The organism is Ramlibacter humi (assembly GCF_004681975.1).
GTDB lineage: Bacteria > Pseudomonadota > Gammaproteobacteria > Burkholderiales > Burkholderiaceae_C > Ramlibacter > Ramlibacter humi.
Map to the genome: position 1 here is coordinate 1 of NZ_SMLK01000005.1, position 112787 is coordinate 112787.

General features: G+C 68.3%; 106 protein-coding genes and 1 other RNA gene (1 of these 107 running past the window's edge). 36 read left to right on the forward strand and 71 right to left on the reverse strand.

The window, feature by feature from the left end; translation table 11 throughout:
• Positions 1-174 precede the first annotated feature (174 nt).
• The 5 genes from EZ216_RS14790 (at position 175) to EZ216_RS14810 (ending at position 3239) form a co-directional block, all read left to right on the forward strand.
• Positions 175-498 (forward strand): DUF7677 family protein, encoded by a 324-nt coding sequence (locus EZ216_RS14790; protein ID WP_135250558.1) that lies wholly within the window; start codon positions 175-177, stop codon positions 496-498.
• A gap of 136 nt (positions 499-634) precedes the next feature.
• A complete protein-coding gene (locus tag EZ216_RS14795) occupies positions 635-1321 on the forward strand; it encodes a hypothetical protein (RefSeq protein ID WP_135250559.1) in 687 nt (228 codons plus the stop codon).
• Positions 1322-1441: 120 nt separating this feature from the next.
• A complete protein-coding gene (locus EZ216_RS22070) occupies positions 1442-1816 on the forward strand; it encodes a lysozyme inhibitor LprI family protein (protein ID WP_135250560.1) in 375 nt (124 codons plus the stop codon).
• Positions 1817-1947: 131 nt separating this feature from the next.
• Positions 1948-2697, forward strand: a complete 750-nt coding sequence (locus EZ216_RS14805) for a hypothetical protein (protein WP_135250561.1) — start codon at positions 1948-1950, stop codon at positions 2695-2697.
• 74 nt (positions 2698-2771) lie between these two features.
• Positions 2772-3239, forward strand: coding sequence for a hypothetical protein (locus EZ216_RS14810; RefSeq protein WP_135250562.1), 468 nt, complete (start codon positions 2772-2774; stop codon positions 3237-3239).
• A gap of 198 nt (positions 3240-3437) precedes the next feature.
• On the opposite strand, the gene lpxC is transcribed toward EZ216_RS14810, so the two are convergent.
• The 23 genes from lpxC to EZ216_RS14930 all read right to left on the reverse strand — a co-directional run bounded on the left by lpxC (position 3438) and on the right by EZ216_RS14930 (position 30427).
• Positions 3438-4361, reverse strand: coding sequence for a UDP-3-O-acyl-N-acetylglucosamine deacetylase (gene lpxC, locus EZ216_RS14815; protein ID WP_135250563.1), 924 nt, complete (start codon positions 4359-4361; stop codon positions 3438-3440).
• A gap of 68 nt (positions 4362-4429) precedes the next feature.
• On the reverse strand, positions 4430-5050 hold the full coding sequence (locus EZ216_RS14820) for an FHA domain-containing protein (protein ID WP_135250564.1): 621 nt from the start codon (positions 5048-5050) through the stop codon (positions 4430-4432).
• A gap of 131 nt (positions 5051-5181) precedes the next feature.
• Positions 5182-6432 (reverse strand): cell division protein FtsZ, encoded by a 1251-nt coding sequence (gene ftsZ / locus EZ216_RS14825; protein WP_135250565.1) that lies wholly within the window; start codon positions 6430-6432, stop codon positions 5182-5184.
• 161 nt (positions 6433-6593) lie between these two features.
• The gene (gene ftsA / locus EZ216_RS14830) at positions 6594-7823 is read right to left on the reverse strand and encodes a cell division protein FtsA (RefSeq protein ID WP_135250566.1); all 1230 of its coding nucleotides are present in this window, start codon (positions 7821-7823) and stop codon (positions 6594-6596) included.
• A gap of 19 nt (positions 7824-7842) precedes the next feature.
• Positions 7843-8634 carry a cell division protein FtsQ/DivIB gene (locus EZ216_RS14835; protein WP_135250567.1) on the reverse strand — a complete coding sequence of 264 codons (792 nt, stop codon included), beginning with the start codon at positions 8632-8634 and terminating at the stop codon, positions 7843-7845.
• Positions 8631-9647, reverse strand: coding sequence for a D-alanine--D-alanine ligase (locus tag EZ216_RS14840; protein WP_135250568.1), 1017 nt, complete (start codon positions 9645-9647; stop codon positions 8631-8633). The genes EZ216_RS14835 and EZ216_RS14840 overlap by 4 nt, the downstream gene beginning before the upstream one ends.
• A 148-nt stretch (positions 9648-9795) precedes the next feature.
• Positions 9796-11208: a UDP-N-acetylmuramate--L-alanine ligase gene (gene murC, locus EZ216_RS14845; RefSeq protein ID WP_135250569.1), complete on the reverse strand. Its 1413-nt coding sequence runs from the start codon at positions 11206-11208 to the stop codon at positions 9796-9798.
• Positions 11205-12290, reverse strand: a complete 1086-nt coding sequence (gene murG / locus EZ216_RS14850; RefSeq protein WP_439126739.1) for an undecaprenyldiphospho-muramoylpentapeptide beta-N-acetylglucosaminyltransferase — start codon at positions 12288-12290, stop codon at positions 11205-11207. Before murG ends, murC begins: the two co-directional genes overlap by 4 nt.
• A gap of 59 nt (positions 12291-12349) precedes the next feature.
• A complete protein-coding gene (gene ftsW, locus EZ216_RS14855) occupies positions 12350-13573 on the reverse strand; it encodes a putative lipid II flippase FtsW (protein ID WP_135250570.1) in 1224 nt (407 codons plus the stop codon).
• Positions 13570-15351 carry a UDP-N-acetylmuramoyl-L-alanine--D-glutamate ligase gene (murD, locus tag EZ216_RS14860; protein ID WP_135250571.1) on the reverse strand — a complete coding sequence of 594 codons (1782 nt, stop codon included), beginning with the start codon at positions 15349-15351 and terminating at the stop codon, positions 13570-13572. The genes ftsW and murD overlap by 4 nt, the downstream gene beginning before the upstream one ends.
• A 2-nt stretch (positions 15352-15353) precedes the next feature.
• Positions 15354-16532: a phospho-N-acetylmuramoyl-pentapeptide-transferase gene (gene mraY, locus EZ216_RS14865; protein ID WP_135250572.1), complete on the reverse strand. Its 1179-nt coding sequence runs from the start codon at positions 16530-16532 to the stop codon at positions 15354-15356.
• Positions 16522-17895 carry a UDP-N-acetylmuramoyl-tripeptide--D-alanyl-D-alanine ligase gene (locus tag EZ216_RS14870; protein ID WP_135250837.1) on the reverse strand — a complete coding sequence of 458 codons (1374 nt, stop codon included), beginning with the start codon at positions 17893-17895 and terminating at the stop codon, positions 16522-16524. Before EZ216_RS14870 ends, mraY begins: the two co-directional genes overlap by 11 nt.
• 2 nt (positions 17896-17897) lie before the next feature.
• Positions 17898-19373, reverse strand: a complete 1476-nt coding sequence (locus EZ216_RS14875; RefSeq protein WP_135250573.1) for a UDP-N-acetylmuramoyl-L-alanyl-D-glutamate--2,6-diaminopimelate ligase — start codon at positions 19371-19373, stop codon at positions 17898-17900.
• The gene (locus EZ216_RS14880) at positions 19373-21106 is read right to left on the reverse strand and encodes a peptidoglycan D,D-transpeptidase FtsI family protein (protein ID WP_135250574.1); all 1734 of its coding nucleotides are present in this window, start codon (positions 21104-21106) and stop codon (positions 19373-19375) included. The genes EZ216_RS14875 and EZ216_RS14880 overlap by 1 nt, the downstream gene beginning before the upstream one ends.
• Positions 21103-21390, reverse strand: a complete 288-nt coding sequence (gene ftsL, locus EZ216_RS14885) for a cell division protein FtsL (protein WP_135250575.1) — start codon at positions 21388-21390, stop codon at positions 21103-21105. Before ftsL ends, EZ216_RS14880 begins: the two co-directional genes overlap by 4 nt.
• 58 nt (positions 21391-21448) lie before the next feature.
• On the reverse strand, positions 21449-22360 hold the full coding sequence (gene rsmH, locus EZ216_RS14890) for a 16S rRNA (cytosine(1402)-N(4))-methyltransferase RsmH (protein WP_135250576.1): 912 nt from the start codon (positions 22358-22360) through the stop codon (positions 21449-21451).
• A 9-nt stretch (positions 22361-22369) separates the two neighbouring features.
• The gene (gene mraZ / locus EZ216_RS14895) at positions 22370-22798 is read right to left on the reverse strand and encodes a division/cell wall cluster transcriptional repressor MraZ (protein WP_135250577.1); all 429 of its coding nucleotides are present in this window, start codon (positions 22796-22798) and stop codon (positions 22370-22372) included.
• A 249-nt stretch (positions 22799-23047) separates the two neighbouring features.
• Positions 23048-24349, reverse strand: coding sequence for an ATP-dependent protease ATPase subunit HslU (gene hslU / locus EZ216_RS14900; RefSeq protein ID WP_135250578.1), 1302 nt, complete (start codon positions 24347-24349; stop codon positions 23048-23050).
• The gene (hslV, locus tag EZ216_RS14905) at positions 24346-24897 is read right to left on the reverse strand and encodes an ATP-dependent protease subunit HslV (RefSeq protein ID WP_135250579.1); all 552 of its coding nucleotides are present in this window, start codon (positions 24895-24897) and stop codon (positions 24346-24348) included. The genes hslU and hslV overlap by 4 nt, the downstream gene beginning before the upstream one ends.
• A 50-nt stretch (positions 24898-24947) precedes the next feature.
• Positions 24948-26843: an STAS domain-containing protein gene (locus EZ216_RS14910; protein WP_135250580.1), complete on the reverse strand. Its 1896-nt coding sequence runs from the start codon at positions 26841-26843 to the stop codon at positions 24948-24950.
• Between the two features lie 31 nt (positions 26844-26874).
• On the reverse strand, positions 26875-27900 hold the full coding sequence (gene dksA / locus EZ216_RS14915; protein WP_239024401.1) for an RNA polymerase-binding protein DksA: 1026 nt from the start codon (positions 27898-27900) through the stop codon (positions 26875-26877).
• 225 nt (positions 27901-28125) lie between these two features.
• Entirely contained in the window at positions 28126-29178 is a 1053-nt protein-coding gene (locus EZ216_RS14925) for a CobW family GTP-binding protein (protein ID WP_135250582.1), read from the reverse strand.
• A gap of 67 nt (positions 29179-29245) precedes the next feature.
• On the reverse strand, positions 29246-30427 hold the full coding sequence (locus EZ216_RS14930) for a class I SAM-dependent rRNA methyltransferase (RefSeq protein WP_135250583.1): 1182 nt from the start codon (positions 30425-30427) through the stop codon (positions 29246-29248).
• Positions 30428-30462: 35 nt separating this feature from the next.
• On the opposite strand from EZ216_RS14930, the gene EZ216_RS14935 reads away from it, so the two are divergent.
• A complete protein-coding gene (locus EZ216_RS14935; RefSeq protein ID WP_135250584.1) occupies positions 30463-32193 on the forward strand; it encodes a sensor domain-containing diguanylate cyclase in 1731 nt (576 codons plus the stop codon).
• A 7-nt stretch (positions 32194-32200) separates the two neighbouring features.
• Here EZ216_RS14935 and EZ216_RS14940 read toward each other — a convergent pair whose 3' ends face one another.
• From EZ216_RS14940 to dapF, 3 genes are read right to left on the reverse strand one after another with little or no spacing between them, the layout of a single operon-like run.
• Entirely contained in the window at positions 32201-33130 is a 930-nt protein-coding gene (locus tag EZ216_RS14940; RefSeq protein ID WP_135250585.1) for a tyrosine recombinase XerC, read from the reverse strand.
• 4 nt (positions 33131-33134) lie between these two features.
• Positions 33135-33824, reverse strand: a complete 690-nt coding sequence (locus tag EZ216_RS14945; RefSeq protein WP_135250586.1) for a DUF484 family protein — start codon at positions 33822-33824, stop codon at positions 33135-33137.
• On the reverse strand, positions 33821-34696 hold the full coding sequence (gene dapF / locus EZ216_RS14950; RefSeq protein ID WP_135250587.1) for a diaminopimelate epimerase: 876 nt from the start codon (positions 34694-34696) through the stop codon (positions 33821-33823). The genes EZ216_RS14945 and dapF overlap by 4 nt, the downstream gene beginning before the upstream one ends.
• Before the next feature lie 81 nt (positions 34697-34777).
• Here dapF and EZ216_RS14955 point away from each other — a divergent pair, with 81 nt between their 5' ends.
• Positions 34778-35323: a carboxymuconolactone decarboxylase family protein gene (locus EZ216_RS14955; RefSeq protein ID WP_135250588.1), complete on the forward strand. Its 546-nt coding sequence runs from the start codon at positions 34778-34780 to the stop codon at positions 35321-35323.
• A 7-nt stretch (positions 35324-35330) separates the two neighbouring features.
• Positions 35331-36962, forward strand: a complete 1632-nt coding sequence (locus EZ216_RS14960) for an MBL fold metallo-hydrolase (protein ID WP_135250589.1) — start codon at positions 35331-35333, stop codon at positions 36960-36962.
• 38 nt (positions 36963-37000) lie between these two features.
• On the opposite strand, the gene rnpB is transcribed toward EZ216_RS14960, so the two are convergent.
• Positions 37001-37326: RNase P RNA component class A (rnpB, locus tag EZ216_RS14965), an RNA gene on the reverse strand.
• 44 nt (positions 37327-37370) lie between these two features.
• Here rnpB and EZ216_RS14970 point away from each other — a divergent pair.
• Together EZ216_RS14970 and EZ216_RS14975 are read left to right on the forward strand one after the other, a co-directional pair.
• Complete coding sequence (locus EZ216_RS14970; protein ID WP_135250590.1) at positions 37371-39014, forward strand: NAD(P)/FAD-dependent oxidoreductase; 1644 nt, start codon at positions 37371-37373, stop codon at positions 39012-39014.
• A gap of 9 nt (positions 39015-39023) precedes the next feature.
• On the forward strand, positions 39024-39671 hold the full coding sequence (locus EZ216_RS14975; RefSeq protein ID WP_135250591.1) for a ProQ/FinO family protein: 648 nt from the start codon (positions 39024-39026) through the stop codon (positions 39669-39671).
• A gap of 109 nt (positions 39672-39780) precedes the next feature.
• Here EZ216_RS14975 and htpX read toward each other — a convergent pair whose 3' ends face one another.
• The 20 genes from htpX to EZ216_RS15075 form a co-directional block, all read right to left on the reverse strand.
• On the reverse strand, positions 39781-40644 hold the full coding sequence (htpX, locus tag EZ216_RS14980; RefSeq protein ID WP_135250592.1) for a protease HtpX: 864 nt from the start codon (positions 40642-40644) through the stop codon (positions 39781-39783).
• Between the two features lie 61 nt (positions 40645-40705).
• Positions 40706-41470, reverse strand: coding sequence for a DUF3025 domain-containing protein (locus EZ216_RS14985; RefSeq protein ID WP_239024402.1), 765 nt, complete (start codon positions 41468-41470; stop codon positions 40706-40708).
• The gene (gene pyrC / locus EZ216_RS14990) at positions 41455-42486 is read right to left on the reverse strand and encodes a dihydroorotase (RefSeq protein ID WP_135250593.1); all 1032 of its coding nucleotides are present in this window, start codon (positions 42484-42486) and stop codon (positions 41455-41457) included. Before pyrC ends, EZ216_RS14985 begins: the two co-directional genes overlap by 16 nt.
• Before the next feature lie 78 nt (positions 42487-42564).
• Complete coding sequence (locus tag EZ216_RS14995; RefSeq protein WP_135250839.1) at positions 42565-43302, reverse strand: amino acid ABC transporter ATP-binding protein; 738 nt, start codon at positions 43300-43302, stop codon at positions 42565-42567.
• Positions 43303-43328: 26 nt separating this feature from the next.
• Positions 43329-44000, reverse strand: a complete 672-nt coding sequence (locus tag EZ216_RS15000) for an amino acid ABC transporter permease (protein WP_135250594.1) — start codon at positions 43998-44000, stop codon at positions 43329-43331.
• 1 nt (position 44001) lies between these two features.
• Entirely contained in the window at positions 44002-44760 is a 759-nt protein-coding gene (locus EZ216_RS15005; protein WP_135250595.1) for an amino acid ABC transporter permease, read from the reverse strand.
• A 116-nt stretch (positions 44761-44876) separates the two neighbouring features.
• The gene (locus EZ216_RS15010; RefSeq protein ID WP_135250596.1) at positions 44877-45773 is read right to left on the reverse strand and encodes an amino acid ABC transporter substrate-binding protein; all 897 of its coding nucleotides are present in this window, start codon (positions 45771-45773) and stop codon (positions 44877-44879) included.
• Positions 45774-45888: 115 nt separating this feature from the next.
• A complete protein-coding gene (locus EZ216_RS15015) occupies positions 45889-47316 on the reverse strand; it encodes an aspartate ammonia-lyase (RefSeq protein ID WP_135250597.1) in 1428 nt (475 codons plus the stop codon).
• Positions 47317-47430: 114 nt separating this feature from the next.
• A complete protein-coding gene (locus tag EZ216_RS15020) occupies positions 47431-48366 on the reverse strand; it encodes a LysR substrate-binding domain-containing protein (protein ID WP_135250598.1) in 936 nt (311 codons plus the stop codon).
• An 84-nt stretch (positions 48367-48450) separates the two neighbouring features.
• Positions 48451-48750, reverse strand: a complete 300-nt coding sequence (locus EZ216_RS15025; RefSeq protein ID WP_135250599.1) for an antibiotic biosynthesis monooxygenase family protein — start codon at positions 48748-48750, stop codon at positions 48451-48453.
• Positions 48747-49097 (reverse strand): hypothetical protein, encoded by a 351-nt coding sequence (locus EZ216_RS15030; RefSeq protein WP_135250600.1) that lies wholly within the window; start codon positions 49095-49097, stop codon positions 48747-48749. The genes EZ216_RS15025 and EZ216_RS15030 overlap by 4 nt, the downstream gene beginning before the upstream one ends.
• 76 nt (positions 49098-49173) lie before the next feature.
• On the reverse strand, positions 49174-49635 hold the full coding sequence (locus EZ216_RS15035) for a metallophosphoesterase family protein (RefSeq protein WP_135250601.1): 462 nt from the start codon (positions 49633-49635) through the stop codon (positions 49174-49176).
• A gap of 24 nt (positions 49636-49659) precedes the next feature.
• The gene (locus EZ216_RS15040; protein WP_135250602.1) at positions 49660-50376 is read right to left on the reverse strand and encodes an ABC transporter ATP-binding protein; all 717 of its coding nucleotides are present in this window, start codon (positions 50374-50376) and stop codon (positions 49660-49662) included.
• Position 50377: 1 nt separating this feature from the next.
• Positions 50378-51148, reverse strand: a complete 771-nt coding sequence (locus EZ216_RS15045; RefSeq protein WP_135250603.1) for an ABC transporter ATP-binding protein — start codon at positions 51146-51148, stop codon at positions 50378-50380.
• A complete protein-coding gene (locus EZ216_RS15050) occupies positions 51145-52275 on the reverse strand; it encodes an ABC transporter permease subunit (protein ID WP_135250604.1) in 1131 nt (376 codons plus the stop codon). The genes EZ216_RS15045 and EZ216_RS15050 overlap by 4 nt, the downstream gene beginning before the upstream one ends.
• Positions 52276-52285: 10 nt before the next feature.
• On the reverse strand, positions 52286-53215 hold the full coding sequence (locus EZ216_RS15055) for a branched-chain amino acid ABC transporter permease (RefSeq protein ID WP_135250605.1): 930 nt from the start codon (positions 53213-53215) through the stop codon (positions 52286-52288).
• Positions 53216-53456: 241 nt separating this feature from the next.
• Positions 53457-54755, reverse strand: a complete 1299-nt coding sequence (locus EZ216_RS15060) for a replication-associated recombination protein A (RefSeq protein ID WP_135250606.1) — start codon at positions 54753-54755, stop codon at positions 53457-53459.
• Positions 54756-54801: 46 nt separating this feature from the next.
• Positions 54802-55434, reverse strand: a complete 633-nt coding sequence (lolA, locus tag EZ216_RS15065; RefSeq protein ID WP_135250607.1) for an outer membrane lipoprotein periplasmic chaperone LolA — start codon at positions 55432-55434, stop codon at positions 54802-54804.
• Between the two features lie 69 nt (positions 55435-55503).
• Positions 55504-57834, reverse strand: a complete 2331-nt coding sequence (locus tag EZ216_RS15070) for a DNA translocase FtsK (protein ID WP_135250608.1) — start codon at positions 57832-57834, stop codon at positions 55504-55506.
• Positions 57835-57933: 99 nt separating this feature from the next.
• A complete protein-coding gene (locus EZ216_RS15075; RefSeq protein ID WP_135250609.1) occupies positions 57934-58608 on the reverse strand; it encodes a Crp/Fnr family transcriptional regulator in 675 nt (224 codons plus the stop codon).
• A gap of 168 nt (positions 58609-58776) precedes the next feature.
• Here EZ216_RS15075 and trxB point away from each other — a divergent pair, with 168 nt between their 5' ends.
• The 3 genes from trxB (at position 58777) to rpmG (ending at position 60319) form a co-directional block, all read left to right on the forward strand.
• Entirely contained in the window at positions 58777-59727 is a 951-nt protein-coding gene (trxB, locus tag EZ216_RS15080; protein ID WP_135250610.1) for a thioredoxin-disulfide reductase, read from the forward strand.
• Positions 59728-59896: 169 nt separating this feature from the next.
• A complete protein-coding gene (rpmB, locus tag EZ216_RS15085; RefSeq protein WP_135250611.1) occupies positions 59897-60130 on the forward strand; it encodes a 50S ribosomal protein L28 in 234 nt (77 codons plus the stop codon).
• Between the two features lie 18 nt (positions 60131-60148).
• Positions 60149-60319, forward strand: coding sequence for a 50S ribosomal protein L33 (gene rpmG / locus EZ216_RS15090; RefSeq protein WP_135250612.1), 171 nt, complete (start codon positions 60149-60151; stop codon positions 60317-60319).
• Between the two features lie 88 nt (positions 60320-60407).
• Here the strand turns inward: rpmG and EZ216_RS15095 are convergent, their stop codons facing one another.
• Positions 60408-61871 carry an aminotransferase-like domain-containing protein gene (locus EZ216_RS15095; RefSeq protein WP_135250613.1) on the reverse strand — a complete coding sequence of 488 codons (1464 nt, stop codon included), beginning with the start codon at positions 61869-61871 and terminating at the stop codon, positions 60408-60410.
• A 194-nt stretch (positions 61872-62065) separates the two neighbouring features.
• Between EZ216_RS15095 and EZ216_RS15100 the strand changes: the two genes are divergently transcribed.
• Positions 62066-62566 carry a RidA family protein gene (locus tag EZ216_RS15100; RefSeq protein WP_135250614.1) on the forward strand — a complete coding sequence of 167 codons (501 nt, stop codon included), beginning with the start codon at positions 62066-62068 and terminating at the stop codon, positions 62564-62566.
• The gene (locus tag EZ216_RS15105) at positions 62556-62858 is read left to right on the forward strand and encodes a ParB N-terminal domain-containing protein (RefSeq protein ID WP_135250615.1); all 303 of its coding nucleotides are present in this window, start codon (positions 62556-62558) and stop codon (positions 62856-62858) included. Before EZ216_RS15100 ends, EZ216_RS15105 begins: the two co-directional genes overlap by 11 nt.
• Before the next feature lie 12 nt (positions 62859-62870).
• Here EZ216_RS15105 and EZ216_RS15110 read toward each other — a convergent pair whose 3' ends face one another.
• From EZ216_RS15110 to purN, 3 genes are all read right to left on the reverse strand, one after another.
• Positions 62871-64085 carry a DesA family fatty acid desaturase gene (locus EZ216_RS15110; RefSeq protein ID WP_135250616.1) on the reverse strand — a complete coding sequence of 405 codons (1215 nt, stop codon included), beginning with the start codon at positions 64083-64085 and terminating at the stop codon, positions 62871-62873.
• A gap of 130 nt (positions 64086-64215) precedes the next feature.
• A complete protein-coding gene (locus tag EZ216_RS15115) occupies positions 64216-65484 on the reverse strand; it encodes an RsmB/NOP family class I SAM-dependent RNA methyltransferase (RefSeq protein WP_135250617.1) in 1269 nt (422 codons plus the stop codon).
• A 3-nt stretch (positions 65485-65487) separates the two neighbouring features.
• A complete protein-coding gene (purN, locus tag EZ216_RS15120) occupies positions 65488-66072 on the reverse strand; it encodes a phosphoribosylglycinamide formyltransferase (protein WP_135250618.1) in 585 nt (194 codons plus the stop codon).
• 101 nt (positions 66073-66173) lie between these two features.
• Between purN and EZ216_RS15125 the strand changes: the two genes are divergently transcribed.
• The 3 genes from EZ216_RS15125 (at position 66174) to EZ216_RS15135 (ending at position 69950) form a co-directional block, all read left to right on the forward strand.
• Positions 66174-67355 carry an acyl-CoA dehydrogenase family protein gene (locus EZ216_RS15125; protein WP_135250619.1) on the forward strand — a complete coding sequence of 394 codons (1182 nt, stop codon included), beginning with the start codon at positions 66174-66176 and terminating at the stop codon, positions 67353-67355.
• A 15-nt stretch (positions 67356-67370) separates the two neighbouring features.
• Positions 67371-68483: an acyl-CoA dehydrogenase family protein gene (locus tag EZ216_RS15130; protein ID WP_135250620.1), complete on the forward strand. Its 1113-nt coding sequence runs from the start codon at positions 67371-67373 to the stop codon at positions 68481-68483.
• 84 nt (positions 68484-68567) lie between these two features.
• Positions 68568-69950 (forward strand): alpha/beta fold hydrolase, encoded by a 1383-nt coding sequence (locus EZ216_RS15135; RefSeq protein ID WP_135250621.1) that lies wholly within the window; start codon positions 68568-68570, stop codon positions 69948-69950.
• A gap of 131 nt (positions 69951-70081) precedes the next feature.
• Here the strand turns inward: EZ216_RS15135 and EZ216_RS15140 are convergent, their stop codons facing one another.
• Positions 70082-70639, reverse strand: a complete 558-nt coding sequence (locus tag EZ216_RS15140) for an HNH endonuclease (RefSeq protein ID WP_135250622.1) — start codon at positions 70637-70639, stop codon at positions 70082-70084.
• A 134-nt stretch (positions 70640-70773) separates the two neighbouring features.
• Here EZ216_RS15140 and EZ216_RS15145 point away from each other — a divergent pair, with 134 nt between their 5' ends.
• The 4 genes from EZ216_RS15145 to EZ216_RS15160 all read left to right on the forward strand — a co-directional run bounded on the left by EZ216_RS15145 (position 70774) and on the right by EZ216_RS15160 (position 76962).
• Positions 70774-71772, forward strand: a complete 999-nt coding sequence (locus tag EZ216_RS15145) for a bifunctional riboflavin kinase/FAD synthetase (protein ID WP_135250623.1) — start codon at positions 70774-70776, stop codon at positions 71770-71772.
• Positions 71773-71894: 122 nt separating this feature from the next.
• Positions 71895-74753: an isoleucine--tRNA ligase gene (gene ileS, locus EZ216_RS15150; protein WP_135250624.1), complete on the forward strand. Its 2859-nt coding sequence runs from the start codon at positions 71895-71897 to the stop codon at positions 74751-74753.
• Positions 74753-75250: a signal peptidase II gene (lspA, locus tag EZ216_RS15155; RefSeq protein ID WP_135250625.1), complete on the forward strand. Its 498-nt coding sequence runs from the start codon at positions 74753-74755 to the stop codon at positions 75248-75250. Before ileS ends, lspA begins: the two co-directional genes overlap by 1 nt.
• A gap of 47 nt (positions 75251-75297) precedes the next feature.
• The gene (locus EZ216_RS15160) at positions 75298-76962 is read left to right on the forward strand and encodes a Na/Pi cotransporter family protein (protein WP_135250626.1); all 1665 of its coding nucleotides are present in this window, start codon (positions 75298-75300) and stop codon (positions 76960-76962) included.
• Between the two features lie 7 nt (positions 76963-76969).
• On the opposite strand, the gene EZ216_RS15165 is transcribed toward EZ216_RS15160, so the two are convergent.
• Genes EZ216_RS15165 through EZ216_RS15190 form a run of 6 tightly spaced genes read right to left on the reverse strand, consistent with a single transcriptional unit; the run spans position 76970 to position 84213 of the window.
• Positions 76970-79378, reverse strand: a complete 2409-nt coding sequence (locus tag EZ216_RS15165; protein ID WP_135250627.1) for a GcvT family protein — start codon at positions 79376-79378, stop codon at positions 76970-76972.
• Between the two features lie 4 nt (positions 79379-79382).
• Positions 79383-80240, reverse strand: coding sequence for an EamA family transporter (locus tag EZ216_RS15170; RefSeq protein WP_135250628.1), 858 nt, complete (start codon positions 80238-80240; stop codon positions 79383-79385).
• Positions 80237-80791, reverse strand: a complete 555-nt coding sequence (locus EZ216_RS15175; RefSeq protein WP_135250629.1) for a phosphonate degradation HD-domain oxygenase — start codon at positions 80789-80791, stop codon at positions 80237-80239. Before EZ216_RS15175 ends, EZ216_RS15170 begins: the two co-directional genes overlap by 4 nt.
• A gap of 2 nt (positions 80792-80793) precedes the next feature.
• Positions 80794-82257, reverse strand: coding sequence for a phosphonoacetaldehyde dehydrogenase (gene phnY / locus EZ216_RS15180; protein ID WP_239024404.1), 1464 nt, complete (start codon positions 82255-82257; stop codon positions 80794-80796).
• A gap of 15 nt (positions 82258-82272) precedes the next feature.
• The gene (phnA, locus tag EZ216_RS15185) at positions 82273-83487 is read right to left on the reverse strand and encodes a phosphonoacetate hydrolase (protein ID WP_135250630.1); all 1215 of its coding nucleotides are present in this window, start codon (positions 83485-83487) and stop codon (positions 82273-82275) included.
• 18 nt (positions 83488-83505) lie between these two features.
• Positions 83506-84213: a phosphonate utilization associated transcriptional regulator gene (locus EZ216_RS15190; RefSeq protein ID WP_135250631.1), complete on the reverse strand. Its 708-nt coding sequence runs from the start codon at positions 84211-84213 to the stop codon at positions 83506-83508.
• A 175-nt stretch (positions 84214-84388) separates the two neighbouring features.
• Between EZ216_RS15190 and EZ216_RS15195 the strand changes: the two genes are divergently transcribed.
• The 9 genes from EZ216_RS15195 to EZ216_RS15235 are packed head-to-tail and all read left to right on the forward strand — an operon-like array spanning position 84389 to position 94761.
• A complete protein-coding gene (locus EZ216_RS15195; protein ID WP_135250632.1) occupies positions 84389-85426 on the forward strand; it encodes a putative 2-aminoethylphosphonate ABC transporter substrate-binding protein in 1038 nt (345 codons plus the stop codon).
• 24 nt (positions 85427-85450) lie between these two features.
• Positions 85451-86500, forward strand: a complete 1050-nt coding sequence (locus EZ216_RS15200) for a putative 2-aminoethylphosphonate ABC transporter ATP-binding protein (RefSeq protein WP_135250633.1) — start codon at positions 85451-85453, stop codon at positions 86498-86500.
• Entirely contained in the window at positions 86501-88246 is a 1746-nt protein-coding gene (locus EZ216_RS15205; protein ID WP_135250634.1) for a putative 2-aminoethylphosphonate ABC transporter permease subunit, read from the forward strand.
• 14 nt (positions 88247-88260) lie between these two features.
• Positions 88261-89379 carry a 2-aminoethylphosphonate--pyruvate transaminase gene (locus EZ216_RS15210; protein ID WP_135250635.1) on the forward strand — a complete coding sequence of 373 codons (1119 nt, stop codon included), beginning with the start codon at positions 88261-88263 and terminating at the stop codon, positions 89377-89379.
• 23 nt (positions 89380-89402) lie between these two features.
• Positions 89403-90761, forward strand: coding sequence for a glutamine synthetase family protein (locus EZ216_RS15215; RefSeq protein ID WP_135250636.1), 1359 nt, complete (start codon positions 89403-89405; stop codon positions 90759-90761).
• Positions 90761-91894 carry an iron-containing alcohol dehydrogenase gene (locus EZ216_RS15220; protein WP_135250637.1) on the forward strand — a complete coding sequence of 378 codons (1134 nt, stop codon included), beginning with the start codon at positions 90761-90763 and terminating at the stop codon, positions 91892-91894. The genes EZ216_RS15215 and EZ216_RS15220 overlap by 1 nt, the downstream gene beginning before the upstream one ends.
• Before the next feature lies 1 nt (position 91895).
• Complete coding sequence (locus tag EZ216_RS15225) at positions 91896-92732, forward strand: gamma-glutamyl-gamma-aminobutyrate hydrolase family protein (RefSeq protein ID WP_135250638.1); 837 nt, start codon at positions 91896-91898, stop codon at positions 92730-92732.
• The gene (locus EZ216_RS15230) at positions 92729-94102 is read left to right on the forward strand and encodes an aldehyde dehydrogenase family protein (RefSeq protein WP_135250639.1); all 1374 of its coding nucleotides are present in this window, start codon (positions 92729-92731) and stop codon (positions 94100-94102) included. The genes EZ216_RS15225 and EZ216_RS15230 overlap by 4 nt, the downstream gene beginning before the upstream one ends.
• Entirely contained in the window at positions 94099-94761 is a 663-nt protein-coding gene (locus tag EZ216_RS15235; RefSeq protein ID WP_135250640.1) for an HAD family hydrolase, read from the forward strand. The genes EZ216_RS15230 and EZ216_RS15235 overlap by 4 nt, the downstream gene beginning before the upstream one ends.
• Position 94762: 1 nt before the next feature.
• On the opposite strand, the gene EZ216_RS15240 is transcribed toward EZ216_RS15235, so the two are convergent.
• From EZ216_RS15240 to EZ216_RS15250, 3 genes are all read right to left on the reverse strand, one after another.
• Positions 94763-95149: a response regulator gene (locus EZ216_RS15240; RefSeq protein ID WP_135250641.1), complete on the reverse strand. Its 387-nt coding sequence runs from the start codon at positions 95147-95149 to the stop codon at positions 94763-94765.
• 143 nt (positions 95150-95292) lie between these two features.
• Entirely contained in the window at positions 95293-96090 is a 798-nt protein-coding gene (locus EZ216_RS15245) for an NUDIX hydrolase (RefSeq protein ID WP_135250642.1), read from the reverse strand.
• Complete coding sequence (locus EZ216_RS15250) at positions 96087-97070, reverse strand: quinone oxidoreductase family protein (protein ID WP_135250643.1); 984 nt, start codon at positions 97068-97070, stop codon at positions 96087-96089. The genes EZ216_RS15245 and EZ216_RS15250 overlap by 4 nt, the downstream gene beginning before the upstream one ends.
• Before the next feature lie 102 nt (positions 97071-97172).
• Between EZ216_RS15250 and EZ216_RS15255 the strand changes: the two genes are divergently transcribed.
• On the forward strand, positions 97173-98075 hold the full coding sequence (locus EZ216_RS15255) for a DMT family transporter (protein WP_135250644.1): 903 nt from the start codon (positions 97173-97175) through the stop codon (positions 98073-98075).
• Positions 98076-98126: 51 nt separating this feature from the next.
• Here the strand turns inward: EZ216_RS15255 and EZ216_RS15260 are convergent, their stop codons facing one another.
• The 8 genes from EZ216_RS15260 to EZ216_RS15295 all read right to left on the reverse strand — a co-directional run bounded on the left by EZ216_RS15260 (position 98127) and on the right by EZ216_RS15295 (position 106494).
• Positions 98127-99059, reverse strand: coding sequence for a sugar kinase (locus tag EZ216_RS15260; protein ID WP_135250645.1), 933 nt, complete (start codon positions 99057-99059; stop codon positions 98127-98129).
• Between the two features lie 7 nt (positions 99060-99066).
• Positions 99067-99864, reverse strand: a complete 798-nt coding sequence (locus tag EZ216_RS15265) for an SDR family oxidoreductase (RefSeq protein ID WP_135250646.1) — start codon at positions 99862-99864, stop codon at positions 99067-99069.
• 50 nt (positions 99865-99914) lie between these two features.
• The gene (locus tag EZ216_RS15270; RefSeq protein ID WP_135250647.1) at positions 99915-100817 is read right to left on the reverse strand and encodes a DMT family transporter; all 903 of its coding nucleotides are present in this window, start codon (positions 100815-100817) and stop codon (positions 99915-99917) included.
• Between the two features lie 149 nt (positions 100818-100966).
• Positions 100967-102481, reverse strand: coding sequence for a tripartite tricarboxylate transporter permease (locus EZ216_RS15275; protein WP_135250648.1), 1515 nt, complete (start codon positions 102479-102481; stop codon positions 100967-100969).
• A gap of 13 nt (positions 102482-102494) precedes the next feature.
• Positions 102495-102980 (reverse strand): tripartite tricarboxylate transporter TctB family protein, encoded by a 486-nt coding sequence (locus EZ216_RS15280; RefSeq protein ID WP_135250649.1) that lies wholly within the window; start codon positions 102978-102980, stop codon positions 102495-102497.
• A gap of 129 nt (positions 102981-103109) precedes the next feature.
• Positions 103110-104900, reverse strand: coding sequence for a type IV pilus assembly ATPase TfpB (tfpB, locus tag EZ216_RS15285; RefSeq protein WP_135250650.1), 1791 nt, complete (start codon positions 104898-104900; stop codon positions 103110-103112).
• Between the two features lie 7 nt (positions 104901-104907).
• A complete protein-coding gene (locus EZ216_RS15290) occupies positions 104908-105654 on the reverse strand; it encodes a class I SAM-dependent methyltransferase (RefSeq protein WP_135250651.1) in 747 nt (248 codons plus the stop codon).
• Between the two features lie 9 nt (positions 105655-105663).
• Positions 105664-106494, reverse strand: a complete 831-nt coding sequence (locus EZ216_RS15295; protein ID WP_205959684.1) for a TatD family hydrolase — start codon at positions 106492-106494, stop codon at positions 105664-105666.
• A gap of 129 nt (positions 106495-106623) precedes the next feature.
• On the opposite strand from EZ216_RS15295, the gene EZ216_RS15300 reads away from it, so the two are divergent.
• The 4 genes from EZ216_RS15300 to EZ216_RS15315 all read left to right on the forward strand — a co-directional run bounded on the left by EZ216_RS15300 (position 106624) and on the right by EZ216_RS15315 (position 110832).
• The gene (locus EZ216_RS15300; protein ID WP_135250652.1) at positions 106624-107634 is read left to right on the forward strand and encodes a S1C family serine protease; all 1011 of its coding nucleotides are present in this window, start codon (positions 106624-106626) and stop codon (positions 107632-107634) included.
• Positions 107635-107745: 111 nt separating this feature from the next.
• Positions 107746-108753 carry an AAA family ATPase gene (locus EZ216_RS15305; RefSeq protein ID WP_135250653.1) on the forward strand — a complete coding sequence of 336 codons (1008 nt, stop codon included), beginning with the start codon at positions 107746-107748 and terminating at the stop codon, positions 108751-108753.
• Entirely contained in the window at positions 108734-109768 is a 1035-nt protein-coding gene (locus EZ216_RS15310) for a DUF58 domain-containing protein (RefSeq protein ID WP_205959685.1), read from the forward strand. The genes EZ216_RS15305 and EZ216_RS15310 overlap by 20 nt, the downstream gene beginning before the upstream one ends.
• 14 nt (positions 109769-109782) lie before the next feature.
• On the forward strand, positions 109783-110832 hold the full coding sequence (locus EZ216_RS15315; protein WP_135250654.1) for a VWA domain-containing protein: 1050 nt from the start codon (positions 109783-109785) through the stop codon (positions 110830-110832).
• A gap of 48 nt (positions 110833-110880) precedes the next feature.
• Here the strand turns inward: EZ216_RS15315 and lolD are convergent, their stop codons facing one another.
• Together lolD and EZ216_RS15325 are read right to left on the reverse strand one after the other, a co-directional pair.
• The gene (gene lolD, locus EZ216_RS15320) at positions 110881-111555 is read right to left on the reverse strand and encodes a lipoprotein-releasing ABC transporter ATP-binding protein LolD (RefSeq protein WP_135250655.1); all 675 of its coding nucleotides are present in this window, start codon (positions 111553-111555) and stop codon (positions 110881-110883) included.
• Positions 111548-112787 carry the 3' portion of a lipoprotein-releasing ABC transporter permease subunit gene (locus EZ216_RS15325; RefSeq protein ID WP_135250656.1) on the reverse strand. Its footprint extends 17 nt past the window's final position, so only the last 1240 of its 1257 coding nucleotides appear in the window; its start codon lies off the right edge, out of view; its stop codon occupies positions 111548-111550. Before EZ216_RS15325 ends, lolD begins: the two co-directional genes overlap by 8 nt.

Consider the following 112787-nt stretch of genomic DNA (forward strand, 5'->3'; position numbering starts at 1 on the left):
TACTTGCCCCCAACGGCCTATGAGAGCCGCACGCAGGGAGCGTCCAGTGTCAACTAAACCGAAGCAAGTTCCCACGCTGCGGCAGGTGCCGCGAGACGTGCAGGTGAGCATGCGTTTCGCGGCGCCTGCCGCAGCGTGCCGGTTACCTCCAACGTTAGACCGCATGGAAACGCTATGCCACACCTGAGCTCGTCATTCAGTGGTGCACTTAGGACGTTTGCCTACTTCATGGCCAGCGGTACGCAATACACGCTTGAAGGTGTCGACTACCTCGACCTGTACGGCAGTGAACCAAGCGCCATTGAGCAGGTGTATGCGATCTTCGCGAATGTCATTGAACTCGACGAGGAAGGTCGCGTGCTGAATGCGCACTACGCGCAGAAGCGAGCGACAGACTATCTGCGTGCCTACTGCGATCCGACGTTCAAGGTTGACCCACCGTACGAGGAATGGGAAGTGGCGTTGCACGGGCCACCCCCGAGGCAGGATCTGAAATGAGTGCTATGCGGCCTAACAGGTCGTTTGACGCGGACGCACAGGTGCTCGGCTGCTTCGCACTTCGCCTCCTGCGCGCCGGTCAACTCCAGCGTTAGATCTTATGAAAAGCGCGATGTGCCTGGCGAAGGGGCCTGTCGTGAACTCCCATATCGTTCCGGAGTTCCTCTACGAGGCACTCTACGACGAGAAGCATCGCTTCCATGAGATATCTGCAGCCCCTGAAAAGAAGAACCGTTACAGGCAGAAGGGACTGCGCGAGCCTTTGCTGTGCGAAGGTTGCGAGCAGCGGCTCTCAGTGCATGAAGGCTACATGCGGGGCCTTCTGAGAGGTGGCGTACAGCTAACGGTGCGGGACGAGCCGGGCCTTCTTCGACTGTCAGATCTCAATTACAACCATTTGAAGCTCTTCCAGCTTTCGGTTCTCTGGCGAGCGGGCGTGTCAGCATTGCCAGAGTTCGAGCAAGTTCAGCTCGGGGGTCACGAGGATCGCATCCGCAATATGCTGCTTGCCGACGATCCAGGCGGCGCTGACGCATACGGGTGCATCATGTGTGCACTCATGCATGGAGCGACTCAAGTTCAGGACCTGTTTGTCCCACCAACCTGGGCGAGATTGGCGGGCCAAAAGGCATACAGATTTGTGTTCGGAGGGTTCGTGTTCGTTTACGTTGTCGCGAGTCACCCTCCTCCTAGAGCGGTGTCTGACTGCTTTGCGAAGCCCGATGGGACCGCCGTTTTGAAGCTCCAGCAAATGGGTGAGGTCGGCTACCTGGTGGATACGGTGGCAAAGCTTCATGATTTGGGTAAGCTCGTGCCCACATGAGATCTAACTGGTCGGTCAACTCGGACACTTTGCGGCAAGGTGCCACACGGCGCCGTTAGAAATCGTGCACCGTGCGGCACCTTAGCGCAGCGTGCCGGTCACCTTTACGTTAGGCAGCAGATGAGACATCTCTTCGGTTTCTGCGCAGCCATTGCGATCCTTGCCGTGTCAAGGCCGGCCCATGCCCTTGATTGCGGAGCTCTGACAAAGGACGACGAAATCTTGGCGTGCGTTGGCGATCAGCTGGCCGACGCGGATCGGGAATTGAACGCGACCTATGTCAAGCTACGCGCAAACACTTCCAAAGAGTCGCTCGAACTCCTCACGAAAGCACAGCGGCTTTGGATGTCACTACGCGATGCAGACTGCGAAGTGGAAGCGGGGAATTATCGGGGCGGTTCCGCATACAACTCCATTTACGTGGCGTGCCAACGCGACAAAACACGTCAACGCACGCTCGAACTGAAGCACTTCAGTCAATGGCCACGCCGATAAGACATCACCGATCGCGAGGTGAGCTGCTGCCTTTCAGGCTGTTCGACACGGACGCCGAAGGGCCTCCGCGCCGCAAGTGCTCTGGTTCCTTGGGCGCTGGTCAATTCCGACGTTAGACGCCACAACAGGCCATGGCTACACAGAAGAAGGAACTTGAGCGGCACTTCCTGAACCGGTTCCTTTCGCACCTCGTTCCTCCACTTGACGGAGAGGTCGAACCAGGCGAGGAGCCTGATTTCGTCATCGCATCCGGCGGGCGAAGGATCGGCATCGAAATGACGGAACTGCACCGCAAGCATGCGGGATCAGGTAGGCCCATGCAGGCGGATCAAGCAATGCGAAAGCGAGTGATCGATCGCGCGAAGGAGTTGTACGACGCAGAAGGTCACCCTCCAGTTCATGTCTCCGTCTTCTTCAACGAGCATCACCCGATTCAGAAGGAGGCTGTGGAACCTTTAGCGAAGGCTATCGTTGGCACCATTCAACGAAACATGCCAGCGTCGGGAGAGGCCTCCCGTGAAACCTACGACTGGGTGAACCGCGCGTACTTTCCAGAGCACTTCATCGAAATTTCAGTGCACAACTTTCCAGTCATGACGCAGTCGTTCTTTAGTGGGCCGGGCGGCACTTGGCTTGTCGATGTCACACCAGACGACATCCAACGAGTTCTGGATGCGAAAGAGGGAAAGTACACAGCCTATCGGAGGCGCTGCGAAGAGGCATGGCTCGTGATCAATTGCGACGGCGAGTTCATGTCAACTTGGTTCGACTTTGACAACGAAGCGCTAGCAGGCCCATTTCGCTCGGGTTTTGAGCGCGTTTTCATCGTGCGCCACTTCGCAAATGCTATGAACGAACTGGTGGTGCGCCGCGAGCCCTAACTTGTCTGTCGACTCGGACACGTTGCGGCAAGGGCCCGGTCAACCCGTTCGCTAGCCCGAACTCCATAATGCCCATGTACGCACAGGCCAGCGTCGGAATCGACCTCTTTGAGTTAGGAGAGCCGCTCGACCTGTTCAAGGAAATCCAAGCGGCAGCGGCCGAGTATGAACGGGCACCGAGCAGCCGCCTTCTCTTGTTCCTGCTCTTCGCACTGAACCACCTGCGGGAATGGATCGCGAATGCAGGCTTCGAAGTGCTCGAATCGAAGCGCCAAAGTCGTGGCCTCGAGCCAAATGAATTGCTGTTCTACGAACTCTGGACCATGGAGGAGTTTCGTCTGATCAACTCCCTCTGCAACCGAAGCAAGCATCACGTGACCCGCGGCGGATCAAAGACATCCGTCACGCAAGGCATGACTTGCAATAGCCCGTGCACAGACTCACTGGGCCAGACCTACTATCGTATTGACGGTGTCGACTCGAGAGCTGTGTTCGCGCCGGTCATTCGCAAGTACTGGGAGTGGTTTCACCCCGCTGGCTGACGGGGCGGTCGACTCACCCTATCGGTCAAGCCGGACGCGACGCAGGGTCCGTGACGAGCGGGACTCTTTTCGCGAAAAATCAGGGGGAATGACCGAGCGGCGCCAGCCGCGATCAGGAGGACATTCGCGAAAAAGAGTCCCGCTCGGCGCGGACCCGGCCAGTTCCGCGCGATCGATTCAGATCTCGAACAAAGCTCTCTACCAGGCCCGTGCCAGTTGCCCAAAGCCGGCAGGCGCCTGCCGCTCATCCTCGAACGTCACCACTTCCCACGCATCCCGCTGCGCAAGCAACGCACGCAGCAGCTTGTTGTTCAGCGCGTGCCCCGAACGGAAGGCGCTGTACGCCGCCAGCATCGGCTTGCCCAGCAGGTACAGGTCGCCCATGGCGTCCAGGATCTTGTGCTTGGCGAATTCGTCGCCGTAGCGCAGGCCTTCCGCGTTCAGCACGCGGTAGTCGTCCATCACGATGGCGTTGTCCATGCCGCCGCCCAGCGCCAGGCCGTTGGCCCGCATCATCTCCACGTCCTTGGTGAAGCCGAAGGTGCGGGCGCGCGCGATGTCGCGCTGGTAGTTGCCCAGGCCCAGGTCGAACTCCACGCGCTGGCCGGTGGAATCGACCACGCGGTGCGCGAAGTCGATCTCGAAGCTGAGCTTGTAGCCGTGGTACGGCGCAAGCCGCGCCCACTTCACGTTCTCGCCTTCGCCTTCCCGGATCTCGATGGGCTTGAGCACGCGCACGAAGCGGCGCGGCGCGTTCTGCGCCACGATGCCCGCGCTCTGCAGCAGGAACACGAAAGAGGATGACGACCCGTCCAGGATGGGCACTTCCTCGGCCGTGATGTCGATGTACAGGTTGTCCAGCCCCAGGCCGGCGCAGGCGGACATCAGGTGCTCGACCGTGTGCACCTTGGCGCCGCCGTTGGAAATGGTGGACGCCAGGCGCGTGTCGGTCACCGCCTCGGCCGACACCGGGATGTCCACGGGTTCGGGCAGGTCCACGCGGCGGAACACGATGCCGGTGTCGGGCTGCGCGGGGCGCAGCGTCAGCTCCACGCGCTGGCCACCGTGCAGGCCCACCCCGACGGCGCGGGTCAGCGTCTTGAGCGTGCGTTGCGGAAGCATGGCCTCGATTTTAAGTGCGCCCATCCGTGCAGAGGCGTAGCGCGGCCTATGGCCGGGATGCGAGCGGGCTATTGGCCCAGCATGAACCGCATCTTCGTGCCGGCCAGCTCGAGGACGTCTTCATGAGCCAGCAGCACGGGGTCATGGCCCAGCGGTTTGCCATTCAGTTGAGGCACCTGCGCGCCGTCCAGGTGGGCCGCGTAGTAGCCCGTGCGCCGGTGCGAGACCGCGATGACGGCGACGCCGGGCTGGCCGAAAGTGGAGACGGCCTTGACCACCGGCACCTCCAGCCCTGCCGAGCTTCCCGACAGCACCTTGAAGCTGGCGTGCACCGGCGGCGGCAGGTGCGGCGTGGCGCCCATGGACATGATGGCCGTCGCCCCGAAGCCCGAGTCGCCGGTCGCCTCCAGGTAGCGGATGCGGAAGCCCGAGATGGCGATGACGTCCTCGTCTTCCAGCTTCTGCCGCTGGATGCGCAGGTTGTTGACGAAGGTGCCGTTGGTGCTGCCCAGGTCCTCGACGAACACGTCGGCCAGGCCCTTGAGCTCGAACGCGCAGTGGCGCGTGCTGACGGCCGGGTTCTGCAGGACGATGTCGTTGTCGGGACCGCGCCCCAGCGTGGTCCTGTCCTTGGCCACGTAGACGTGCTTCACCTCGACGCCTTCGACCGTGACGATCAGCTGTGGCATGGCGCACCTCTTCGCGGTTGAGCCGCCGGACCATGCTGAGCCTTCCCGTGCCCGGCCGCAAGGGGGGCCGGCCTTAGGCGCCTCAACGAAAAAAGAGCCGGCGGTGCCGGCTCTTTTCACGTGCTGCCCTCTCAGTCCGCCTGCTTGCGCAGGAAAGCCGGGATCTCGAAGTCGTCCATGCCGCCCGAGGACAGCGCGTCGACCTTCGCGGCCGCCTGCGTGCGGTTGGTGCGCCACACGCTGGGCACCGTCATGCCGCCGTAGTCGGGCTGCTGCGGCGCCATGGCGGGCGCCTGCATCTCGCGCGTGACGATGGTGCCCGGGCCGGCCACGGCCTGGTTCACCGTCGGCACGTTGAACGGCACGTTGTCGGTGCCGGTGCGCAGCACCTGCAGCGGGGGCGCCGTGCGGCGCTGCTGGCCCTGGCGCGACAGGCCGGTGGCGACCACGGTCACGCGGATCTGGTCTTCCAGGCTGTCGTCGTAGGCCGTGCCGTAGATCACGTGCGCGTCGGGCGAGGCGTAGGCGCGGATGGTGTTCATCGCCAGGCGCGACTCGGCCAGCTTCAGGCTGCCCTTGGCGGCGGTGATCAGCACCAGCACGCCCTTGGCGCCCGACAGGTCGATGCCGTCCAGCAGCGGGCAGGCCACCGCCTGTTCCGCGGCGATGCGCGCGCGGTCCGGGCCCGAGGCCGCGGCCGTGCCCATCATCGCCTTGCCCGGCTCGCCCATCACCGTGCGCACGTCCTCGAAGTCCACGTTCACGTGGCCGGGCACGTTGATGATCTCCGCGATGCCGCCCACGGCGTTCTTCAGCACGTCGTTGGCGTGCGCGAAAGCCTCGTCCTGGGTGACGTCCTCGCCCAGCACTTCCAGCAGCTTCTCGTTCAGCACCACGATCAGCGAATCGACGTTGGCTTCCAGCTCCGACAGGCCGGCGTCGGCGTTGGTCATGCGGCGGCCGCCTTCCCAGTCGAACGGCTTGGTGACCACGCCCACGGTGAGGATGCCCATCTCCTTGGCGATGCGCGCGATGACCGGCGCGGCGCCCGTGCCGGTGCCGCCGCCCATGCCCGCGGTGATGAACAGCATGTGCGCGCCGTCGATCGCCTCGCGGATGTTGTCCACCGCGATCTCGGCCGCGTCGCGCCCGCGATCGGGCTTGCCGCCCGCGCCCAGGCCGTTGCCGCCCAGCTGGATGGTCTTGTGCGCCGCGCTGCGCGAGAGCGCCTGCGCGTCGGTGTTGGCGCAGATGAATTCCACGCCCTGGACGGCGCGGTCGATCATGTGCTCGACGGCGTTGCCGCCGCCGCCGCCCACGCCGATGACCTTGATCTGGGTGCCGAGGTTGAATTCCTCGACTTCGATCATCTCGATGCTCATTGCTGTTCTCCTAATGCTTTGCTTGCAGTTGCCAGTTGCGATTCGTTGTTGGTGATGCGGTGGAGCGTTGAACGCTCACGAAGGCGGTTTGGTGGACCGCCATCGCTCCTTTCTTCGCAACGGGGGGCTGCCCCGCGCCAGCCAGGGCCGGTACGTGTGCATCAGAAGTTCCCCACGATGAAATCCTTGAAGCGCGAGAACGCGGTCTTCATCGACCCGTTCTTCTGTGCCACCTTGAAGCCGCGCAGGCGCGCCGCGCGCGCCTCTTCCAGCAGGCCCATGACGGTGGCCGCCCGCGGCTGCGCCACCATGTCGGCCAGCGCGCCGGTGTACTTCGGGACACCGCGGCGCACGGGCTTGAGGAAGATGTCCTCGCCCAGTTCCACCATGCCCGGCATGACGGCGCTGCCGCCGGTGATGACGATGCCCGAGGACAGCACCTCCTCGTAGCCCGACTCGCGCACCACCTGCTGCACGAGAGAGAATATCTCTTCCACCCGCGGCTCGATCACGCCGGCCAGCGCCTGGCGCGACAGCATGCGCGGGCCGCGGTCGCCCAGGCCCGGCACTTCCACCTGCTGCTCGGGGTCGGCCAGCAGCTGCTTGGCGTAGCCGCTCTCCACCTTGATGTCCTCGGCGTCCTTGGTCGGCGTGCGCAGCGCCATCGCGATGTCGCTGGTGATCAGGTCGCCGGCGATCGGGATCACCGAGGTGTGGCGGATCGCGCCGCCGGTGAAGATGGCCACGTCGGTGGTGCCCGCGCCGATGTCCACCAGCGCCACGCCCAGGTCCTTCTCGTCGTCGGTCAGCACCGACTGGCTCGAAGCGAGCGGGTTGAGCATCAGCTGCTCCACCTCCAGCCCGCAGCGGCGCACGCACTTGACGATGTTCTCGGCCGCGCTCTGGGCACCGGTGACGATGTGCACCTTGGCTTCCAGGCGGATGCCGCTCATGCCGATCGGCTCGCGCACGTCCTGGCCGTCGATCACGAATTCCTGCGGCTCCACCAGCAGCAGGCGCTGGTCGGTGGAGATGTTGATCGCACGCGCGGTCTCGACGACGCGCGCCACGTCGGCCGGTGTGACCTCCTTGTCCTTCACCGCCACCATGCCGCTGGAGTTGATGCCGCGGATGTGGCTGCCGGTGATGCCGGTGTAGACGCGCGTGATCTTGCAGTCGGCCATCAGCTCGGCTTCCTTCAGCGCCTGCTGGATGCTCTGCACCGTGGCGTCGATGTTCACCACCACGCCGCGCTTGAGGCCGTTGGACGGCGCCACGCCCAGGCCGGCGAGCTTGAGCTCGCCGCCCGGCATGACCTCGGCCACCACCGCCATCACCTTGGCGGTGCCGATGTCCAGGCCGACGACCAAGTCCTTGTATTCCTTTGCCATGTTCCTCTTCCCCCGCCTCTCAGCCCCTCTTGGGCGCGGCCTCGACGGTGCCGACACCCCTCAACCGGATCGCATAACCGTCGCCGTAGCGCAGGTCGGCCGACACCAGCGCTTCCGGCCGCCGGCCGTAACGCGAAGCCACCTGCGTCAACGTCTGCACGAAGCGCTGCACCCGCGGCACCACTTCCGCCACGTCGCCGCGGCCCAGTTCCACCACCGCGCCCGTGTCCAGCGACACCTGCCAGCTGCCGCGGCCGGTGAGCGTCAGCTCCTCCGCCGACAGGTCCAGCGGCTCGAACAGCGGCGCGACGGCGCGGTACATCGCCAGCACCTGCGGCGCCTGTCCGTCCGGGCCCGCCAGCCGCGGCAGGCCGTCGAGTTCCACCTCGCCCGCGTTGGCTTCGAACACCTCGCCGAAGCCGTTGACCATGCGCGACGCGCCCTCCTCGCCCCAGAACGCCGCGGCCTGGTGCTCCTGCAGCGTCACGCGCAGGCGATTGGGGAATTCGCGCCGCACCACCGCCTGCCGCACCCAGGGCACGTTCTCGAACACGCGGCGCGTGCCGGCCAGGTCGATGGTGAAGAAGTTGCCCGCCAGGTGCGGCGCGACGTTGGCGCGCAGCGTGGCCGCGCTGTTGTGCGTGATGTCGCCCTGCACCGTGATGCCGGCGACGGCGAACAGTGGGTGGCGCACCGCCCACCAGCCCGCGGCCGCCAGCAGCAGCGCCGCGAACGCCGTGAACAGGACCGCTGTGGTCGCGTTCATCAGGCGCACGTCGGACGGCAGCTGCGGGGCGGCCTTCTTGCTCATGCGTTGTTCCCTTCGGCGGGCGGCGGCGACTGCGGGCTGCGGCGGCGCTCGATGCGCTGGTGGTCCAGCGACGCCGTCGACAGCAGCTGCAGGCACAGGTCCTCGTAGCTGATGCCGGCGGCGCGCGCCGACATCGGCACCAGCGAGTGGCCGGTCATGCCAGGCGAGGTGTTGATCTCCAGCAGCGACGGCTTGCGCGTGGCGCCGTCGATCATCACGTCGATGCGGCCCCAGCCGCGGCAGCCCAGCACGCGGTACGCCTTGAGCACCAGTTCCTGGATGGCGGCCTCTTCGCCTTCGGGCAGGCCGCAGGGCACCAGGTATTTGGTGTCGTCGGTGAAGTACTTGTTCTGGTAGTCGTAGTTGCCTTCGGGCGCGACGATGCGGATGACCGGCAGCGCGCGCGCCTGCTCGCCCGTGCCCAGCACGGGGCAGGTGACTTCGTCGCCGGAGACGAACTGCTCGCACAGCACGTCGGCGTCCAGCGCGGCGGCGGCATCCACCGCTTCCTGCACTTCCGAATAGCCCTGCACCTTGGCCACGCCGATGGACGAGCCTTCGCGTGCCGGCTTCACGATCAGCGGCAAGCCCAGATCGTCGGGAATCTCGCGCACCATCTCGCGCGTGTACGCGCCCCGCTGCAACAGCTTGTACTTCGGCGTCGGCAGGCCTTCGGCCAGCCAGATGCGCTTGGTCATCACCTTGTCGATGGCCACGGCCGAAGCCATCACGCCCGAGCCGGTGTACGGGATGCCCAGCAGCTCCAGCGCGCCTTGCACGGTGCCGTCCTCGCCGAAACGGCCGTGCAGCGCGATGAAGCAGCGCTTGAAGCCCTTGCGCTTGAGCTCGCTGATCTCGCGCTGCGACGGGTCGAACGCGTGCGCGTCCACGCCCTTGGCCTGCAGCGCCTTGAGCACGCCCGCGCCCGACATCAGCGATACCTCGCGCTCCGCCGATTTCCCGCCCATCAGGACGGCGACCTTGCCGAGGGCCTTCACGTCGATCGTGCTCATGCGAAGGCTCCTGAATGCGGGGTCCGCAGCGCAGAGAACGCAGAGATTACGCAGAGGGCGCAGAGGAAAACCATCAAAGGATTCATTGAGACCTCTGCGTTCTCTGCGAAACCTCTGCGTTCTCTGCGTTGCGGACCCCGTATTTGCTTCACGCCGCACCCCCTGCTTCCACCAGCCGCGCCGGCACGCCGCCGATGGAGCCGGCGCCCATGCACATGACGACGTCGCCGTCGCGCGCGATGTCCAGGATGGCGCCGGGCATGGCGGCGATCTCGTCGACGAACACCGGTTCCACCTTGCCGGCGACGCGCACGGCGCGCGCCAGTGAGCGGCCGTCGGCCGCCACGATGGGCGCTTCGCCGGCGGCATACACCTCGCCGAGCAGCGCCACGTCGGCCTGGCCGATCACCTTCACGAAGTCCTCGAAGCAGTCGCGCGTGCGCGTGTAGCGGTGCGGCTGGAAAGCCAGCACCAGCCGGCGGCCCGGGTAGGCACCGCGCGCGGCCGACAAGGTGGCCGCTAGCTCCACCGGGTGGTGGCCGTAATCCTCGATGACGGTGAACCTGCCGCCGCCATTGGCCGCGGGCACCTTCACGTCGCCATAGCCCTGGAAGCGGCGGCCCACGCCATGGAATTCGGCCAGTGCCTTGAGCACCGCAGTGTCGGGCACGTTCAGTTCCACCGCCACCGCGATGGCCGACAGCGCGTTCAGCACGTTGTGGTGGCCGGCCAGGTTCAGCTTCACGTGCAGGTCGGGCAGCACCACGCCGTTGCGGCGCTGCGCGGTGAAGTGCATCTGCGGGCCGACGGCGCGGATGTCGACGGCGCGCACCTGCGCGTCCTCGCTCACGCCGTAGCTGGTGATCGGGCACTGCACGTCCGGCACGATCTCGCGCACCGCGGGGTCGTCCACGCACAGGATGGCCGTGCCGTAGAAAGGCATGCGGTGCAGGAAGTCGAGGAAGGCGCCCTTCAGACGGCCGAAGTCGTGGCCGTAGGTTTCCATGTGGTCGGCGTCGATGTTGGTCACCACCGACATCACCGGCATCAGGTTCAGGAACGACGCGTCGGACTCGTCCGCTTCCACCACGATGTAGTCGCCCGCCCCCAGCTTGGCGTTGGCGCCGGCGCTGTTCAGCCGGCCGCCGATCACGAAGGTGGGGTCCAGCCCGCCTTCGGCCAGCACGCTGGCCACCAGGCTGGTGGTGGTGGTCTTGCCGTGCGTGCCCGCGATGGCGATGCCCTGCTTCAGGCGCATCAGCTCGGCCAGCATCATGGCGCGCGGCACCACCGGGATCTTCTTCTCGCGCGCGGCGACGACTTCGGGGTTGTCGGACTGGACGGCGGTGGACGTCACCACGGCATCCGCGCCCGCGATGTGCGCCGCCTCGTGGCCCACGCAGGTCTTGATGCCGATGGATTGCAAGCGGCGCAGCGTGGCGCTGTCCGACAGATCGGAACCAGAGATGGTGTAGCCCAGGTTGCGCAGCACTTCGGCGATGCCGGACATGCCGGCACCGCCCACGCCGACGAAATGAATGTGCTTGACAGCGTGCTTCATGCTTTCGCCAGTTCCTCGCAGGCGGCCACCATCTCCTGCGTGGCGCTGGTGCGCGCCACGCCGCGGGCGGCGACGGCCTTCTGCAGCAGTTCGGCCCGGCCGGTGCCTTGCAGCAGTCCGGCCAGCCATTCAGGGGTGAGTTCACGCTGCTGTACCAGCCAGCCGCCACCGGCGTCGACGATGAAGCGCGCGTTGGTGGTCTGGTGGTCGTCCACCGCGAACGGGAAAGGCACGTAGACCGCGGCGGCGCCGATGGCGGCCAGCTCGGTCACGGTGCTGGCGCCCGCGCGGCAGATCACCAGGTCGGCTTGCGCGTACGCGGGCGCGGTGTCGTCGATGAAAGGCGTGAGTTCGGCCTGCACGCCCGCGGCCGCGTAGTTCGCGCGCAGCTCGTCGATCTGCTTCGCGCCGCTCTGGTGCAGCACGTGCGGGCGGCTTTCGGCCGGCATCAGCGCCAGCGCCTTCGGCACGACGTCGTTGAGGCCGCGCGCGCCCAGGCTGCCGCCGACCACCAGCACCTTCAGCGGGCCGGTGCGGCCGGCGAAGCGGTCGGCAGGCGCGGGTTGTTCGAGAAAGGCCGTGCGCAGCGGGTTGCCGATCCAGCGTGCCTTGCCGATCACCTGCGGGAAGGCGGTGAACACGCGATCGGCCACGCCGGCCAGCACCTTGTTGGCCATGCCGGCCACGGAGTTCTGCTCGTGCAGCACCAGCGGCTTGCCCAGCAGCGAGGCCATCATGCCGGCCGGGAACGTGATGTAGCCGCCCAGGCCGACGACCACGTCGGGGCGCACGCGCCGCACGACCGCGACGCTTTGCCAGAAGGCCTTGAGCAGCCGCAGCGGCAGCAGCGCGAGGGTCACCGCGCCCTTGCCGCGCACGCCGGAGAAGTCGACGGTCTCGAAAGCGAAGCCGCGCGGCGGCACCAGGCGGCTTTCCATGCTGCCGGGGCCGCCCAGCCAGTGCACCTGCCAGCCGCGGTCGCGCAGCGCTTCGGCGACGGCCAGCCCCGGGAAGATGTGTCCCCCCGTCCCGCCCGCCATCACCAGCGCCGTGCGCGCACGCACCTGCTCCTGCGCGGGCATGGACGCACGCTCGTTGCCCGGCGGCAGCGCTTCCTTGGAGAGCATCAGGCCGGTGTGCATCACGATCGGCCTCCGCGCATCAGCGTGCGGTTCTCGTAGTCGATGCGCAGCACGACCGCGAGCGAGATCAGGTTCAGCAGGATGGCCGAACCGCCATAACTCATGAGCGGCAGCGTCAGCCCCTTGGTCGGCAGCGCGCCCAGGTTCACGCCCATGTTGATGAAGGCCTGGAAGCCCATCCACAGGCCCACGCCTTGCGCAACGAGGCCCGCAAACACGCGGTCCAGCGCCACCGCCTGGCGGCCGATGTGCATGATCCGGCGCGTCATCCAGAAGAACAGCAGGATGACGATGGTGACGCCGACGAGGCCGAACTCCTCGCCGATCACCGCCAGCAGGAAGTCGGTGTGCGCCTCGGGCAGCCAGTGCAGCTTCTCCACGCTGCCGCCCAGGCCGACGCCGAACACTTCGCCGCGGCCGATGGCGATGAGCGAGTGCGACAGCTGGTAGCCCTTGCCCAGCGCGTGCTTCTCGCTCCACGGGTCCAGGTACGCGAAGATGCGCTCGCGCCGCCAGTCGGACAGCGCGATCATCAGGCCGAAAGCCACCAGCATCACCGCCGCGATCAGGAAGAACATGCGCGCGTTCACGCCGCCCAGGAACAGGATGCCCATGGCGATGACGGCGATGACCATGAACGCGCCCATGTCGGGCTCCGCCAGCAGCAGCAGGCCGACCACCGCCACCGCGGCGGCCATCGGCAGCACGGCGCGGAAGAAGCGCTCCTTCACGTCCATCTTGCGCACCATGTAGTCGGCCGCGTAAAGCAGCACCGAGAACTTGGCGAGTTCGGAAGGCTGGAAGCTGATGGGACCCACGCCCAGCCAGCGGCGCGCGCCGTTGACGCCCTTGCCCACGTGCGGGATCAGCACCACGATCAGCAGGATCAGCGAGGCGACGAACAGCCAGGGCGCCACTTTCTCCCAGGCCTTCACCGGCACCTGGAACGCGAGCAGCGCGGCGACGAAAGCCAGCACCAGCGAGAAGATGTGGCGCACCAGGAAGTGCGTGTGCGCGTAGCGCGCGAACCGCGGGTTGTCCGGCAGCGCGATGGAAGCGGAATACACCATCACCATGCCGAAAGCGAGCAGCGCCACCGCCACCCACAGCAGCGGCTGGTCGAAAGCCTGGATGCGCGCGGGCGCAGGCGCGGCCGCGGCGGCGTAGCGGTCTTCACCGCGGCCGCCGAACCAGCCGCCGAGGCGGGCGACGAGCGCGTTCATGCCTGGCCCTCCAGCGGCGAGCCGGCTTCGTCGGCCAGCGCCGAGACCGCCGCGCGGAACACTTCGGCGCGGTGTTCGTAGTTGCGGAACATGTCGAAGCTGGCGCAGGCCGGCGACATCAGCACGGCGTCGCCCGCGTGCGAGCGCTGCGTGGCCAGCTTCACCGCTTCTTCCATCGAACCCGCGTCGAGCAGCGGCACGCCGCTGTTCTCGAGCACGGCGCGGATCTGCGGCCCATCGCGGCCGATCAGCACTGCTGCGCGGGCGAAGCGGGACACCGGCTCGGCCAATGGCGAGAAGTCCTGGCCCTTGCCATCGCCGCCGAGGATGACCACCACCTTGCGCTCGGCACCCAGGCCCGCGAGAGCGGCCACCGTGGCGCCGACGTTGGTGCCCTTGCTGTCGTCGAAGTACTCGACGCCGACCACCGTGCCGATCGGCTCCACGCGATGCGGCTCGCCGCGGTATTCGCGCAAGCCGTAGAGCATGGGGCCGAGCGCGGCGCCGGTCGCGCTGGCCAGCGCCAGCGCGGCGAGCGCGTTGACGGCGTTGTGGCGCCCGCGGATGCGCAGGCCGTCGGCGGGCATCAGGCGCTGGAAGTGCAGCTCCTCTTCCTCGCCCTTGCGCCGCTTCTGCGTTTCGTCGGCGTCGTGCGCGCGCACCAGCCAGGCCATGCCGTTGATCACTTCGATGCCGAAGTCGCCGGGCCGCTGGGGCAGGTCGGCGCCGAACGTGACCGCGGCCCGCTGCTCCATCTTTCCACCACGCAGGCGCACGGGCGCCGGGCGCATCCGCATGACCGTGGGATCCTCGCGGTTCAGCACCATCAACGCGCCCTGGCCGAAGATGCGCGCCTTCGCCGCGGCATAGGCGTCCATGCCGCCGTGCCAGTCGAGGTGGTCCTGCGTGACGTTCAGCACGGCTGCGGCGGTGGGCTCGAAGCCTTCGGCGCCTTCCAGCTGGAACGAAGACAGCTCCAGCGCCCACACCTGCGGCAGTGCGCCCGAAGCGATGCGCTGCGCCAGCGTGTCCAGCAGCGTGGGGCCGATGTTGCCGGCGACGGCCACCGTGCGGCCGCTGCGCTCGACGAGCTGGCCCACGAGCGAGGTGACGGTGGTCTTGCCGTTGGTGCCGGTGACCGCCAGCACCGCGGGCGCGTAGCCCTGCTCGGCACGCAGCTGCTGCAGGCCGCGGGTGAAGAGGGACAGTTCGCCCGCGAGCGGCACGCCGCGCCCGGCCGCCGCCGCGGAGAGGTCGGCGATCTGCGAAGGCGCCAGGCCGGGGCTGCGGTACACCGCTTCGACGCCTTCGAGCAATTCGGGCGCGAACGGGCCGGCGGCGAAGCGCGCCTGCGGCAGGTCCGCGAGAAGGCGCGGCAGGCCGGGCGGTTGCTCGCGCGTGTCGGCCACGACCACGTCGGCGCCGCGGGCCACGCACCAGCGCGCCATGGCGAGGCCCGATTCACCCAGGCCCAGCACGAGCACGGACCGGGGGAACGGCGGCAGCGGTTCGGGCGGTTCCGCGGCGGGTTGCGCCTCGGTCGCTTCAGCCGCCTGCTCCGCCTGCACGGGCTCGGCAGCCGCATCCGGTGCGGGGTCGCGGGCGGACTCGCCGAGCTGCAGCGACTCGAGCCAGGCGCGCGCCTCCGCCGCCGTGAGGCCTTGCGCCAGCGGCTTGGCCGGCTTGGCTGCGGCGGGCTGCGCCGCTGGCAGCTCGGGTGCCGCGGACGGCGCCGGCGTTGGCGTCGGCGGGGGCTGGTCGTGTTCGTCGTCGTTCACGGCTACCTCAGCTTCAGCGTCGACAGGCCCACCAGGCACAAGAGCATGGTGATGATCCAGAAACGCACCACGACCTGCGTCTCACGCCAGCCGCTCTTCTCGAAATGGTGGTGCAGCGGCGCCATCTTCAGGATGCGCCGCCCTTCGCCGTACTTGCGCTTGGTGTACTTGAAGTACATCACCTGCGCCATCACCGACAGCGCCTCGGCCACGAACACGCCGCCCATGATGGCCAGCACGATCTCCTGCCGCACGATCACCGCGATGGTGCCCAGCGCGCCGCCCAGCGCCAGCGCGCCGACGTCGCCCATGAACACCTGGGCCGGGTGCGTGTTGAACCACAGGAACGCCAGGCCCGCGCCGGCCACCGCCGAGCAGAAGATCAGCAGCTCGCCCGAGCCGGGGATGTAGGGGAAGAACAGGTACTTCGAATACACCACGCTGCCGGTGACGTACGCGAAGACGCCGAGGGCCGAGCCCACCATCACCACCGGCATGATGGCCAGCCCGTCCAGGCCGTCGGTGAGGTTTACCGCGTTGCTGGAACCCACGATCACCACGTAGGTGAGGAACACGAAGCCGAACACGCCCAGCGGGTAGCTCACCTCCTTGAAGAAGGGCACCAGCAGGCCGGCCTTGGGCGGCAGGTTGACGTCGAACCCCGAGCGCACCCACTCGAAGAACAGCTCCACCACCCGCGCGTTGTTGCTTTCGGAGATGCTGAACACCAGGTACAGCGCGGCGATGAGGCCGATGACCGACTGCCAGAAGTACTTCTCGCGCGAGCGCATGCCTTCCGGGTCCTTGTTCACGACCTTGCGCCAGTCGTCGGCCCAGCCGATCATCCCGAAGCCCAGCGTGACCACCAGCACGATCCACACGAATCGGTTGGACAGGTCGAACCACAGCAGCGTACTGATGGCGATGGCCATGAGCACCAGCACGCCGCCCATGGTGGGCGTGCCGCTCTTGGCCAGGTGCGTCTCCATCGCGTAGCCGCGCACCGGCTGGCCGATCTTCAGTTCCGTCAGCCGGCGAATCACCCAGGGACCGGCGATCAGGCCGATCAGCAGCGCGGTCATGGCCGCCATCACCGCGCGGAAGGTGATGTACTGGAAGACGCGCAGGAACCCGAACGCGGGGCTCACGCTTTGCAGCCAGACGGCGAGGCTAAGCAGCATCGCGACCCTTTCCTTGTTGTTCTTGTGTGCGGATCGCCTCGACCACGCGCTCCATCTTCATGAAGCGCGACCCCTTGACGAGCACGCTGGCGCTGGCCGGCAGCGCAGCCAGCACGGCGCGGTTCAGCGGCTCGATGTCGTCGAAGTGTTCGCCGCCCATCGCGCGCGCCTGCTCCCCCAGTGTCAGCAGCCGCTCGATGCGCCTTTCGCGTGCATAGCGTCCCACCTCCTCGTGGAACTGCGGGCCCTGGTCGCCCACCTCGCCCATGTCGCCCAGCACCAGCAGGCGCGGTCCCGGCAGCTCCGCGAGCACGTCGATGGCGGCGCGCACGGAATCGGGGTTGGCGTTGTAGGTGTCGTCCACCAGCGTGAGCGTGCGCCCGTCCAGCGCGATCGCGAAGGCGCGGGAGCGGCCCTTCACCGGCTCGAAGGATTCGAGCCCGCGAGCGATCGCTTCCAGCGGCACACCCGCGGCGAGCGCGCACGCGGCCGCGGCCAGCGCGTTGCGCACGTTATGGCGGCCGGCGATATGGAGTCGGGAGTCAAGCAGTCCGGCGGGCGTGCGCGCCCGTACCGTCCACCGGCCCTCAAGCCATTCAGACCCGGCCAGAACGAGGTCGGCGCCGCTGTCCGCGTCGCCGAAAGTGAGGCAGGCGCGGCCGCCTGCGAGTTGCGTCCACAGCGCCGAATACTCGTCGCCCGCGGGGAACACCGCGGTGCCATTGCGCTCCAGCGCGCCGAACACCGAGCCGTTCTCGCGCGCCACCGCTTCCACGGTGGCCATGAATTCCTGGTGCTCGCGCTGCGCGTTGTTCACCAGCGCCACCGTGGGCAGCGCGATGCCGGTGAGGTACGCGATCTCGCCGGGATGGTTCATCCCCAGTTCGACAACGCCCACCTTGTGCTCGGCGCGCAGGCGCAGCAGCGTGAGCGGCAGGCCGATGTCGTTGTTCAGGTTGCCCTGCGTGGCGAGGTGGTGGTCCGGCTGCCAGGCGCGCAGGATGGAAGCGACCATCTGCGTGACCGTGGTCTTGCCGTTGCTGCCCGTGACGGCGATCAGCGGCAGCTTGAACTGCCGCCGCCATTCCCGCGCCAGCGTGCCGAGCGCCAGCTTGGTGTCGTCCACTTCCACGCCGGGCAGGCCACCGGGCAAGCGGCCCGGGTGCGCCAGCGCGGCGACCGCGCCTTTCGCGCGCGCTTCCGCGAGGAAATCGTTGGCGTCGAAGCGCTCGCCCCGCAGCGCCGCGAACAGGTCGCCGGGCTGCAGCGTGCGCGTGTCCGTGTGCACGCGTTCGATCGCGACGTTGCCGTCGCCGATGAGGCGGCCGCCGGTCCAGGCGGCGACTTGCGAGAGGGTGCACATGCTCATGCGGCCACCCCCAGCGCTTCCCTCGCATGCACGCGGTCGTCGAACGGGTGCTTCACGCCCGCGACTTCCTGGTAGTCCTCGTGGCCCTTGCCCGCCAGCAGGATGACGTCCTGCGGCGCGGCCGCGGTGATGGTTTCCCGGATGGCCAGCGCGCGATCCGCCTGCACTTCCACGCAATCGGCATAGGTGAGGCCCAGCAGCATCTGGCTGATGATCGCCTCGGGTTTTTCGCTGCGCGGGTTGTCGCTGGTGACGACGACGCGGTCGGCGTTCTTCTCCGCCACCGCCGCCATCAGCGGCCGCTTGGTCGCGTCGCGGTCGCCGCCGCAGCCGAACACGCACCACAGCTGGCCGCCGCGCTGCTGCGCCAGCGGGCGCAGCGCCAGCAGCGCCTTGTCCAGCGCATCGGGCGTGTGCGCGTAGTCGACGGCCACCAGCGGCTTGCCCGCCGCCTGCAGGCATTCCATGCGGCCGGGCACGGGCATGAGCCCGCTGCAAGCCGCCACCGCCTGCGCGAGCGGCACGCCCAGCGCGCGCATGGTGCCGATCACGCCCAGCAGGTTGGCCACGTTGTACTGGCCGATCAGGCCCGACGTGAGCGTGTGCCGCTCCTCGCCTTCGCACACGGTGAAGCGCAGGCCCTGCTCCGAGTAGCCGATGGCCGCCGCGTGCAGCCGCGCCGGGTGTTCGCACGAGACGGGCCAGAGATCGAGCCCGCCATCCTCCAGCTCGCTCATCAGCTCGGCGCCTTTGGCGTCGTCGATGTTGATCACCGCGGCCTTCAGGCCCGCCCAGCGGAACAGCTCCGCCTTCGCGGCCCAGTACGCTTCCATCGAGCCGTGGTAGTCGAGGTGGTCCTGGCTGAAGTTGGTAAACACGGCCACCGCGATGCGCGTGCCGTCCAGGCGCCGCTCCGCGATGCCGATGGACGAAGCCTCGATCGCGCAGGCCTTCAGGCCTTCGTCGGCGAAGCGGCGGAAATCGGACTGCAGCATCACCGGGTCGGGCGTGGTCAGGCCGGTGTGCACCACCTGCGGCGGGCGGCCGCTGCCGAGCGTGCCGACGACGGCGCATGGCCACGGATTTCCGGCGAGTCCGGACAGCGCCTGCGCCAGCCACCACGCGGTGGACGTCTTGCCGTTGGTGCCGGTGATGGCCAGCACCTGCAGCGACTCGGAGGGATGGCCGAAGTACTCGGCCGCGACCGGGCCGGTGGCCGCCTTCAGGTGCGCGTACGAGGCCACGGCTTCGTCGTCGAAGCCGAACGCCTCGGCGCCCTCGCGCTCGACGAGGCACGCCACGGCGCCTTGCGCGATGGCGGCGGGCACGTGCCTGCGGCCGTCGGTGGCCGCGCCCGGCCAGGCGATGAAACCGTCGCCCGGGCGCACGCGGCGGCTGTCGCAATGCAGCTGCCCGCGCACGCGGCCGCGCAGCCAGCGCGCCGCTTCCTGGGGCGTGCGCAGCTGCAGCATCAGAACGACTCCTCCACGGCGTCGACCACCACCTGCGGCTTCACGTTCACGTCGGGCTGCACGCCCAGCATGCGCAGCGTCTGCGACACAGTGTCGCTGAACACCGGCGCGGCGACGTCGCCGCCGAAGTACTTGCCGGCGCTGGGCTCGTCGATCATCACGGCCACCACGATGCGCGGCTGCTCGATCGGCGCGATGCCGACGAAGAAGCCGCGGTACTTCTTCTCCGCGTAGCCGCGGCCTTCCTGCTTGTGCGCGGTGCCGGTCTTGCCGCCGACGGTGTAGCCCATGGTTTGCGCCTTGGGCGCGGTGCCGCCGGGGCCCACCACCATGTGCAGCATCTGGCGCACGGCCTGCGCATGCTCGGCCTCGATCACGCGCACGCCCCGCACGGGGCCGCCAGTCTTCAGCAGCGTGACGGGCACGAGTTCGCCATCGCGCGCGAACACGGTGTAGGCGTGCGCCAGTTGGAACAGGCTGGCCGACAGGCCGTAGCCGTAGGCCATGGTGGCCTGCTCGATGGGCCGCCAGGTCTTCCAGGGACGCAGCCGGCCGCTCACCGCGCCGGGGAACGGCACCTGCGGGCGCTGCCCCAGGCCCACCTGCGAGAAGATGTCCCACATGTCGTGCGCGGGCAGCTGCATCGCGATCTTCACGGTACCGACGTTGCTGGACTTCTGGATCACCTGGCTGACGGTGAGCAGCCCCTGCGGGTGCGCGTCGCCGACGGTGGAACCCGAGATGGTGATGCGGCCGGGCGCCGTCTGGATCGGCGTTTCCGGCGTGACGATGCCCTTGTCCAGCGCCAGCGAAACGACGAGAGGCTTCATCGTCGAGCCGGGCTCGAACGTGTCGGTCAGCGCCCGGTTGCGCAGCTGGGCGCCCGTGAGGTTGTGCCGGTCGGCGGGCGAATAGCTGGGGTAGTTGGCCAGCGCCAGCACTTCGCCGCTCTGCGCGTCCAGCACCACCACGCTGCCGGCCTTGGCCTTGTTGGCCACCACCGCGTCGCGCAGCTTCTGGTAGGCGAAGAACTGGATCTTGCTGTCGATGGACAGCTGCAGGTCGCGGCCTTCCACCGGCGGCACCTGCTCGCCGACGTCCTCGACGATGCGGCCCAGGCGGTCCTTGATCACGCGGCGCGAACCCGCGCGGCCGGCCAGGTCCTTGTTGAACGCGAGTTCGATGCCTTCCTGGCCGTTGTCCTCGACGTTGGTGAAGCCCACCACATGCGCGGCGGCCTCGCCTTCGGGGTACTGGCGCTTGTATTCCTTGCGCTGGTAGATGCCCTTGATGCCCAGCGCGGCGACCTCCTTGGCCACCGGCTCGTCCACCTGGCGCTTCAGCCAGACGAAGGTCTTGTCCTCGTCCTGCAGCTTCTTGTCCAGGTCCGCGTAGGTCATGCCCAGCAGCTTGGCCAGCTGCGTGAGCTTGGCCTTGTCGCGCTCGACGTCCTCTGGGATCGCCCAGATGGAAGGCGAAGGCACGCTGGCGGCCAGCAGCAGCCCGTTGCGGTCCAGGATGCGGCCGCGGTTGGCGGGCAGTTCCAGCGTGCGCACGAAGCGCACCTCGCCCTGCTTGCGGAAAAAGTCGTTGCCGAACACCTGCACCCACGCGGCGCGGCCGGCCAGCGCGGCGAAGCCCAGCGCCAGGCCGCCGACGATGAACTTGCTGCGCCAGACCGGCGTCTTGCTCGCGAGCAGCGGGCTGGACGTGTAGAGCACGCTCTTGGTCACGGCTGCGCCTTGCGCGGCGCGGCCGCGGTGGTGACGTACTGCGTGATGGCCGGCGTGGCCTGGCGCATCTGCAGCTGGTCCTTGGCCATGCGCTCCACGCGCAGCGGCGTGGCTTGCGCGCGCTTCTCGGCTTCCAGGCGCTCGTGCTCGATCTCCAGGCGGCGCGACTCGCCCTGCGCCTTCTCGATCTCGGCGTACAGGCGGCGCGACTGGTACTGCACCTGCACCAGGTACATCGCGCTGAGGATCACGCCCAGCAGCAGGACGAGGTTGAGGCGGGTCATCGGCCCTCACCCCGACCCTCTGCCGCCAGCGGGAGAGGGAGAAGAATGCGCCCGGACCTCATGCTTCGGTCCTTTCTGCAACCCGCATGATGGCGCTTCGCGCCCGCGGATTGCTCGCGACTTCAGCGTCCGAAGGCTTGATGCGTGCGACGGCGCGCAGCTTCATCGGCTGCGGCGGCGCGAACGGCGCGCGGCGGTCCACCACCTCGCGCGAGTGGCGGGCGATGAACTGCTTGGCGATGCGGTCCTCCAGCGAATGGAAGCTGATCACCACGAGCCGGCCTCCGGGTTGAAGGATGTCCAAGCTGGCCTCTAGCGCTTCCTGCAGCTCTTCAAGCTCGGCGTTGACGAGAATCCGAAGAGCCTGAAATGTGCGCGTTGCAGGGTCCTGGCCCGGCTCGCGGGTTTTGACCGCGCGAGCCACGAGTTCGGCCAGCTCGGCGGTGGTTGCAAGAGGGCCCCGTTCCTGTCGGCGAGCCACAACCGCCTTTGCAATCTGAACAGCAAACCGTTCTTCGCCGTAGTCACGAATCACCTCCGCAATGCGCCCCTGGTCCGCCGTCGCCAGCCACTCGGCGGCGCTCTGCCCCCGCGTGGTGTCCATGCGCATGTCGAGCGGGCCGTCGTTGCGGAAGGAGAACCCGCGCTGCGGGTTGTCGATCTGCGGCGAGCTCACGCCCAGGTCCATCAGCACGCCCGCCACGCTGCGCGGGCCCAGCGAGCTCAGCGCGCGGAAGCCTTCGTGCCGGATGGAAAAACGCGGGTCCTGGATGCGCGCGGCCTCGGCCACCGCCTCCGGGTCCTTGTCGAACGCGATGAGGCGCCCCTCGCGCCCCAGCTTCGACAGCAGCAGGCGCGAGTGCCCGCCGCGCCCGAACGTGGCGTCGGCGTAGGTTGCATCCGTCCTGGTGATGAGCGCCTCGATCGCTTCGTTCAACAGGACGGTGGTGTGTTGCCATGTGGTTTCCACCGCCTGCGCTCAGAACGAGAAATCCTTGAGGGCCTCTGGCATCTCCTTGGCCATTTCCTCGGCCTCCTTGGCCTCGTAGGTGGCGCGGTCCCAGAGTTCGAAGTGGCTGCCCATGCCCAGCAGCATCGTGTCGCGGTCGATGCCGGCGGCCTTGCGCAGTTCGGGAGAGACGAGCACGCGGCCGGTTCCATCGAGTTCGACGTCCATCGCGTTGCCCAGGATGATTCTCTTCCACCACTGCGCGGTGGCAGGTAACGCCGCGATACGGACGCGAAAGTTTTCCCACTCGGGGCGCGGGAAAAGCATGAGGCAGCCGTCGGGGTGGCGCGTGATGGTGACCTGGTTGTTCGCGGTCGCGGCCAGCACGTCGCGATGCCGGGTCGGCACGGAAAGCCGACCTTTGGCATCGAGGCTGACGGACGAGGCGCCCTGGAACACGCTGCTTTCCCTGCTGGAGGTCCAAAATCAGTGCCCAGTGGGGTGCGGAGGCACCTTTCACCACTTAATTGCACTTTTTTGCACTGTAGCAGGAAAACCCCGCTGTGCAAGTACTCGCTCGCGTGAAATCTGCAATGAAATCAACGACTTAGGGCGCTTTCCGGCAGCTGTTCCGCAGCCGAAAAGCGCCCCAAATCAAGGACTTAGCTGAGCCTCTGAAAGTGCTTCCTGAAGCTCAGCACCCTGTAGTCAGAGGATGTAACGGGAGAGGTCTTCGTTCCGGCTCAGTTGCGCCAGGCGCGAATCCACGTACGCCGCGTCGATCTGGACGGTCTGTCCCTCGAGGCGCGTGGCCTCGAAGCTCACCTCGTCCAGCAGGCGTTCCATCACGGTCGAGAGACGCCGCGCACCGATGTTCTCCGTGCGCTCGTTCACCTCGTACGCGATGTGCGCCAACCGCCGGATGCCTTCCGGCGCGAACTCCAGCTTCACGCCTTCGGTCGCCAGCAGCGCCTGGTACTGCTTCACCAGCGAAGCGTGCGTGCTGGTGAGGATGGCCTCGAAGTCCTCCACCGACAGCGATTGCAGTTCCACGCGGATCGGCAGGCGCCCCTGCAGCTCGGGGATGAGGTCGCTCGGCTTGGAGAGATGGAAGGCGCCGCTCGCGATGAACAGGATGTGGTCGGTGCGCACCGGCCCATACTTGGTGGACACGGTCGTGCCTTCCACCAGCGGCAGCAGGTCGCGCTGCACGCCCTGGCGCGACACGTCCGCGCCGCCCTGCTCGCTGCGCGAGGCGACCTTGTCGATCTCGTCGATGAACACGATGCCGTTCTGCTCGGCGTTGTGGATCGCCTGCGTGCGGATCTCGTCCTCGTTCACCAGCTTGCCGGCCTCCTCGTCGACCAGCAGCTTCATCGCCTCGCCGATCTTCAGCTTGCGCGTCTTGCGGCGCTGGCTGCCGAACTGGCTGAACATGCCGCGCAGCTGCTCGGTCATCTCCTCCATGCCGGCGGGTCCCATCACTTCCAGCTGCGGCCGCGGCTCGGCCAGGTCGATCTCGATGTCCTTGTCGTCCAGCTGCCCTTCGCGCAGCTTCTTGCGGAACGACTGGCGCGCCGCGCCGTCGGCGGCGACGCCGGGCACCAGCACTTCGAGGATGCGTTCTTCCGCGGCGTCCTCGGCGCGCGTGCGCACCTTGCGCATCTCCGCCACGCGGGTCTGCTTGACCGCGATTTCCGCCAGGTCGCGGATGATGGAGTCGACGTCCTTGCCGACGTAGCCCACCTCGGTGAACTTGGTCGCTTCCACTTTCAGGAAGGGCGCGTCCGCCAGCTTCGCCAGCCGGCGCGCGATCTCGGTCTTGCCCACGCCGGTGGGGCCGATCATCAGGATGTTCTTGGGCGTGATCTCCGGCCGCAGCTTCTCGTCCACCTGCTGGCGGCGCCAGCGGTTGCGCAGCGCGATGGCGACCGCGCGCTTGGCATCGTTCTGCCCGACGATGTGGCGATCGAGTTCGGAGACGATCTCCTGGGGCGTCATGGAACTCATTCGAGCACCTCGATCGTGTGGTGCATGTTGGTGTAGATGCACAGCTCGCCCGCGATCTCCAGCGACTTCTTCACCACGTCGCGCGCGCCCAGCTGCGTGTTTTCGAGCAATGCGCGGGCCGCGGCCTGCGCGTACGAGCCGCCGGAGCCGATGGCGATGATGCCGTGCTCGGGCTCCAGCACGTCGCCGTTGCCGGTGATGATGAGCGAGCTCTCGCGATCGGCCACAGACAGCATGGCTTCCAGGCGCCGCAGCACGCGGTCGGTGCGCCAGTCCTTGGTGAGTTCGATGGCCGATCGCACCAGGTGGCCCTGGTGCTTCTCCAGCTTGGCCTCGAAGCGCTCGAAGAGCGTGAAGGCGTCGGCGGTGGCGCCGGCGAAGCCCGCCAGCACCTTGTCGTGGTAGAGCTTGCGTACCTTGCGCGCCGATCCCTTGACGACGACGTTGCCCAGGGTCACCTGGCCGTCGCCCCCCATGGCCACCTGCCAGCGGCCGTCCGGCAGTTGCCGGCGCGCGCTGACGATGGTCGTTCCGTGAAACTGTTCCATCGGCGGCAGTTTGGGCCTGAGGGGCCCGATTGCAAGCCGCGCGGGGTAACTTAGTCGCGGCGGACGACGACCCGCGAGTGCTCGCTGATGCCGATGACGTTGAAGAACGCGGCCACCAGCCGGTGCACGTCCTGGAACTGCACCTGGCGGCCTTCACCCTGGCGTGCGCTCACCCAGTTGAGCAGCGTGCCCGCGGCGGTGAAGTCGATGCGGATCAGCCGCGCGCAGGAGATGACCATGACGTCGGCGCCGGCCACCTTGCCGTCGAGCATGTCCAGCGCCTCCTTGGCGTCGCCCAGGATCTGGCCGGCCAGTTCGACGCTGATCACGTTGGTCATCTGCGAACTCAGGCCCGCGGTCATGCTGTCGCCATAGCCGGTGAGGTTGGACGTCATCGAGTCGCGGAACGCCTCGCCGATGATGGTGTGGCCCGCCACGGCGGTGCCGTCGGCCTGCAGCGGCTTGTACTCGCAGCGCGCGCTGTCCCACGAGGGCGGCGACACCTCGTAGGTGACGCAGTAGTCCAGCGCCACCAGCTCGAACTCGTCGGGCCGGTGCATCACGCGCAGCACTTCCATGCGCAGCTTCCACCACGCGGGGTTGACGGCCTTGTCGCCCGAAGGCGTGGCCGTGCGCAGCACGCGCTCCAGGTTGTCGGCGCCGATGAAGCGCAGTTGCACCGGCTGCGCCGACCACTGCGCGAACAGGCGCGCCAGGCTGTCCAGCGCGCCTTCCTCGATCGTGGTGAGCTTGGCCCACGACAGGCGCCAGGGCTGCGCCGCGCGTGCGAGCGCGGCGTTGAGCGTGGCGACGGTCTGCGTGCCCAGCGCGGCGGGACAGGTCCAGTCGGCAACGTTGGTGCCGGTGGGCGCCGCAGAGGCGGCAGGCGCGGCGCCCATCTTGCCGACCACTTCGGGCAGCGAGATCCATTGCGGCGCGGAACGGCCGAAGCGGCCGGCGAAGTCGATGGCCGCGCCTTCGAACCTTTCCTGCCGCCCGGTGGCGCGGTACAGGTCGAACAGCGTGAACCAGGTCTCGTCGTGGTCGATGCGCGCGCCGCCGGGGCCCAGCACTTCCATCAGGCCGGCCTCGGCGCCGTCGTCGTCGCCGTTGGCGAAGCGGATGGCGGCTTCTTCCAGTTCGGGGTCGTGCGCGAACTCGTCGACTTCCATCGCCACCAGCTTGGAAGGCGAGAAGCCGCTGGGCGTGTCCGTGCGGTCGGCCGCGCCGCCCGAAGACAGCATGTTCATCGCCCCGCGCAGCATGGCCGCGGCGGGTGCGGGGGTGGGCGCGGGCGTGGCCGCCGGAGCCGGCTTGGCCGCCACGGGCGCGGCCACGACGGCGGGTGCCACTGGCGCCGGGGCCGGCGCGGGCGGCATGTTCACGGGGTCGGTGAAGTCCAGCAGCGGCGCTTCCATCGTGACGTCGTCCGCCGGCGCGAGCGGCTGCGGATTCGCCTTGGCGTCGGAACGCGTGCCCGCGATCGGCAGGCCGTCCGGACCGCCGATGGTGCCCGGCACCGAACGCGGCGTGGAATCCGGCGGCATGCCGGAAGCGGTGAACGCGCCTGAGCTGGTGCGCGGCACGTCGCCATGCTTGGTCTTCCACCACTGCATGGACATCTGCGCCTCGATCTCGTCGATCTTCTTGAGCGTGCTAGCGCGGTCGTCCGGCTTGGACGGCATGGAGCTCTGGAAGAACGAAGGCCGGGCCGCGGGATCCTGGCCGGCCATCACCTCGCTGCGGCGCATCTTGCGCAGCATGTCGAACTCGCGCTTGCGGACGAAGTCGTTGCGCCGCTTGCGCTCGATCATTTCCTTGAGCATCTGCTTGGAGTACGAGCTCTCGTCGCCCGACTCCTCGCCGCCCTCGGCCCAGCCGCCGCCCGGGTTGCGGACGAACTTCACCACCTTGGAGAGCAGGCCGCTGCTTTCGTCCTTCGGCATCGGTGGTCTCGCGGTACTGCCGGCCCGGCGCTCAGTCGCCGAACATCTTCTGCTTCAGCTCGCGGCGCTGCTGCGCCTCGAGCGAAAGCGTCGCGGTGGGGCGCGCGAGCAGCCGGCCCACGCCGATCGGCTCGCCGGTTTCGTCGCAGTAACCGTAGTCACCCGCGTCGATGCGGGCGATGGACTGCTCGATCTTCTTGAGCAGCTTGCGCTCGCGGTCGCGCGTGCGCAGTTCCAGCGCGTGCTCTTCCTCGATGGTGGCGCGGTCAGCCGGGTCGGGCACGATGACCGTGTCCTCGCGCAGGTGCTCGGTGGTCTCGCCGGCGTTGTTGAGGATGTCCTGTTTCAGCTGAACGAGCTTGCGGCGGAAGAACGCCATCTGCTTCTCGTTCATGTACTCCGAATCGGGCATCGCCAGGACTTCCGCGTCGGACAGTTCGTCCGCCGATTTGGATTTCCAGTTGTTGGCGAGCTTCGGGTCCTTCTTGACGTTGACGAGGGGCGGGGGAGTGAGCACGGATGGAGCGGGGGTCTGGATGTAGCTGGCTTTGGCCGCCGTCGACGCGACCGACTGCGCCATGGAAGGCACGGTGATCTGCGCGAGGCGGGCGGACGGCTTCGCCGCGCGCGGCGGCGTGCCCGGCGCGCTGGGCGCGGGCGGCATCGCCGGCGCGGGCGCCGGGGCTACGGGGGTTGGTCGGGCGCCTGCCTTCGCGGCCGGCGCGGGCGCGGCCTTGGCGGGCGGGGTGGGGGCCTTTTTCGCGGGCGCCGGGGCCGGGGCCGCCGCCTTTTTGGGCGGAGCGGCCTTGGCGGGCGCGGCCTTCTTCGCCGGCGCTTTGGCCGGCGCCTTGGCCTTCACGGCGGGCTTGGTCGTCTTGGCGGAGGCCGCCTTCTTCGCAGGCGCCTTGGCCGGGGCCTTCTTCGCCGCCGCCTTTACCGCGGGCTTCGCGGCCGGTTTGGCGGGCGTCTTGGCCTTGGCGGCCTTGGCCGCGGGTTTGGCCTTGGCCTTGGCCGCCGTCTTCACGGGTTTAGCCGGCGCCTTGCGTTGGGGCTTCACTTCCTGTCTCCTCGCAGCGCCGGCTCGGGGATGCGCAGTGCTCCCGGCAAGCGTCGTTTCTGTGGGGTGGCCTTCATCGGAGCGAGTTATACCCTGATTGCCGGGCAACCCAACGGCGGAATGAGTCCTTACGGCTTCATCGTGGGCACGGTCCTTACCCGTGCGCCAGCTCCTGTCGAGGGGAAACCCGGTCATTTGCAAAAGCGAGACAGTCTTGCGGCGTCTTCACGCCAGGCACTGCTCCAGCCCCTGCAGGAAGATGTCCCGCGGCAGGTCGATGCCGATGAACACCATCCGGCTTTCGCGCTGCTCGCCTTCGGCCCACGCGGGACCGAGGTCGCTGCCCATGAGCTGGTGCACGCCCTGGAAGATCACCTTCCGGTCGGTGCCTTTCATGCTGAGCACGCCCTTGTAGCGCAGCATGCGCGGACCGTAGATGTTCACCACGGCGCCCAGGAAGTCTTCCAGCTTGGCGGGATCGAACGCCCGCTGGGCCTTGAACACGAAGCTCTTGACGTCGTCGTCCACGTGGTGGTGGTGCCCGTGGCCCTCGTGCACGTGCGACGGGTGGTCGCAGTGCTCGCCATGCTCGTGGTCATGGTCGTGGTGCGAGTGGTCGTCTTCCTTCAGGAAGTCGGGGTCGATGTCCAACTTGGCGTTCAGGTTGAAGCCGCGCAGGTCGAACACCTCGCTGATCGCCACGTCGCCGAAGTGCACCGCCTTCTGCGGGGCGCGCGGGTTCATGTGCTTCAGCCTGTGCACCAGCGCGTCGGCCTCGTCCTTGGCCACCAGGTCGGTCTTGCTGATGAAGATCTGGTCGGCGAAGCCCACCTGGCGGCGCGCCTCCTGACGGTCGTTCAGCTGCTGCGCCGCATGCTTGGCGTCCACCAGCGTCAGGATGGAGTCCAGCAGGTAGGTCTCGGCGATCTCGTCGTCCATGAAGAACGTCTGCGCCACCGGGCCGGGGTCGGCCAGGCCGGTGGTCTCGATCACCACCCGGTCGAAGTCCAGCAGCCCCTTGCGCTTCTTGGCGGCCAGCAGTTGCAGCGTCTCGCGCAGGTCCTCGCGGATGGTGCAGCAGATGCAGCCGTTGCTCATCTGCACGATCTGCTCCTTGGACTCGGTCACGAGGATGTCGCTGTCGATGTTCTCCTCGCCGAACTCGTTCTCGATCACGGCGATCTTCTGGCCGTGGGATTCGCTGAGCACGCGCTTGAGCAGGGTCGTCTTCCCCGAGCCGAGGAAGCCGGTGAGGATGGTCGCTGGGATGAGGCTCATGGCGGTGGTCCGTTCAAGGGAGGCGGGAGTGTAGCGGCGATCGGGTCCCCGTGCCGGAACCGCTGGCTCATCTGCGGACGATGGCCAGGCCCTTCAAGTACTCCCCTTCGGGGAACACCAGCGTCATGGGGTGGTCGGGCGCCCCGGCCAGCCGGGCCGTGACGAAGCCATCCACGCCCGCGTCCGCCCCGGCCGAGGCCACGATCTTGTGGAACAGGTCGGCCGGGATGCCGCCCGAACAGGAAAAGGTGAACAGCACGCCGCCCGGCTCCAGCAGCTTCAGCGCCAGCCGGTTGATGTCCTTGTAGGCGCGCGCGGCGCGCTCCGCGTGCGCGGCCGTGGGCGCCAGCTTGGGCGGGTCCAGCACGATGGCGTCGAAGGTGCGGCCCTCCTCGCCGAAGCGGCGCAGGCTGGCGTTGACGTCGGCGTCCAGGTACTCGGCGCGCGAGGCGTCCAGGCCGTTCAGCGCGACGTTGGCGCGGGCCCGCTCCAGCGCCGGCCCGGACGAGTCGATCGACAGCACGTGCTGCGCGCCCCCCGCCAGCGCGGCCACGGTGAAGCCGCCCGTGTAGCAGTAGCAGTTGAGCACCCGCTGGAACGACAGCCGCTTCGCGTGCTCGGCGAACAGCCCACGGTTGTCGCGCTGATCGAGGTAGTAGCCGGTCTTGTGGCCGGTGGCGATGTCCAGCGACAGGCGCCAGCCGTGCTCGCGGATCACCAGCTCGGTCGGTCCTTCGCCGCGCAGCCACCCGGTCTCCGGTTCCAGGCCCTCGAGCGTGCGCGAACTGGTGTCCGAGCGCTCGTACAGGCGCGAGAGGCCCGTGGCGCGCAGCAGCGCATCGGCCAGCACCGCCTTCCAGCGCTGCACGCCGGCGGAGGAGAACTGCGCCACCAGTGTGTCGCCGTAGCGGTCCACCACCAGGCCCGGCAGGCCGTCCGACTCGCCATGCACCAGCCGAACGCCGTCGCTGTCGATGGCGAAGCGGCCGCGGGCCTCGACGGCGGCGCGCACGCGCGACTCGAAGAACGCCGGCTCGATGCGCTCGGCCTGCTCGAAGCTCCAGCAGCGCGCCCGGATGCGCGAAGCGGGGCTGAACGCCGCCCAGGCCAGGAACTCGCCCTCGTGCGACTCGATGCGCACCGTTTCGCCGGGATCGGCGCCGCCGCGGGCGATGGCGGATTCGAACACCCAGGGATGGCGGCGCTGCAGCGAACGCTCCTTGCCCGAGCGCAATCGGATGGTTTTCATCGCCGCATTGTCCAACCCGCCACAATCGCGACCCAATGGATGAGCCACGGATCGCGAACAACTGGCTGGCCGGATGGCGCCGCGCGCTCGCCATCTGGGCAGTGGCCGTGCTCTTGCCGCTGGCCGCGGCGGCCGAGCCGGAACGGCTGCTCACCCTGGATTCCAACCAGGGCGAGCTCGCGCTGGGCACCGCGGGCGATTCGTGGATGGACACGGGCGGCGAAGCCGGCATCAAACAGGTGGCCGCCGGTTCGGCCGCGCGCTGGTCGCCCACCGTACCGGGCACGGTCTACCCGATGGGGGACGGGCGATCGCTGTGGCTGCGCTTCACGCTGACCGAGCGCGACGACGACGAGCGCTGGTTCCTGGAGATCCCCTACCCGGCCGTGGACCGGGTCACCCTCTGGTCGGCCGGCCCGCTGGGCCAGTGGACGCCGCTCTCGGCCGGCGACACGCTGCCGGTGGCCGACTGGCCCCTGCCCCATCGCCATCCGCTGCTGCCGCTGGCGCTGGAGCCGGGCTCGCCGCGCACCTTCTACGTGCAGGTGGAGAACCCGCACGTGTTCAGCGCGCCGCTGCTGTTCACCAGCGAGCGGCAGTTGCTGCGCCAGGAGCAGCGGGTCGCCCTCATCCTGGGCATCTACTTCGGGCTGGCCGGCCTGTCCGTGGTGCTGGCCGCCGCCGCGGCCGCGGTGCTGCGCGACGAGGCTTTCGCCTGGTACGCCCTGTCCGCGACGCTGATGGGCGTGTTCCAGGCATCGCTGACCGGGGTGGCCGGACTGCACCTGTGGCCGCACCTGGCACGCTGGAACGACCTGGCGGCGCTGTTCACCCCGGTGGTGGCCGTGGCCAGCCTGCTGTGGTTCTTCGCCAGCGTCATCTCGCTGCGGCAGCGCTCGGAGGTGCTGTTCCGCGTGATGGCCGCGGTTTCGCTGGGCGCGTTGTTGGCGGCCGCGGTCATGCCGTTCGTCGAACCCGGCTGGCGGCTGCGGCTGACGGTGCTGGCGATCGTGGTGGCGGTCCCGGTGGGACTGTCGTTCACCGGCTGGGCGGCGTGGCGCGGCGACCGCCAGGCCGGCTGGCTGCTGGTGGGGCTGGCGCCGGTGTTCGCCGCCGCGATGCTGACGCTGGCGCGCGCGGTGGGCTTCGTCCCGGTGGGGTTCTGGACGCTGCACGGCATGCAGATCGGCATCGCCTTCGAGCTGCCGATGCTGCTGGCGGTGCTGGCGCGGCGCAGCCACGACCGGCGCGAGAACCGCCGCCGCATCCACGGGCTGGCGCGCACCGATCCGGCCACGGGCCTGGTCAATCGCCAGGTGTTCATCTCGCGGCTGGAGCACCTGATCGCGCGCAGCCAGCGGCTGCGTCACCAGAGCGTGGTGCTGCTGGTGGACATCGCCAACGTCGAGCAGATCCGCCGCGCGTTCGACCAGCGCTCGGCGGAGGAGATGCCGCTGCGCGTGGCCGAGCGGCTGCTGTCCGTCACGCGCGACATCGACACGGCGGGCCGCCTGTCCGACCATCGCTTCGGCCTGCTGCTGGAAGGCCCGCTCAGCCCCGAAGACGCCACCGCCATGGGCCCGAAGGTGGTGGCGCGCTGCCTGATGCCTTTCAAGGGCAAGCCGCAGGAGTGGGTGGCGCAGGTGCGCGTGGCGCAAACCCAGGTGCCCAACGACAGCGATGCCGAGACCGTGGTGGAGAGGCTGGAGACGGTGCTGGCCACGGTGCCCCCTGACAGCAAGCGGGCCGTCTTCACCATCCGCTGAAAAGCGCTCAGCCGCGCTTGCGGTGCGCGCGCGGGTGGGCCGCGTCGTAGGCCTTGGCCAGGTGCTGGAAGTCCAGCCGCGTGTAGACCTGCGTGGTGGCGATGTTGGCGTGGCCCAGCAGTTCCTGCACCGCGCGCAGGTCGCCGCTGGACTGCAGCACGTGGCTGGCGAACGAGTGGCGAAGCATGTGCGGGTGCACCGGCGTGGCCAGCCCGGCGCGCAGGCTGCGCTGCTTCAGGCGCAGCCACACGGCCTGCGCCGACAAGCGCCGGCCCCGCTGGCCGATGAAGAGCGCCGGGTCCTCGCCCGCCAGCTGCGCGCGCACGTCCAGCCAGCGCCGCAGCGCTTCCTGCGCCTTCTGGCCGATGGGCACGCTGCGCCGCTTGCTGCCCTTGCCCAGCACGTGCGCTTCGCCGGCATCGCCGTCGATCCAGCCGCGCGCGGAGGAACTGGCGATGGCGTCCAGGCCCACCAGTTCGCCGACGCGCAGCCCGCAGCCGTAAAGCAGTTCGACGATGGCGGCGTCGCGCGCTTCCAGCGCCGGGTCGGCATCGGCTTCCTGGTGGTCGGCCAACTGCATCGCGTCGTCCACGCCCAGCGCCTTGGGCAAGGGCCGCGGCGACCTGGGCGCGCGCACGTCCTGCACCGGATTGGCCGTGACCAGGCCTTCGCGGCCCAGCCAGGCGTAGAAGCCGCGCCAGCCCGACAGGATCAGCGCGATGCCCCGCCCGCTGCGGCCGGCGCCGTGCATCTGCGCCACCCAGCGCCGCACGTGCGCGTTCTGCACCCGCACGAGCGGCAGGCCGGCGGACTGCGCGTTGCCGCGCAGCTTTTCCAGGTCCAGGGAATAGAGTTCGACGGTGCGCTGCGCCAGCCGCTTGCCGACGCGCACGTGCTCCAGGTATTTCTCGATGAGCGCCGCGTCGTCGCCGGCCATCGCACTACTCGTCGCGCAGGCGGGAGAGCGACGCCGAAGCCAGTTCCGCGATGCGCTCGAGGAAGTCGGTGCCCATGCCGGCGGAAAAGCGCTGCGGGTCGGGCGACGCCAGCACGAGCATGCCGAAAGCCCTGGAAGCGGTGGCGATGGCGCCCACGCGCAGCGGCAGCAGCGCCACCGACATCGCCATGGCCGTGTCTTCCAGCCAGCTGACGGCCTCGAAGCCGGAGTTCACGCCGCAGTAAGGCTGCGTGAGCGAAGAGGCAAAGCTCTTGGCGTCGTCGCTCACGCCGGTGGCGAAGTCGGCATCGGCGAACCGAGGCGCCACGCCCCACACCTTGATCGCCGCCTGCGGCACCATGAACTGCGTCATGATCTCCGAGACGACGGTGGCGGGCAGCGCGTTCTTCGACCGCACCAGCATGATGTTGCGCGCCCAGCGGTGCAGGCGGTCGGCGATGATCACGTTCTCGTTGCCGTGCCGCACCATTTCCATGATGCGGTGCTCCAGCGCCTTGATCTTCTCGCGCAACATCTCGGCCTGCCGCTCTTGCAGGCTGACGGCGCGGTTGCCGTGCGGGCTGGTGAGCTGCACGGTGGCCAGCAGCTGCGCATGGCGCTCGAAGAAATCGGGCGAATTCACCAGGTAGTTGGCGATGTCGTCTTCGGTGATCGGGGGCACGTTCTGGGTCATGGTTGTTCCGGGATCTCGATTTCGCCTTCGAAGACGGTGACGGCGGGGCCGGTCATGAAGACTGGCGCATCGCCTCCGGCCCATTCAATGGTCAGCAGGCCGCCGCGCGTCTGCACATCCACGCGCGAGTCCAGCCGGCCCAGCCGGATGCCGGCCACGACGGCGGCGCAGGCACCGGTGCCGCAGGCCAGCGTTTCGCCGGCGCCGCGTTCCCACACGCGCAGGCGCACGTGCGAGCGGCCGACCATCTGCAGGAAACCGGCGTTCACGCGCTTGGGGAAGCGCGAATGGGTTTCGATGAGGGGGCCCTGCGTCAGCACCGGCGCGGTGTCGACGTCCTCGACTTCCTGCACCGCGTGCGGATTGCCCATGGACAGCACGGCCACCGGCACGATGGGCGAACCGGCGCTGGTGGCCAGCGCCAGGTGCCACTTCTGCCAGCCGCCGTCCGCATGCGGCGACAGGCCGGCGGCATCGAACGGCACGCTGGGCAGGTCGAACACGGGCGGGCCCATGTCCACCGTCACGCGGCCATCGGCGTTCAGGCACGGCTCGATCACGCCGGACAGCGTCTTCACGCGCACCGTGTCGCGCGAAGTGAGGCCGCTGTCGCGCACATAACGGGCGAAGCAGCGCGCGCCATTGCCGCACTGCTCCACCTCGCCGCCGTCGGCGTTGTGGATGACGTATTCGAAATCGACGCCCGCTGCGGGCGAGGGGCGCACCGACAGCACCTGGTCGGCGCCGACGCCGAAATGGCGGTCGGCCAGCCAGCGGTACTGCGCCGGCGACAGGTCCAGGCGCTGCCGGGTTTCGTCGAGCACGACGAAGTCGTTGCCCGCGCCCTGCATCTTGGTGAACCGGATCCGCATGGGTCGGGATTATCGGTCCATGGCAGCGTTTGTCACCCGCCGGCTTATGCTCACCCGCTGCACGCAAAGGAGTTTGCCGACATGCGCATCCCCGACTGGACCCCCGAAGCCAAGCCGCAGCCCCATGACCTGGTGCAGGCCATCCTGGACCGCCGCGGCGGCCAGCTGCTGAACCTGGACCGCGCGCTGCTCTGGAGCGAGCCGCTGGCGCGCGGCTGGAACGTCTACCTGAAGGCGGTGCGCACCGGCCTGCCCACCAGCCGCAAGCTGCGCGAGCTGGGCATCTGCACGGTCGCCCTGCTGACCGGCGCGGTATACGAATACCACCACCACGCGCCGGACTTCATCGCGGCGGGGGGCACGCAGGCCGAGCTGGACACGCTGCAGGCTTTCTGCCGCATGCCCGCGCAACCGCCTTCCGGACTTGGCGAGCAGGAGTCGCTCGTCGCGCAATACGCCGCGCAGATGACGCGCGACGTGAAGGTGGACGACGCCCTCTTCGCGCGGATGAAGGAGCGCTTCGGCACGACGGAACTGGTGGAGATCACGGCGGCGATCGCCACGTACAACATGGTCGCGCGCTTCCTCGTGGCCCTGGGCGTCACGCCGGAAGACCGGGCCGGATAATCCCAAGATGGTCAGAGCCACGCAATTGCTGCGCGAGCAGCGCGAACCTGTTCCCACGCGTCCGGCCGCCACCGTGCTGCTGCTGCGCGACACGCCGCAGGGCCCCGAAATCCTGATGACGCGGCGCTCGGAGAAAGCCAGCTTCGCGCCGGGAGCGTACGTGTTCCCGGGCGGCGGCATCGACGCGGCCGACTCGGCATCGCACGGCATCGCGGACCGGCGCCCCACGCAGACCGACCTGCACCTGACGCAAGCCATCGCGGCCATCCGCGAAAGCTTCGAGGAACTCGGCGTGCTGCTGGCGCGGCATGCGGACGGCCGCCATGCCGACGACGCCGACATCGCCGCGCTGGACCGCCATGCGCCGTTCGCCGGGCAGTGCCGCGCGCGCGGCCTGCGGCTGGCGGCCGACCAGGTGTTCGTGCTCGCGCACTGGATCACCGACCGCGACCTTCCGCGCCGCTTCGACGTGCCCTTTCTTGTGGCGCGCATGCCCGAGGGCCAGCAACCGGTGGCCGACGAGGCCGAGCAGTTCGAGCCGCTGTGGGTGCGCCCCGCCGACGCGCTGGAGCGTCACCACGCGGGCAAGTTCTTCATGATCTTCCCGACCATCCGCACGCTGGAGCGGCTGCAGAAGTTCGGCAGCGTCGACGAAGTGCTGCAAGCCTGCGCCACCGAGCAGCCGCTGTGGACCAGCTGCCCGCGCGCGGGCTGGCTGGCGGGCGAAGAAGCGCGCTACATGGAACACGACATGCCGTTCGGTGAGCTGGCGCTGGTGTGCCCCGATGGCCAGATCGCGCATCACCTGGACTGGCAGCACGAAAAGACGGTGCCGCTGCTGAAGAATGTGATGCGGCTCACCTCGGGCAATCCGGGCGTGATGACCGGGCCGGGCACCAACACCTACATCGTGGGCGACGCGGGCACCGGTTATCTCGTCATCGATCCGGGTCCGGACGATGCGCAGCACCTGCGGCGCATCCACGAAGCCACGGCTGGCGACATCCGGCTGATCGTCTGCACGCATTCGCATCCGGACCATTCGCCGGGCGCGCGCCCGCTGCAGGCGATGGCGAACGCGAAGCCACCGATCCTGGGACTGCCCTCGCAGCCGACGGCGCGGCCCGGCAGTACCTTCACGCCCGACCGCGCTCTGGCGGACGGCGAAGTGCTGCTGTTGTCCGGCGGCGGCATCGAGCACCACCTGAGGGTGGTGCACACGCCCGGCCACGCCGCCAATCACCTTTGCCTGGTGCTGGAAGAAGACAGCCTGCTGTTCTCCGGCGACCACGTGCTCAACGGCAGCACCACCATCGTCGATCCGCCCGACGGCGACATGACCGCGTACCTCGAATCGCTGGACAAGCTGCTGGCCGCGTGCGCGCACCACGGCATCGAGTTCATCCTGCCCGCGCACGGCCACGTGCTGGGCTTCGCGCCGCTGGCGATCACGAAGCTGAAGGAACATCGCCTGCAGCGCGAAGCCAAGGTGATCGCGGCGATGCGCGCCAAGCCCGGCGCAAAGCCCGATGAATGGGTGCCGCTGGCCTACGACGACGTGCCGCAGCGCCTTTGGCCCGCGGCGCAGCGTTCGCTGATCGCGCACGTGCAACGCATCGAAGCTCTGGGGCTGGCATGAAAAAAGCCCGGGAGCCGAGCTCCCGGGCTTTCAGATTAGTGTGAAGCTCGCCGATAGGCCGGATTTTGTGCGGAAGGATTTCTCCTTCCGTGACCGCCATTCCTCTGGGCCGGGGGTCGCCCCACCGGCTCGGTGCTACCTACCCGCCGGCTCCGCGGGACCACATCAGTGCCGGCCTATTTGGTATTGCTGCGCGTAGAGATTGCCCGTTTCACCCGCGGTGCAAGCACCGCGACTCGTCTCTGTTGCTCTGATCCTCGCCTCGCGGCGGACAGGTGTTGCCTGCTACGCTGCCCTGTGCAGTCCGGACCTTCCTCCAGTGCCGTCTTTCGACGATCGCACCAGCGGCGGTCTGGCGTGCTTCACCCGCGTATTATCGCGGCCCCACCCGCTTGATCGACACAAGCCGTGATCCGACTCTCCGAACTCAAGCTCCCGCTCGCGCAGGCGGAGCAGCCCGAAGCCTCTTTGCGCGAAGCCGCGGCACGCGTGCTGGGCATCGAACCGGCCGCCATCGCGCGGCTGGACGTCTTCAAGCGCAGCTTCGACGCGCGCAAGGCCGAACTGCTGGCCGTCCACATCATCGACCTGGAACTGGCCGACCCTTCGGCTGAAGCGGCGCTGCTGGCGAGGCACGCGAAGGCGCCGCATGTCGCCGCAACACCCGACATGGCGTGGCGTGCGCCGGTCGCCGCAGGGGCTGCGCCCGAGCCGCGCCCCGTGGTCATCGGCTTCGGCCCCTGCGGCATCTTCGCGGCCCTGGTGCTGGCGCAGATGGGACTGAAGCCCATCGTGCTGGAGCGCGGCAAGACGGTCCGGGAACGCACCAAGGACACCTGGGGCCTGTGGCGCAAGCGCGTGCTGCAGCCCGAAAGCAACGTGCAGTTCGGCGAAGGCGGCGCGGGCACGTTCTCCGACGGCAAGCTCTACAGCCAGATCAAGGACCCGCGCCACCTGGGCCGCAAGGTGATGCGCGAGTTCGTGAAAGCCGGCGCGCCGGAAGAAATCCTCTACGTCGCGCACCCGCACATCGGCACCTTCAAGCTGGTGAAGGTGGTGGAGAACCTGCGCGAGCAGATCGTCGCGCTGGGCGGCGAGATCCGCTTCCAGCGCCGCGTGACCGACTTCGTCATCGAAGACGGCGCCGTGCGCGGCCTGAAGCTGCTGCACCAGGACACCGGCGAAACCAGCGAGCTGCGCGCCGACCACGTGGTGCTGGCGCTGGGCCACAGCTCGCGCGACACCTTCGAGGCGCTGCACGGGCGAGGCGTGTTCCTGGAAGCGAAGCCTTTCTCCATCGGCTTCCGCATCGAACACCCGCAGGGGATGATCGACCGGGCGCGCTGGGGCAGGCACGCCGGCCACCCGCTGCTGGGCGCGGCCGACTACAAGCTGGTGCACCACGCGAACAACGGGCGGGCCGTGTACAGCTTCTGCATGTGCCCCGGCGGCACGGTGGTGGCGGCGACGTCCGAACCGGGCCGCGTGGTGACCAACGGCATGAGCCAGTACTCGCGCAACGAGCGCAACGCCAACGCCGGCATGGTCGTCGCCATCGAGCCGAAAACCGACTTCCCCGGCGACGCGCTGGCCGGCGTGCGCCTACAGCGCGAGCTGGAATCGCGCGCGTTCGTGCTCGGCGGCGAAACGTACGACGCGCCCGGACAGCTGGTGGGCGACTTCGTCGCGGGCAGGCCTTCCACGCAACTCGGCGACGTCATCCCTTCCTACAAGCCCGGCGTGAAACTGGGCGACCTGCACCCTTCCCTGCCGGCCTATGCGATCGAGGCGATGCGCGAGGCGCTGCCGGCGTTCGGCCGCAAGATCGCCGGCTTCGACCGCCACGACGCGGTGCTCACCGGCGTGGAGACGCGCACCTCGTCGCCGCTGCGCATCACGCGCGGTGAAGATTTCCAGAGCCTGAACGTGCGCGGCCTGTACCCTGCCGGGGAGGGCGCCGGTTACGCCGGCGGCATCCTCTCGGCCGGCGTGGACGGCATCAAGGTCGGCGAAGCCGTGGCGCATAGCCTGGCCGCCGCGGGCCGTGTTTGAACCAACGACATGAACGACACCACTTCCCCCCAGAACAAGCCTTCCGGCCGCGGGCCGCGCCGCCCCGCTCCCCGCAAGCCCGCGCGGGCGCTGCACCCGACGCTGGCCGCGCTCTTCGAGCTGTACCCCGACGTGTTCGGCGTGCGCGTGCTGCCGCTGAAAGTGGGCATCTTCGAAGACCTCGTGGCCGCCCAGCCGGAGAAGCTGAAGCCCGAGGAGCTGAAGGTGGCGCTGGGCCAGCACACGCGGTCGAACCGCTACCTGGAGGCGGTTGCCAGCGGCCTGCAGCGGCACGACCTGCAGGGACAGCCGGTCGATCCCGTCGCACCGGAACACGTGCACCACGCCATCGTGGAGCTGTACCGCCGCAAGGCCGGCACGCCGCAGGAGCCGCAGGCGCGTGAGCGCGCGTTGCGCCAGCTGGCCGCCAACATCGAACGCAGCGAGCTCGAGCGCGACGGCTACCGCGAGCGCTTCGGCTCCGGCGCCGAGCCTTCGCGCATGCTGGTGGACGAAGCGCTGATGGCCATCGGCCAGCGCAGCGCGCGCCAGGAAGCGCTGCGCCGCGCCTTCCAGGCCAGCGGCAAGAGCGCGGAGGAATTCGCCGAGATGTACGGGCTGAGCGTGGGCGAGGTCAAAGCACTGGCCAGCCGATGACTAATGACCGGTCATCCGCCGCGCATCGCGCGCAGTCATTGAGCTGCGAAAGCAGCGAGATCATTCGTCATTCGTCATCAAAAAAGCCGCCCGGAGGCGGCTTTTTTGTTCAGGCCTGCAGCGCCGCGATGCGCTCTTCGATCGGCGGGTGGGTCGAGAACAGCTTGCCCACGCCGGAGGTGATGCCCATGGATTGCAGGCCCTTGGGCAGTTCGCCGGGCACCATGCCGCCCAGGCGGGCCAGCGCGTTGATCATCGGCTGGCGGCGGCCCATCAGGTCGGTCGAACCGCGGTCGGCGCGGAACTCGCGCTGGCGCGAGAACCAGGCCACGATGATGGCGGCCAGGAAGCCCAGGACGATGTCCAGCACGATGGTGGTCACCATGTAGCCGATGCCCGGGCCGCGGCGCTCTTCGCCGCGGCTGAGCCAGCCGTCGACCACGTAGCCGATCACGCGCGAGAGGAACACCACGAACGTGTTCATCACGCCCTGGATCAGCGTCATGGTCACCATGTCGCCATTGGCGATGTGCGCCACCTCGTGGCCGATGACCGCCTCCACTTCCTCGCGCGTCATGCCTTGCAGCAGGCCCGTGGACACCGCGACCAGCGCGCTGTTCTTGAACGCGCCGGTAGCGAAGGCATTGGGGTCGCCCTGGAACACGCCGACTTCGGGCATGCCGATGCCGGCCTTGTCGGCGAAGCCGCGCACCGTGTCGACGATCCAGCGCTCGTCCGGGCCCTCGGCACCGGTGATCACCTGCACGCCGGAACTCCACTTGGCGATGGGCTTGGACATCAGCAGCGAGATGATCGCGCCGCCGAAGCCCATGATGAACGCGAAGCCCAGCAGCGCGCCCAGGTTCAGCCCGTTGGCCGTGAGGTAACGGTTGACGCCCAGCAGGCTGGCGACGACGCCCAGCACCACCACGACCGCGAGGTTGGTGGCCAGGAATAGGAAGATGCGTTTCATGGTGCTCCGTGAGAAGTCTTTGGGGGTTCCCGCCGCGAAGATGAGGTTGTGGATCGTTGGTTCAAGGGTGCGGCGGCGCCGATTCTGCCCCGCCGTGCGGGCGCCGGGGCCTGAAGACCACGGAGTCGTCGTAGAAGGAAAAGTTCAGGTTGGGCGCCCACCAGCCCGGGATTCCCAGCACCGGCAGTGGGGTATAGGGCTTCGCCGCCAGGCGCGCGGCTTCCAGGCGCGAGGCCAGCCAGCCGTCGGCGTCCGCGGATGGGCACGGCTCGGCCCACACATGGGCGGTGAGGTCCTTGCGCGGCTGCACCAGCTTTTCCAGCAGCGCGTGGCCGAAGACCACCAGGCGTGCCTGCGTCCACAGCGGGCGCAGGTCGACGAACAGGCGGCGCCATTCGCGCGCCAGCAGCGCATCCCACAGCGGCGCCGGGGCATCGAGCAGCGCGCCGTTTTCGTCGAACAGCGTGATGGCGTCGCGCACGGGGCCGCGGCGGCTGCCGATGCCGTCGCGCTCGATCTCAAGCGCCTGCAGCTCGTTCAGCCGCGACTTCGCCCGCGGGAAGTGCAGCCAGCACAGGCCGTTGAAGAAATCGTGCAGGTTTTCGCGCGTGGGGCACTCGCGGTGCTGGAAGACGAAGCGTTCGTAGGCAATGCCTTCGGGCAACGCGGATTGCGGGACGAAGCGCACGGGCGCCGCGGGTCGCTCGGTGTTCAGCGCTTCGGCGAGGGACGCGCCTCCCGCCTGCCGAGCTTCGATGCGCCGGCCGGCACCTTGCCAGCCTTCGTACCAGGGCGCCGCCCAATCGGGCGTCAGGCGGCCTTCCACGCCAGCGTCTCGCCCGCGCGCAGCGGCTTGAGCGACGCTTCACCGAATGGGTACGACTCGGGCACGGTCCAGCTCTCGCGCCGCAGCGTCAGCGTGCCGCGGTTGCGCGGCAGGCCGTAGAAGTCGGCGCCCCAGAAACTGGCGAAACCTTCCAGGCGGTCCAATGCGCCGGCCTGCTCGAAAGCTTCGGCGTACAGCTCCATGGCGGCGTGCGCGGTGTAGCAGCCCGCGCAGCCGAGCGCGTGCTCCTTGAGCGCCGCCGGGTGCGGCGCGCTGTCGGTGCCGAGGAAGAATTTGGGGCTGCCCGAGGTGGCCGCTTCCACCAGCGCGACGCGGTGCTCCTCGCGCTTGAGCACCGGCAGGCAGTAGTAGTGCGGGCGGATGCCGCCGGTGAAGATGGCGTTGCGGTTGTAGAGCAGGTGGTGCGCGGTGATGGTGGCGGCCGTCAGCGGACCCGCGTCGCGGATGTACCGGGCCGCGTCGCGCGTGGTGATGTGCTCCATCACGATCTTCAGCCCCGGTAGGTCGCGCCGCAGCGGCTCGAGGTGGCGGTCGATGAAGACGGCTTCGCGGTCGAAGATGTCGACCGAGGGGTCCGTCACCTCGCCGTGCACCAGCAGCGGCAGGCCTTCGCGCTGCATCGCTTCCAGCGTGGCGTAGGTCTTGCGGATGTCGGTGACGCCGGCGTCGCTGTTGGTGGTGGCGCCCGCGGGATAGAGCTTGAGCGCGGCGACGCCCGCATCCTTCGCACGGCGGATCTCGTCCGGCGGCAGGTTGTCGGTGAGGTACAGCGTCATCAGCGGCTGGAACGTGCTGCCGGCCGGCAACGCGGCCAGGATGCGATCGCGGTAGGCCGCCGCCTGTTGCGCCGTGGTCACCGGCGGCTTCAGGTTGGGCATGATGATCGCGCGGCCGAACTGCGCCGCCGAATGCGCCGCCACGGTGGCCATCGGGACGCCGTCGCGCACGTGCAGGTGCCAGTCGTCGGGCCGGGTGATCGTGAGGGTGTCGCTCATGAATCGATTGTCGCCGACGTCGATGATGCAAAAAGAAAAGCGGCCTCGCGGCCGCTTCTCCTTTGTCGCCGATGAGCTTCAGTGCGCCAGGATCTTGTTGAGGAAATCCTTGGTGCGCGGCTGGCGGGCGTCGGGGTTGCCGAAGAATTCGTCCTTCGTGCAGTCCTCCAGGATGCGGCCGCCGACGTCGATGAAGATCACGCGGTTGGCCACCTTGCGGGCGAAGCCCATCTCGTGGGTGACCACCATCATGGTCATGCCTTCCTTGGCCAGGTTCACCATCACGTCGAGTACCTCGCCGACCATCTCGGGATCGAGCGCGGAGGTGGGTTCGTCGAACAGCATGACGATGGGGTCCATCGACAGCGCGCGGGCGATGGCCACGCGCTGCTGCTGGCCACCCGACAGCTGGCCGGGGAACTTGTCCTTGTGCGCCATCAGGCCCACGCGGTCGAGCATCTTCAGCCCGCGGGTCTTCGCCTCGTCGGCGTTGCGGCCGAGCACCTTGATCTGCGCCAGCGTGAGGTTCTCCGTCACCGACAGGTGCGGGAACAGCTCGAAGTGCTGGAACACCATGCCCACCTTGCTGCGCATCTGCGGCAGGTTGGTTTTGGGGTCGGTGACCTCGATGCCGTTGACGGTGATCTTGCCCTTCTGCACCGGTTCCAGCGCGTTGACGGTCTTGATCAGCGTCGACTTGCCGGAGCCCGAGGGGCCGCAGACGACGACCACGTCGCCCTTGTCGATGCGCACGGAGCAGTCGTCGAGCACCTGCACCGGGCCGTACCACTTGGAGACGTTGTTGATTTCGATCATGGGTTTGTCGCTCATGGGGGTCTCCTTCAGCGGATGATCTGCACCTTCAGCTGCACGCGGCGCACGATCCACGACAGGCCCAGGCACATGAGGAAATACAGGACGGCCGCCAGGAGGTAAGCCTCCACGGGGCGGCCGAGGTTCTTGCCGGCGGTCTCGAAGCCCTTGAGCATGTCGTAGGCGCCGATGGCGTAGACCAGCGAGGTGTCCTGGAACAGGATGATGGTCTGGGTCAGGAACACCGGCAGCATGTTGCGGAACGCCTGCGGCAGGATGATCAGCTTCATGTTCTGCGCATACGTCATGCCCATCGCGTAGCCGGCATTCACCTGGCCGCGCGGGATGGACTGGATGCCGGCGCGCACGATCTCGGAGAAGTACGCGGCCTCGAACGCGATGAAGGTGATCACCGCCGACGTCTCGGCGCCGAGCGGCCGGCCGATGGCGAACGGGATCAACAGGAAGAACCACAGCAGCACCATCACCAGCGGAATGGACCGCATGGTATTGACGTACGCGGCGGCGGGCAGTTCCAGCAGGGGCTTGCCCGACAGGCGCATCAGCGCCAGCACGGTGCCGAAGGCGATGCCGCCCAGCGTGGAAACGATGGTCAGCCAGATGCTGAAGTAGAAACCCTTGACGACGAAGGGCCCCAGCACTTCCCAGCTGAAGAACGAAAGGTCGAGGTTGCCCAGCATGTCAGTGGCCTCCCCCGATGCCGCCCGCAGCCACGAAGCCGGGCACGCGCGTGCGCCGCTCGATGAACGACATGATGCGGTTGATGGCGAACGCCGAGATGGCGTACAGCACGGTGGCCGCCAGGTACATCTCCACCGGCGCCGAGGTCTCTTCGCCCGACTGGCGCGCGAAGAAGGTGAGTTCGGCGATGGACACCGCGAAGGCGACCGACGAATTCTTGATGATGTTCATCGACTCGCTGGTGAGCGGAGGGATGACGATGCGCAGCGCCATCGGCAGCAGCACGTAGCGGTACGTCTGGGCGGTCTTCAGGCCGAGGGCCAGGCCCGCGTAGCGCTGGCCGCGCGGCAGCGCCTGGATGCCGGCGCGCACCTGCTCGGCCACGCGGGCCGAGGTGAAGAATCCGAGGCCGAGGACCACCAGCACCACCGACGGGACGCTCTTCATGGCCGGGAAGATGCCCGGGATGACGAAGTACCAGAGGAAGAGCTGCACCAGCAGCGGGATGTTGCGGAACAACTCCACCCACGCGTTGCCCAGGCGCACCAGCCAGGGGCTGTTGGGAAGGGTGCGGACGGTGCCGACGACCAGGCCGACCACCAGCGCCACCACGAGGGCGCAAAGCGACACGGCGAGGGTCCAGCCCCAGGCCGTCACGATCCAGTTCAGGTAGGTTTCGTCACCGCCGCGGCCAAAACAGCCCACCACGGTCTCGCCGGAGGTGGTCTCCTTGCAGAAGACCTCCCAATTCCAGGCCATGTGCTTCTCCTCTCGTTCCTCTTGAGCCGCCTCATCTTCGTGGCGGCCCCCTCCAAAAGCAAGACCCCTGCCGGATGTTTTCGGGCAGGGGTCCCGGGGTTCCGGTCAGGGACCGGTTACTTCTTCGCGTAGTCTTCCATCGGCTTGTCGTTCAGGTTCTGCCACGCGGCCTTGGTGCTGTCGGAAGCGGCCAGGCCCACCTTCACGTTCTTCGGCGGGATGGGCTGCATGAACCACTTGTCGTAGGCCTTCTGCATCTCGCCCGACTTCACCATGTCGGCGATCGTGTCGTTGCCGATCTTCTTCAGGGAAGCGTCGTCCTTGCGGACCATGATGGCGATCGGCTCGACGTTCAGCACTTCGCAGCAGATCTTGAAGTCGGCCGGGTTCTTGGCGGTGGCGATGTTGCCGGCCAGGATCTGGCCGTCCATCACGAAGGCGTCGGCGCGGCCCGACTCCAGCAGCAGGAAGCTGTCGGCGTGGTCCTTGCCGAAGACTTCCTTGAAGTCGACGCCGTGGGCGCGCTCGTGCTTGCGCAGGTGCTGCACGGAGGTGGTGCCGGTGGTGGTGGCGACGGTCTTGCCGTTAAGGGCGTTGATCGAGCTGATGCCCGAGTTGGCCTTCACGGCCACGCGCACTTCCTCGACGAAGGTGGTGTTCAGGAACGCCACGTCCTTCTGGCGGGCCACGTTGTTGGTGGTGGAGCCGCACTCGATGTCCACGGTGCCGTTCTGCACCAGCGGGATGCGGTTCTGCGAGGTGACGACCTGGTAGTTGACGTTCAGCTTGCGGCCGGCCGCCTTCTCGACGTTGGCGATGATGCGCTGGCAGATGTCCACATGGAAGCCGGCGAACTTGCCGTCGCCCAGCGTGTAGGACAGGGCGCCCGACGACTCGCGCACACCCATGGTGATGGCGCCGGTGGACTTGGCCTTGGCGACGGTGTCATTCGCCTGGGCGAATGCGCCGGTGGCGGCAGCCGCCACGGCGATGGCGAGCAGGACCTTCTTCATGCGGGATCTCCTAAAGGGGGAACAGGGATTGTTGACAACGAAATTCTAGAGGGACGGCGTTCGGGGAATACCCTGAATGACCCTGCCCCTCCGGCATGCACCCGGCAAGCACGCTTCATGCCTTGCCCTGGCCGCCGGCTTCCAGGCGCAAGGGCTGCGTCAGCTTCTCCGGCACGAGCAGCGCTTCCACTTCCTCGCGCGTCATGATGCCCAGCGACTGCGCCACTTCGTCGATCGCCGCGCCGGTGGCGATGGCGGTCTTGGCGATCAGTGCGGCCTTCTCGTAGCCGATGATCGGGTTGAGCGCGGTGACCAGCGTCACCGATTCGCGCACGCGGCGCGCCAGCAGGTCGTGGTTGGCCTCGATGCCGGCCACGCAGTTGGCCTGCAGCGTGAGGCACGCGTTGGACAGGTGCTGGATGCTCTTGTAAAGGCTCCAGCCCATGACCGGCTCGAAGGCGTTGAGCTGCAGCTGGCCCGCCTCCGAAGCCATGGTGACGGTGACGTCGTTGCCGATCACCTCGAAGGCGACCTGGTTCATCACTTCCGGGATCACCGGGTTCACCTTGCCCGGCATGATGGACGAGCCGGCCTGCCGCGCCGGCAGCTTGATGTCGCCGAAGCCGGCCTGCGGTCCGCTGGACAGCAGGCGCAGGTCGTTGCAGGTCTTGGACAGCTTGGTGGCCACGCGCTTGAGCACGCCCGACAGCTGCACGAAGGCGCCGGTGTCCTGCGTGGCTTCCACCAGGTTGGGCGACTTGATCACCGGCACGCCGCTGATCTCGGCCAGGTGCTGGCAGGCCAGGTCGGCGTAGCCGGCCGGCGAGTTGATGCCGGTGCCGATGGCGGTGGCGCCCAGGTTCACTTCCTGGATCAGCGCGCGCGCTTCGCGCACCCGGGCCTCGTCCTCGCCCATCATCACCGCGTAGGTGGAGAACTCCTGGCCCAGCGTCATGGGCACCGCGTCCTGCAGCTGGGTGCGGCCGATCTTCAGGACGTCCTTGAATTCCTCCGCCTTGGCCTCGAAGCCGTTGCGCAGGAAAGCCATGGAATCGAGCAGGCGGTCGAGGCCGAACCACAGGGCCAGGCGCACCGCGGTGGGATAGACGTCGTTGGTGCTCTGCGAGGCGTTGACATGGTCGTTGGGGTGCAGCACGTCGTAGCGCCCCTTGTCGAACCCCATGCGCTCCAGCGCGAGGTTGGCGATCACCTCGTTGGCGTTCATGTTGGTGGAGGTGCCGGCGCCGCCCTGGATGACGTCCACCACGAACTGGTCGTGGTGCTGCCCGCTGATCAGCTGCTCGCAGGCGCCCATGATGGCGAACACGCGGGCCTCGTCCAGCACGCCCAGCTCGAGGTTGGCGCGGGCGGTGGCCTTCTTCACGTAGCCGAAAGCGCGGATCAGCTCGGGCATGGCCGACACCGGTGTGCCGGAGATCGGGAAGTTCTCCACCGCCCGGGCCGTGTGCACGCCCCAGTAGGCGTCGCCGGGAATCTGTTTCTCGCCCAGGAAATCGTGCTCGGTGCGGTAGCTGGCGGACATGGGATTGAGGGTGCTGCGAAAAGTGGCGCGAACTGTAGCGGCGGGGTTACACGCGGGCCAATGCCGTTTGGGCGCCGCGTTATGCAAAAAGTTTATGACCCGCCGGTGACAGGTTCAAGCCGTCCCGGCGTGCCCCGAGGCCAGGTAGGCCCACAGCGCCTGCGCAGTGCGCTTGGGCGCCTCGCGGCCGGAGGGCTTTTCGCGGTAGGCCCTGATGTCCATGGCCAGCTCCAGCGAACCCAAACCCGGGGGCGCGGCCGGCACCAGGCGGCGGGACCGCAGTTCCTTCTTCACCGCGCTGTGCGGCAGGAAGGCGACGCCGTGCCCTTCCAGCGCCATCACCTTCAGGCCTTCGGCCATGTCGGTTTCGTACACACGGTCGAGGTGGATGGCGGTGGGCGCCTGCTTGAGGATGAGGTCGGTCACCCGGCCCAGGTAGGCGCCCGGGGCGTAGCCCAGGTAGGGCAGCGGTTGGCCCGCACGGCCGGGCAGCTTGAACATCGGTTCGCCTGCGGCGTCCGGGCGGCAGTACGGCGCCAGCACTTCCTGCCCCAGCGTGACCATCTCGTAGCGGTCGGCATCCAGCTGCAGCGGCTGCGAGGCGTGGTGGTAGGCGATCAGCACGTCGCAGCCGCCTTCCACCAGGCGCATCACCGCGTCGTGCACGTTCAGCGCGATCAGGCGGCTCTTGATGGGGCCGAACTTCTCGCGCAGGCTGGACACCCAGGCCGGGAAGAAGGTGAAGGCCAGCGTGTGCGGCACGGCGAACTCGATGACGTCCTGCCCCGCCGCCGAGTGGCCGCGCAGCATGGCGCGCGTGGTCTGCAGCGACTGCAGCATCTCCAGCGATTGCGAATACAGCGTCTCGCCGGCCGGCGTCAGGCGTGTCGGGTACGAGCTGCGGTCCACCAGGTCGGTGCCGGCCCAGGCTTCCAGCGCCTGGATGCGGCGCGAGAACGCCGGCTGCGTGACGTGCCGCAGTTGCGCGGAGCGGCTGAAGCTGCGGGTTTCGGCGAGGCTGACGAAGTCCTCGAGCCACTTGGTTTCCATGGGGGCAATGCTGGTGCGCGGATCGCGGATGCAAGTGTGATGCCGGGCACCGCGCCGGCGCTGGGGGTGAACCCGAAGCGCGCTTCAGCGCACGCCGGCGACGGCTTCGTAGTGCGACACCACGGGAAACGGATCATAGAAGTGGTGCAGCAGCCGCTTCCAATCCTGGTACTGGGTCGAGCCGCGGAAGCCCACGGTGTGCGCCTCCAGCGTGTCCCAGCGAACCAGCAGCAGGTACTCGGACGGGCGCTCGATGCAGCGCTGCAGCTCGTGCGACCGGTAGCCGGGCATCGAGGAGATGATGGCCTGCGCCTGGCGGAAGGCGTCCTCGAACGCGGCTTGCTGGCCGGGGCGGACTTGCAGCGGTGCGGCTTCCAGGATCAAGTTCCGGTTTCCTTTCCGGGTTGGGGCCAGAGCGGCGAAAACAGCAGCGCCAGCAGGAACAGCGCGGCGACACCGAGTTCCAGCAGGCCGCCGAACAACGGGACCAGCGCCACGGCCACGCCGCCGTCCCCGCGCAGATAAGGCGCTTCGAACTGCATCAGCATGGCGCTCAATGCTACGCCCACGGCCATCGCGGCGAGCAGCACGCCCGCGGCGGCCAGGCCGCCGATGCGGTGCGTCCGCAATCGGACGAACAGCCAGCCGCAGACGACGGTGCAGAGCGCCGGCGGCACGGCGACAGCGAGGAAGCCGATGACGGCGAAGAAAGTGAGGGAGGAAGTGTCCATGCGGACATTCTTCGGCGGCCTGCGCAGCGGCACATGGCGCAGACGGCGCATCGGGCGCGCGACACCGCCGCGCGCGTCACGCGGCGAAATGCTCCACGTGCGCGCGGACCTGCGTTCCATCGATGCGCAGTTCGCCCGCGGCGATCGGCAGCCTGAAGCGCCGCGGTCCCGCGCTGCCCGGATTGACGAACAGGACGCCGTCGCGCTCTTCCACTTTCGGCTTGTGCGAGTGGCCGGAGACGACCACGCGGGCCGCGCGGGCGCGCGCGTGGCGGCCAAGGTGCGACAGGTCGTGCACCACGAACACCGGCACGCTTTCGATGGTGATCAGCTCGGCTTCGGACAGCTTGCCGGCCCAGGCGCCCCAGTCGTTGTTGCCGCGGACGGCCGTCACCGGCGCGATGCGCGCCAGGGCTTCCAGCACCGGCGCATCGCAGATGTCGCCGGCATGCAGGATCAGGTCGCTGCCGCGAAGCCAGTCCAGCACCGGTTCGCGCAACAGGCCGTGGGTGTCGGAGATGAGCCCGACGCGCACCATGACTGCCTTCCCGGGAAAGGCGCGTTACTCGCCCAGGTAGGCGGCGCGCACCTTCGGGTCGCTGAGCATCTGCTTGGCTTCCCCGCTCATGGTGATGACGCCCGATTCCATCACGTAGGCACGGTCGGCGATCTGCAGCGCGCGGCTGGCGTTCTGCTCGACCAGGAAGACGGTCACGCCCTGCCCGTGCACTTCGCGGACCACCTCGAAGATCTTGTCGACCATGATGGGCGACAGGCCCATCGAAGGCTCGTCCAGCAGCAGCACGCGCGGGCGGCTCATGAGCGCGCGGCCCATCGCCAGCATCTGCTGCTCGCCGCCCGACATGGTGCCGGCGAGCTGGTCGCGGCGTTCCCTCAGGCGCGGGAAGATGCCGAACACCTTGTCCATGTCGCGCGCGATCTCCGCCGTGTCGTTGCGGATGTGCGCGCCCATCTGCAGGTTCTCGGTGATGGTCATGCGCGTGAACACGCCGCGGCCTTCCGGCACCATGGCCAGCCCCTGCTTCACCAGGTCCCAGGCACCGCGGCCGCGGATGCTCTTTCCCAGGTACTGGATGTCGCCGCCGGCCAGCGGCAGCAGGCCGGTGATGGCCTTCATCGTGGTGGTCTTGCCGGCGCCGTTGGAGCCGATCAGCGTGACCAGCTCCCCCTCGCGCACTTCGAAATCCACGCCCTTGACGGCCTGGATGCCGCCGTATGCGACCTTCAGGCCGCTGACGTTGAGCAGAACTTCCGCCATCTCAATGTCCTCCGGTGCCGAGGTAAGCCTCGATCACCTTCTCGTTCTTCTGCACGTCGGCGGGAGTGCCTTCCGCGATCTGCTTGCCGTAGTCCAGCACGGTCACCCGGTCGCACAGGCCCATGACCAGCTTCACGTCGTGCTCGATCAGCAGGATGGTGCGGTTGTCCTTGCGGATGCGGTCGATCAGTTCGCGCAGCTGCACCTTCTCGGTGGCGTTCATGCCGGCGGCAGGCTCGTCCAGCGCGATCAGCTGCGGGTCCGTCGCCAGCGCGCGGGCGATCTCCAGCCGGCGCTGGTCGCCGTAAGACAGCGTGCGCGCCTTGTAGTCGGCGTACTTGGCGATGCCCACGTAGTCCAGCAGTTCCTGCGCACGCTTGGCGATCTCGCGCTCTTCCTGCACGAAGTGTTTCGTGCGGAAGACCGCGCCGAGCAGGCCCGAGCCGGTGCGGATGTGGCGGCCCACCATCACGTTCTCCAGCGCCGTCATGTCGGCGAAGAGGCGGATGTTCTGGAAGGTGCGCGCGATGCCCGCCTTGGCGACTTCGTGCACCGCGGTGGGCTGGTAGGGCTTGCCCGCCAGCTCGAACGTGCCGCTGTCGGGCGTGTACAGGCCGGTGATGACGTTGAAGAACGTGGTCTTGCCGGCGCCGTTGGGGCCGATCAGGCCGTACACCTGGCCGCGCTGGATGGTCAGGCCGACGTCCGACAGCGCCTGCAGGCCGCCGAACCGCTTGGAGATGCCGCCGACGTTCAGGACGGTGTCGCTCATGCCGCGCTCCCGCTCTTGCCGTTCTTCTGCAGCGACTTGCCGTGCTCCGGCGAAGGCCACAGGCCGCGCGGGCGCAGCAGCATCACGATGATCATCGCCAGCGCGATCAGCAGCTGGCGCAGGATGGCGGGATCCAGCCGGCCGCCGGTGGCCGCCTGCAGGTCCAGCGCGCCGGACACCCAGCGCAGGACTTCGGGCAGCGCCGACAGCAGCACCGCGCCCAGGATCACCCCCGGCAGGTGGCCGATGCCGCCCAGCACCACCATGGCGACGATCATCACCGACTCCATCAGCGAGAACGATTCCGGCGAGACGAAGCCCTGGAAGGCCGCGAACATGGTGCCGGAGACGCCGCCGAAGGTGGCGCCCATGCCGAAGGCCAGCAGCTTCATGTTGCGCGTGTTGATGCCCATGGCCTTGGCGGCGATCTCGTCTTCGCGGATGGCCATCCAGGCGCGGCCGACGCGCGACACCTCCAGCCGGTGGCAGATGATGACGCTCAGCACCGCCAGCGCGAGGAACAGGTAGTAGTACAGGGTCACGCTGGACACCGTGAAGTCGCCGATGTCCAGCCGGCGGCCCAGGTTCAGGCCCTTGATGCCCAGCGAGTCGAACTTCAGCAGCGTGATGGAGTCGATCTGGCCCAGGCCCTTGGGGCCGTTGGTCAGGTTGACCGGGTGGTCCAGGTTGTTCAGGAACACGCGGATGATCTCGCCGAAGCCCAGCGTCACGATGGCCAGGTAGTCGCCGCGCAGCTTCAGCGTGGGGGCGCCCAGCAGGATGCCGAAGGTGCCCGCCAGTGCCGCGCCCAGCGGGATGACCAGCCAGATCGACGTGTGCAGCCCGTCCGGGAAGGTGGCCGCGAACCACTCGAAGGTGGACGACAGGTGCGGCGACGCCATCAGGCCGTACATGTACGCGCCGATGGCGAAGAAGGCGACGAAGCCCAGGTCGAGCAGGCCGGCGTAGCCCACCACGATGTTCAGGCCCAGCGCCAGCATCACGTAGAGCAGCGCGACGTCGGCGATGCGGACCCAGAAGTTGCCGGCCATCTGCAGCAGCAGCGGCAGCACCAGCAGGGCGACCGCGGAGACCGCGAGGATGGCGAGCTTCTTTTGCTTTTCCATCGTCTGCTCCTCAGGCGCGGTCGGCCACGCGCTCGCCCAGCAGGCCCGAGGGGCGCAGCGTGAGCACCGCGATCAGCACGATGAAGGCGAAGATGTCGGCGTAATGGCTGCCCAGCACGCCGCCGGTGAGAACACCGATGTAGCCCGAGCCGATGGCTTCGATCAGGCCGAGCAGGATGCCGCCGACCACCGCGCCGGCCAGGTTGCCGATGCCGCCGAACACCGCGGCGGTGAAGGCCTTCAGGCCGGGCAGGAAGCCCATGGTGTGCTGCACGGTGCCGTAGTTGGACGCGTACATCACGCCGGCCAGCGTGGCCAGCACGGCGCCGATGATGAAGGTGGCCGAGATCACCATGTCGGGCTTGACGCCCATCAGCGCCGCGACCCGCGGGTTCTCGGCCGTGGCGCGCATCGCGCGGCCCAGCTTGGTGTAGCCCACCAGGTAGGTCAGCGCCGCGAGCGACACCGCCGTGAGGCCCAGGATCATGATCTGCGTGGCGGTGATCACCGCGCCGCCGACCTGGATGGGCGCCGCGGGCAGCAGCGTCGGGTACGGCTTGTAGTTCGGCTTGAAGATGATCATCGCCAGTGTCTGCAGCAGGATCGACATGCCGATGGCGGTGATCAGCGGCGCCAGCTTGGGGCTGTTGCGCAGCGGCCGGTAGGCGATCTTCTCGATCGTGAAGTTCAGCGCCGCCGCCACCACGCACGCGATGATGGTGGACACCAGCAGGAGCAGCCAGCCGGGTATGCCGGGCATGGCGTCCTGGGCCGTGACAATGATGGCCCAGCTGGTGAGCGCGCCCACCATCAGTACCTCACCGTGCGCGAAGTTGATCAGGTTGATGATGCCGTACACCATGGTGTAGCCAAGGGCCACCAGGGCATACATGCTGCCGAGGACCAGACCGTTGATGATCTGTTGCAGCAGGATTTCCATAACGAGTTCTCCGTTTCATTCCCCGGCCGCTTGCGCCGGTCGCCCGCTGGTTCTCTCTCGGACCTCCAGGGCCGGCGGGCAGGCCTTGTGGGCCTTCCCGCCAACTAGCAAAAAACCCGCCATGCATGCAGGACGGGTTCGTAAGCGCAGCGATTGTAGCCAGCGGTTTTTCGCCGGCCCTCGACAGTAGGACGGGGTTTTCCCTCGCCCGCCGACAAGCGGGCGGGCGATTCATGGGGGATCAGCGGCGCTGATGATTGAGTGCCCTGAGCTCGCGCAACTTATCGGCGATGCGGATTTCAAGGCCCCTCTCCACCGGGCGGTAGAACCCCGGCGGGTCCATGCCTTCCGGCAGGTAGTTCTCGCCCGCCGCGAACGCGCCTTCCTCATCATGGACATAGCGGTAGCCCTTGCCGTAATCCAGGTCCTTCATCAGCTTCGTGGGCGCATTGCGCAGGTGCATCGGCACCGGGCGGGTGCCATCCCTCTTCACGAAAGCCTTGGCTTCGTTGAACGCGGCGTAGACCGCGTTGGACTTGGGCGCCATTGCCAGGTAGACCACGCATTCGGCCAGCGCGAGTTCGCCTTCGGGGGAGCCCAGGCGCTCGTAGGTTTCGGCGGCATCCAGCGCGAGGCGCAACGCGCGCGGGTCGGCCAGGCCGACGTCTTCCGTCGCCATGCGGATCATGCGGCGCGCCATGTAGCGCGGGTCGGCGCCACCGTCCAGCATCCGCACGAACCAGTAGAGCGCGGCGTCCGGGTCGGACCCGCGCACCGACTTGTGCAGCGCGCTGATGGTGTCGTAGAACTGTTCGCCGCCCTTGTCGTAGCGGCGCATGCGCTCGCCCAGCACCCGCAGCAGCCACTCGTCGGTGATGGCGGCCAGCTTCTCCTTCTGAGCGGCGACGGCCAGCGTTTCCAGCGTGTTCAGCAGCCGGCGCGCATCGCCGTCGGCATACGCGATGAGGCGCGCGCGGGCCGCGTCTTCCAGCGCCGGCACCGCGCCGATCGCCTGCGCCTTGCCGACGATCTGCTCCAGGTCGGCTTCGGTCAGCGGCTGCAGCACGTACACCGCGGCGCGCGACAGCAGCGCGGAGTTCACCTCGAACGAAGGGTTTTCGGTAGTGGCGCCGATGAAGGTGAACAGCCCCGATTCCACGTGCGGCAGGAAAGCGTCCTGCTGGCTCTTGTTGAAGCGGTGGACCTCGTCGACGAAGACGATGGTGCGCTGCTGCTGCAGGCCGTCGCGCGCCTTCTGCGCCGCATCGACGGCTTCCCGGATGTCCTTCACGCCGCCCAGCACCGCGCTGATGGCGATGAACTGCGCGTCGAAAGCGTCCGCCATCAACCGCGCGATGGTGGTCTTGCCCGTGCCGGGCGGCCCCCACAGGATGCAGCTGTGCGGCTGGCCCGATTCGAACGCGATGCGCAGCGGCATGCCCTCGCCCAGCAGGTGCTGCTGGCCGACCACCTCGCCCAGCGAGCGCGGGCGCAGGCGCTCGGCCAGCGGAACGTGGAGGGCGGCGGTGGCTTGGGGCACGAAGCGAGTTTAGGGCCGCCTCATCCGCGGGCGGCCGTGCGGCGGGTCACTGGCGGACGACGTCGGCGCCTTGCGGCGGCTTGAACTGGAAGGTCTCGCCGGGGATCGCGGTGTTCAGCTGCAGCTTGTCGAAGGTCATGACCGACCGCTGGCCGAAGCCGTCCAGGATCTCCAGCGTGGCCAGGTCGTTGCCGCGGAAGCCGATGCGCACCTGGTTGAGCTGGCCTTCCTTGGCCTTGGGCGTGGCCTGCACCCACTGCAGGCCGTCCTTGTCGGGCGCGGCTTCCAGGTTGAAGTCGCGCCGCAGCGCGCCCAGGTCGGGCGCCGCCGCGATGACCGCGGCCGGGGTGCTGCCCAGCACCGCTTCCTGCTTGCGCGCGGTGACCTGGTTGAGGTCGGCGTCGTACATCCACAGCGTCTGGCCATCGGCCACGATGGATTGCTTGAACGGCTTCAGGTAGTCGAAGCGGAAGCGGTTGGGCCGGTTGAATTCGAAGGTGCCGCCGGACGTGCGGCTGCGCGCCGCCTGCCCGTCGCGCGGGGGCGCGGTCACCACCTGGGTGAACTCGGCCTTGCCGCTGCGCGCGGTCTTGACGAAGTTTTCGAGCGCTTCCAGGCCGCCGGCATGCGCGGCGGCGGCCGCGAAGCCCAGCAGCAGGACAGAAAGAGTCTTCTTCATAAAGGTTGGGTCAGCCGCAAGCGGCGAAGTTCGCTTGCGAATGTTTCGCCGCCCGACTTTGCCAGCGATTTACTCGGCGCGGGTGGGAACCAGGATTTCGCGCTGGCCCTGCCCGTTCATGGCGCTGACCAGGCCCGCCTTTTCCATGTCTTCCACCAGACGCGCGGCGCGGTTGTAGCCGATCTTCAGGTGACGCTGCACCAGCGAGATGCTGGCCTTGCGGTTCTTCAGCACCACCTCCACCGCCTGGTCGTACATCGGGTCCTTCTCGCCGCCGCCTTCGCCCAGCAGGTCGCCCAGGCCGCTGCCTTCGTCGTCGACCGTGCCGCCTTCCAGCACGCCTTCGATGTAGTTGGGTTCGCCGCCCTGCTCCTTCAGGTAAGCCACCACGCGATGCACCTCGTCGTCGCTGACGAACGCGCCGTGCACGCGGATGGGCAGGCCGGTGCCGCTGGCCATGTAGAGCATGTCGCCCATGCCCAGCAGCGCTTCCGCGCCCATCTGATCCAGGATGGTGCGGCTGTCGATCTTGGAGCCCACCGAGAATGCGATGCGGGTCGGGATGTTGGCCTTGATGAGGCCGGTGATCACGTCCACGCTGGGCCGCTGCGTGGCCAGGATGAGGTGGATGCCGGCCGCCCGCGCCTTCTGCGCCAGGCGGGCGATCAGCTCCTCGATCTTCTTGCCGACCACCATCATCAGGTCGGCCAGCTCGTCGATGATGACCACGATGTGCGGCAGCCGCTCCAGCGGTTCCGGGCTGTCGGGCGTCAAGCTGAACGGGTTGTAGATGAACTGCTCTTTCGCCTTGGCTTCGTCGATCTTGGCGTTGTAGCCGCCGAGGTTGCGCACGCCCAGCTTGCTCATCAGCTTGTAGCGGCGCTCCATCTCGGCCACGCACCAGTTCAGGCCGTGCGCGGCCTGGCGCATGTCGGTGACCACGGGCGCCAGCAGGTGCGGGATGCCCTCGTAGACCGACATCTCCAGCATCTTCGGGTCGATCATCAGCAGACGGACGTCGCGCGCTTCGGCCTTGTACAGCAGCGACAGGATCATCGCGTTGATGCCCACCGACTTGCCCGAGCCGGTGGTGCCGGCCACCAGCACGTGCGGCATCTTGGCAAGGTCCGCGACCACCGGGTTGCCGACGATGTCCTTGCCCAGGCCCATGGTCAGCATCGACTTGGCTTCGTTGTAGACCTGCGAGCCCAGGATCTCCGACAGGCGGATGGACTGCCGCTTGGCGTTGGGCAGTTCCAGCGCCATGTAGTTCTTGCCGGGGATGGTCTCGATCACGCGGATGGACACCAGCGACAGCGACCGCGCCAGGTCCTTGGCCAGGTTGACGATCTGCGAGCCCTTCACGCCCGTGGCCGGCTCGATCTCGTAGCGCGTGATCACCGGGCCGGGCTGCGCCAGCACCACGCGCACCTCGACGCCGAAGTCCTTCAGCTTCTTCTCGATCAGCCGCGAGGTCATCTCCAGCGTCTCGGGCGACACCGATTCCTGCCGCGAAGGCGCGCCATCCAGCAGGTCCACCTGCGGCAGCTTGCTGTCCGGCAGCTCGGTGAAGAGCGGCTTCTGCCTTTCCTTGACGACGCGCTCGCTCTTGGGGATGTCCACCAGCACCGGCTCGATCAGCACGGGGGTCGGGTGGTGCTCCTCGATCTCGACGCGTTCAACTTGCACCGTCTCTTCGCGCTCGCGCGCGGCCTGCTGGCCCAGCGCCACGTCCTGCGCGATCTCGCGCTTCTCGCGCCGCGAATCGACGAAACCTTCGATGCGCGCGCCGATGCGTTCGGCCAGGTGGGTCCACGAGAAGCGGAACACCACGGCGGCGCCCACCACCACCAGCGCGACGAACACCAGCCCGGAGCCGGTGAACCCCAGCCACTTGGTCGCGGCGGGGCCGACCAGCCAGCCGAGCGCGCCACCGGCGTGGTCCGGCAGGCGGGGCTCGAAGCGATAGAGGCGAGACCATTCCAGGCCGGTGCTGGCGCACAGCAGCACCGCCATCGCGATCCAGAACGCGAGCTTCGATCGCGTGAAGCCGCCCGCGGGCGGTTCGCTGCCACGCATCCAGTGCGCCAGCGTGGACAGCCAGGCGCGCACGGCGGCGGCGAAGCACCACCACACGGAGAAGCCGAGGAGGAAATAGCTGCCGTCCGCCAGCCAGGCGCCGAGGCGGCCGCCCCAGTTGCGCGGCGGGCCGCCGGCGCCGGCGCCGGAGGTGGAGAAGGCCGGGTCCATCGGCGAATAGCTCGCCAGCGCGAGCAGCCAGAACAGCAGCGCCGCGGCGCCCAGCACCAGGGCGATCTCGCTCATGAAGCGGGCGGCGGGACGGGGAACGCCGGCCTGCATCGGGCCACCGGCGGTGAAGGTGTTGAGCGAATACGTCATCCGCTTCGAAGCTTAGCGGCTGCCCCAGCCGTTCACCACTGCCGGTCCGCGCGAAGGCGGGTGGCGTGACGCCCGCGCAACGGCGGGCAAGCGAATGTTTCAGCCGAGCGTGCTGAGGCGGTCGCGCACCAGCATCGAGCCGTCTTCGCGCGTCTCGATGAAGCCGCGGTCTTCCAGGTCCTTCATCACGCGGCTGACCATCTCGCGCGAGGCACCGACCATCTTGGCGATGTCCTGGCGCGAGATGCGCTCGCGGATGACGTTGTTGCCGTCGCGATCGGGCGCCGCGAATTCCATCAGCGCGCGCGCCACCCGGCCGTACACGTCCATCAGCGCCAGCGACTCGATCTTGCGGTCGGCGTTTCGCAGGCGCTGCACCAGGCCCTTCATGATGGCGTAGGCCATCGAGCTGTTCTCCGGCAGGCAGCGCGCGAATTCCGCGCGGCCCAGGGCCAGCATGTCGGTCTGCACTTCGGCGCGCACCGTGGCCGAATGCGGCTCGTTGTCGATCAGGCTCATCTCGCCGATGTAGTCGCCGGGATTCAGCGTGGCGAGGATGACCTCGCGGCCGCGTTTGTCGGAGGTGACGACGCGCACACGGCCCGTGAGGATGATGAAGAGGGTGTTGGACTTTTCGCCCTGCTCCACCACCGTCTCGCCGCGCTTGAAGCGGCGCTTGACGACGGCGTCGGCGACGGCTTCGGCCTGGTTGGATGTCAGAAGCGCGAACAATGGCACCCGGCGGATCAGTTCCAGGTTCGACAGCATCGACATCCAGTTCCCTCCAAAGCCCGCGGGGGCAGGCCCTTGCGCAGTCGGTTCTTACAATCGGCAGGATTGAAACGCGCTGGCACCAAGGGCTTCGCCGGTGCTTGATACTGGCGTTTTCCGCCCCGAAATGTACACCGGCCCGTGATCTTTCCCACACGGGCACAGCACGCAATGAACACCCGCCACGCAAAAGTCCTGATCCTCGGCTCCGGTCCCGCCGGCTATACCGCCGCCGTTTACGCGGCCCGTGCCAACCTGCAGCCTCTCCTCATCACCGGCATCGCACAGGGCGGCCAGCTCATGACCACCACCGAGGTGGACAACTGGCCGGCCGACGTCAACGGCGTGCAGGGCCCCGAGCTGATGCAGCGTTTCCTGGAGCATGCCGAGCGCTTCAAGACCGAGATCGTGTTCGACCACATCAACAAGGTCGACTTCGGCAAGCGCCCCTTCACGCTCACCGGCGACAGCGGTACCTACACGTGCGACGCGCTGATTGTTGCCACGGGCGCATCGGCGAAGTACCTGGGCATCGAGTCCGAGCAGAAGTTCATGGGCAAGGGCGTCAGCGCCTGCGCCACCTGCGACGGCTTCTTCTACCGCGAGCAGGTCACCTGCGTGGTCGGCGGCGGCAACACCGCCGTGGAAGAGGCGCTGTACCTGTCGAACATCGCCAGCAAGGTCTACCTGATCCACCGCCGCGACAAGTTCCGCGCCGAGCCGATCCTGGTGGACAAGTTGATGGAGAAGGTAGCGGCCGGCAAGATCGAACTGAAGCTGTTCAAGCAGGTGGACGAGGTGCTGGGCGACGACTCCGGCGTCACCGGCGTGCGCCTGAAGGACACGCGCGACGGCAGCACCGAGGACCTGAAGACCCAGGGCTTCTTCGTCGCCATCGGCCACCACCCCAACACCGACATCTTCCACGGCCAGCTGGAGATGAAGGACGGTTACATCCTCACGAAATCGGGGCTGCAGGGTTTCGCCACCATGACCAGCGTGCCCGGCGTGTTCGCCGCCGGCGACGTGCAGGACCACGTGTACCGCCAGGCCATCACCAGCGCCGGCACCGGCTGCATGGCCGCCCTGGACGCCCAGCGGTTCCTGGAGCAGGAAGAGTAATCCCGCCTGCTATAATCGCGGGCTTTGCTGCTCGTGCGCCTGGGAAGGCGCGGGGCGGCCGATGGGCTACCGCCACCCTTTCTGGCGAGGTGAGGCGGCCGCGAGGCCCCGGGACGCAATCAGCGATCCGGTGCCGTCCAGTGGCCGCCGTTGATGATTGGAGTGCGTCATGGCACGCGTCTGCGAAGTGACGGGCAAGGGCCCGATGGTCGGGAACAACGTTTCCCACGCCAACAACAAGACCAAGCGCCGGTTCGAAGTGAACCTGCAATACCGCCGTTTCTGGGTCGAGAGCGAGAACCGCTGGGTGCGCCTGCGCATTTCCAACGCCGGCCTGCGCCTGATCGACAAGAAGGGCATCGAAACCGTGCTGGCGGACCTGCGGGCCCGCGGCCAGGCTTAATTCGCAAGGAGCACGACCATGGCAAGCAAAGGCGGCCGCGAGAAGATCAAGCTGGAGTCCACCGCGGGCACCGGCCACTTCTACACCACGAACAAGAACAAGAAGACGATGCCCGAGAAGATGTCGATCATGAAGTTCGACCCGAAGGCGCGCAAGCACGTCGAGTACAAAGAGACCAAGCTGAAGTGATGTGAGCGCGCCCCGGCGCGCGGTCATTTCAGTCCCCGCGAAGGCGGGGACCCAGGAAAGCCCCGCATCGCGGGGCTTTTCCTTTTTCCTACACGGCCGCCTGCGCCGCCGCCAGCCGCCCCAGCACTCGGTACGCCTCGTCGGTCTGCTCGGTGAATGCCTGCGCGCAGCTCACGCGGATGAAGTGCTCGTAACGGTCGGTGTTGGAAAACATCGCGCCGGGCGCGATGCGGATGCCTTCGCGCAGCGCCTCGCGGAACAGCACCGACGAACGCACGCCGGCCGGCAATTGCACCCACAGGCTCAGGCCGCCCGGCGGCAGGCGCAGCCGCGTGCCCGCGGGGAAATGGCGCGCGATCGCCTGCGCCGCCTGTTCCCGCTGCACGCGCAGCCGCGGGCGCAGGCGTTGCAGGTGACGCTCGAAAGCCGGGGCCCCCACCCAGCGCGCCGCCAGCAGCTGCGAGAACGCGGGCGTGTTGCGGCTCTGCGCAAACTTCAGCATCTGGATGCGCTCGTGCCAGCGGCCAGCGCTCATCCAGCCCTGGCGCAGGCCGGGCGCCAGCGTCTTGTTGAGCGACTCGCAGTACACGACGTGCCCGCTGGTGTCCCAGCTCTTGATCGGCCGCGGCCGCTCGTTCGCCTCGACGAAGGGCCGGTACGAGTCGTCCTCCACCAGCGCCAGGTCGTGCGTGCGGCAGAACGCGGCCAGCGCCGCCTTCTGCGCGTCGGGCATCAGCGTGCCCAGCGGCATTTGCAGGTCCGGCACGACGACGACCGCGCGCAGGCGCGGCTGCGTGCGCACGGCCAGGTCCAGCGCCTCCAGTGAGATGCCACTGGCCTGGCTGCACGGAATCTCCAGCGTCTTCAGCCCCAAGGATTCCACGCCCTGCAGCAGCCCGTAGTAGGTGGGCGATTCCACCGCCACCACGTCGCCCGGCTGGCAGACAGCCGTCAACGCCAGGTGCATGGCCTCGGTGTTGCCGACGGTCGCGAGCACCTGGTGCGGCGCCACGCGGATGCCCGCGTCCAGCGCGCGCAGTGCCATCGCGGCCTGGAAGTCCGGGTGCGTGGTCGCGGTGGACCGGCTCTGCGCCAGCAGGTTCGGCTGCTCGCGCAGCAGCGCGATGGCGGTCTTGTTCAACCAGGCCGTGTCGAACAGTTCCGGCCCCGGCGTCGCGCCGCCCAGGTCCACCTTCACGTCGGCGCGGCGCGCGCTTTCCACCAGCACCGAGATGCGCTCGTTGATGCCGGCGAAAGGATGGGCGCCCGCGACCGCTTCCAACGGCGCGCTCAGGTCGGCGTCCGCCACTTCCTCCAGTGGCGGCACCGCGATGCCGCGCACGAAGTAGCCCACGCGCGGACGCGCCTCCAGCCAGCCGCGCTCTTCCAGCAGCCGCAGCGTCTGCAGCGCGGTCGACAGGCTGATGCGGTGCCGGCGCATCAGCTCGCGCACGGAAGGCATGCGCATGCCGGTGCGCAGCGTGTTTTTCTCGATCGCCTGGCCGTAGTGCGAGGCGAGTTGCTGGTACAGGGGGCCGGCGGCAGGGGTCATCAGGTTCTCCGGCGGAAATCGTCGCCTGTTCCGGTGGGTCAGAACAGATACACGAAAGCCATGATTGAACCAGAACAGAGGGTGGAAACCGCTTCTGATGCCTCGGGCAGCCGCTTCCGCTGTGGCTGTTCGGGTTCCGGCCTCAGGCCTATCGTCTGTTCCGCCTCTCCAACCTGCCTTCCCGAAGGATTCCCATGATCGCCGATCGTGAAGCCACCCTCTTCCGTCTAGCCCATGAGCTGGGCCTGGACCCCGACGCCGAGCAGCGCATCGGCGGCATCTACACGCCGGTGGTGGTGCACAACGGCACGGCCTGGGTCAGCGGCCAGGTGCCCCGCGTGGGCAACGAAGTGATCGCCGTCGGCCGCGTGCCCGACCAGGCCCCGCTGGAGCTGGCGAAGAAAGGCGCGCGCGTTTCGGCACTGCGCGCGCTGATCCTGGTGCGGCAGGCCGCCGGCGGCCTGGACCGCATCGCGCAGGTGCTGCGCATGGGCGTGTACGTGCACAGCGCGCCGGACTTCGGTGGCCACAGCGAAGTGGGCGATGCCGCGTCCGAGGTGCTGTATTCGGTGCTGGGTCCGCAGGCGGGACGCCACTCGCGCACGTCGGTCGGCGTCGCGCAGTTGCCCAAGAGCGCTTCGGTGGAGATCGAACTGGCGGTCGCGCTGCAAGCGGAGGCCGGCGATGGACGCTGAATGGCGGCTCGCCCGGGGCCAACAACTGGTGCGGCCGGCTTCAACCGGTGACGAGTTCTTTTGTGCGGCGGGGTCGGTGCGCGTGCAATTCACCGGCGGCGCCATCCCCATGCCGGCACGGGTGCTCCACGCGGGCCAATCGCTGCGGGCGGCGGGAGCGGGCATCTTCACCGCGGAAGCCCTCGTGAAGGGCCACGGACGGTTCATGGCGGCACGCGAAGCCGGTGGCGAAACCGCGCCCCCCAAACGAAACAGCCTGCGGCTTTGGGGCCGCAGGCTGCTGTGGGGCTAGGGAGGCGCCGCTTCAGGCGTGCGCGGAGCGCAGCTTGAGCGAGAAGCGCTGAAGCGCCTCGATGCCGCTCTCTTCGGCGCGATGGCACCAGGCCTGCAGGTCGGCGGCCAGCTGTTCGCGCGAGTGCGAGGTGTTCAGCCACATCTGGCGCAGTTCCTCGCGCATGGTGACCATCTGGTCCAGCACCGGGTGCTCCGCACGCGCCTGCGCCAGCTTGGGGCGGGCCGACGCCGGCACACGGTCGTCGTCGCGGTGCAGCCAGCGCTTGGCGGACTTCAGCGGCGACAGGTCGGCGCCCTTTTCCTTCAGCACGGCGATCTCGTCCTTGCAGGCGCGGCGCATCTCGCGCGCGTAGCCCGCCATCACCTCGTAGCGGTGGGCGATGAGCGCTTCCAGCGTCTTCTCGTCGGCCACCGGCTTGATCTCGCCCAGGCGCAGCTTCGGCGGCACCTTCTTGACCTTGGCCCAGCCGATGCGCTGCATCAGCGTGATGTAGACCCAGCCGATGTCGAACTCGTACTTCTTGACCGAGAACTTGGCCGACGTGGGGTACGTGTGGTGGTTGTTGTGCAGTTCCTCACCACCGATGATCACGCCCCAGGGCGAGATGTTCGTGCTGGCGTCGGGCGCCTCGAAGTTGCGGTAGCCCCAGTAGTGGCCGATGCCGTTGATGATGCCGGCCGCGGTGATGGGGATCCACAGCATCTGCACCGCCCACACCGCCGCGCCGATGGCGCCGAACAGGGCCAGGTCGATCAGCAGCGTCAGGCCCACGCCCTGCCAGCTGTAGCGGGTGTACAGGTTGCGCTCGATCCAGTCATTGGGCACGCCATGGCCGAACTTGGCCAGCGTCTCCTGGTTCTTGGCTTCGGCGCGATACAGCTCGGAGCCGCGCCACAGCACGGTGTCGATGCCGCGCGTCTGCGGGCTGTGAGGGTCGTCCTCGGTCTCGCACTTGGCGTGGTGCTTGCGGTGGATGGCGACCCATTCCTTGGTCACCATGCCGGTGCCCAGCCACAGCCAGAAGCGGAAGAAGTGCGACGGGATGGGGCCCAGGTCCATCGCGCGGTGCGCCTGCGTGCGGTGCAGGAAGATGGTGACCGCGGCGATGGTGATGTGGGTGGTGAACAGCGTGTACAGGACGATCTGCCACCAGTGCAGGTCCCACAGGCCGTGGGCCAGCCAGTCGATCGCCGCGTTCAGCACGGCCCAGTCGGGAAGCAACATAAAGCTCGGTTCTCTCTTTCAGCAGGCGCGGCGAAAGAAAGGGGTGCCGCAACCCATCCGAGCGATTCTAGGGCCGGGGGTTCCTGTCAAGCCAATGATTCGCCCTAAGGCGCCGATAAGCTGATCCGCGTCAACTTTTCTGCCACGCCGCGGCGAAAAAGCCGTCCGTGCCGTGCCGGTGCGGCCAAAGTCGCAGGTACAGGCCGCCGTCGGGCCCGCCGCTCGTCAGTCGATCGTCAGCGACCTTGGCCGAACCCAGCAGTTCGGCCACCGCCAGCGGCCTGAACTGCTGAGCTTCGGCGGTGAAAGCCTCCGCGATGTCTTCGTTTTCCGCACGCAGCACGCTGCACGTGGCATAGATGAGCCGCCCGCCGGGCTTCAGCAATCGGGCCGCGCTGCGCAGGATGGCGGCCTGCTTCACGGTCATTTCCTGCACGGCCTGCGGGCTCTGCCGCCACTTCAGGTCGGGATTGCGGCGCAAGGTGCCCAGGCCCGAGCACGGCGCATCGACGATCACCCGGTCGATCTTGCCGGCCAGCCGCTTGACGCGTTCATCGCGCTCATGCGCGATGGCGGCCGGGTGCACGTTGCTGAGCTTGCTGCGCGCCAGGCGGGGTTTGAGCGCATCCAGGCGATGCGCCGAGGTGTCGAACGCGTACAGCCGCCCCGTGTTGCGCATGGCCGCGCCGATGGCCAGCGTCTTGCCGCCGGCGCCGGCGCAGAAGTCCACGACCATCTCGCCGCGCTTGGCGTCCAGCAGCAGCGCCAGCAGCTGCGACCCTTCGTCCTGCACCTCCACCGCGCCGCGCGCGAAAGCGTCCAGCTTGTTGATGGCGGGCTTGCCGTCCAGCCGCAGGCCCCACGGCGAATACGGCGTTGGCCGGGCCTTCACGCCGGCCAGTTCCAGTTCGTGGCGCACGTCGTCGCGCTTGTCGGTGAACGCATTCACGCGCAGGTCCAGCGGCGCGGGTTCGTTCAGGCTTTCGGCCAGCGGCCAGAACGCCTCGCCCAGCTGCTCCTTCAGCGGCTGCGCCAGCCACTCGGGCAGGTTGTGGCGATGCCGCTCGAGCAGGCCGTTCGCGTCGATGGCGTCGCACTGGGCGAGCCAGTCTTTCTCCTGCGCGTTCAGCGCGGCGGCCAGGAAATCGCGCGGCCCCTGGAACCCCAGGATGGCCAGCCGCCGCGCCTTGGGCCCGCTGCCGGACGGCGCGAAGTGGTCGAACAGCAGCTTGCGCCGCAGCACGGCGTACGTGGTTTCGGCCAACGTCGCGCGCTCGCGCGGACCCAGCGAGCGGTGCTCGCGGAAGTAGCGCGACACCACGGCGTCGGCGGGGTGGTCGAAGCGCAGCACCTGCTCCAGCAGGTCGGCGCAGGCGTCCAGCACGGCTTTCGGATGCATCGCTCAGGCGCCCTGGTGGAAAAACGATTCGACGGCGCGCGGATACACCAGGTGCTCCTGCGTCAGCACGCGCGCGGCCAGCGACTCTTCCGTGTCGTCCGGCAGGATGGGAACCGCGATCTGGTCGAGGATGGGACCGTGGTCCAGCTCGGCCGTCACCTGGTGCACGGTGGCGCCCGCGACACGGCAGCCCGCTTCGATGGCGCGGCGGTGCGTGTGCAGGCCCGGGAAAGCCGGCAGCAGCGAGGGATGGATGTTGAGCAGCCGGCCCTCGTAGTGCGCCACGAACCCCGGCGTGAGGATGCGCATGAACCCGGCCAGCACCACCAGCGCGGGCTGGTGGGCGTCGATGGCCTTGACCAACTCCGCCTCGAACGCCTCGCGCGACGGGAACGGCTTGTGGTCCACCACCGCCGTGGCCAGGCCCTGCTCGCGCGCGAAAGAAAGGCCGCCGGCGTCCGCCCGGTTGCTGATGACCGCGGCCACCCGCGCACCCAGGCGCTCCGCCCAGCCGCGCTGACGCGAGGCCCGCACGATCGCGGCCATGTTCGAGCCGCCTCCGGAGATGAGGATCACGATGTTCTTCATGGGAAGCCCGGGATTATCCCGTTTGTCGCGACTCGGACAGAAAGAAAAGCACGGGCGTGCTAGAAACCCGGGTTGATCGCATCACGCGGAGAGCACCCACCATGGATTTGGCCTTCACGCCCGAGGAACAGAAGTTCCGGCAAGACATTCGCGCCTGGGTGCGCGAGAACCTGCCCAAGGAGATTTCGGACAAGGTGCACAACAGCCTGCACCTGACGCGCGAGGACATGCAGCGCTGGGCCAAGATCCTGGGCAAGAAGGGCTGGCTGGGTTACGGCTGGCCCAAGGAATTCGGCGGCCCGGGCTGGAACGCGGTGCAGAAGCACCTGTTCGAGGAAGAACTCGCCCTGGCCGGCGCGCCGCGCATCGTGCCGTTCGGCCCGGTGATGGTGGCGCCGGTGATCATGGCTTTCGGCAACGCCGAACAGCAGAAGCGTTTCCTGCCCGGCATCGCCAGCGGCGAAGTCTGGTGGAGCCAGGGCTACAGCGAGCCCGGCTCGGGCTCGGACCTCGCCTCACTGAAGACGCGCGCCGAGCGCAAGGGCGACAAGTACATCGTCAACGGCCAGAAGACCTGGACCACGCTGGGCCAGTACGGCGACTGGATGTTCAACCTGGTGCGCACCAGCACCGAAGGCAAGCCGCAGACCGGCATCTCCTTCCTGCTGCTGGACATGAAGTCCAAGGGCGTCACCGTGCGCCCGATCATCATGCTGGACGGCGGCCACGAGGTGAACGAAGTCTTCTTCGACAACGTGGAAGTGCCCGCCGAGAACCTGATCGGCGAGGAGAACAAGGGCTGGACCTACGCCAAGCACCTGCTGTCGCACGAGCGCACCAACATCGCCGACGTCAACCGCGCCAAGCGCGAACTGGAACGCCTGAAGCGCATCGCCAAGGCCGAGAACGTCTATGACGACCAGCGCTTCCGCGACGAGATCGCCAAGCTGGAAGTGGACATCGTCGCGCTGGAGATGCTGGTGCTGCGCGTGCTGTCGGCCGAGAAGTCGGGCAAGAACGCGCTGGACATCGCGGGGCTCCTGAAGATCAAGGGCAGCGAGATCCAGCAGCGCTACACCGAACTCATGATGCTGGCGGGCGGCCCGTACAGCGTGCCCTTCATCAAGGAAGCGATGGCGGCGGGCTGGCAGGGCGACTTCCCCGGCGGCGCGCTGGGGCTGGCGCCGCTGGCGGCGACGTACTTCAACATGCGCAAGACCACCATCTACGGCGGCTCGAACGAAGTTCAGCGCAACATCATCGCGCAGACCGTTCTCGGCTGAACCTGGAGACAAGACATGGATTTCGATTTTTCCGACGACCAGGAACAGCTGCGCGACGCGGTGCGCAAGTGGGTGGACCGCGGCTACGACTTCGAGCGCCGGCGTGCGGCCGTGAAGGCCGGCGGCTTCGACCGCAAGACCTACGGCGAACTCGCCGAGCTGGGCCTCACCGGCCTGTACGTGCCCGAGGACCATGGCGGCATGGGCATGGGCCCGGTCGAAGGCATGGTGGTGATGGAAGAACTGGGACGCGGCATCGTGCTGGAGCCGCTGGCGCAGGCGCTCATCGCCGGCGCGGTGATCAACGGCTACGCGCCCGACGCGGTGAAGTCCGAGTGGCTGCCGAAGATCGCTTCCGGTGAAGGGCTGGTCGTGCTGGCCTACCAGGAGCGCAAGGCGCGCTACCGGCTCGACGTGTGCGAAGCCACGGCCATGCAGGCCGGCGGCTCCTGGAAAGTCAGCGGCACCAAGAGCATCGTGGCCGCCGGTGACCAGGCCGACGCGTATCTCGTGCCCGCCAAGGCGAACGGCAAGCTCGCCCTGTTCCTGGTGGCCAAGGGCGCCGGCGTCAGCGCCAACGGCTACACCACCATGGACGGCGGCCGCGCGGCCGAAGTGAAATTCCAGGACGCGGCTGCCACGCTGGTGACGCAGGACGGCCTCGCGGCGCTGGAGCACGCGGTGGACGTCGGCATCGCCGCCACCTGCGCCGAAGGCGTGGGCGCCATCGACAAGACCATGCAGCTGACCGCCGAGTACATGAACACTCGCAAGCAGTTCGGCGTGACCATCGCCAGCTTCCAGGCGCTGCGCCACCGCATGGCCGACATGAAGATGCAGCAGGAGCTGGCGCGATCCATGAGCTACTACGCCAGCCTGAAACTCAACGCGCCCGCCGAAGAGCGCCGCCGCGCGCTGGCGCGCGCCAAGTACCAGCTGGGCGTGGCGATGCGCTTCATCGGCCAGGCCTCCGTGCAGTTGCACGGAGGCATCGGCGTGACCGACGAATACGTGGGCAGCCACTACTTCAAGAAACTCACCCAGCTGGAGCTGACCTTCGGGGACACGCTGCACCACCTGGGCGAGGTGTCCTCGCGCATGCAGGACACGGCCGGCGTCTTCGCGTGATGCGGCGGCGCTAGAAGTTGCGCGGCCCGAGGCGAAAGCCCGGGCCGTTTTCATTTCCGCAAGAACAATACCGAAGGAGACGCCATGACCACCCGCCGACAACTTCTGGCCGCGCCCGCGGCCGCCCTGCTGCTGGCCGCCTGCGCCGGCGGCCCGACGGCGTCCAACCCGCCCGAGATGCCTCCCATCGTCTTCGTCCACGGCAATGGCGACAGCGCCTCGATCTGGCAATCCACGCTCTGGCGGTTCGAATCCAACGGCTGGCCGCGCGACCGTCTGCACGCCATCGACGTGCCCTACCCGCTGGCGCGCGACGACGACACCAAGGCGCAGCCCGGCCGCACTTCGACGGCGGAACACATGGCCTATCTCAAGGCGGAAGTCGAGAAGGTGCTCAAGGCCACCGGCGCGAAACAGGTCGTGCTGATCGGCAACTCGCGCGGCGGCTATGCCATCCGCAACTACGTCGCCAACGGCGGTGGCGCCGCGGTGGTCAGCCACGCCATCCTGGGCGGCACGCCCAACCACGGCGTGTGGTCGCTGCCGGACTTCTCGCTAAACAGCGAGTTCAACGGCGCAGGGCCTTTCCTGAAGGCGCTGAACACGCCGAAGGACGCCGCCGGCAACGAGGTCACCGGCCCGGTGAAGTGGATGACCATCCGCTCCGACAGCAACGACAAGTTCGCGCAGCCGGACGGCCTTTGGATCGGCCGCCGCGGCCAGCCCACCAACGTGACGTTCGCCGGACCCGAGCTCAAGGGCGCCACCAACGTGGTGATCCCGCGCGTCGACCACCGCGAGACTTCGTTCTCGCCGGCCGCGTTCGACGCGATGTACCGCTTCCTGACCGGCCGTGCACCGGCCTCGCCGGACGGCACGCCGGAAGCGCGCGTCGTGCTGTCAGGCAAGGTCACGGGCCTGGGCTTGTCGTCCACGGATCCCGCTTCCGGCAGCTTCTCCAACAACCTGCCGCTGCCTGGCGCGAAGCTGGACGTGTACGCCATCGACCCGATCACCGGCGAGCGGCGCGGCGCCGCGGCGCACAGCCAGACCGTCGGCGCCGACGGCCGCTGGGGCCCGTTCAACGCCGACGGTGACGCGCGCTACGAGTTCGTGATCACGGCGCCCGGCTACGCCACCACGCACATCTACCGCAGCCCCTTCCCGCGCTCCAGCGCGCTGGTGAACATGCGTCCCGAGCGCGTGCCTGATGCGGACAAGAACGCACCGTCGCTCGTCATCCTGAACCGCCCGCGCGGCTACCTGGACCCCGCCCGCGACAGGATGGCCTTCGACGGCCAGAGCCCGCCCCCCGGCGCGGTGCTCGGCGCGGGCGTCTCCTCCTCGCGCATCAAGCCCGCCGGCCTGCCCCGCCCGGTGATGGCGGAGTTCAACGGCGAAAAGCTGGTCGGCCGCAGTTGGCCCTTGCCCGAGAACCACGTCTCGGTGTTGGAACTGACCTACTGACTGGATCCCCGCCTGCGCGGGGATGACGGCGCCAGGATCACCAGCGGTTCGCTCCCTCTCCCCCTCGGGGGAGAGGGCTGGGGTGAGGGGGTTCGTGAAGCCGCAGCAAGCGCGCCCAAGAGTTCAAGACTTCAGGAATGAAGTCTTGAACTCTTGGGCAGATGCGCCATCAAGAATTCCATCTGGTCCGCCAAGATCCGGCGGTTGCGCAGGATGAAGTCTTCCCACAGGCTGGGCACGTACGGCGCGTACAGCAGCGGCATGTGCGCCTGTTCCGGCGTGCGGTTGCTCTTGCGGTGGTTGCAGGCGCGGCAGGCCGTCACCACGTTCATCCAGTGGTCCTTGCCGTTCTGGGCGAAGGGGATGATGTGCTCGCGGGTGAGCTCCGGCTCGTGGAAGTCGCCGCCGCAGTACGCGCAGACGTTGCGGTCGCGGGCGAAGAGCTTGCCGTTGGTGAGGCCCGGCTTGAGGTCGAAGGGGTTGATGTTCGGCACGCCCTTGGTGCCGATGATGCTGGCCACGGTGATGACCGACTGCTCGCCCGTCACCGCGTTGTGCCCGCCCCTGAACACGGCCACCTGCGCGCCCACTTCCCAGCGCACCTCATCGGCGGCGTAGTGCAGCACGGCCTGCTCCAGCGAGATCCAGGACTGCGGCAGACCCTGGGCGGACAGCTTCAGAACCTTCAAGACTTTCGCTCCTTCATCAACACGAGGCCAACAGGGAACGGGACAGCAAGCACAATATACCCTGATTCGATGACACTCCGCCGTGCCGCGCCCTGTAGCGAGCGCGCGCGGTGCTATCAAAAAGATACCGACCGATGCGGACCTTCCGCGGCTTCCACCACCCCGGCATCGCGCCCGCGTGCGCCGTGACCATCGGCAACTTCGACGGCGTGCACCGCGGCCACCAGGCGATGCTGGCGCTGCTGAACAGCGAGGCGCGCCACCGCGGCGTGCCCAGCTGCGTGCTGACCTTCGAGCCCCACCCGCGCGACTACTTCGCCCGCGTGGCGCGCAAGCCCGAGATGGCGCCCGCCCGCATCGCCACGCTGCGCGACAAGCTCTCGGAGCTGGCCGCCTGCGGCGTCGACCAGTGCATCGTCCTTCCCTTCGACGCGCGCCTGTCCAGCCAGGTTCCCGAAGCATTCATCGACGACGTGCTGGTGGGCGGCCTGGGCGCGAAATACGTACTGGTGGGCGACGACTTCCGCTTCGGCGCGCGCCGCGCGGGCGACTACGCCATGCTGGACGCGGCCGGCCAGCGCCTGGGTTTCGACGTCGCGCGCATGAACAGTTACGAAGTGCACAACCTGCGCGTGTCCAGTTCGGCCGTGCGCGAAGCGCTGGCCCGCGGCGACATGGACGCCGTGGAAGCGTTGCTGGGCCGCCCCTACAGCATCAGCGGCCACGTGGTGCATGGGCGCAAGCTTGGGCGCGAGCTGGGCTTCCCCACCATCAACCTGCGCTTCTCGCACTGGAAGCCGGCCGCCAGCGGCATCTTCGTGGTGCAGGTGCACGGCCTGGCCGAAGAGCCGCTGCCCGGCGTGGCCAACCTGGGCATCCGGCCCTCGCTGGACCCCAACGACGCCAACGGCGGCCGCGTGCTGCTGGAAACGCACTGCCTGCGGTGGCCCGCCGGCCTCGGCCTGGAGGGGGGGTACGGTAAAATCATCCGGGTGGACCTGCTCAACAAACTGCACGACGAGCTGAAGTACGACGGCCTGGATTCGCTGCGGGCCGGCATCGCGCGCGACTGCGACGAGGCCCGCGCGTACTTCGCGTCCACCCGCCGCCAGACCACGCGCGACCGAATTTAGGGCGGGACGTTTCCGTTCGCCGCCCTCCATCGACAAGCTCAGGGCGATCGGACCTCCCGCACCCGCGAAACAGCACCAGCTCCCGTTCGGGCTGAGCCTGTCGAAGCCTTGCAAGGCAGAAGATGTCCGACTCCAAGACCGATTACCGCGCCACCCTCAACCTGCCCGACACCCCGTTCCCCATGCGCGGCGACCTGCCCAAGCGCGAGCCGGGCTGGGTGAAGCAGTGGGAGGACGAAGGCCTGTACAAGCGCCTGCGCGACGCCCGCAAGGGCCGCCAGAAGTTCGTGCTGCACGACGGCCCGCCATACGCGAATGGCGCCATCCACATGGGCCACGCGGTCAACAAGATCCTGAAGGACATGATCGTCAAGTCGCGCCAGCTCAAGGGCCTGGACGCGGCCTACATCCCGGGCTGGGACTGCCACGGCCTGCCGATCGAGAACGCCATCGAGAAGAAGTTCGGCCGCAACCTGCCGCGCGACGAGATGCAGGCCAAGAGCCGCGCCTTCGCCACCGAGCAGATCGACCTGCAGCGCGCCGGCTTCAAGCGCCTGGGCGTGCTGGGCGACTGGGACCACCCGTACAAGACGATGGAATTCGTCACCGAGGCCAACGAGATCCGCGCGTTCAAGCGCGTCATCGAGCGCGGCTTCGTCTACCGCGGCCTCAAGCCCGTGTACTGGTGCTTCGACTGTGGCTCCTCGCTGGCCGAGTTCGAGATCGAGTACGCCGACAAGAAGTCGCAGACGCTGGACGTCGGCTTCCTGGCCAACGACCCCGCGGCACTGGCCAAGGCTTTCGGCCTGCCCCAGTTGCCCAAGGCGCAGGACGCCTTCGTGGTGATCTGGACCACCACCGCGTGGACCATCCCCGCCAACCAGGCTCTGAACCTCAACCCCGAGCTCGACTACTCGCTGGTGGACACCTCGCGCGGCTACCTGGTGCTGGCCAGCACGCTGGTGGAAAAGTGCCTGGAGCGCTTCCACATGCAGGGCGGCACCGTGGTGGCCACGGTGAAGGGCCAGGCGCTGGACGCGCTGGAGTTCCGCCACCCGCTGTACGACGTCAACGATGCGTACAAGCGCCTGTCGCCCGTGTACCTGGCCGACTACGCCACGGCGGAAGACGGCACCGGCATCGTGCACTCCTCGCCCGCCTACGGCCTGGACGACTTCAACAGCTGCATCGCGCACGGCGTGAAGTACGACGACATCCTCAACCCCGTGCAGGGCAACGGCAGCTACGCGGCCGACTTCGCGCTGTTCGGCGGCCAGAACATCTGGAAGGCCGTGCCGGCCATCATCGAGACCCTCGAGAAAGCCGGCCGCCTGTTCGCCACCGCCCCCATCCAGCACAGCTACCCGCACTGCTGGCGCCACAAGTCGCCGGTGATCTACCGCGCCGCGGCGCAGTGGTTCGTGCGCATGGACGAAGGCGAAGGCGTGTTCACCCGGGACAAGGCGCCCGCCACGCTGCGCCAGATGGCGCTGGCCGCCATCGAGGAGACCGGCTTCTTCCCCGAGAACGGCCGCGCCCGCCTGCGCGACATGATCGCGGGCCGCCCCGACTGGTGCATCAGCCGCCAGCGCAGCTGGGGCGTGCCGCTGCCCTTCTTCCTGCACCGCGACACCCACGAACTGCACCCGAAGACGATGGAGATCCTCGACATCGCCGCGGACATGGTGCAGGCCGGCGGCATCGAAGCGTGGAGCAAGGCCACGCCGGAGGGCATCCTGGCCAAGGTCGGCGCCGCGGCGGACGCGGCGCAATACAACAAGAGCACCGACATCCTGGAGGTGTGGTTCGACTCCGGCACCACGCACACCACGGTGCTGAAAGGCTCGCACGCGGGCGCCGGCCACGACACCGGCCCCGAGGCCGACCTGTACCTGGAAGGCCACGACCAGCACCGCGGCTGGTTCCACTCTTCGCTGCTCACGGCTTGCGCGATGTACGGCCGCGCGCCCTATCGCGGTCTGCTCACCCACGGGTTCACCGTGGACAGCCAGGGCCGCAAGATGAGCAAGTCGCTGGGCAACGGCATCGAGCCGCAGGAGACGTGGAACAAGCTGGGCGCCGAGATCATCCGCCTGTGGGTGGCCGCGTCCGACTACTCCGGCGACATCGCCGGCGACGACAAGATCCTGGCCCGCGTGGTGGATGCGTACCGCCGCATCCGCAACACGCTGCGCTTCCTGCTGGCCAACGTCAGCGACTTCGATCCCGCCAAGGACGCCGTGCCGGTGGGCGAGATGCTGGAGATCGACCGCTACGCCATGAGCCGCGCGTCGCAGTTCCAGGCCGAGGTGCTGGCGCACTACGAGGTGTACGAATTCCACCCCGTCGTGTCCAAGCTGCAGGTGTACTGCTCCGAGGACCTGGGCGCGTTCTACCTGGACGTGCTGAAGGATCGCCTGTACACCACCGCGCCCAAGTCGCACGCGCGCCGCAGCGCCCAGACCGCGCTGTGGAACATCACGCACGCCATGCTGCGCTGGATGGCGCCTTTCCTCAGCTTCACCGCCGAGGAAGCGTGGAAGGTGTTCGGCACCAGCGATTCCATCTTCATCGAGGAATACGCCGAACTCGGCTCGCCCGACGAGGCGCTGCTGGCCAAGTGGAACCGCATCCGCGAAATCCGCGACGCCGCCAACAAGGAGATCGAAGCCGTGCGCGCCGAAGGCAAGGTGGGCTCCTCGCTGCAGGCCACCCTGCGCGTCACCGCTCCGGAAGGCGACCTGGCGCTGCTGCGCAGCCTGGAGGACGACCTGAAGTTCATCTTCATCGTCTCGGCAGCGCAATTGCAGGACGTGGCGGGTTCGGAACTGCAGGTGCAGGTCGTGCCTTCGCATGACACCAAGTGCGAGCGTTGCTGGCACTGGCGCGCCGACGTCGGCAGCGACCCCGCGCATCCGGAGATCTGCGACCGCTGCGTGAGCAACCTGTACGGGGCCGGCGAAAACCGGAAGCACGCCTGATGGCCCGGGGCAATTCCGCGAGGGGCGGCGGCATGCTGCCCTGGCTGGGCCTGGCGCTCATCGTCCTGATCGCCGACCAGTTCACCAAGGTCCTGATCCTGGGTTACTACAGGCTGGGCGACTCCACCTACGTGCTGCCGTTCTTCAACGTGGTCCGGGCCCACAACACGGGCGCGGCGTTCTCGTTCCTGGCAGCGGCCTCGGGCTGGCAGCGCTGGCTGTTCACCGGCATCGCCGTGGCGGCCACCATCTTCATCCTGTGGCTGCTGCGCACCCACGCCGGCCAGAAGCTCTTCTGCTTCGCCCTGGCCTGCATCCTGGGCGGCGCGGTGGGCAACCTGGTCGACCGCCTGCTGCATGGCTACGTGGTGGACTTCCTGCAGTTCCACTGGGCCGGCTGGTACTTCCCGGCCTTCAACGTGGCCGACAGCGCCATCACGGTGGGCGCCATCGCGCTGATCCTCGACGAGCTTCTCAGGGTTCGCCGCAGTCGCTGACCCCTCCGCGCGAGGCACCGCGCGGCGTATCATTGGATGCTTCAAGAATGAAGCATCTGTTGAACCTCCTGGCGGCCATCGCGCTGCTGGTCTGGGGCACCCACCTCGTACGCACCGGGATCCTGCGGGTCTTCGGCGCCAACCTCCGGCAAGTGCTGGCACGCAGCATCGGCAACCGGTACACGGCGGCCCTGTCCGGCATCGGCGTCACCGCGCTCCTGCAATCGAGCACCGCCACCGCGCTGATCGTCTCCGCCTTCGTCGGGCAGGGGCTGATCACGCTGCCGCTCGCCCTGGCCGTCATGCTGGGCGCCGACATCGGTACCAGCCTGGTCACGGTGGTGTTCTCGTTCGATCTGTCCTGGCTGTCGCCGCTGCTGATCTTCACCGGCGTGGTGCTGTTCATCTCGCGCCCGGCCACCAACGTGGGCCGCTTCGGCCGCGTGCTGATCGGCCTGGGCCTGATGCTGCTGGCCCTGCGCCTCATCTCGGAATCCACCGGCATCATGGTCCGCTCGCCGGTGGTCAAGGCGCTGCTCGCGTCCATCAACAGCGACCTGCTGCTGGAGATCACCACCGGCACCGTGCTGGCGCTGATGTCGTATTCCAGCCTGGCCGTGGTGCTGCTGGTGGCCACGCTGGCGTCCACCGGCATCGTGCCCGTCGAGATGGCCCTGGGCCTGGTGCTGGGCGCCAACCTCGGCAGCGGCCTGCTGGCGGTCATCACCACCGCCAAGGCGCCGGTGGAAGTGCGCCACGTGCCCCTGGGCAACCTGCTGTTCAAGATCGTCGGCGTCGCCATCGCCGCGCCGCTGATCGGCGCCTGGCTCAAATACCTGCGCCCCTACCTGCCCGGCGACGCTTCGACGGTGGTGCTGTTCCACCTGTCGTTCAACGCCATCATGGGCGCGCTGCTCCTGGGGGCCACCGGGCCCATCGCCCGCGCCGTGCTGCGCCTGCTGCCCAAGCCGCAGCAGCCCGCCAGCAGCCGCCCGCACCACCTGGACCCCACGGCGCTGGGCACGCCCTCACTGGCCATCTCGTGCGCCGCGCGCGAAGCGCTGCACCAGGCCGACGTGGTCGAATCCATGCTGCTGGGCGTGCTGGCGGTCATCAAGAACAACGACCTGCGCCTGGCCGAGGAACTGCGCAAGCTGGACGACACGGTGGACGAGCTCTATTCGGCCATCAAGTACTACCTCACCAAGATCTCGCGCGAAGCCCTGGGCGAAGAGGAAAGCCGCCGCTGGACCGACATCATCAGCTTCACCATCAACATGGAGCAGATCGGCGACACCATCGAGCGCATCCTGATCGACATCGAGGACAAGAAGATCCGCAAGGGCCGCAACTTCTCCGATGCCGGCATGGCGGAGATCTGCGAACTGCACGCCCGCCTGATCGACAACCTGCGCCTGGGCATGAGCGTGTTCCTCAACGGCTCGGTGCGCGACGCGCAGAAGCTGCTGGAAGAAAAGGCCCGCTTCCGCGACCTGGAACACGCGTACGCGTCCACCCACCTCGAACGCCTGTCCGGCAACACCGTTCAGAGCATCGAAACCAGCTCGCTGCACATCGACCTGATCAGCGACCTGAAGCGCATCAACTCGCACATCTGCTCCATCGCCTACCCGATCCTGGAATCGGCGGGCGCGCTGGCGCCCAGCCGGTTGCGCAGCGAAGTGCTGGCGCCGAAGGAATCGGCGATCTAAGGCCTTTTCAGGCCTTGGGCGGCCACTGGTCGTACAGCCGCACCGGCACGACCTCACCCCACAAGTCGATCGATGCCTGCGTGCCCGCGTGGGGCGCGTTCGCAAGCGCCTCCCGCACGTAGCCCAGGGCCACGCAAGCACCCGCCAGCGGACTGAAACCGGCCGACGTGATCTCGCCGACCGGTTGGCCCTCGTGCAGGATGGTCTCCCCGCCCCAAGGCCACGCATCGCCCTGCACGACCAAGGTCACCAGCTTCTTGCGCAGCGGCTTGCCGCGCGCCGCCAGCAAAGCCTCGCGCCCCAGGAAAGGCGCGGCCTTGTCCAGCTTCACGCTGAACCCGAGGCCCGCTTCCCACGGTGATTCGTCGGGCCCCAGTTCGGCACCCCAGGCACGGCGGCCCTGCTCGATGCGCAACGCGTCGAGCGCGTAGTAGCCCGCGTCGCGCAAGCCCAGGTCCGTGCCTGCTGCGGACAGCGCCAGGTACACGTGCCGGGCCATCTCCACCGGCACGTACAGCTCGAAGCCCGGCCCGCCGACGTAGCTCATTCGCGCCGCCCGCACGCGCGCGTGCCCCAGGTCGATCTCCTTCGTCCAGGAGAACTTCAGCGCGTCCGGCGACAGGTCGTCCGGACTCACGCGCGACAGCAGTTCGCGCGCCCGCGGCCCCATCACGGACAGCACGCTGTACATCGCCGACACGTCGGTCAGCACCGCGAACTGGTCTTCGCCGATGTGGCGGCGCATCCAGTCCGCGTCGCGCGCGGCCTGGGCCGAGCCGGTGACGATCAGGAAACGGTCCGCGGCCTGCCGCATCACCGTGAGATCGCTCTCGATGCCGCCGCGCTCATTGAGCATCGGCGTGTAGACCATGCGGCCCACCGGCACGTCCATTTCGTTCGCGCACAGGCGCTGCAGCACGGCCAGCGAATCGCGGCCCTGCAGCAGCAGCTTGGAGAACGAGGTCTGGTCGTACAGCGCCACGGTTTCGCGCGTGGCGCGCTGCTCCTCGCGCATCCACGGCAGCCAACCCGGCGTGCCCAGCGTGTCGGCAGGTTTGTCCACGCCCGCGGGCCGGAAGTAGTTGGCCCGCTCCCAGCCGTTCTTGCTGCCGAACTCCGCGCCCTTCGCCGCGAGGAGGTCGTACAGCGGCGACGTGCGCAGCGGCCGTGCGGTCTGCAGTTCCTGCCGCGGCCAGCGCATGGCGTAGTGCAGGCCCAGCGTCTCGCCGGTGCGCTCGGCCAGCGCCTTGCGGTTGCCGGTGAAAGGGCCGAAGCGGCGGATGTCCACGTCCCACAGGTCGGTAGAAGGCTCGCCGCCCAAAATCCATTCCGCCATCAGCCGCCCCGCGCCGCCGCTGTTGGCGATGCCGGCGGAATTGAAGCCCGCGCAGACGAAGTAGCCGCTCAATTCCGGCGCTTCGCCCAGGATGAAGTTGCCATCGGGCGTGAAGCTCTCGGGCCCGTTCAGCAGCATCTTGACCTTCGCGGTCTCCAGGCACGGCGTGCGGTGGATCGCGTTGGTCATCAGAATCTCGAACTGGTCCCAGTCCTCGTCCAGCAGCTGGAACTGGAAGGTCGAGGGGATGGGGTCCACCTTCCACGGCTTGGCCTGGGGCTCGAAGCCGCCCATCAGCAGGCCGCCCACTTCTTCCTTGTAGTAGATGAAGCCGTCGGGGTCGCGCATCACCGGCAGCATGGGGTGCACGCCTTCGATGCGATCGGTGACGATGTAGAAATGCTCCGCCGGGTACAGAGGCACGTTCACGCCCGCCAGAGCGCCGAACTGGCGCGCCCACTGGCCGCCGCAGTTGACGACCACCTCGCACCGCACCTCGCCTTGGGCGGTGCGCACGCCCACCGCGCGGCCGTTCTCGATGACGACGCCGGTGACTTCGACCTTCTCCACGATCTTCACGCCGCGATTGCGCGCGCCCTTGGCCAACGACATGCACAGGTCGGCCGGGTTGGCCTTGCCATCGCCGGGCAGCCAGATGGCACCTTGCAGGTCGTCGGTGCGCATCACCGGGTACAGCTCGCCCGCCTGCCGGGGCGAGATCTCCTCGCACTCGACGCCGAAGCTGCGTGCCAGCGCCAGCTGCCGGCGCAGGACTTTCATGCGTTCGGGCGTGCGAGCGACGTTGACGCTGCCGCATTGCTTCCAGCCCGTGGCCAGTCCCGTCTCCTGCTCCAGCGTGGCGTACAGCTCGATGCCGTAGCGGCTCATGCGGGTCATGTTGCGGTTGGGGCGCATCTGGCCCACCAGGCCCGCCGCGTGCCAGGTGGTGCCGCTGGTCAACTGCCCCTGTTCCAGCAGCAGCACGTCGGTGCAGCCCATCTTCGCCAGGTGATAGGCGGTGGAGCAGCCGGCGATGCCGCCGCCCACGATCACCACCCGCGCATGTGTCGGCAGGTTCATGGTTTCACCCCAATCTCAAGGCGATGACGCCGCCGGCGATGACCACCGTGCCGACGGCGCGTCGCACGGTGAACGCCTCCTTCAGCAGCCAGGTGCCCATCAGCGCGGCAAACAGAACGGAGGTTTCGCGCAATGCGGCGACCACCGCCACCGGCGCTCGCGTCATCGCCCACAAAGCGATGCCATAGGAGCCAAGCGACGCGGCGGCACCGACGGCCGCGAGCGGCGCCCGCGCCCGCGCATACGGCCAGGCGATCCCGAAGCCGCGCCGGTACAGCACCAGCAAGGCGAACGGCCATCCATCCAGCACGAACAGCATCGCCACGTACTGCAGCGCGTTGCCGCCGGCGGCGTTGGAAGCCCGCACGCCCAGCGCATCGATCACCGTGTAGCTCGCGATGACCACCGCGTTCGCCAGCGCGAAGCCCACCGCTTTGGGCCGCTCCAGCGCATGGCTGGACAGGCCCAGCACCAGCACGCCGGCGGAAACACCCAGCACCCCGGCCCAGGCGCCCGAGGACAGGCTCTCGCCGATGGCCAGCGCCGACGACAGCGCCACCAGCACCGGCCCCAACCCGCGCATCAGCGGGTAGGTCAGGCCCAGGTCGCCATGGCGGTAAGCGCCGGTGAGCGCGATGTAGTAGCCGATGTGGATGACCACCGAAGCGGCGATGTACGGCCACGCCGCCGCGGGCGGCAGGCCGGCGACCAGCGCCAGCGGGATGCCGATCAACGAGCCGATGAGATGAATGACCGCCGTGTCCAGCGCCTTGTCGGTGCTGGACTTCACCATCGCGTTCCAGCTGGCGTGCAGCAGTGCGCCGAACAGCACTGCCGCCGCGACGCCCCAGGTCAGCGTCATGAGGCACGCAGGGCGCAGCGGCGGGCGCGCTCCAGGTAGTGGGCCAGCGGCGGCGTGGGCAGGCGCGCGACCTTGGCCAGGTCGTCCCACACGCGCAGGCGCACGGCGTCGGCAGCGCCGGGGCGCGCGATGAAGTCTTCCGCCTCGTCCTGGCTGAAGACGCCGCCCTGCAGCTGCAGCGAACGCTTCGAATCGTCGGACAGGCTGTCGTGGTACCCCGGCCGGATGGCGCACAGGTAGCGCTTGGCGTCCACGTGGCCGGCGATGGCACCCAGCACGCGTTCGGGAAACAGGCCGCGCAGATACGGAACGGCGCGGTGCTGGTGTTCGTCGTCCACGCCGCGCAGCGTCGGCGTCTCGCCGAAGTCCTGCACCAGGTGGCCCAGGTCGTGCAGCAGCGCCGCGGTGACCAGTTCGTCGTCCGACTTCGCCCGCTCCGCCAGCAGCGCGGTCTGCAGCGCGTGCTCCAGCTGCGTGACCGGCTCGCCGGTGTACTGCTCGCCGCCACGCTGGTCGAACAGCCGCTGGAGGTCGTCGAATGCCAGCGCCATGCTCAGGCCCAGGGCAGCGAGTACGTCTTGAGGTTGGTGAAGCTCTTCATCGCTTCCTGCACCCCTTCCTTGTAGCCCAGGCCGGAATCCTTGATGCCGCCGAAGGGTGTCAGCTCCAGCCGGTAGCCCGGCACCTCGCGCACGTTGACGGTGCCCACGTGCAACTCGTTGACGAAGCGGGTGATGTGGTCGAGGCGGTTGGTGCACACCGCGCTGGACAGGCCGTACGCCGTGCCGTTGGAGATGCGGATGGCCTCGTCGATGTCCCTGAAGCGGATGATGGGCGACACCGGGCCGAAGGTTTCCTCGCGTACCACGGTCATCTCGGGCCGAACGTTGTCGATCACCGTCGGCGCATACAGCGCGCCGCGGCGCTGGTTGCCCGCCAGCAGGCGCGCGCCCTGGCCCACGGCTTCCTTCACGCGCGATTCGAACAGCATGGCCGCGTGCTCGTCGATCACCGTGCCCATGTCGCTGGCCTTGTCCAGCGGATCGCCGTGCTTCCAGGCCTTGGTCTTCTCCACCACCATCTCGGTGAAGCGGCCGGCCACGGCTTCGTGCACCAGCATGCGCTTCACCGCGGTGCAGCGCTGGCCCGAATTCTTGTACGAGCCCTGAATCGCCAGCGACGAAGCCTCTTCGAGGTCGGCGTCTTCCATCACGATGATGGGATCGTTGCCGCCCAGTTCCAGCACGACGCGGCGGTAGCCGGCCTTGGACGCGATGTACTTGCCGATGGCGACGCCGCCGGTGAAGGTGATGAGGTCCACGCGCGGATTGGTCAGCAGCTCGTCCGCGATCTCGCGCGGGTCGCCCGTCACCACGCTCAGCATCTCCGGCGGCAGACCCGCCTGGTACAGGATGTCGGCGAAGAAGATCGCCGAGAACGGCACCTTTTCCGAAGGCTTGAGCACCATCCGGTTGTTGGTGGCCACGCTGGGCACCACCTTGTGCGCCACCTGGTTCATCGGGTGGTTGAACGGCGTGATGGCGCTGATGACGCCCAGCAGCGGCGAGCGTTGCGTGTACACGCGGCGCTTCTTGCCGTGCGGCGTGAGGTCGCAACTGAAGATCTGGCCGTCGTCCTTCAGCACCTCGTTGGCGCCGAACAGCAGCACGTCGCTGACGCGGCCCGCTTCGTACAGCGAGTCTTTCAGGCAAAGCCCGGATTCCGCGGTGATGAGCCCGGCGACATCGTCCAGGCGCTCGCGGATGATGGCCGCGGCCTTCTGCAGGATGCCCGCGCGCTCGGCCCGCGTGAGCTTGGGCTGAAAAGCATGCGCCGTCTCGAACGCTTCGCGCACTTCGTCCAGCGTGGCCTTGGGCACGCTGCCGATGCGCTGTTCCGTGTGCGGATTGAAGACCGGGATCACGCGGTCGCCGTCGCGCCCGTCGCCCACCTTCCGGCCGGCGATGCGCATGCGGTCCAGGCCGTGCTCGCGGATGAAGTCAGGGATGCCCGTCATGCGCCAGCTCCTTGTTCAGGCCACGTGGTTGAGGGCCAGGTCGAACGCGTCGAAATTGCGCCAGCGGCGCGCGGGGTCGATGCCGGTGAGCTTGCGGTTCACCACCAGCGGTACGCGCTGCTCGCTGATGCCGCCGTGCGAACGCAGCGGCGCGTCCAGGCCCGACAGGTCGTGGCGCGAAGCGGAGGTGCCGATGACGGTGAAGCGCTCGGACACGCACACCAGGTCGCCGATGCGGTCGGGCGGCAGCTCGAAGCGTTCCGCCGCGGCGCCGCGTTCCAGCACCACCTCCATCCCGGGCAGCCGGCGCAGCTTGTCCGCCATCGGCGCAGCCGCGGTGCCAGCGGGCAGGTACACGGTGGCGAACGAACCCAGCGCACCGTGGTGCACCACGTAGGGATCGGTGATGGGAAGGATGACGCGGGCGGCGCCTTCGCCCAGCTCGCGATCGAACCAGTCCTGCAGGTAGATCACCTGCGGGCGGCCATCCAGCCCCACCTTGGAATTCATGCCGTGGTCGGCGGTGAGCGCGATGACGCAACCCATCGCTTCCAGCTGGCCCAGGTAGCCGTCCATCATCGCGTAGAACGCGTTGGCTTCCGGCGTTCCAGGCGCGTGCTTGTGCTGCACGTAGTCGGTGGTCGACAGGTACATCACGTCCGGCCGGCGCGTCTGCATCAGGCGCACGCCGGCGGCGAACACGAACTCCGACAGGTCGGCGCTGTACACGCTGGGCACCGGCTTGCCCACCAGTTGCACCACGCCGTCGATGCCGTTCTCTTCGATCGTGCACTGGTCAGCCTTCTCGGAAGAGAAGCAGATGCCTTTCATGCCGTGCCCCAGCAGGCGGCGCAGCTTGTCCTTGGCGGTGACGACGGCGACCGAGTGCCCCGCGTCCGCCAGCGCCGCGAGCAGCGAGGGCGCGCGCAGCCACTTCGGGTCGTTCATCATGACCTCGGTGCCGCTCGCGGTGTCGAACAGGTAGTTGCCGCAAATGCCGTGCACGCTGGGCGGCGCGCCGGTGACGATGGACAGGTTGTTCGGGTTGGTGAAGCTGGGCACGACGCAATCGGCGACGAGGCCCGAGCCTTCGGCCAGCGCCTTCTTCAGCCACGGCATGTGGCCGGCGGCCACGGCCTGGGCCAGGTAATCGGGTTCGCACCCGTCCACGCAAACCACCACGGTGGGTTGCGTGGGGCGGCGGTAGCTTCGGTGATTGACGGTGAGCATTCAGCCCTCCTTGGTGGTTCAGCCGGCCGCGGCCTGCGGCGGCCGCGACTGGCGGCGCAGGTCGTTGGCGATCGTGCGCTGCTTGCTGTCCATGACGTGCTGGGACATCGCCTTGCCGGCCGCTTCGGCGTCGCCCGCCGCGATGGCCTTGACGATGGAACGGTGCTCGCCGGCGGAGATCGGCAGCAGCCAGCTGTCGGCCAGGTTCAGGCGGCGGAACAGCGACAGCTCCTTGATCAGCTTGCGGTAGATGGCGGTGAGCTTGCGGTTGCCGGCCATCTCCACCAGCCGGTCGTGAAACTTCAGGTTGAGCAGGTGGTAGTTGTAGGCGTCCTGCGCCTTCACCGCCTTTTCCATCGCATCCACCAGGCTGCGCACTTCCTTCAGCTGGGCGGTGGTGATGTTGGCGGCCAGTTGCCGGCCCACCAGCTCGTCCATCGCGGCGCGCAGGTCGAAGATCTCCACCGCTTCGTCGATGGGAATGTCGCGCACGAACACGCCGCGGTTCTTTTCGGTGCGCACCAGGCCGGCTTCTTCCAGCATCCGGAAGGCCTCGCGGATGGGCCCCCGGGAAACCCCCATCTTCCGCGCCAGCGCGGCTTCGATCAACTTATCGCCCGGCGCGTACTCGCCCGCCAGGATGGCCCGCTCCACCTCTTGCTGCACCACGTTGGCCAGCGAGCTGGTCTGCAGGAGTGCGATGGTCGGGTGCAACGCGCTGGCCATGACTCGATTAAACCAGCGCGCTCGGGATTGTCAACAATCTGCAAAAAACAATTGACAAGCTCAGGGGTGCAGTCGTTCAATGGACCGCCAGAACGCGCTTCCCGGGGAGGGCACGAATCGTGCAACGCGCGTGAGTAGGTCCGCCATTCCATCGTTCATCCGTCAAGGAGTCCTCATGCGTGTGTCCCGCCTTCTCTCCACCTTGCTGGCCTGCGGCCTGGCCGCCTTCGCCGGCGCCGCGTCGGCCCAGAAGACCCAATTGCTGGTCTACACGGCGCTGGAGACCGACCAGATCAAGGCCTACCAGGAAGGCTTCAACAAGGTCCACCCCGACATCGAGATCAAGTGGGTGCGCGACTCCACCGGCGTCATCACCGCCAAGCTGCTGGCCGAGAAAGCCAACCCGCAGGCCGATGCCGTGATGGGCGTCGCCGCTTCCAGCCTCGCGCTGCTGGACAAGCAGGGCATGCTGGAGCCGTACGCGCCGATCAACCTCGACGCGATCATGAGCCAGTACCGTGACAAGAAGAAGCCGCCGGCCTGGTGGGGCATGGACGTCTGGGGCGCCACGGTCTGCTTCAACACGGTGGAAGCGCAGAAGCGCAACATGCCCAAGCCCGAAACGTGGAAGGACCTCACCAAGCCCATCTACAAGGGCCAGATCGTGATGCCCAACCCGGCTTCGTCGGGCACCGGCTACTTCGACGTCACCGCCTGGCTGTCGCTCTTCGGCGACGACAACGGCAAAGGCGGCGGCTGGAAGTTCATGGACGGCCTGCACGAGAACATCGCGCAGTACACCCATTCCGGCTCCAAGCCCTGCAACATGGCCGCGTCCGGCGAGTACGTGATGGGCATCTCCTTCGAGTACCGCGCCAACACCAACAAGGCCAAGGGCGCGCCCATCGAACTGGTGTTCCCCAAGGAAGGCCTGGGCTGGGACCTGGAAGCCTTCGGCATCCACAAGGGCACCAAGAAACTGGAGGCCGCCAAGAAGCTGGCCGACTGGGCTTCCAGCAAGGACGCCATGCTGCTGTACGGCAAGAACTTCGCCATCACCGCGCAGCCGGGCGTGGCCGCGCCGCTGGCCAACGTGCCCAAGGACTACGAGGCGCGCCTGGTGAAGATGGACTTCAACTGGGCCGCCGAGAACCGCGAGCGCATCCTGGCCGAGTGGACCAAGCGCTACGACTCGAAGACCGAGAAGAAGTGACCCGGAAAGGCTGAGAGTCTGGCGATGCAGGAACTGTCCCTCGAACTGAAGCACATCCGCAAGGCGTTCGGGGGCTTCACGGCCCTGCAGGACATCAACCTGTCGATCGGCCGCGGCGAATTCGTCTGCTTCCTCGGCCCTTCGGGCTGCGGCAAGACGACGCTGCTGCGCATCGTCGCGGGCCTGGAGGTGCAGACCTCGGGCGAGGTGTGGCAGGCGGGGCGCGACATCTCGCGCCTGCCGCCCGCCGAGCGCGACTACGGCATCGTCTTCCAGAGCTACGCACTCTTCCCCAACCTCACCGTCGCCGACAACGTCGCCTACGGCCTGGTCAATCGCAAGTCACCGAAGGCCGACATCGCGCGCAAGGTGGCCGACCTATTGAAGCTGGTCGGCCTGCCGGGCAGCGAAGCCAAGTACCCGGCGCAACTGTCCGGCGGCCAGCAGCAGCGCATCGCGCTGGCGCGCGCGCTGGCCACGTCGCCCGGGCTGCTGCTGCTGGACGAACCGCTTTCCGCGCTCGACGCGCTGGAGCGCGTGCGCCTGCGCTCGGAGATCCGCGCGCTGCAGCAGAAGCTGGGCGTCACCACCATCATGGTCACGCACGACCAGGAAGAGGCGCTCGCCGTCGCCGACCGCATCGTGGTGATGAACAACGGCCTGATCGAGCAGGTGGGTTCGCCGCTGGAGGTGTACCGCGAGCCGGCGTCCCCCTTCGTGGCCGATTTCGTCGGCAAGGTGAACGTGCTGCCCGCGCAGGTGCGCGACGGCATGGTGCACTTCGGCGAACTCCGCGTGCCGTGCGATGGCCCGGCACGCGACGCGCGTGTCTACCTGCGTCCCGAAGACGTCCTCGCACGCCCCATCGCGGATGGCGACCCGCACGTCTTCGACGCCAGCATCGAGAAGATCGAGTTCCTCGGCTCCTATTGCCACGTGCACGTGGCCTCGCCCGCCATCCAGCCGGGCAAGCTGACGGTGTACCTGTCGCTCAACTACCTGTCGGAAGCCTCGCTCTCGGTCGGCTCGCCGCTGCGGCTGAAGCTGCTGCCCGAGCGGCTGAAGGTGTTCTGAATGTCCGCCGTGCTGCCCACCACGCCTGCCCAGGCGCAGACCACGGTGCGCCAGAACGCGCACTGGAGCGACCGCGTGGCGCATGCCGTGCTGGCGCTGGTGGCATTGGCGCTGGTCGCCTTCCTCGCGCTGCCGCTGCTGTCCATCCTGCTGCACGCGCTGCAGGGCAAGGACGGCGAGTTCGTCGGCGCGCACAACTTCATCGAGTACGCGCGCAATCCCGCATTGCTGGGCAGCCTGTGGAACTCGTTCTGGGTGTCGACGGTGGTCACCGCTATCGTGGTGCCGCTGGCTTTTGGCTTCGCCTACGCGCTCACGCGCTCGTGCATGCGCCTGAAGCCGCTGTTCCGCGGCATCACGCTCATCCCGCTGCTGGCGCCCTCGCTGCTGTCGGCCATCTCGCTGATCTACTGGTTCGGCAACCAGGGCGTGCTGAAGTCGTGGCTGGTGCACGCGGGCATCGACTCCATCTACGGCGCCCCGGGCATCGTCATCGGCGAGTGTTTCGCCATCTTCCCGCACACGCTGATGATCCTGGTGTCGGCGCTGGCGCTGGCGGACGCGCGGCTGTACGAAGCCGCCGACGCGCTGGGCACCAGCCGCGCGCGCAAGTTCTTCACCATCACGCTGCCGGGCGCCAAATACGGCCTGATCTCCGCCGCGCTGGTGACGTTCACGCTGGTGGTCACCGACTTCGGCATCCCGAAAGTGATCGGCGGCAACTTCAACGTGCTGGCCACCGACATCTTCAAGCTGGTCATCGGCCAGCAGGACTTCGCCAAAGGCTCCGTGGTGGCCATCCTGCTGCTGGTGCCGGCGGTGGTCACCTTCGCGGTCAACCACCTCGTCAGCCGCCGCCAGACGGCCATGCTCACCGCACGCGCGGTGCCCTACTCGCCGAAGCATTCACCCGGCTTCGACCGCGCGATGACGGCCTACTGCACGCTCATCGCGCTGCTGATGCTGGCGATGATCGGCATGGCGGTGTTCGCCTCTTTCGCCAGCTTCTGGCCCTACAAGCTGGAGCCCAGCCTGCGGCACTACCTGTTGGGCCTGAACGACGCCGAAGCCGGCGAAGCTTTCGTCAACAGCCTGATGATGGCCGGCGGCACCGCGGTGTTCGGCACCATCCTGGTGTTCTGCGCCGCCTACCTGATGGAAAAGACGCCCGGCGGCCGCGGCGGCTGGGCCGTGCCGGCGCTGCGCGGCATCGTGGGCGGGCTGGCGATGCTGCCGATGGCGGTGCCCGGCCTGGTGCTTGGCCTGGGCTACATCTTCTTCTTCAACGCGCCCGGCAACCCGCTGGGCGGGCTGTACCACACGCTGGCGCTGCTGACGCTGTGCACGGTGGTGCACTTCTACACGACCGGCCACCTCACCGCGGTGACGGCGCTCAAGTCGCTGGACGGCGAGTTCGAGAACGTCAGCGCCTCGCTGAAGGTGCCGTTCTTCAAGACCTTCCTGCGCGTGACGGTGCCCATCTGCCTGCCCACGCTGGTGGACATCGCGCGCTACTTCTTCGTCAACGCCATGACCACGATCTCCGCGGTCGTGTTCCTGTATTCGCCCGAGACCAAGGTGGCATCCGTCACCATCCTGAACCTCGACGAAGCCGGCGAGATCGGCGCGGCCGCCGCCATGGCGATGCTGATCTTCGCCGTTTCCACCGTGGCCACGCTGCTGTTCATGGCCGTGGCCTGGTGGGTGCAGCGCCGCACGCAGGCCTGGCGAACCGTGACCCGATAAGGATTGGAGACACCATGGACCGTGAACGCATCCTGCTCACGCCGGGCCCCCTCACCACCACGCTGCAGACCAAGCTGGCCATGCTGCGCGACTGGGGTTCGTGGGACGCGGACTTCAACGCCGTCACCGCGCGCGTTCGGTCCAGCCTGCTGAAGGTCATCCACGGCGAGCAGTCCCACGTGGTCGTGCCCCTGCAAGGCAGCGGCACCTTCAGCGTGGAAGCCGCCGTGGCCACCGTGGTGCCGCGCGAAGGCCACGTGCTGGTGATGGACAACGGCGCGTACTGCAAGCGCGCCGCGAAGCTCACCAGCCTGATGGGCCGCAAGTGCACGGTGCTGGACTTCGACGAGGCGGCGCAGGTGTCGCCCCAGGTGCTGGACCAGAAGCTGGCGCAAGACCCCAGCATCACGCACGTGGTGATGATCCATTGCGAAACCGGCGCCGGCGTGCTCAACCCGCTGCGGGACGTGGCGATGGTCTGCGAGAAGCGCGGCAAGGGCCTGATCGTCGATGCGATGAGTTCGTTCGGCGCGCTGCCCATCGACGCGCGCGAGGTGCGCTTCGACGCCCTCGTCGCCGCCAGCGGCAAGTGCCTGGAAGGCGTGCCCGGCATGGGCTTCGTGTTCCTGCGCAAGGCCATCCTCGACCAATGCGCGGGCAACAGCCAGTCGCTGGCCATGGACCTGTACGACCAGTACCAGTACATGGAGAAGACCACCCAGTGGCGCTTCACGCCGCCCACGCACGTGGTGGTGGCGCTGGCCGAAGCCATCGCGCAGTTCGAAGCCGAAGGCGGCCAGCCCGCGCGCCTGGCCCGCTACACCGACAACTACCGCACGCTGGTGGACGGCATGGCGCGGCTGGGCTTCATGCCCTTCCTGGATCCTTCCATCCAGGCGCCCATCATCGTGACCTTCCACGCACCCGGCGATTCGCGCTACGACTTCAAGGCGTTCTACAACGCCGCCAAGGCCAGCGGCTTCATCCTGTACCCGGGCAAGCTGACCCAGATCGAAACCTTCCGCGTCGGCTGCATCGGCGCCATCGGACGGGTGGAGATGCAGCAGGCCGTGCACGCCGTCGAACTGGCGCTGCAGGAACTGGGCATCGCTTCCGGAGAGCCCGCGATCTGACATCCCCGAGAACAGGAGACCCAGTGGCCAGCAAGATCCATCCCGCCCTCGCGGCCGTCCGCAAGCGCGGCGCCCAGAAAGTCAAGGTCGCCGTCAGCGACATCGACGGCATCCTGCGCGGCAAGTACCTGCACGTCGGCAAGTTCGAAGGCGCCGTCGAAGGCGGCTTCGGCTTCTGCGACGTGGTGTTCGGCTGGGACTCGCAGGACGTCTGCTACGACAACACCACCATCACCGGCTGGCAGCACGGATACCCCGATGCGCTGGCCCGCGTCGACCTGGACACCGCGCGCCAGGTGCCGTGGGACAACAACGTCGATTTCTTCCTGGGCGAATTCGTCAACGCCGACGGCACGCCGCACCCGGCATGCCCGCGCCAGACGCTCAAGCGCGTGCTGGCGCGCGCGAAGAAACTCGGCTTCGAAGTCATGACGGGCATGGAATTCGAGTGGTTCAACTTCCGCGAGACGCCCCACACCTGGGCCGCGAAGAACGGCCAGCCGCCCGAACCCCTCACGCCCGGCATGTTCGGCTACTCGCTGCTGCGCATGGCCGACAACCCCGGCTTCTTCAACGCGCTGATGGACGAGATGCTGGCGTTCAACGTGCCCATCGAAGGCCTGCATACCGAGACCGGTCCCGGCGTGTACGAAGCGGCCATCGGCTTCTCGTCCGCGCTGGAGCAGGCCGACCGCGCCATCCTGTTCAAGACCGGCGCGCGCGAGATCGGCAAGCGCTACGGCGTCATGCCCAGCTTCATGGCCAAGTGGTCACAGAAGTACCCAGGCTGCAGCGGCCACATCCACCAGAGCCTGTCGGACGGCAAGAAGAACCTGTTCTTCGACGGCAAGTCGCAGCGCAGCATGAGCAAGCTGTTCGAGAGCTACCTGGCCGGCCAGGTGGCCTGCCTGATGGAATTCGGGCCCATGCTGTGGCCCACCATCAACAGCTACAAGCGGCTGGTCGACGGCTTCTGGGCGCCGGTGAAACCCACCTGGGGCATCGACAACCGCACGGCCAGCTTCCGCGTCATCGCCGGCTCGCCCAAGGCCACGCGGCTGGAAACGCGTTGCCCGGGCGCCGACGTTAATCCTTACTTGGCGATGGCCGCGGTCATCGCGGCTGGCCTGCATGGCGTGGAAAAGGGCCTGAAGCTCACCGCGCCGCCCATCACCGGCACCAACCAGGGCGGTGAGAACGTCCCGCGCGCGCCCCGCACGCTGATCGAAACCACGCGCAACTTCCGCGAGTCCAAGGTCGCGCGCGACTTCCTCGGTGACACCTTCGTCGACCATTTCGCCGCCACCCGCGAGTGGGAATGGCGCCAGTGGCAGGACGGCGTCACCGACTGGGAATTGAAACGTTATTTCGAGATCATCTGATGAGCCTGTCCAACTTTTCCTTCCCCACCTCCATCGCCTTCGGGCCCGGCGCGCGCAAGGAAGTCGCCGCGCACCTGAAGTCGCACGGCCTGAAGCGCCCGCTGATCGTCACCGACAAGGCGCTGGCCGCCCTGCCCGTGCTGGCCGAGTTCCAGTCGCACCTGCAAGGGCTGGACGTCGCGGTCTACGGCGGCGTGTTCGGCAACCCGACCGCCAGCCAGGTCATGGGCGGTGCCGCGGCCTACAAGGCGCACCAAGCCGACTGCATCATCGGCTTCGGCGGCGGCGCCGCGCTGGACGTCGCCAAGGTGGTCGGCATCGCCGCCACGCACGAAGGCGACATCATCGAATACGTGTGGGACCACCCCAAGGTGCGACCCATCTCCAACGAGCTGCCGTACTTCGTCGCGCTGCCCACCACGTCGGGCACGGGCTCGGAAGTCGGCCGCTCTTCGGTCATCAGCGAGGACGACACGCACCTCAAGCGCGTGGTGTTCAGCGCGAAGATCCTGGCGAAGAAGGTGTTCGCCGATCCCGAACTGACGCTGGCCCTGCCGCCGCAGGTGACCGCGGCCACCGGCATGGACGCGCTGACGCACAACATCGAGAGCTACCTCTCGCCCGCCTACCACCCGCTGTGCGACGGCATCGCGCTGGAAGGCACGCGCATCGCGGCGCGGTCGCTGCTCACCGCCGTGAAGGAACCGTCCAACCTGGCGGCCCGCAGCGACATGATGATGTCTTCGATGATGGGCGCCATCGCCTTCCAGAAAGACCTGGGCGCCGTGCACTCGTGCGCCCACGCGCTGGGCGCCGTGTGCGACCTGCACCACGGCCTGGCCAACGCGCTGATGATCGACACCGTGCTGGACTGGAACCGCGAGGCCGTGCCGGCCAAGTTCGACGAACTGGCGCACGTGTGCGGGGTGAAGGGCGGCGGCGCCGCGTTCATCCCCTGGCTGCGCGAACTGAAGGCGCAGGTGGGCATCAGCGGCAAGCTGGCGCAGCACGGCGTGAAGTCCGAGCAGATTCCGCGCCTGGTGGACATCGCGGTGAAGGACATCTGCCACCAGACGAATCCGCGGCCTGTGACGGCCGGCGATTTCAAGCGGCTGTTTGAAGCAGCGCTGTGAGATGAGTTCTGGGAGCGCCCCCACCCCAACCCTCCCCCAGGGGGGGAGGGTTAAGTCAGGCTCGAAGGCGGACAGGCTCAAGATCGGCATCAGCGCCTGCTTCTTCCACCCGGACGCTTCCCGCAAGGCGGCGCCGAAGAAGACGCTGCAGTGGATCGAGCAGTCGACGGCGCACTGGGTGATGGCCGCGGGCGCGCTGCCGGTGATGATCCCGGTGCCGGCGGGCGACACTTTCCGCGGCGACGTCACGGTGGCCGACTACGCGGACTGGCTCGACGGCCTGGTGCTGCACGGCGGTGCCGACGTCTGGCCGGGCAGCTACGGCGAGCAACCGCTGCGCCCGGAGTGGAACGGCGACAAGGCGCGCGACGACTACGAGATCGCCTTGGTCAAGGCTTTCGAGGCGGCGCGCAAGCCGGTGTTCGGCATCTGCCGCGGCCTGCAGCTGATCAACGTCGCGCACGGCGGCACGCTGTACCAGGACATCTCCACGCAGAAGCCCGGTGCGCGCGTGCACCGCGACGCCGACGCCTACGACCTGAACTTCCACCAGGTGGACATCCTGCCCGGCACGCGCCTGTCGCAGCTGCTGCGCACGGAACAGCACAAGATCAACAGCGTGCACCACCAGGGCATCAAGGACCTGGCGCCGGACTTCGCGGTGGAAGCCACCTCGCCCGACGACGGCGTGATCGAAGCCATCCGGCACACCGGCGACGCCTGGGTCGCCGCGGTGCAGTGGCACCCTGAGTTCCATTTCCCGCACCTCGGCGTCGTCGACGACACGCCGCTGCTGCACGACTTCCTTTCGGCCGCGCAAGCGGCCCGCACCGAATGAGCACACTCGCCGTCCTGAACCCCGCCACCGGGGAAACCATCGCCAACCTGCCCGCGGACGACGCGGCCAGCGTGAAAGCCAAGTACGCAGCCGCGCGCGCGGCGCAGCCCGCATGGGCCGCCCGCCCGCTGGCCGAACGCAAAGCCTGTGTCGACCGGTTCCGCGCAGGCGTGGTGCGCGATCTCGAGAAACTCGCCGCCACCATGACGAAGGAGACCGGCAAGCCGATCAAGATGTCGCGCAACGAGCTGAATGGCCTGCTGCCGCGCATCGACTTCTTCCTCGGCATGGTCCAGCCCGTCGTCGAACCCGAGCAGGTGTTCGACGAAGGCGGCATGCGCGAGGTGATCCAGCACGAACCGCTGGGCGTGGTCGCCAACATCTCGGCCTGGAACTACCCCTGGTTCGTCGGCTGCAACGTCATCCTGCCCGCGCTGCTCACCGGCAACTCGGTGCTGTACAAGCCTTCCGAGTACGCCGCGATGACGGGCCTGGAGATCGCGCGCCTGCTGCACGAAGCGGGCGTGCCGAAGGACGTGATGACCTGCCTGGTCGGCGCCGGCGAAGTCGGCACCGCGCTGCTGGCGCAGCCGGTGGACGGCGTGTTCTTCACCGGCTCGCACGGCACGGGCAAGCGCATCGCGCAGGCCGTCGGCGACCGCTTCGTCAAGCTGCAGCTGGAACTGGGCGGCAAGGATCCCACCTACGTCGCCGACGACGCCGACCCGAAGACCGCCGCCGAGTCGCTGGCCGACGGCGCCATGTACAACACCGGCCAGAGCTGCTGCTCGGTGGAGCGCATCTACGTGCACGAGAAGGTGCACGACGCTTTCGTCGCCGCCTTCGTCGACACGGTGAAGGGCTACAAGCGCGGCAACCCGATGGCCGAAGACACCTACATCGGCGCCATCACGCGCGAACCGCAGCTGAAGGTGCTGGAAGCGCAGGTGGCGGATGCGAAGGCCAAGGGCGCCAAGCTGCTCGCGGGCGGCCAGCGCGCGGGCGGGCCCGGCAACTGGTTCGAAGCCACCGTCTTCTCCAACGTGAACCACTCGATGGAGCTGATGCGCGAGGAAAGTTTCGGTCCCGTCATCGGCATCCAGAAAGTATCGGGCGACGAAGAGGCCGTGAAGCTGATGAACGACACGCGCTACGGCTTGACCGCCGGCGTGTATACGAAGGACGAAGCGCGCGCGAAGAAGCTGCTGGCGCAGGTGCATGCGGGCAGCGTGTACTGGAACTGCTGCGACCGCGTCAGCCCGCGCCTGCCGTGGAGCGGCGTCGGCGATTCGGGCGTGGGCCTCACGCTGTCCAGCTATGGCATCCAGACGTTCACGCGGCCCAAGGCCTGGCACCTGCGCTCGGCGTGAAACCGCGCCTCGCACTCTTCGACCTGGACCACACGCTGTTGCTGGGCGACAGCGACGTGCTGTGGTGCGACTTCCTGATGCGCGAAGGCCTGCTGGACCGCGCCACCTTCGAGCCGCGCAACGCCGACATGGAAGCGCGCTACAAGGCGGGTAGCGTGGGCACGGCGGAGTTCTGCGGCTTCTACGTGTCCACGCTCGCCGGCCGCACGCCGCAGGAATGGCAACCGCTGCGGCAACGCTTCCTGCGCGAGGAGATCGTGCCGCGCATCCCCCCCGGTGCCATGGAACTCGTGAAAGAGGAGCAGCGCCGCTCGCGGTGGGTGGTGATGACGACGGCGACCAGCCGCTATCTCACCGAATTGACCGCGCAACACTTCGGCATCGAGCACCTGCTGGCAACCGAAGCGGAACTGCGCGACGGCCGCTTCACGGGAGCCCTGGAGGGCGAACCCAACATGCGGCAAGGCAAGCTCACGCGCCTCGATGAATGGCTGGCCTCGCGCGGCGCCGCATCCGCGGACTTCCACCGTGCGGCATACAGCGACTCGATGAACGACCTGCCGCTGCTCGAAGCGGCGGACGAGGCCGTGGCGGTCAACGCCGACCCACGGCTGGCGGCCATCGCCGCGCAACGCGGCTGGCGCACCGTGCGGTGGTGACTCAGGCGGCTTCCAGCTCGCCGCGCGCCTTCACGCAGTAATCCAGCAGCGCGTCGATCTCGGTGGACTTGTCGAAGACGGCGTCCGCGCCCAGCTGCGCGCAGCGGCGTCGCATGTCGGAAGTGGCGTGGTTGCTCAGCACGATCACCTTCTGGCCGCGGCGGCGGTTGCGCGCGGCTTCGACGATGCGCAGGCCGCTGCCCTGCTTCAGGAACAGGTCCACCACCGCGATGTCCCAGCCGTCGGGGTTGGCGGCCAGCCACTTCTTGCCCTCGTTCTCGGTGTCGGCCAGCCCCACGGGCTGCACTTCCGCCAGTTCCTGCAGCGTCTCGATGAGGTTGTCTCGGATCGTCGGGCTGTCTTCGACGATGTAGGCTCTCAAAGCCATTTGGGGATGCTCCGGCCCGCGTCCCATCCCGGTCGGGGCGGCGCGGCTATTCGTTCAGTTGGGGACCAATCTACCCAACCGCACGGGCGGAGGCTGCAAGCCCCGGGACCAAGCCTATGTAGGAATGCGCGGTCAGTGCGTGTTCACGCCGCCAGCGCCTGCGCATAGATGGCCGAGGCTTCGAGCGTGAATCCACTGGCCAACAGGCGCGCCTGGAGCTCGGCGGATGCCAGCAGTTCGAAGCGTTCCACCTCGCCGTCCTGGTTGGCCGGCACCACGCCTTCCGGCACCGTGCAGCGGTACCAGTCGATGGCCTCCACCACGTAGCCGTGCGGACCGTCCGGGGTCGGGCTTCGGCGCACCACCTGGCCGCCGCGGGCCACGTCGCGAAGCTGGCCCATCCGCAGCCCGGCCTCTTCCCAGGTCTCGCGCGCGAGGGCTTCTTCCACGCTTTGCCGGCTGGGCACCATGCCACCCATCAGCGTGTCCCACAGCCCGGGATCGTTGGCCTTGCTGAAGGCGCGCTGCTGCACCCAGTGGCGCCCGTCGGGCGAAAGACCGACGAGGTGCACCGCCCGCGTCGCCACGCCCAAGGGACGCACGACTGCGCGTTCCACCGTGCCCAGCTCCGCGCCCCGGGCATCGCAGACGGCCAGTTGTTCATCGCGCCAGACGTGCGACAGGCCCAGGTCGCGCAAGGTGGCGGCCAGCTCGGCCATCAGCGGCGTGAGCGCGCCATTGCCGAGTTCAGCGGCCTTCGCACGGAGCATCCACCGCCCTTGCCAGGATGGCGCGCGCCGCAGGACGTCACGGACGAGTTCCGGCTCGACCGAACCGATGGGCTCGCCGCGCCACAGCAGCGGCACGCGCGGCCGCTCGGGCGGGCGGTGCAGCCGCGCCTGCACGCCGGCCACCCACTCGCGCGGCAGCAGGCCGCTCACAGGGTGAGGATGGTGCAGCCGGTGGTCTTGCGCGCTTCCAGGTCGCGGTGCGCCTGCTGCACCTGGTCCAGCGGGTAGCGCTGGTCGATGCGGATCTTCACCTTGCCCGAAGCGACCACGTCGAACAGCTCGTCGGCCATCTGCTGGCACGACTCGCGCGTGGCGATGTGCGTGAACAGGGTCTGGCGCGTGACGTAGAGCGAGCCCTTGACGCCGAGGATATTGGGCGCGAACGGCGGCACGGGACCCGACGCGTTGCCGAAGCTGGCCATCAGGCCGAACGGCCGCAGGCAGTCCAGCGACTTGTCCCAGGTGTCCTTGCCGACCGAGTCGTAGACCACCTTCACGCCCTTGCCGCCGGTGATCTCCATCACCCGCTCCTTGAAGTCTTCCTTGCTGTAGTTGATGACGTGCGCCGCGCCGTTCTCCTTGGCCAGCTTGCACTTCTCGTCCGAGCCCGCCGTGCCGATCAGCTGCAGGCCAAGTGCCTTGGCCCATTGGCAGGCGATCAGGCCCACACCGCCCGCGGCCGCGTGGAACAGCACATGGTCGCCGGGCTGCAGGCCGCCCTGCGGCAGCGTGCGGCGCAGCAGGTATTGCGCGGTCATGCCCTTGAGCATCATGGCCGCGCCGGTCTCGAAGTCGATGTCGTCGGGCAGCTTGCAGACCTGCGCCGCGGGCATGACGCGCACTTCGCAGTACGAGCCCGGCGGGTTGCCGGCGTAGGCCGCTCGGTCGCCCGCCTTCAGGTGCGTGACGCCTTCGCCCACCGCTTCGACGATGCCCGACGCTTCCATGCCGATGCCGGCGGGCATCTCCATCTTGTACAGGCCCGTGCGGTGGTACACGTCGATGAAGTTCAGGCCCACCGCCTTGTGGCGGATGCGAATCTGGCCGGGACCGGGCTCGCCCACCTGCACATCGGCGATCTTCAGTTGCTCGGGTCCTCCGTGCTGCTCGATGCGGACGGCTCGGGTCATCGGTGTTCTCCTCGTTCGGGAAAAAGCGAGCGCGAATCCTGCCACGTTTCGATGCCCCCTGCCCGCGGCGGCGATGGCTGGGCAGCTACAGTGGCGGGCCCCATGCAGCAGAGACTCACCGCTTCCACCGCCGCCCTTCTCGTCCTGCCGCCCCTGCTGTGGGCGGGCAACGCGGTCGCCGGCCGCTTGATGGCCGGCTCGGTGCCGCCGATGACGCTGAACTTCCTGCGCTGGGCCGTGGCCTTCGTGCTGCTGCTGCCGCTGGCCTGGCGCACGCTGCGGACGGGCAGCGCGCTGTGGCCGCTGTGGAAGCGCTTCTGCGTGCTCGGCCTGCTGGGCGTGGGTTGCTACAACGCGCTGCAATACCTGGCGCTGAAGACGTCCACGCCGCTGAACGTCACGCTGGTGGCGGCCAGCCTGCCGGCCTGGATGATCGGCATGGGCGCGCTCTTCTTCGGCCAGCGCATCTCCGCGCGGCAGGTGATCGGCGCCGTGATGTCCATCGCCGGTGTCCTGGTGGTGCTCAGCCGCGGCGACTGGGACGTGCTGCGGCAGGTGCGCCTGGTGCCGGGCGACTTCTTCATCCTGCTGGCCACGGCGAGCTGGACCTTGTACAGCTGGCTGCTCGCCAAGCCCGGCGACCCGCCGGAGATCCGCGGCGACTGGTCCGCTTTCCTGATGGCGCAGATGGTGTTCGGCGTCGCCTGGTCCGGGCTGTTCGCGGGCGCCGAGTGGGTGCATGCGCCGCAGCACATCGCCTGGGGCTGGCCGGTGTTCGTTGCGCTGGCCTACATCGCCATCGGCCCGGCCATCCTGGCGTACCGCAGCTGGGGCCTGGGCATCCAGCGCGTGGGCCCGACCATCGCGGGCTTCTTCTCCAACCTCACGCCGCTGTTCGCCGCGCTGCTGTCAGCCGCTTTCCTGGGCGAGGCGCCGCACGCGTATCACGCGGTGGCCTTCGTCCTGATCGTGGCTGGCATCGTGGTGTCGGCGCGGAAGGGATAGCGGACCCCGTATCCCTGCGGCTTCACCGCACGGCGATGCAGCCGCCGGTGGTCATCGCTTCTCCAGGGCTTCGCGCATGCGCTGCGCGGTGGGGATGGGTTCCACCGCGCCGTAGCCTTCGGTGGAGAGGGCCGCCGCCACGGCGGCATAGCGGCCCGCCGTCGGCAGGTCGTCGCCTGCCAGCAGCCGCGTGATGAACGCGCCGCCGAAGGTGTCACCGGCGCCGGTGGCGTCGACGTGCTTGCACGCATGCGGCGGGATGTGCCAGCGCTGCCTGGGGTCGGCGACCAGCGCGCCTTCATGGCCGAGCTTGAGCGCCACCACTTTCGCGCCCAGGCCCAGGCACCAGTCCACCAGCGCATCGGGGTCGCGCAAGCCGGTGATCGCCGCCACGTCGTCCACGCTGGGCAGCAGGATGTCGCAGTGGCGCATGACGTCTGTCATCACCGCACGCGCGCGGTCGACCGGCCAGAGTTTCAGCCGCAGGTTGGTGTCGAAAGACACGCGCACGCCTGCGCGCCGCGCGGTGTCGATGGCCGCATAGGCCGTGTCGCACGCGGAAGGCGAGATCGCCAGGCTGATGCCCGAGAGGTGCAGCACCTTCGCGGCGGCGATGCGCTCGCGCGGAAGGTGCGATGGCTGCATGCGCGCGGCCGCGGAGCCCACGCGCATGAAGCTGAAATGGTGGCCGCGCTCGTCGTGGTTGACGAAGTACACGGCGGTGTAGCCGCCGGCGTCGGTGGCCACGCCCGAGTGGTCCACGCCTTCCTGGTCCCACAACGCGCGCAACAGCCGGCCGTGCTCGTCGTCGCCCAACGCCGACAGGTAGCCCACGCGGGCACCCTGCCGCGCCGCGGCGATGGCGAAGTTGGAGGTGTCGCCGCCGAAGCCCTGCAGGTAGTGGCGCCCGCCGCCTTCGCCGGTCTGGTTGAACTCCAGCATCGCCTCGCCCAGCGCGAGGATGTCCACGGGCGCGGACTGCATCGCGGCTTCAGTAGGTGCCGGGATAGGCACCACCGTCGGTCAGGATGTTCTGGCCGGTGATGTAGCTGGCGTGCGCGCTGCACAGGAAGGCGCAGGCGGCGCCGAACTCGGCCGGCGTGCCGAACCGGTGCGCGGGGATGGTGTTCAGCCGCGCGGCTTCCACCTGGTCCATCGTCTGCCCGGTCTTCTTCACCGCGCCTTGCATCGTGCCGCGCAGGCGGTCGGTGTCGAAAGCGCCGGGCAGCAGGTTGTTGATGGTCACGTTGGCGGAGGCCAGCTTGCGCGTGCGTGCCACGCCGGCCACGAAGCCCGTCAGGCCGCTGCGCGCGCCGTTGGACAGGCCGAGGATGTCGATCGGGGACTTCACCGCCGACGAGGTGATGTTCACGATGCGGCCGAAACCGCGAGCAGCCATGCCGTCGACGGTGGCCTTGATGAGCTCGATGGGGGTGAGCATGTTCGCGTCCACCGCCTTGATCCAGGCTTCGCGGTCCCAGTCGCGGAAGTCGCCGGGCGGCGGGCCTCCGGCGTTGGTCACGACGATGTCGTAGTCCTTGCGCGCGCCGAACACCGCGGCGCGGCCCTCGGCGGTGGTGATGTCCGCCGCGACGTGCAGCACCTGCGCATCCTTCGGCCTGCCCGGATCGGCCAGCAGCTTCTGCGCCGCGTCCTTCAGCGCGGGCTCGCCGCGCGCGACGATGACCACGTTCACGCCTTCGCGCGACAGCGCCTGCGCGCAGCCAAAGCCCAGCCCCTTGCTGGCGCCGCACACCAGCGCCCACTTGCCTGCGATGCCCAGATCCATGCTGTCGTCCTCTCGAATTCGAAGCGCCGGATGATACGGGCGAGGCGCGCCTAACGTGATGCGCCGCGCGTGAACACCCAGATGCCGGCCAGCACCAGCACCGTGCCTACCGCGATCCAGCCGGTGAAGGGCTCGCCCAGCAGCAGCGCGCTCATGGCGATGGTGGACAGCGGGCCGATCATGCCGATCTGCGAAGCCAGCGCCGGGCCGATGCGCTCGATGGCCATCATCACCAGCAGCACGGGCACGGCGGTGCACAGCGTCGCGTTCAGCACCGACAGCCAGATCACCTGCGGCGCGACCGCGAAGGCCGTGTTCAAAGGCCGCAGCACGACGAACTGCACGATGCAGCACAGGCAGGCGAACGAGGTGGCCAGGCCCACCAGCCGGATCGAGCCCAGCGTCTTCACCATCTGGCCGCTGTACACCAGGTAGATGGCGTAGCTCACGGCGCTGCCGAACACGAGGACCGAACCCCACACCGTGCCCGGGCCCATCGCGCCCAGTTCGTGGCCGAACACCATCGCCACGCCCACGTAGCTGACGGCCATGCCGGCCAGCTGCATGCGGGTGAAGGGCTTGTGGTGCATCAGCCAGCCGAGCAGCAGCACCAGCGTGGGCGAGAGGTACAGGATCAGCCGCTCGAGCGAAGCCGTGATGTAGGCGAGGCCGGCGAAGTCGAGGAAGCTGGCCAGGTAGTAACCGGTGAGGCCCAGGCCCACGATGCCCGCCCATTCGCGCCCCGAGAGCGGCGGCTGTCCGCGGCCGGCCCACCACGCCATCGCGACGAACAGCGGCAGCGCGAACAGCATGCGCAGCATGATCAGCTGCACGGCGTCCACGCCCCAGCGGTAGGCGAGCTTGACGATGATGGCTTTGCCGCTGAAAGCGATGGCACCGGCGGCTGCGTACACGAGGCCAGGCAGCAGGCTGGCGGGCTTGGCGGCGGTCACTCGGTGATTGTGCCCTGCCCGCCGATGACGGAATGACTCCGACTGCGGCGTCAATGACGAATGACGAATGACAAACGGGGCGCTCCGGCCCCGTCATGCGTCATCGAGCCGCGGGCGAGGCCATGCGAGCCCCGCGAGCGGTCATGCGGTCAGTCCTCTTCCTGGAACACGTCCTCGCGCTTGGCCTTGATCGAAGGCAGCAGCACGACGATCAGCAGCAGCAGCGCCGCGGCCAGCAGCCCCGCGGACAGCGGGCGTGTGACGAACACGCTCCAGTCGCCGCGCGAAAGCAGCAGCGCGCGGCGCAGGTTCTCTTCCATCATCGGGCCCAGGATGAAACCCAGCAGCAGCGGCGCGGGTTCGCACCCCAGCTTGATGAACACGTAGCCGATGACGCCGAAGATGGCCACCATCCACACGTCCCAGGTGTTGTTGTTGGTGGAGTACACGCCGATGGCGCAGAACAGCACGATGGCGGGGAACAGCCAGCGGTAAGGCACCGTGAGCAGCTTGATCCACATGCCGATCAGCGGCAGGTTCAGGATCACCAGCATCAGGTTGCCCACCCACATCGAGGCGATCAGGCCCCAGAACAGCTGCGGGTTGCTGGTCATCACCTGCGGGCCCGGCTGGATGTTGTGGATGGTCATCGCGCCCACCATCAGCGCCATCACCGCGTTGGGCGGGATGCCCAGCGTCAGCAGCGGGATGAAAGAAGTCTGCGAGCCCGCGTTGTTGGCCGACTCGGGCGCCGCGACGCCGCGGATGTTGCCTTTGCCGAAAGGCACTTCGCCCGGACGCAGCGACGTCTTCTTCTCGATGGTGTACGCCGCGAAAGCCGACAGCAGCGCGCCGCCGCCCGGCAGGATGCCCAGCGCCGAGCCCAGCGCCGTGCCGCGCAGCACCGCGGGAACCATGTTCCTGAAGTCCTCCTTCGTCGGCATCAGGCCGGTGACCTTGGAGGTGAACACCTCGCGGTCTTCCGCCGCTTTCGACAGGTTCTGGATGATCTCGCCGTAGCCGAACACGCCCATGGCGATGACGATGAAGCCGATGCCGTCGGTGAGTTCCGGGATGTCGAACGAATAGCGCGCGACGCCGGAGTTGACGTCCGTGCCCACCAGGCCCAGCAGCAGGCCCAGCACGATCATCGCGACCGCCTTCACCAGCGAGCCGGAAGCCAGCACCACCGCGCCGATCAGGCCCAGCACCATCAGCGAGAAGTATTCGGCGGGGCCGAACTTGAACGCGACTTCGGTCAGCGGCGCGGCGAACGCCGCCAGGATCAGCGTGCCCACGCAGCCGGCGAAGAACGAGCCCAGGCCGGCGGCGGCGAGCGCGGGACCCGCGCGGCCCTGGCGTGCCATCTGGTAGCCGTCGATCACCGTCACGACCGAGGACGATTCGCCCGGCAGGTTGACCAGGATGGCCGTGGTGGAGCCGCCGTACTGCGCGCCGTAGTAGATGCCGGCCAGCATGATCAGCGCCGACACGGGGGGCAGCGCGTACGTGGCGGGCAGCAGCATCGCGATGGTGGCCACCGGGCCGACGCCGGGCAGCACGCCGATCAGCGTGCCCAGCAGGCAGCCGATGAACGCGTACAGCAGGTTGATCGGCGTGACGGCGACGCCGAAGCCGATGGAAAGGTTGGTGATCAGGTCCATGTCGTTCTCCCGCTCAGCCGATGAACCACGGCCAGACCGGGAATTGCAGTTTGAGCAGCACCACGAAGGCGAGGTAGCTGCCGATGGCCAGCACGGTGGCCAGCACCGCCACTTCCCTGGCCTTGAACTCGTCGCCCGCCATCGCGGCGACGAAAGTCAGGCCGTAGATGGCGACGATCAGGCCGAAGGCCGGGATGCCGAGGCGCGGGATGCCGGCCAGCAGCACGCCGAACAGCACGTTCGATCCGATGATGAAACCCAGCGGCTTCCACGCGATAGCGCCGATGCGGTCGCCGTCCTCGGTCTCGACCACGAGTGAAGTGAAAGTGATCGCCAGGCCGAGGATGGCCATCAGGATGCCCAGCATCAGCGGGAAATAGCCGGGACCCATGCGGGCGCCCTCGCCGATGGTGTAGTTGGTGGCGCCCCAGGCGAAGGCGATACCCACGGCCGTGAACATCAGGCCGGACCCGAAGTCCTTGTGGCTCTTGATTCGCAAAGTCTCGTCTCCTCGCGGATTTCTCCGAAGGGACGGATTGTTGCGGTCAGGCTCCGGTCAGGTAGATGTGGATTCCACCTATGCCGCCCGAACGCACTACGCCGCGCACCACGGCGGGGCTGCGCCGCCTCACGACAGCGGCGGCGTGGCGGTGAGCACTTCCTCCAGCGTGGTGATGCCCTCGGCCACCCGCAGCGCGCCGGCCAGCCGCAGCGGCCGCATGCCGCCGGCCACGCCCTGGCGGCGCAGGTGCTCCAGCGACGGGTCGCGCGTCATCTGCTCGCGGAAGCCCTCGCTCACCGTCAGCAGCTCGTACAGGCCCATGCGGCCCATGAAGCCGGTCATGCGGCAATCGACGCAGCCCACCGGCTTGTACGGCCGCCAGCCGCCCGTGAGCTTCCACGGCTTGACCACCTCTTCCACCGGCTCGCGCGGCGCGCTCTCGTCGGGCTGGCGGCACTGCTTGCACAGCGTGCGCACCAGGCGCTGCGCCAGCACGCCCAGCACGGTAGCGTTGAGCAGGTACGCCGGCACGCCCAGTTCCATGAGGCGCGTGAACGCCGAAGGCGCGTCGTTGGTGTGCAGCGTGGAGAAGACCAGGTGGCCGGTGAGCGCGGCCTGCACGGCCATCTCGGCCGTCTCCAGGTCGCGGATCTCGCCCACCATGATGATGTCCGGGTCCTGGCGCATCAGCGCGCGCAGCCCCTCGGCGAAGCTGAAGTCCAGCTGCGGCTGCACCTGCGTCTGGTTGAACGCCGGCTCGATCATTTCGATCGGGTCTTCCACCGTGCTGACGTTCACCTCCTCGGTGGCCACGCGCTTGAGGGTGGAGTACAGCGTGGTGGTCTTGCCCGAGCCCGTGGGCCCGGTCACCAGGATGATGCCGTGCGGCCGCTTCACCAGCGCTTCCCAGCGCTGCGCGTCGTGCTGCGAGAAGCCCAGCGCGTCCAGGTCCTTCACCGCCGTGTCGGGGTCGAAGATGCGCATGACCATCTTCTCGCCGAAGGCGGTGGGCAGCGTCGACAGGCGCATTTCCACTTCGTCGCCGCGCGGGTTGCGGGTCTTGATGCGGCCGTCCTGCGGGCGGCGCTTTTCCACCACGTCCATGCGGCCCAGCAGCTTGATGCGCGCGGTCATGGCGTTGAGCACGCCCATGGGCATCTGGTAGACCGGGTGCAGCACGCCGTCGATGCGAAAGCGGATCACGCCCTGCTCGCGCCGCGGCTCCAGGTGGATGTCGCTGGCGCGCTGGTCGAAGGCGTACTGCCACAGCCAGTCGACGACCTGCACCACGCCCTGGTCGTTGGCGTCCAGCTGCTTGTTGCTCTTGCCCAGCTCCACCAGCTGCTCGAAGCTGCCCGCGCCCGCGTTGCCGCCGGAACGCTGCGCGGCGCGCACCGACTTGGCCAGCGCGAAGAACTCGGCCGTGTAGCGGTGGATGTCCTGCGGGTTCGCGACCACGCGCCGCACCGATCGGCGCGCCTGCCGCTCGACTTCGCCCACCCAGTCGTCGATGAAGGGTTCGGCCGTGGCGACGACCACTTCGCTGGGCGTCACCTGCACCGGCAGCACGCGGTGGCGCTCGGCATACGCCGCGCTCATCGTGTCGGAGACGCGGCCCACGTCCACCTTGAGCGGGTCGATGCGCAGGTAGTCCAGCCCGGCGCGGCCGGCCAGGTACTGGGTGAGCGTCTCGATGTCGAGCGGCTTGCCGTCCTGCAGGCGCGTCATCGACACCGCGGCCAACCGCACCAGCGGCGGCTGCGCGCTCTGCGCCTGCGAGCAGCGGGCGATGGTGCGCGCGGCTTCCTCGGCAGAAATGACGCCGTCCTCGCTCAGCCATTCGACGACGCGCCGCCAATCCAGCGGACCCCGGAGAGTTCGGGCGTCGGGGGCCTTGGCGCGGGCGGTCGTGCTCATCCGTCCATCATTCCACAGGTTTGAAGACGCGCAACCATTTGGGCGCCGGCAGGTCCCAGCGCGAGCGGATTTCGTCCGCCCGGGCGAGCAATTCCGCACGGGCCGGATGCACGGGCGTGCGCAGCGCCAGCACGATGGTGTTGCCTTCGCGGGTGGGCCGGAACGCCCAGACCGCCGTGTTGCCGAACGCACCGACGATGTGTGCCAGGCTGCGCTCGTAGCTGGACGAGCGGCCGAACAGGTTCACCGTCATGCAGCCGTCCTCGGTCAGCAGCCGGCGGCAGTCGGCGTAGAAAGCCTGGCTGTCCAGCACGGGCGCCGCGGCCTCCTGGTCGTACAGGTCCACCTGCAACGCGTCCACCTGGCCGCGCCAGTGCTCATGCGCGGCGACTTCCGCGGCATCGCCCAGCACGACCGACAGGCGCGAATCGTCGCGCGGCAGCTTGAACCACAGGCGGCACGCCGCCACCACCTGCGGGTTCAGCTCGATCGCGGTGGTCTTCATCCGCAGCTTGCGGTGGCAGAACTTGGTGAGCGCGGCCGCGCCCAGGCCCAGCTGCATGGCGTGGCGGCGCGGCACCGTCGACGGGTCGACGAACAGCAGCCAGGCCATCATGCGCTGGACGTACTCGAGGTGGATGCCGAAGGGATCGTCCAGCCGCATCGAGCCCTGGACCCAGTCGGTGCCCAGGTGCAGGTAGCGGACGTCGCCGTGGTCGGAGAAATGGACTTCGGGAAGCTGGGCGTCGGTCACGGCGCGCGATTATGGGCCGAGCAACGCGGCCATCCGCGGCAGTGCGTGCGCAGCATTGCGCGTGCTTGCCTGCGCCAGCTCACCGATGCCGATGCCGCGCAGGTCCGCGACGGCCTGCGCGATGCGGGGCAACTCCGCCGGTTCGTTGCGGCCCTGCGGCTCGCCTTGCGCGCGCTGCTGCGCCGTACGGTAGAGCCAGTGCGGCGGGATGTCGGGCGCATCCGTTTCCAGCACCAGCGCCGAAAGCGGCAGCGACGCGGCCAGCCGCCGCAACTGCAGCGCACGATCGAAGGTGACGGCGCCGCCGAAGCCCAGCTTGAAGTTGAGCTTGAGGAACTCCCCGGCCTGCTGTTCGCTGCCGTTGAAGGCGTGCGCGATGCCGCCGATCACCGGCTGCTCGCGCAGGTGCTTGAGCAGCCGGTCGGCCGAGCGGCGCACGTGAAGGATCACCGGCAGCCCGTGCCGGCTCGCCAGGCGCAATTGCTCGCGGTAGAAGAACTCCTGCCGGTCGCGGTCCAGGCCGGGCACGAAATGGTCGAGGCCGATCTCGCCCACCGCCACCAGCCGTGGGTCGCCGGCATTCGCCGTCAGTGCCCGGTCGAGCGCCTCGATGTCGGATTCACTCGCCCGCGGCGTGAACAGCGGATGGATGCCCAGCGCGTAGCTGTCGCCGCAGGCATGCGCCAGCCCGCGCACCGCGTCGAACGCGGCCACCTCCACCGCCGGGATCACGCAATGCACGACGCCCGCCGCGCGCGCCCGCGCGCGCACATCGGTGGCTTGCCCAGCGAACTCGGGCGCGTCCAGGTGACAGTGCGTGTCCACGAAGGCGGCGGGCATGCGGACGATGATGCCCGAACGGGCCATGGGGCCGCCGCGCCAACCGTGCATGCCCTGCCAAACCGTGCTACCGTGTGCTTTCGAATTTCCGGGGCCCGCGCGGGCCCCGCCGTCCGAGAAGGTGATCCGATGCGCAGGCCAGCTCTCTACAGCTCCAGCCGTCCGGCTCCTGCGCAGCAGGCCCCCGCCGCCGCGCAGCCCGCGCCCGAAGCTGTCGCCTCCGAATCCCCCGCACCCGTGCGCAAGCGCCGCTGGTTCGCCGGCCCGTACCTGCAATGGGCGGCCATCTCGCTGCTGGCCGCGCTGCTCGCCGTCAGCCTGGGGATGAACCTGCGGCCGGGCCAGCGCAAGCTGACCCAGGACGACATCAACGCGGCGGTGCTCAAGACGCTGGAAACCCAGACGCTGCCTTCCGAGTACTCCAAGGCGTACGAGAACATCCGTCCGTCGGTGGTGCGCGTGGTCAGCTACGTGAAGAAAAGCAAGCTGAAAGACGAGACGCTCACCAGGCTCGGCCATGGCGCCAAGCCCAAGGCGCTGGGCCCGGCGCAGGGCGCCGACAAGGCGGTGAAACCTTCCGCCGCGGATGACGACGACGACATCGAAGCGGGCGTGGGCACCGGCGTGGTCATCGTCGACAAGGGCGTCATCCTCACCAACCTGCACGTGATCTCCGGCGCCGACAAGGTGAAGGTCACCTTCTTCGATGGGCTGGAAGCCGACGCCTCCGTCACCGGCGTGCAGGCCGAGAACGACCTCGCGGTGCTGCAGGCCCACAAGATTCCCGACGACCTGGAGGCCGCCACCATGCGCTCGACCGGCGACCTGGCGCCGGGCGACAAGGTGCTGGCCGTGGGCTTCCCCTTCGGCATCGGGCCCTCGGCTTCCGGCGGCATCGTCTCCGGCCTGAAGCGCTCGTTCCGCTCGCCCGAAGGCAAGCAGGAGATGACCAACCTCATCCAGTTCGACGCGGCGGCCAACCCCGGCAACTCCGGCGGCCCGCTGGTCACGATGGATGGCGAGGTGGTGGGCATCGTCACCGCCATCCTCAACCCGACGCCCGCGCGCACCTTCCTGGGCATCGGCTTCGCCGTGCCGATCGAGAACGCCGCCCAGGCCGCCGGCCTGCCGCCGTTCTGAAGCCGACGAATGGCTTCGCTTCGCTCTATGACGAATGACCGAAGCCCCGCATTTGTCATCCCGGCCGCGTAGCGGCCGAGTCATCCGTCATTCGTCATCAACGGAACCACGATGGAACCCACCACCCGCCAGGACAGCGCCACCGCCAAGCTCATGGAGCAGATTCTCTATGAGGTCAAGCGCATCGTCGTCGGCCAGGACCGCTTCCTCGAGCGCGTCATGGTCGCCATGCTCGCGCAGGGCCACCTGCTGGTGGAAGGCGTGCCGGGCCTGGCGAAGACGCTGACGGTGAGGACGCTGGCCAGCACCGTGCGCGGCAACTTCAAGCGCATCCAGTTCACGCCCGACCTGGTGCCCTCGGACCTGGTGGGCACGCGCATCTACAACCAGAAGAGCGGCGACTTCACCACCTCGCTGGGGCCGGTGTTCACCAACCTGCTGCTGGCCGACGAGATCAACCGCGCGCCGGCCAAGGTGCAGAGCGCGCTGCTGGAAGTGATGCAGGAGCGGCAAGTCACCATCGCGGGCGACACGCACAAGGTGCCCAACCCGTTCCTGGTGATGGCCACGCAGAACCCGATCGAGACCGAAGGCACCTACCCGCTGCCCGAGGCGCAGGTGGACCGCTTCATGATGAAGGTGCTGGTGGACTACCCGACCGACGAAGAGGAATACGTCATCGTCGAGCGCGTCACCGGCCCGGCCGTGGACGTGTCGCCCGTCGCCACCACCGAGCAGCTGGCCGCGCTGCAGCACGAATGCCGCCGCGTGTACGTCGACCCGTCGCTGGTGCAGTACGCGGTGAAGCTGGTGTCGTGCACGCGCACGCCCGAGAAGCACGGCCTGAAAGACCTGCGCAAGTACATCACCTTCGGCGCCAGCCCGCGCGGCACCATCAGCCTGACCGAAGGCGCGCGCGCCCTCGCGATGCTGCGCGGCCGCACCTACGCGCTGCCCGAAGACATGGCCGACCTGGTGCCCGACGTGCTGCGCCACCGCCTGGTGCTGTCGTACGAGGCGCTGTCGGAGGGCCTGAACGCCGATGCGGTCGTCGGCCAGATCATGTCCAAGATTCCGGCCCCGGCGCGCCCGCTCGAACATGAAAAACTGGCTGCGTAGCAAGACGCCCCCCGAGGCGCCTTCGGCGCTTTCCCCCACTGGGGGGCGGCACCAGCGGCCTGGCGAAGCCAGTTCCGCGGTGTCCCCGCATGGCGCCGCCGAGCGCGTGCTCAAGCGGCTGGAGTGGACCGTCATCCGCCGCCTGGACGGGCTGCTGCAAGGCGACTACCGCACGCTGATGCGCGGCGCGGGCCTGGACCTGGCGGACCTGCGCGAGTACCAGCTGCACGACGACGTGCGGCACATCGACTGGAACGTCACCGCCCGCACCGGCCTGCCGCACGTGCGCGTCTTCACCGAAGACCGCGAGATGGCCGCCTGGTTCCTGCTGGACCTGAGCCCGTCGGTGGACTTCGGTTCCGGCGAGCAACGCAAGCGCAACGTGTCGGCCGAGTTCGTCGGCGTGCTCGCGCGCATGCTCACGCGCCACGGCAACCGCGTCGGCGCCATGCTGTACGGCGCGGGCGTGGACACGGTCATCCCCACGCGCGGCGGCCGCCGCCACGTGCTGCACCTGCTGCACGCGATGCAGGCGCGGCCGGCCGGCGCCGAGAACGCCGGCCCCACGCGGCTGCGCGACCTGCTGGACGCGGGGGCGGGCGTGATCAAGCGCCGGTCCACCATCTTCGTCGTCTCCGATTTCATCAGCGAGCCCGGCTGGGAAAAGCCGCTGGGCATGCTGGCGCAGCGGCATGAAGTCGTCGCGGTGCGCCTGACCGACCCGCTGGAGCTGCAGCTGCCCGACCTGGGCCTGCTGACGCTGCGCGACGCGGAGACGGGCGAGCAGTTGCTGGTGGACACGCACGACCCGGGCTTTCGCAAGCGCTTCGCGCGCATCGCCGCGCAGCGCGAGGCCGAGCTGCGCGAATCGCTGTCGCGCGCGGGCGTGGACGCGCTGGAGCTGTCCACCGAAGCCGACCTGGTCGACGCCGTCATCCGCTTCACCGAGATGCGCAAGCGCCGCACCCGCCTGAACGCCGGCGGCGGCATGCCCACGCACCTGAAGGCCGCCTGAACGGGAAAGAAGTCATGCAATTCCTCTGGCCCGAATTCCTGTGGTTCCTGCTGGCGCTGCCCCTGCTGGTGCTGCTGTACCTGTGGCTGATGGGGCGCAAGAAGAAGCTGGCGCTGCGCTACGCGTCGCTGTCCATCGTGCGCGAGGCCATGGGCCCCGGCCAGGGCATGCGCCGCCACATCCCGCCCATCCTCTTCCTGCTGGCGATGGCCGCGATGCTGCTGGCCGCGGCGCGGCCGACGGCGGTGGTCACGCTGCCTTCGAACCAGCAGACCATCATCCTGGCGATGGACGTCTCGGGCAGCATGCGCGCCAGCGACGTGCTGCCCACGCGCCTGGCCGCCGCGCAGGCCGCGGCGAAATCGTTCCTGAAAGAACTGCCGCGCAACGTGAAGGTGGGCATCGTCGCCTTCGCCGGTTCGGCGCAGGTCGCCCAGCTGCCCACCACCAACCGCGAGGACCTGGTTACGGCCATCGACCGCTTCCAGCTGCAGCGCGCGACGGCGACGGGCAATGCGATCGTCATCTCGCTGGCCACGCTGTTCCCCGACCAGGGCATCGAGCTGGCGGCCATGCAGGGCGGCGGCATGGGCGGCCGCCCGCAGCGCGGCCTGTCCATCGACACCGACAAGAAGGAAAAGAAGGAGTTCACGCCCGTGGCGCCGGGCTCGTACAGCTCGGCCGCGATCATCATGCTGACCGACGGCCAGCGCACCACCGGCGTCGACCCGCTGGAAGCCGCCAAGATGGCGGCCGACCGCGGCATCCGCGTGTACACGGTGGGCATCGGAACGGTGGACGGCGAGATCATCGGCTTCGAAGGCTGGTCCATGCGCGTGCGCCTGGACGAGGAAACGCTCAAGGCCATCGCCGGCAAGACCAACGCCGAGTACTTCTACGCCGGCACGGCGCACGACCTGAAGAAGGTCTACAACGAGCTGAGCTCCAAGCTTGCCGTGGAGAAGAAGGAAACCGAGATCTCCGGGCTGTTCGCGCTGGCTGCGGCAGCGCTGGCCCTGCTGTCGGCGGGACTCTCCGTGCTCTGGTTCAACCGGATCCTTTGACGCTGCGCGTCAAGGGCCCGGTTGCTCCGGATTCACGAGCTCCCTCGGTCAGCCCAAATGGCCGGAGGTCAGGCGCAGTTGCCTTCCACAGCGCGCGGCGAGTGACTCATCGTGGGTCACCAGCACGAACGCGGTGCCCCGCTCGCGCGCCAGCTTCAGCATCAGGTCGAACACGTGGTCGGCCGTGACGCGGTCGAGGTTGCCCGTGGGCTCGTCGGCCAGCACGCAGTCGGGCCGCGTGACCAGCGCGCGCGCGATGGCCACGCGCTGGCGTTCGCCGCCCGACAGCTCCGCGGGGCGGTGCTGGACGCGGTGGCCCATGCCGACCGCTTCCAGCGTCTCCTGCGCCGTCTTCGCGCAAGCCTCGGGCGGATCGCGGCGGATACGCAGCGGCATGCCCACGTTGTCCAGCGCGGTGAACTCCGGCAGCAGGTGGTGGAACTGGTAGACGAAGCCCAGGTGCCGGTTGCGCAGGTCGCCCTGCTGCGCCGGGCTGAGCGCCGCCATCTCGCGCCCCGCCAGCCGCACGGTGCCGCTGGTGGGCGAATCCAGGCCGCCCAGCAGGTGCAGCAGCGTGCTCTTGCCCGACCCCGAAGCGCCGACGACGGCGAGCGTCTCGCCGGGATGCACCTCCAGGTCGATGCCGTGCAGCACCTCGACGTCGAGGCGGCCTTCGGTGAAGCGCTTGGTCAGGCCGCGCGCCTGCAGCACGGGCTCACTCATAGCGCAGCGCCTCCGCCGGGTTGACGCGGCTGGCGCGCCAGCTGGGATAGAGCGTGGCGACGAAGGCCAGCACCAGCGAGATCACCGCGATGGGTACGATGTCGCCGCTTTGCGGATCGCTGGGCATGCGGTTGATCAGGTAGATGTCGCGCGGCAGGAAGTTGGCGTGCAGCGCGTGCTCCAGCGCCGGCACGATGACGTCGATGTTGAAGGCGATGGCCAGCCCCAGCAGCAGCCCGGCCAGCGTGCCGATGACGCCCACTGCGGCGCCCTGCACGACGAAGATGCCCATGATGCTGCGCGGGCTGGCCCCCAGCGTGCGCAGGATGGCGATGTCGGCGCGCTTGTCGGTGACGGTCATCACCAGCGTGCTCACCAGGTTGAAGGCCGCCACCGCGACGATCAGCGTGAGGATGATGAACATCATGCGTTTTTCCAGCTGCACGGCCGCGAACCAGGTGCGGTTCTGGCGCGTCCAGTCGCGCACCACCACCGGGCCGGTCAGCGACTGCTGCAGCTCGGCGCCGACTTCGCGCGCCTGGTTCAGGTCTTTCAGCTTGAGGCGAAGGCCCGTCGGGCCCTCGAGGCGGAACAGGCGCTCCGCGTCCTCCAGGTGCAGCAGCACCAGGCCGCTGTCGTATTCGAAGTGGCCGGAGTCGAACGTGCCCACCACCGTCATCTGCTTCAGGCGCGGCACGATGCCCGCGGGCGTCACCTGCCCGCCTGGCGCGATGAGCGTCACCGGGTCGCCCTCGCGCACGCCCAGCGCGCGCGCCAGCTCCACGCCCAGCACCACGCCGAAGCTGCCGGGCACCAGCTTCTCGAGCGTGCCCGGCGCGACGGTCTTGCCCAGGTCGGTGACCTGCGGCTCCAGCTTGGGGTCGATGCCGCGCACGATGGCGCCGCGCATGTCCTCGCCGCGCGCGATGAGCGCCTGCGCCGCGATGAAGGGCGCGGCGCCGATGACTTGCGGATTGGCGCGCGCCTCCTTCGCGGTGCGCGCCGGATCGGGCAGCATGCCGCCGCCCGGCCCGTAAACCTCCACGTGCGACACCACGGCCAGCATGCGGTCGCGCACTTCCTTCTGGAAGCCGTTCATCACCGACAGCACGATGATCAGCGCGGCCACACCCAGCGCGATGCCGAGCATGGAGACGCCGGAGATGAAGGAGATGAAGCCGTTTCGGCGGGTGGCGCGGCCGGCCCGGGTGTAGCGCCAACCCAGCACCAGC

Bases quoted from the DNA above. Each gene is read 5' to 3' on its own strand.
- EZ216_RS14790 (WP_135250558.1), top strand. From the start codon at position 175: ATGCCACACCTGAGCTCGTCATTCAGTGGTGCACTTAGGACGTTTGCC.
- EZ216_RS22070 (WP_135250560.1), top strand. From the start codon at position 1,442: ATGAGACATCTCTTCGGTTTCTGCGCAGCCATTGCGATCCTTGCCGTG.
- EZ216_RS14805 (WP_135250561.1), top strand. From the start codon at position 1,948: ATGGCTACACAGAAGAAGGAACTTGAGCGGCACTTCCTGAACCGGTTC.
- EZ216_RS14810 (WP_135250562.1), top strand. From the start codon at position 2,772: ATGTACGCACAGGCCAGCGTCGGAATCGACCTCTTTGAGTTAGGAGAG.
- lpxC (WP_135250563.1), bottom strand. From the start codon at position 4,361: ATGCTTCCGCAACGCACGCTCAAGACGCTGACCCGCGCCGTCGGGGTG.
- EZ216_RS14820 (WP_135250564.1), bottom strand. From the start codon at position 5,050: ATGCCACAGCTGATCGTCACGGTCGAAGGCGTCGAGGTGAAGCACGTC.
- ftsZ (WP_135250565.1), bottom strand. From the start codon at position 6,432: ATGAGCATCGAGATGATCGAAGTCGAGGAATTCAACCTCGGCACCCAG.
- ftsA (WP_135250566.1), bottom strand. From the start codon at position 7,823: ATGGCAAAGGAATACAAGGACTTGGTCGTCGGCCTGGACATCGGCACC.
- EZ216_RS14835 (WP_135250567.1), bottom strand. From the start codon at position 8,634: ATGAGCAAGAAGGCCGCCCCGCAGCTGCCGTCCGACGTGCGCCTGATG.
- EZ216_RS14840 (WP_135250568.1), bottom strand. From the start codon at position 9,647: ATGAGCACGATCGACGTGAAGGCCCTCGGCAAGGTCGCCGTCCTGATG.
- murC (WP_135250569.1), bottom strand. From the start codon at position 11,208: ATGAAGCACGCTGTCAAGCACATTCATTTCGTCGGCGTGGGCGGTGCC.
- murG (WP_439126739.1), bottom strand. From the start codon at position 12,290: ATGCCCGCGCAGGAGCAGGTGCGTGCGCGCACGGCGCTGGTGATGGCG.
- ftsW (WP_135250570.1), bottom strand. From the start codon at position 13,573: ATGAACGCGCTCGTCGCCCGCCTCGGCGGCTGGTTCGGCGGCCGCGGT.
- mraY (WP_135250572.1), bottom strand. From the start codon at position 16,532: ATGCTGCTTAGCCTCGCCGTCTGGCTGCAAAGCGTGAGCCCCGCGTTC.
- EZ216_RS14870 (WP_135250837.1), bottom strand. From the start codon at position 17,895: ATGTGCACCCTCTCGCAAGTCGCCGCCTGGACCGGCGGCCGCCTCATC.
- EZ216_RS14875 (WP_135250573.1), bottom strand. From the start codon at position 19,373: ATGCTGCAGCTGCGCACGCCCCAGGAAGCGGCGCGCTGGCTGCGCGGC.
- ftsL (WP_135250575.1), bottom strand. From the start codon at position 21,390: ATGACCCGCCTCAACCTCGTCCTGCTGCTGGGCGTGATCCTCAGCGCG.
- hslU (WP_135250578.1), bottom strand. From the start codon at position 24,349: ATGAGTTCCATGACGCCCCAGGAGATCGTCTCCGAACTCGATCGCCAC.
- hslV (WP_135250579.1), bottom strand. From the start codon at position 24,897: ATGGAACAGTTTCACGGAACGACCATCGTCAGCGCGCGCCGGCAACTG.
- EZ216_RS14910 (WP_135250580.1), bottom strand. From the start codon at position 26,843: ATGCCGAAGGACGAAAGCAGCGGCCTGCTCTCCAAGGTGGTGAAGTTC.
- EZ216_RS14925 (WP_135250582.1), bottom strand. From the start codon at position 29,178: ATGAGCCTCATCCCAGCGACCATCCTCACCGGCTTCCTCGGCTCGGGG.
- EZ216_RS14930 (WP_135250583.1), bottom strand. From the start codon at position 30,427: ATGAAAACCATCCGATTGCGCTCGGGCAAGGAGCGTTCGCTGCAGCGC.
- EZ216_RS14935 (WP_135250584.1), top strand. From the start codon at position 30,463: ATGGATGAGCCACGGATCGCGAACAACTGGCTGGCCGGATGGCGCCGC.
- EZ216_RS14940 (WP_135250585.1), bottom strand. From the start codon at position 33,130: ATGGCCGGCGACGACGCGGCGCTCATCGAGAAATACCTGGAGCACGTG.
- EZ216_RS14945 (WP_135250586.1), bottom strand. From the start codon at position 33,824: ATGACCCAGAACGTGCCCCCGATCACCGAAGACGACATCGCCAACTAC.
- dapF (WP_135250587.1), bottom strand. From the start codon at position 34,696: ATGCGGATCCGGTTCACCAAGATGCAGGGCGCGGGCAACGACTTCGTC.
- EZ216_RS14955 (WP_135250588.1), top strand. From the start codon at position 34,778: ATGCGCATCCCCGACTGGACCCCCGAAGCCAAGCCGCAGCCCCATGAC.
- EZ216_RS14960 (WP_135250589.1), top strand. From the start codon at position 35,331: ATGGTCAGAGCCACGCAATTGCTGCGCGAGCAGCGCGAACCTGTTCCC.
- EZ216_RS14975 (WP_135250591.1), top strand. From the start codon at position 39,024: ATGAACGACACCACTTCCCCCCAGAACAAGCCTTCCGGCCGCGGGCCG.
- htpX (WP_135250592.1), bottom strand. From the start codon at position 40,644: ATGAAACGCATCTTCCTATTCCTGGCCACCAACCTCGCGGTCGTGGTG.
- pyrC (WP_135250593.1), bottom strand. From the start codon at position 42,486: ATGAGCGACACCCTCACGATCACCCGGCCCGACGACTGGCACCTGCAC.
- EZ216_RS14995 (WP_135250839.1), bottom strand. From the start codon at position 43,302: ATGATCGAAATCAACAACGTCTCCAAGTGGTACGGCCCGGTGCAGGTG.
- EZ216_RS15000 (WP_135250594.1), bottom strand. From the start codon at position 44,000: ATGCTGGGCAACCTCGACCTTTCGTTCTTCAGCTGGGAAGTGCTGGGG.
- EZ216_RS15005 (WP_135250595.1), bottom strand. From the start codon at position 44,760: ATGGCCTGGAATTGGGAGGTCTTCTGCAAGGAGACCACCTCCGGCGAG.
- EZ216_RS15010 (WP_135250596.1), bottom strand. From the start codon at position 45,773: ATGAAGAAGGTCCTGCTCGCCATCGCCGTGGCGGCTGCCGCCACCGGC.
- EZ216_RS15015 (WP_135250597.1), bottom strand. From the start codon at position 47,316: ATGTCCGCCAGCTACCGCACCGAGCACGATTTCCTGGGCGAGAAACAG.
- EZ216_RS15020 (WP_135250598.1), bottom strand. From the start codon at position 48,366: ATGGAAACCAAGTGGCTCGAGGACTTCGTCAGCCTCGCCGAAACCCGC.
- EZ216_RS15030 (WP_135250600.1), bottom strand. From the start codon at position 49,097: ATGGACACTTCCTCCCTCACTTTCTTCGCCGTCATCGGCTTCCTCGCT.
- EZ216_RS15035 (WP_135250601.1), bottom strand. From the start codon at position 49,635: ATGGTGCGCGTCGGGCTCATCTCCGACACCCACGGCCTGTTGCGCGAA.
- EZ216_RS15040 (WP_135250602.1), bottom strand. From the start codon at position 50,376: ATGGCGGAAGTTCTGCTCAACGTCAGCGGCCTGAAGGTCGCATACGGC.
- EZ216_RS15045 (WP_135250603.1), bottom strand. From the start codon at position 51,148: ATGAGCGACACCGTCCTGAACGTCGGCGGCATCTCCAAGCGGTTCGGC.
- EZ216_RS15050 (WP_135250604.1), bottom strand. From the start codon at position 52,275: ATGGAAAAGCAAAAGAAGCTCGCCATCCTCGCGGTCTCCGCGGTCGCC.
- EZ216_RS15055 (WP_135250605.1), bottom strand. From the start codon at position 53,215: ATGGAAATCCTGCTGCAACAGATCATCAACGGTCTGGTCCTCGGCAGC.
- lolA (WP_135250607.1), bottom strand. From the start codon at position 55,434: ATGAAGAAGACTCTTTCTGTCCTGCTGCTGGGCTTCGCGGCCGCCGCC.
- EZ216_RS15070 (WP_135250608.1), bottom strand. From the start codon at position 57,834: ATGACGTATTCGCTCAACACCTTCACCGCCGGTGGCCCGATGCAGGCC.
- EZ216_RS15075 (WP_135250609.1), bottom strand. From the start codon at position 58,608: ATGTCGATGCTGTCGAACCTGGAACTGATCCGCCGGGTGCCATTGTTC.
- trxB (WP_135250610.1), top strand. From the start codon at position 58,777: ATGAACACCCGCCACGCAAAAGTCCTGATCCTCGGCTCCGGTCCCGCC.
- rpmB (WP_135250611.1), top strand. From the start codon at position 59,897: ATGGCACGCGTCTGCGAAGTGACGGGCAAGGGCCCGATGGTCGGGAAC.
- rpmG (WP_135250612.1), top strand. From the start codon at position 60,149: ATGGCAAGCAAAGGCGGCCGCGAGAAGATCAAGCTGGAGTCCACCGCG.
- EZ216_RS15095 (WP_135250613.1), bottom strand. From the start codon at position 61,871: ATGACCCCTGCCGCCGGCCCCCTGTACCAGCAACTCGCCTCGCACTAC.
- EZ216_RS15100 (WP_135250614.1), top strand. From the start codon at position 62,066: ATGATCGCCGATCGTGAAGCCACCCTCTTCCGTCTAGCCCATGAGCTG.
- EZ216_RS15105 (WP_135250615.1), top strand. From the start codon at position 62,556: ATGGACGCTGAATGGCGGCTCGCCCGGGGCCAACAACTGGTGCGGCCG.
- EZ216_RS15110 (WP_135250616.1), bottom strand. From the start codon at position 64,085: ATGTTGCTTCCCGACTGGGCCGTGCTGAACGCGGCGATCGACTGGCTG.
- EZ216_RS15115 (WP_135250617.1), bottom strand. From the start codon at position 65,484: ATGCATCCGAAAGCCGTGCTGGACGCCTGCGCCGACCTGCTGGAGCAG.
- purN (WP_135250618.1), bottom strand. From the start codon at position 66,072: ATGAAGAACATCGTGATCCTCATCTCCGGAGGCGGCTCGAACATGGCC.
- EZ216_RS15125 (WP_135250619.1), top strand. From the start codon at position 66,174: ATGGATTTGGCCTTCACGCCCGAGGAACAGAAGTTCCGGCAAGACATT.
- EZ216_RS15130 (WP_135250620.1), top strand. From the start codon at position 67,371: ATGGATTTCGATTTTTCCGACGACCAGGAACAGCTGCGCGACGCGGTG.
- EZ216_RS15135 (WP_135250621.1), top strand. From the start codon at position 68,568: ATGACCACCCGCCGACAACTTCTGGCCGCGCCCGCGGCCGCCCTGCTG.
- EZ216_RS15145 (WP_135250623.1), top strand. From the start codon at position 70,774: ATGCGGACCTTCCGCGGCTTCCACCACCCCGGCATCGCGCCCGCGTGC.
- ileS (WP_135250624.1), top strand. From the start codon at position 71,895: ATGTCCGACTCCAAGACCGATTACCGCGCCACCCTCAACCTGCCCGAC.
- lspA (WP_135250625.1), top strand. From the start codon at position 74,753: ATGGCCCGGGGCAATTCCGCGAGGGGCGGCGGCATGCTGCCCTGGCTG.
- EZ216_RS15160 (WP_135250626.1), top strand. From the start codon at position 75,298: ATGAAGCATCTGTTGAACCTCCTGGCGGCCATCGCGCTGCTGGTCTGG.
- EZ216_RS15165 (WP_135250627.1), bottom strand. From the start codon at position 79,378: ATGAACCTGCCGACACATGCGCGGGTGGTGATCGTGGGCGGCGGCATC.
- EZ216_RS15170 (WP_135250628.1), bottom strand. From the start codon at position 80,240: ATGACGCTGACCTGGGGCGTCGCGGCGGCAGTGCTGTTCGGCGCACTG.
- EZ216_RS15175 (WP_135250629.1), bottom strand. From the start codon at position 80,791: ATGGCGCTGGCATTCGACGACCTCCAGCGGCTGTTCGACCAGCGTGGC.
- phnY (WP_239024404.1), bottom strand. From the start codon at position 82,257: ATGACGGGCATCCCTGACTTCATCCGCGAGCACGGCCTGGACCGCATG.
- phnA (WP_135250630.1), bottom strand. From the start codon at position 83,487: ATGCTCACCGTCAATCACCGAAGCTACCGCCGCCCCACGCAACCCACC.
- EZ216_RS15190 (WP_135250631.1), bottom strand. From the start codon at position 84,213: ATGGCCAGCGCGTTGCACCCGACCATCGCACTCCTGCAGACCAGCTCG.
- EZ216_RS15195 (WP_135250632.1), top strand. From the start codon at position 84,389: ATGCGTGTGTCCCGCCTTCTCTCCACCTTGCTGGCCTGCGGCCTGGCC.
- EZ216_RS15200 (WP_135250633.1), top strand. From the start codon at position 85,451: ATGCAGGAACTGTCCCTCGAACTGAAGCACATCCGCAAGGCGTTCGGG.
- EZ216_RS15205 (WP_135250634.1), top strand. From the start codon at position 86,501: ATGTCCGCCGTGCTGCCCACCACGCCTGCCCAGGCGCAGACCACGGTG.
- EZ216_RS15210 (WP_135250635.1), top strand. From the start codon at position 88,261: ATGGACCGTGAACGCATCCTGCTCACGCCGGGCCCCCTCACCACCACG.
- EZ216_RS15220 (WP_135250637.1), top strand. From the start codon at position 90,761: ATGAGCCTGTCCAACTTTTCCTTCCCCACCTCCATCGCCTTCGGGCCC.
- EZ216_RS15225 (WP_135250638.1), top strand. From the start codon at position 91,896: ATGAGTTCTGGGAGCGCCCCCACCCCAACCCTCCCCCAGGGGGGGAGG.
- EZ216_RS15230 (WP_135250639.1), top strand. From the start codon at position 92,729: ATGAGCACACTCGCCGTCCTGAACCCCGCCACCGGGGAAACCATCGCC.
- EZ216_RS15240 (WP_135250641.1), bottom strand. From the start codon at position 95,149: ATGGCTTTGAGAGCCTACATCGTCGAAGACAGCCCGACGATCCGAGAC.
- EZ216_RS15250 (WP_135250643.1), bottom strand. From the start codon at position 97,070: ATGACCCGAGCCGTCCGCATCGAGCAGCACGGAGGACCCGAGCAACTG.
- EZ216_RS15255 (WP_135250644.1), top strand. From the start codon at position 97,173: ATGCAGCAGAGACTCACCGCTTCCACCGCCGCCCTTCTCGTCCTGCCG.
- EZ216_RS15260 (WP_135250645.1), bottom strand. From the start codon at position 99,059: ATGCAGTCCGCGCCCGTGGACATCCTCGCGCTGGGCGAGGCGATGCTG.
- EZ216_RS15265 (WP_135250646.1), bottom strand. From the start codon at position 99,864: ATGGATCTGGGCATCGCAGGCAAGTGGGCGCTGGTGTGCGGCGCCAGC.
- EZ216_RS15275 (WP_135250648.1), bottom strand. From the start codon at position 102,481: ATGGACCTGATCACCAACCTTTCCATCGGCTTCGGCGTCGCCGTCACG.
- tfpB (WP_135250650.1), bottom strand. From the start codon at position 104,900: ATGAGCACGACCGCCCGCGCCAAGGCCCCCGACGCCCGAACTCTCCGG.
- EZ216_RS15295 (WP_205959684.1), bottom strand. From the start codon at position 106,494: ATGCCCGCCGCCTTCGTGGACACGCACTGTCACCTGGACGCGCCCGAG.
- EZ216_RS15300 (WP_135250652.1), top strand. From the start codon at position 106,624: ATGCGCAGGCCAGCTCTCTACAGCTCCAGCCGTCCGGCTCCTGCGCAG.
- EZ216_RS15305 (WP_135250653.1), top strand. From the start codon at position 107,746: ATGGAACCCACCACCCGCCAGGACAGCGCCACCGCCAAGCTCATGGAG.
- EZ216_RS15310 (WP_205959685.1), top strand. From the start codon at position 108,734: ATGAAAAACTGGCTGCGTAGCAAGACGCCCCCCGAGGCGCCTTCGGCG.
- EZ216_RS15315 (WP_135250654.1), top strand. From the start codon at position 109,783: ATGCAATTCCTCTGGCCCGAATTCCTGTGGTTCCTGCTGGCGCTGCCC.
- lolD (WP_135250655.1), bottom strand. From the start codon at position 111,555: ATGAGTGAGCCCGTGCTGCAGGCGCGCGGCCTGACCAAGCGCTTCACC.